Origin of the sequence: Streptococcus sp. 2022WUSS083 (assembly GCF_044427155.1) — a bacterium.
Classification (GTDB): Bacteria; Bacillota; Bacilli; order Lactobacillales; family Streptococcaceae; genus Streptococcus; species Streptococcus hashimotonensis.
Genome location: NZ_JAOTGK010000001.1, coordinates 1 through 115,343, shown reverse-complemented (window position 1 = coordinate 115,343; position 115,343 = coordinate 1). Strand labels below are relative to the sequence as shown.

98 protein-coding genes, 2 tRNA genes and 1 pseudogene (1 of these 101 running past the window's edge) are annotated in these 115,343 nt (G+C 43.7%); 18 read left to right on the top strand and 83 right to left on the bottom strand.

Annotated features, from left to right (window positions below):
• Window positions 1-308, bottom strand: the beginning of a protein-coding gene (locus tag ODU41_RS00505; RefSeq protein WP_044761615.1) for a glycoside hydrolase family 125 protein. Its footprint begins 979 nt before the window's first position; the window shows 308 of its 1,287 coding nt (coding positions 1-308); the start codon lies at window positions 306-308; its stop codon lies off the left edge, out of view.
• A gap of 569 nt (window positions 309-877) precedes the next feature.
• On the opposite strand from ODU41_RS00505, the gene ODU41_RS00500 reads away from it, so the two are divergent.
• A complete protein-coding gene (locus ODU41_RS00500; RefSeq protein ID WP_398578535.1) occupies window positions 878-3,019 on the top strand; it encodes a GH92 family glycosyl hydrolase in 2,142 nt (713 codons plus the stop codon).
• Between the two features lie 39 nt (window positions 3,020-3,058).
• On the opposite strand, the gene ODU41_RS00495 is transcribed toward ODU41_RS00500, so the two are convergent.
• The 15 genes from ODU41_RS00495 to ODU41_RS00425 all read right to left on the bottom strand — a co-directional run bounded on the left by ODU41_RS00495 (window position 3,059) and on the right by ODU41_RS00425 (window position 24,419).
• A complete protein-coding gene (locus ODU41_RS00495) occupies window positions 3,059-7,534 on the bottom strand; it encodes a bacterial Ig-like domain-containing protein (RefSeq protein WP_398578534.1) in 4,476 nt (1,491 codons plus the stop codon).
• 245 nt (window positions 7,535-7,779) lie between these two features.
• A complete protein-coding gene (locus ODU41_RS00490) occupies window positions 7,780-8,178 on the bottom strand; it encodes a Mini-ribonuclease 3 (protein WP_012027808.1) in 399 nt (132 codons plus the stop codon).
• A complete protein-coding gene (cysS, locus tag ODU41_RS00485; protein WP_105123737.1) occupies window positions 8,171-9,514 on the bottom strand; it encodes a cysteine--tRNA ligase in 1,344 nt (447 codons plus the stop codon). The genes ODU41_RS00490 and cysS overlap by 8 nt, the downstream gene beginning before the upstream one ends.
• Window positions 9,515-9,524: 10 nt before the next feature.
• The gene (locus tag ODU41_RS00480) at window positions 9,525-9,710 is read right to left on the bottom strand and encodes a hypothetical protein (RefSeq protein WP_009910840.1); all 186 of its coding nucleotides are present in this window, start codon (window positions 9,708-9,710) and stop codon (window positions 9,525-9,527) included.
• Between the two features lie 73 nt (window positions 9,711-9,783).
• Window positions 9,784-10,401: a serine O-acetyltransferase gene (gene cysE, locus ODU41_RS00475; RefSeq protein WP_015647409.1), complete on the bottom strand. Its 618-nt coding sequence runs from the start codon at window positions 10,399-10,401 to the stop codon at window positions 9,784-9,786.
• Window positions 10,402-10,454: 53 nt separating this feature from the next.
• Window positions 10,455-12,674: a polyribonucleotide nucleotidyltransferase gene (gene pnp / locus ODU41_RS00470; protein WP_074391636.1), complete on the bottom strand. Its 2,220-nt coding sequence runs from the start codon at window positions 12,672-12,674 to the stop codon at window positions 10,455-10,457.
• A gap of 302 nt (window positions 12,675-12,976) precedes the next feature.
• The gene (gene rpsO, locus ODU41_RS00465; RefSeq protein WP_002938849.1) at window positions 12,977-13,246 is read right to left on the bottom strand and encodes a 30S ribosomal protein S15; all 270 of its coding nucleotides are present in this window, start codon (window positions 13,244-13,246) and stop codon (window positions 12,977-12,979) included.
• Between the two features lie 202 nt (window positions 13,247-13,448).
• Entirely contained in the window at window positions 13,449-14,726 is a 1,278-nt protein-coding gene (locus tag ODU41_RS00460) for a uracil-xanthine permease family protein (RefSeq protein WP_024393459.1), read from the bottom strand.
• A gap of 253 nt (window positions 14,727-14,979) precedes the next feature.
• A complete protein-coding gene (locus ODU41_RS00455) occupies window positions 14,980-16,875 on the bottom strand; it encodes a DUF262 domain-containing protein (RefSeq protein ID WP_044673271.1) in 1,896 nt (631 codons plus the stop codon).
• Window positions 16,872-18,161, bottom strand: a complete 1,290-nt coding sequence (locus ODU41_RS00450) for a DUF262 domain-containing protein (RefSeq protein ID WP_105183606.1) — start codon at window positions 18,159-18,161, stop codon at window positions 16,872-16,874. Before ODU41_RS00450 ends, ODU41_RS00455 begins: the two co-directional genes overlap by 4 nt.
• 221 nt (window positions 18,162-18,382) lie before the next feature.
• A complete protein-coding gene (locus ODU41_RS00445) occupies window positions 18,383-19,333 on the bottom strand; it encodes a YafY family protein (protein WP_044673275.1) in 951 nt (316 codons plus the stop codon).
• A 33-nt stretch (window positions 19,334-19,366) separates the two neighbouring features.
• On the bottom strand, window positions 19,367-19,897 hold the full coding sequence (locus tag ODU41_RS00440; protein ID WP_024407948.1) for a hypothetical protein: 531 nt from the start codon (window positions 19,895-19,897) through the stop codon (window positions 19,367-19,369).
• 16 nt (window positions 19,898-19,913) lie between these two features.
• Complete coding sequence (locus tag ODU41_RS00435; protein WP_398578533.1) at window positions 19,914-21,776, bottom strand: AAA family ATPase; 1,863 nt, start codon at window positions 21,774-21,776, stop codon at window positions 19,914-19,916.
• 256 nt (window positions 21,777-22,032) lie between these two features.
• A complete protein-coding gene (locus ODU41_RS00430; RefSeq protein ID WP_029171081.1) occupies window positions 22,033-22,542 on the bottom strand; it encodes a hypothetical protein in 510 nt (169 codons plus the stop codon).
• A gap of 566 nt (window positions 22,543-23,108) precedes the next feature.
• Window positions 23,109-24,419: a nucleobase:cation symporter-2 family protein gene (locus ODU41_RS00425; protein WP_398578532.1), complete on the bottom strand. Its 1,311-nt coding sequence runs from the start codon at window positions 24,417-24,419 to the stop codon at window positions 23,109-23,111.
• A gap of 216 nt (window positions 24,420-24,635) precedes the next feature.
• Here ODU41_RS00425 and ODU41_RS00420 point away from each other — a divergent pair, with 216 nt between their 5' ends.
• Window positions 24,636-25,217: a xanthine phosphoribosyltransferase gene (locus tag ODU41_RS00420; protein ID WP_398578531.1), complete on the top strand. Its 582-nt coding sequence runs from the start codon at window positions 24,636-24,638 to the stop codon at window positions 25,215-25,217.
• 41 nt (window positions 25,218-25,258) lie between these two features.
• Here the strand turns inward: ODU41_RS00420 and ODU41_RS00415 are convergent, their stop codons facing one another.
• Genes ODU41_RS00415 through ODU41_RS00405 form a run of 3 tightly spaced genes read right to left on the bottom strand, consistent with a single transcriptional unit; the run spans window position 25,259 to window position 27,804 of the window.
• Complete coding sequence (locus ODU41_RS00415) at window positions 25,259-25,987, bottom strand: pseudouridine synthase (RefSeq protein WP_105115511.1); 729 nt, start codon at window positions 25,985-25,987, stop codon at window positions 25,259-25,261.
• Window positions 25,978-26,604, bottom strand: coding sequence for a GNAT family N-acetyltransferase (locus ODU41_RS00410; RefSeq protein WP_238139233.1), 627 nt, complete (start codon window positions 26,602-26,604; stop codon window positions 25,978-25,980). The genes ODU41_RS00415 and ODU41_RS00410 overlap by 10 nt, the downstream gene beginning before the upstream one ends.
• A gap of 36 nt (window positions 26,605-26,640) precedes the next feature.
• On the bottom strand, window positions 26,641-27,804 hold the full coding sequence (locus ODU41_RS00405) for an MFS transporter (RefSeq protein WP_015647422.1): 1,164 nt from the start codon (window positions 27,802-27,804) through the stop codon (window positions 26,641-26,643).
• Between the two features lie 129 nt (window positions 27,805-27,933).
• Here ODU41_RS00405 and def point away from each other — a divergent pair, with 129 nt between their 5' ends.
• Window positions 27,934-28,548 carry a peptide deformylase gene (gene def, locus ODU41_RS00400; protein ID WP_002938371.1) on the top strand — a complete coding sequence of 205 codons (615 nt, stop codon included), beginning with the start codon at window positions 27,934-27,936 and terminating at the stop codon, window positions 28,546-28,548.
• A gap of 44 nt (window positions 28,549-28,592) precedes the next feature.
• Here the strand turns inward: def and ODU41_RS00395 are convergent, their stop codons facing one another.
• From ODU41_RS00395 to ODU41_RS00385, 3 genes are all read right to left on the bottom strand, one after another.
• Entirely contained in the window at window positions 28,593-30,935 is a 2,343-nt protein-coding gene (locus tag ODU41_RS00395; RefSeq protein ID WP_398578530.1) for a hypothetical protein, read from the bottom strand.
• A gap of 2 nt (window positions 30,936-30,937) precedes the next feature.
• On the bottom strand, window positions 30,938-31,816 hold the full coding sequence (locus ODU41_RS00390; RefSeq protein WP_141587526.1) for an ABC transporter ATP-binding protein: 879 nt from the start codon (window positions 31,814-31,816) through the stop codon (window positions 30,938-30,940).
• Window positions 31,817-31,882: 66 nt separating this feature from the next.
• Window positions 31,883-32,095, bottom strand: a complete 213-nt coding sequence (locus tag ODU41_RS00385; protein WP_024379133.1) for a hypothetical protein — start codon at window positions 32,093-32,095, stop codon at window positions 31,883-31,885.
• Between the two features lie 130 nt (window positions 32,096-32,225).
• Between ODU41_RS00385 and ODU41_RS00380 the strand changes: the two genes are divergently transcribed.
• Window positions 32,226-33,086, top strand: coding sequence for a helix-turn-helix domain-containing protein (locus tag ODU41_RS00380; RefSeq protein ID WP_398578529.1), 861 nt, complete (start codon window positions 32,226-32,228; stop codon window positions 33,084-33,086).
• A 264-nt stretch (window positions 33,087-33,350) separates the two neighbouring features.
• Here ODU41_RS00380 and ODU41_RS00375 read toward each other — a convergent pair whose 3' ends face one another.
• The 14 genes from ODU41_RS00375 to dhaS form a co-directional block, all read right to left on the bottom strand.
• Window positions 33,351-34,136, bottom strand: coding sequence for an L-threonylcarbamoyladenylate synthase (locus tag ODU41_RS00375; RefSeq protein ID WP_014638675.1), 786 nt, complete (start codon window positions 34,134-34,136; stop codon window positions 33,351-33,353).
• A 62-nt stretch (window positions 34,137-34,198) separates the two neighbouring features.
• Window positions 34,199-34,792 (bottom strand): 3-isopropylmalate dehydratase small subunit, encoded by a 594-nt coding sequence (leuD, locus tag ODU41_RS00370; RefSeq protein ID WP_398578528.1) that lies wholly within the window; start codon window positions 34,790-34,792, stop codon window positions 34,199-34,201.
• A complete protein-coding gene (leuC, locus tag ODU41_RS00365; RefSeq protein ID WP_398578527.1) occupies window positions 34,792-36,183 on the bottom strand; it encodes a 3-isopropylmalate dehydratase large subunit in 1,392 nt (463 codons plus the stop codon). The genes leuD and leuC overlap by 1 nt, the downstream gene beginning before the upstream one ends.
• Window positions 36,184-36,185: 2 nt before the next feature.
• Window positions 36,186-37,232 (bottom strand): 3-isopropylmalate dehydrogenase, encoded by a 1,047-nt coding sequence (gene leuB / locus ODU41_RS00360; RefSeq protein WP_398578526.1) that lies wholly within the window; start codon window positions 37,230-37,232, stop codon window positions 36,186-36,188.
• An 8-nt stretch (window positions 37,233-37,240) separates the two neighbouring features.
• Window positions 37,241-38,803 (bottom strand): 2-isopropylmalate synthase, encoded by a 1,563-nt coding sequence (locus tag ODU41_RS00355; protein ID WP_398578525.1) that lies wholly within the window; start codon window positions 38,801-38,803, stop codon window positions 37,241-37,243.
• A gap of 546 nt (window positions 38,804-39,349) precedes the next feature.
• Complete coding sequence (locus ODU41_RS00350; protein WP_044670797.1) at window positions 39,350-39,583, bottom strand: GlsB/YeaQ/YmgE family stress response membrane protein; 234 nt, start codon at window positions 39,581-39,583, stop codon at window positions 39,350-39,352.
• Between the two features lie 59 nt (window positions 39,584-39,642).
• A complete protein-coding gene (locus ODU41_RS00345) occupies window positions 39,643-40,884 on the bottom strand; it encodes an aminopeptidase (protein ID WP_398578524.1) in 1,242 nt (413 codons plus the stop codon).
• 854 nt (window positions 40,885-41,738) lie between these two features.
• On the bottom strand, window positions 41,739-42,341 hold the full coding sequence (locus tag ODU41_RS00340) for a nitroreductase family protein (RefSeq protein ID WP_074391620.1): 603 nt from the start codon (window positions 42,339-42,341) through the stop codon (window positions 41,739-41,741).
• Between the two features lie 143 nt (window positions 42,342-42,484).
• Window positions 42,485-46,876: a PolC-type DNA polymerase III gene (locus ODU41_RS00335; protein ID WP_074391619.1), complete on the bottom strand. Its 4,392-nt coding sequence runs from the start codon at window positions 46,874-46,876 to the stop codon at window positions 42,485-42,487.
• A 515-nt stretch (window positions 46,877-47,391) separates the two neighbouring features.
• Entirely contained in the window at window positions 47,392-47,472 is an 81-nt protein-coding gene (locus ODU41_RS00330) for a putative holin-like toxin (RefSeq protein ID WP_074391932.1), read from the bottom strand.
• A 228-nt stretch (window positions 47,473-47,700) separates the two neighbouring features.
• Entirely contained in the window at window positions 47,701-47,844 is a 144-nt protein-coding gene (locus tag ODU41_RS00325) for a putative holin-like toxin (protein ID WP_290438324.1), read from the bottom strand.
• 180 nt (window positions 47,845-48,024) lie between these two features.
• Window positions 48,025-48,489, bottom strand: a complete 465-nt coding sequence (locus tag ODU41_RS00320) for a hypothetical protein (protein WP_074391617.1) — start codon at window positions 48,487-48,489, stop codon at window positions 48,025-48,027.
• A 388-nt stretch (window positions 48,490-48,877) separates the two neighbouring features.
• A complete protein-coding gene (gene dhaQ, locus ODU41_RS00315) occupies window positions 48,878-49,867 on the bottom strand; it encodes a DhaKLM operon coactivator DhaQ (protein WP_398578523.1) in 990 nt (329 codons plus the stop codon).
• A 10-nt stretch (window positions 49,868-49,877) separates the two neighbouring features.
• The gene (gene dhaS / locus ODU41_RS00310) at window positions 49,878-50,423 is read right to left on the bottom strand and encodes a dihydroxyacetone kinase transcriptional activator DhaS (protein WP_024414109.1); all 546 of its coding nucleotides are present in this window, start codon (window positions 50,421-50,423) and stop codon (window positions 49,878-49,880) included.
• 147 nt (window positions 50,424-50,570) lie between these two features.
• On the opposite strand from dhaS, the gene dhaK reads away from it, so the two are divergent.
• Genes dhaK through ODU41_RS00290 form a run of 4 tightly spaced genes read left to right on the top strand, consistent with a single transcriptional unit; the run spans window position 50,571 to window position 53,237 of the window.
• The gene (gene dhaK, locus ODU41_RS00305) at window positions 50,571-51,560 is read left to right on the top strand and encodes a dihydroxyacetone kinase subunit DhaK (protein WP_024414108.1); all 990 of its coding nucleotides are present in this window, start codon (window positions 50,571-50,573) and stop codon (window positions 51,558-51,560) included.
• 10 nt (window positions 51,561-51,570) lie between these two features.
• Entirely contained in the window at window positions 51,571-52,146 is a 576-nt protein-coding gene (dhaL, locus tag ODU41_RS00300) for a dihydroxyacetone kinase subunit DhaL (RefSeq protein ID WP_074391614.1), read from the top strand.
• Window positions 52,143-52,517, top strand: coding sequence for a dihydroxyacetone kinase phosphoryl donor subunit DhaM (dhaM, locus tag ODU41_RS00295; protein ID WP_002938758.1), 375 nt, complete (start codon window positions 52,143-52,145; stop codon window positions 52,515-52,517). Before dhaL ends, dhaM begins: the two co-directional genes overlap by 4 nt.
• A gap of 9 nt (window positions 52,518-52,526) precedes the next feature.
• On the top strand, window positions 52,527-53,237 hold the full coding sequence (locus ODU41_RS00290) for an MIP/aquaporin family protein (protein WP_136581583.1): 711 nt from the start codon (window positions 52,527-52,529) through the stop codon (window positions 53,235-53,237).
• A gap of 204 nt (window positions 53,238-53,441) precedes the next feature.
• Here ODU41_RS00290 and ODU41_RS00285 read toward each other — a convergent pair whose 3' ends face one another.
• The 6 genes from ODU41_RS00285 to ODU41_RS00260 all read right to left on the bottom strand — a co-directional run bounded on the left by ODU41_RS00285 (window position 53,442) and on the right by ODU41_RS00260 (window position 60,364).
• Window positions 53,442-55,304: a proline--tRNA ligase gene (locus tag ODU41_RS00285; protein WP_136581584.1), complete on the bottom strand. Its 1,863-nt coding sequence runs from the start codon at window positions 55,302-55,304 to the stop codon at window positions 53,442-53,444.
• Window positions 55,305-55,684: 380 nt separating this feature from the next.
• The gene (gene rseP, locus ODU41_RS00280) at window positions 55,685-56,944 is read right to left on the bottom strand and encodes an RIP metalloprotease RseP (RefSeq protein WP_044669609.1); all 1,260 of its coding nucleotides are present in this window, start codon (window positions 56,942-56,944) and stop codon (window positions 55,685-55,687) included.
• A gap of 9 nt (window positions 56,945-56,953) precedes the next feature.
• On the bottom strand, window positions 56,954-57,760 hold the full coding sequence (locus ODU41_RS00275; protein WP_136581585.1) for a phosphatidate cytidylyltransferase: 807 nt from the start codon (window positions 57,758-57,760) through the stop codon (window positions 56,954-56,956).
• A gap of 9 nt (window positions 57,761-57,769) precedes the next feature.
• A complete protein-coding gene (locus ODU41_RS00270; RefSeq protein WP_044685637.1) occupies window positions 57,770-58,525 on the bottom strand; it encodes an isoprenyl transferase in 756 nt (251 codons plus the stop codon).
• 113 nt (window positions 58,526-58,638) lie between these two features.
• Window positions 58,639-58,962 (bottom strand): preprotein translocase subunit YajC, encoded by a 324-nt coding sequence (gene yajC, locus ODU41_RS00265; protein ID WP_013730587.1) that lies wholly within the window; start codon window positions 58,960-58,962, stop codon window positions 58,639-58,641.
• Window positions 58,963-59,071: 109 nt separating this feature from the next.
• A complete protein-coding gene (locus ODU41_RS00260; protein WP_002940128.1) occupies window positions 59,072-60,364 on the bottom strand; it encodes an adenylosuccinate synthase in 1,293 nt (430 codons plus the stop codon).
• Window positions 60,365-60,727: 363 nt separating this feature from the next.
• On the opposite strand from ODU41_RS00260, the gene gshAB reads away from it, so the two are divergent.
• The 4 genes from gshAB to dusB all read left to right on the top strand — a co-directional run bounded on the left by gshAB (window position 60,728) and on the right by dusB (window position 68,578).
• Entirely contained in the window at window positions 60,728-62,959 is a 2,232-nt protein-coding gene (gene gshAB / locus ODU41_RS00255; protein ID WP_398578522.1) for a bifunctional glutamate--cysteine ligase GshA/glutathione synthetase GshB, read from the top strand.
• Window positions 62,960-63,515: 556 nt separating this feature from the next.
• On the top strand, window positions 63,516-66,635 hold the full coding sequence (locus ODU41_RS00250; RefSeq protein WP_398578521.1) for a DUF6359 domain-containing protein: 3,120 nt from the start codon (window positions 63,516-63,518) through the stop codon (window positions 66,633-66,635).
• A gap of 79 nt (window positions 66,636-66,714) precedes the next feature.
• Complete coding sequence (hslO, locus tag ODU41_RS00245; protein ID WP_014638696.1) at window positions 66,715-67,581, top strand: Hsp33 family molecular chaperone HslO; 867 nt, start codon at window positions 66,715-66,717, stop codon at window positions 67,579-67,581.
• Window positions 67,574-68,578: a tRNA dihydrouridine synthase DusB gene (gene dusB, locus ODU41_RS00240; RefSeq protein ID WP_024386122.1), complete on the top strand. Its 1,005-nt coding sequence runs from the start codon at window positions 67,574-67,576 to the stop codon at window positions 68,576-68,578. Before hslO ends, dusB begins: the two co-directional genes overlap by 8 nt.
• A 99-nt stretch (window positions 68,579-68,677) precedes the next feature.
• Here dusB and ODU41_RS00235 read toward each other — a convergent pair whose 3' ends face one another.
• The 3 genes from ODU41_RS00235 to ODU41_RS00225 all read right to left on the bottom strand — a co-directional run bounded on the left by ODU41_RS00235 (window position 68,678) and on the right by ODU41_RS00225 (window position 72,173).
• Window positions 68,678-69,166, bottom strand: coding sequence for an adenylyltransferase/cytidyltransferase family protein (locus tag ODU41_RS00235; protein WP_044693845.1), 489 nt, complete (start codon window positions 69,164-69,166; stop codon window positions 68,678-68,680).
• Between the two features lie 94 nt (window positions 69,167-69,260).
• The gene (locus ODU41_RS00230; protein ID WP_105141432.1) at window positions 69,261-71,711 is read right to left on the bottom strand and encodes an ATP-dependent Clp protease ATP-binding subunit; all 2,451 of its coding nucleotides are present in this window, start codon (window positions 71,709-71,711) and stop codon (window positions 69,261-69,263) included.
• 3 nt (window positions 71,712-71,714) lie between these two features.
• Complete coding sequence (locus ODU41_RS00225; protein ID WP_105121436.1) at window positions 71,715-72,173, bottom strand: CtsR family transcriptional regulator; 459 nt, start codon at window positions 72,171-72,173, stop codon at window positions 71,715-71,717.
• 271 nt (window positions 72,174-72,444) lie between these two features.
• Between ODU41_RS00225 and ODU41_RS00220 the strand changes: the two genes are divergently transcribed.
• Window positions 72,445-72,783, top strand: a complete 339-nt coding sequence (locus ODU41_RS00220) for a thioredoxin domain-containing protein (RefSeq protein ID WP_105141431.1) — start codon at window positions 72,445-72,447, stop codon at window positions 72,781-72,783.
• Between the two features lie 166 nt (window positions 72,784-72,949).
• Here ODU41_RS00220 and tsf read toward each other — a convergent pair whose 3' ends face one another.
• Together tsf and rpsB are read right to left on the bottom strand one after the other, a co-directional pair.
• Window positions 72,950-73,990 carry a translation elongation factor Ts gene (tsf, locus tag ODU41_RS00215; RefSeq protein ID WP_105141430.1) on the bottom strand — a complete coding sequence of 347 codons (1,041 nt, stop codon included), beginning with the start codon at window positions 73,988-73,990 and terminating at the stop codon, window positions 72,950-72,952.
• 156 nt (window positions 73,991-74,146) lie between these two features.
• The gene (gene rpsB, locus ODU41_RS00210; protein WP_012775356.1) at window positions 74,147-74,923 is read right to left on the bottom strand and encodes a 30S ribosomal protein S2; all 777 of its coding nucleotides are present in this window, start codon (window positions 74,921-74,923) and stop codon (window positions 74,147-74,149) included.
• 291 nt (window positions 74,924-75,214) lie between these two features.
• Here rpsB and ODU41_RS00205 point away from each other — a divergent pair.
• Window positions 75,215-75,285 (top strand) — tRNA-Cys (locus ODU41_RS00205).
• Between the two features lie 42 nt (window positions 75,286-75,327).
• Here the strand turns inward: ODU41_RS00205 and ODU41_RS00200 are convergent.
• The 5 genes from ODU41_RS00200 to pbp2a form a co-directional block, all read right to left on the bottom strand.
• On the bottom strand, window positions 75,328-80,403 hold the full coding sequence (locus ODU41_RS00200) for a S8 family serine peptidase (RefSeq protein WP_105141429.1): 5,076 nt from the start codon (window positions 80,401-80,403) through the stop codon (window positions 75,328-75,330).
• A 141-nt stretch (window positions 80,404-80,544) separates the two neighbouring features.
• The gene (gene nusG / locus ODU41_RS00195) at window positions 80,545-81,084 is read right to left on the bottom strand and encodes a transcription termination/antitermination protein NusG (protein ID WP_002940254.1); all 540 of its coding nucleotides are present in this window, start codon (window positions 81,082-81,084) and stop codon (window positions 80,545-80,547) included.
• A 109-nt stretch (window positions 81,085-81,193) separates the two neighbouring features.
• A complete protein-coding gene (gene secE, locus ODU41_RS00190) occupies window positions 81,194-81,370 on the bottom strand; it encodes a preprotein translocase subunit SecE (protein WP_002940255.1) in 177 nt (58 codons plus the stop codon).
• Window positions 81,371-81,379: 9 nt separating this feature from the next.
• A complete protein-coding gene (gene rpmG, locus ODU41_RS00185) occupies window positions 81,380-81,532 on the bottom strand; it encodes a 50S ribosomal protein L33 (protein WP_002940258.1) in 153 nt (50 codons plus the stop codon).
• Between the two features lie 33 nt (window positions 81,533-81,565).
• On the bottom strand, window positions 81,566-83,779 hold the full coding sequence (pbp2a, locus tag ODU41_RS00180) for a penicillin-binding protein PBP2A (RefSeq protein ID WP_105141428.1): 2,214 nt from the start codon (window positions 83,777-83,779) through the stop codon (window positions 81,566-81,568).
• 152 nt (window positions 83,780-83,931) lie between these two features.
• On the opposite strand from pbp2a, the gene ODU41_RS00175 reads away from it, so the two are divergent.
• On the top strand, window positions 83,932-84,900 hold the full coding sequence (locus tag ODU41_RS00175) for an NAD(P)/FAD-dependent oxidoreductase (RefSeq protein ID WP_074391600.1): 969 nt from the start codon (window positions 83,932-83,934) through the stop codon (window positions 84,898-84,900).
• A gap of 1 nt (window position 84,901) precedes the next feature.
• Entirely contained in the window at window positions 84,902-85,768 is an 867-nt protein-coding gene (locus ODU41_RS00170) for an RluA family pseudouridine synthase (protein ID WP_074391599.1), read from the top strand.
• A 25-nt stretch (window positions 85,769-85,793) separates the two neighbouring features.
• Here the strand turns inward: ODU41_RS00170 and purR are convergent, their stop codons facing one another.
• The 7 genes from purR to rsgA all read right to left on the bottom strand — a co-directional run bounded on the left by purR (window position 85,794) and on the right by rsgA (window position 91,918).
• Complete coding sequence (gene purR, locus ODU41_RS00165; protein WP_002938438.1) at window positions 85,794-86,606, bottom strand: pur operon repressor; 813 nt, start codon at window positions 86,604-86,606, stop codon at window positions 85,794-85,796.
• 101 nt (window positions 86,607-86,707) lie between these two features.
• A complete protein-coding gene (locus ODU41_RS00160; protein WP_074391598.1) occupies window positions 86,708-87,574 on the bottom strand; it encodes an aminoglycoside phosphotransferase family protein in 867 nt (288 codons plus the stop codon).
• Complete coding sequence (locus tag ODU41_RS00155) at window positions 87,574-88,515, bottom strand: 3'-5' exoribonuclease YhaM family protein (RefSeq protein ID WP_044684014.1); 942 nt, start codon at window positions 88,513-88,515, stop codon at window positions 87,574-87,576. Before ODU41_RS00155 ends, ODU41_RS00160 begins: the two co-directional genes overlap by 1 nt.
• The gene (locus tag ODU41_RS00150) at window positions 88,505-89,743 is read right to left on the bottom strand and encodes a DNA recombination protein RmuC (protein ID WP_044684013.1); all 1,239 of its coding nucleotides are present in this window, start codon (window positions 89,741-89,743) and stop codon (window positions 88,505-88,507) included. The genes ODU41_RS00155 and ODU41_RS00150 overlap by 11 nt, the downstream gene beginning before the upstream one ends.
• Window positions 89,744-90,376, bottom strand: a complete 633-nt coding sequence (locus tag ODU41_RS00145) for a thiamine diphosphokinase (protein ID WP_074391597.1) — start codon at window positions 90,374-90,376, stop codon at window positions 89,744-89,746.
• The gene (gene rpe / locus ODU41_RS00140; RefSeq protein ID WP_024407309.1) at window positions 90,369-91,028 is read right to left on the bottom strand and encodes a ribulose-phosphate 3-epimerase; all 660 of its coding nucleotides are present in this window, start codon (window positions 91,026-91,028) and stop codon (window positions 90,369-90,371) included. The genes ODU41_RS00145 and rpe overlap by 8 nt, the downstream gene beginning before the upstream one ends.
• Window positions 91,029-91,042: 14 nt before the next feature.
• Window positions 91,043-91,918, bottom strand: a complete 876-nt coding sequence (gene rsgA, locus ODU41_RS00135) for a ribosome small subunit-dependent GTPase A (RefSeq protein WP_074391596.1) — start codon at window positions 91,916-91,918, stop codon at window positions 91,043-91,045.
• Between the two features lie 448 nt (window positions 91,919-92,366).
• On the opposite strand from rsgA, the gene ODU41_RS00130 reads away from it, so the two are divergent.
• Window positions 92,367-92,448, top strand: a tRNA-Leu gene (locus ODU41_RS00130).
• Between the two features lie 50 nt (window positions 92,449-92,498).
• Here ODU41_RS00130 and ODU41_RS00125 read toward each other — a convergent pair.
• From ODU41_RS00125 to ODU41_RS00025, 21 genes are all read right to left on the bottom strand, one after another.
• Window positions 92,499-94,091 carry an ABC transporter ATP-binding protein gene (locus ODU41_RS00125; RefSeq protein WP_044684010.1) on the bottom strand — a complete coding sequence of 531 codons (1,593 nt, stop codon included), beginning with the start codon at window positions 94,089-94,091 and terminating at the stop codon, window positions 92,499-92,501.
• Between the two features lie 33 nt (window positions 94,092-94,124).
• On the bottom strand, window positions 94,125-95,702 hold the full coding sequence (locus ODU41_RS00120) for an ABC transporter ATP-binding protein (RefSeq protein WP_044684009.1): 1,578 nt from the start codon (window positions 95,700-95,702) through the stop codon (window positions 94,125-94,127).
• A 142-nt stretch (window positions 95,703-95,844) separates the two neighbouring features.
• Window positions 95,845-98,289 (bottom strand): LTA synthase family protein, encoded by a 2,445-nt coding sequence (locus ODU41_RS00115; RefSeq protein WP_398578520.1) that lies wholly within the window; start codon window positions 98,287-98,289, stop codon window positions 95,845-95,847.
• 12 nt (window positions 98,290-98,301) lie between these two features.
• Window positions 98,302-100,032 carry a hypothetical protein gene (locus tag ODU41_RS00110; protein WP_398578519.1) on the bottom strand — a complete coding sequence of 577 codons (1,731 nt, stop codon included), beginning with the start codon at window positions 100,030-100,032 and terminating at the stop codon, window positions 98,302-98,304.
• Window positions 100,033-100,234: 202 nt separating this feature from the next.
• Window positions 100,235-101,107, bottom strand: coding sequence for a 16S rRNA (adenine(1518)-N(6)/adenine(1519)-N(6))-dimethyltransferase RsmA (gene rsmA / locus ODU41_RS00105; protein ID WP_014736465.1), 873 nt, complete (start codon window positions 101,105-101,107; stop codon window positions 100,235-100,237).
• A 20-nt stretch (window positions 101,108-101,127) separates the two neighbouring features.
• Window positions 101,128-101,658, bottom strand: coding sequence for a DUF1697 domain-containing protein (locus tag ODU41_RS00100; protein ID WP_024389507.1), 531 nt, complete (start codon window positions 101,656-101,658; stop codon window positions 101,128-101,130).
• Window positions 101,659-101,671: 13 nt separating this feature from the next.
• Window positions 101,672-101,929 carry a Txe/YoeB family addiction module toxin gene (locus ODU41_RS00095; protein ID WP_024383250.1) on the bottom strand — a complete coding sequence of 86 codons (258 nt, stop codon included), beginning with the start codon at window positions 101,927-101,929 and terminating at the stop codon, window positions 101,672-101,674.
• A gap of 1 nt (window position 101,930) precedes the next feature.
• Window positions 101,931-102,191, bottom strand: coding sequence for a type II toxin-antitoxin system Phd/YefM family antitoxin (locus tag ODU41_RS00090; protein ID WP_029693536.1), 261 nt, complete (start codon window positions 102,189-102,191; stop codon window positions 101,931-101,933).
• A gap of 75 nt (window positions 102,192-102,266) precedes the next feature.
• Entirely contained in the window at window positions 102,267-102,722 is a 456-nt protein-coding gene (locus tag ODU41_RS00085; RefSeq protein WP_044676156.1) for an 8-oxo-dGTP diphosphatase, read from the bottom strand.
• Between the two features lie 3 nt (window positions 102,723-102,725).
• Entirely contained in the window at window positions 102,726-103,094 is a 369-nt protein-coding gene (locus ODU41_RS00080; RefSeq protein WP_044676157.1) for a hypothetical protein, read from the bottom strand.
• On the bottom strand, window positions 103,087-103,656 hold the full coding sequence (gene rnmV / locus ODU41_RS00075; RefSeq protein WP_044685609.1) for a ribonuclease M5: 570 nt from the start codon (window positions 103,654-103,656) through the stop codon (window positions 103,087-103,089). The genes ODU41_RS00080 and rnmV overlap by 8 nt, the downstream gene beginning before the upstream one ends.
• The gene (locus tag ODU41_RS00070) at window positions 103,640-104,422 is read right to left on the bottom strand and encodes a TatD family hydrolase (RefSeq protein ID WP_105141427.1); all 783 of its coding nucleotides are present in this window, start codon (window positions 104,420-104,422) and stop codon (window positions 103,640-103,642) included. The genes rnmV and ODU41_RS00070 overlap by 17 nt, the downstream gene beginning before the upstream one ends.
• A 106-nt stretch (window positions 104,423-104,528) precedes the next feature.
• The gene (gene rpmH / locus ODU41_RS00065; RefSeq protein WP_002939016.1) at window positions 104,529-104,666 is read right to left on the bottom strand and encodes a 50S ribosomal protein L34; all 138 of its coding nucleotides are present in this window, start codon (window positions 104,664-104,666) and stop codon (window positions 104,529-104,531) included.
• Between the two features lie 167 nt (window positions 104,667-104,833).
• Window positions 104,834-105,829: an RNA-binding cell elongation regulator Jag/EloR gene (gene jag / locus ODU41_RS00060; protein WP_013730624.1), complete on the bottom strand. Its 996-nt coding sequence runs from the start codon at window positions 105,827-105,829 to the stop codon at window positions 104,834-104,836.
• A 19-nt stretch (window positions 105,830-105,848) separates the two neighbouring features.
• Complete coding sequence (locus tag ODU41_RS00055) at window positions 105,849-106,661, bottom strand: YidC/Oxa1 family membrane protein insertase (protein ID WP_029170980.1); 813 nt, start codon at window positions 106,659-106,661, stop codon at window positions 105,849-105,851.
• Window positions 106,645-107,004 carry a ribonuclease P protein component gene (gene rnpA, locus ODU41_RS00050; RefSeq protein WP_202105505.1) on the bottom strand — a complete coding sequence of 120 codons (360 nt, stop codon included), beginning with the start codon at window positions 107,002-107,004 and terminating at the stop codon, window positions 106,645-106,647. The genes ODU41_RS00055 and rnpA overlap by 17 nt, the downstream gene beginning before the upstream one ends.
• A 70-nt stretch (window positions 107,005-107,074) precedes the next feature.
• On the bottom strand, window positions 107,075-108,469 hold the full coding sequence (argH, locus tag ODU41_RS00045; RefSeq protein WP_398578518.1) for an argininosuccinate lyase: 1,395 nt from the start codon (window positions 108,467-108,469) through the stop codon (window positions 107,075-107,077).
• A 13-nt stretch (window positions 108,470-108,482) separates the two neighbouring features.
• Window positions 108,483-109,676: an argininosuccinate synthase gene (locus ODU41_RS00040; RefSeq protein ID WP_044679781.1), complete on the bottom strand. Its 1,194-nt coding sequence runs from the start codon at window positions 109,674-109,676 to the stop codon at window positions 108,483-108,485.
• Between the two features lie 192 nt (window positions 109,677-109,868).
• The gene (locus ODU41_RS00035; protein WP_044669548.1) at window positions 109,869-110,417 is read right to left on the bottom strand and encodes a hypothetical protein; all 549 of its coding nucleotides are present in this window, start codon (window positions 110,415-110,417) and stop codon (window positions 109,869-109,871) included.
• Between the two features lie 76 nt (window positions 110,418-110,493).
• On the bottom strand, window positions 110,494-111,021 hold the full coding sequence (locus ODU41_RS00030) for a transcription repressor NadR (RefSeq protein ID WP_044772047.1): 528 nt from the start codon (window positions 111,019-111,021) through the stop codon (window positions 110,494-110,496).
• A 105-nt stretch (window positions 111,022-111,126) separates the two neighbouring features.
• Complete coding sequence (locus ODU41_RS00025; protein ID WP_398578517.1) at window positions 111,127-112,002, bottom strand: VOC family protein; 876 nt, start codon at window positions 112,000-112,002, stop codon at window positions 111,127-111,129.
• A 120-nt stretch (window positions 112,003-112,122) separates the two neighbouring features.
• Between ODU41_RS00025 and ODU41_RS00020 the strand changes: the two genes are divergently transcribed.
• Window positions 112,123-112,623 carry an NUDIX domain-containing protein gene (locus ODU41_RS00020; protein WP_398578516.1) on the top strand — a complete coding sequence of 167 codons (501 nt, stop codon included), beginning with the start codon at window positions 112,123-112,125 and terminating at the stop codon, window positions 112,621-112,623.
• A 49-nt stretch (window positions 112,624-112,672) separates the two neighbouring features.
• Here ODU41_RS00020 and mmuM read toward each other — a convergent pair whose 3' ends face one another.
• The 3 genes and pseudogenes from mmuM to ODU41_RS00005 form a co-directional block, all read right to left on the bottom strand.
• Entirely contained in the window at window positions 112,673-113,620 is a 948-nt protein-coding gene (gene mmuM / locus ODU41_RS00015; RefSeq protein WP_398578514.1) for a homocysteine S-methyltransferase, read from the bottom strand.
• A gap of 12 nt (window positions 113,621-113,632) precedes the next feature.
• Entirely contained in the window at window positions 113,633-115,009 is a 1,377-nt protein-coding gene (locus ODU41_RS00010) for an amino acid permease (protein ID WP_044772043.1), read from the bottom strand.
• A 235-nt stretch (window positions 115,010-115,244) separates the two neighbouring features.
• Window positions 115,245-115,322, bottom strand: a pseudogene (locus ODU41_RS00005) (IS200/IS605 family transposase); the annotation flags it as partial.
• Window positions 115,323-115,343: the final 21 nt, after the last annotated feature.

Here is a 115,343-nt window from a genome sequence, read left to right as displayed (position 1 = left end):
TTGGCATAAGGATCCATCAAAATAAAGGCCATTTGCCGCTCTACCAGACCTACAATCATCTGGCGCAATGTCTCATCCTTGCCTGCTAGGGCTAGATAGGGTTTGACCTGGGCTGTCGAGTCCCTCAACCACATGGCTGGAATGTCCCCTGTTAAGACAAAAGTAGTCCCATCCTCCAGCTGACTAATGGTCCTATCAAGCGTATCCGTGTAACACCTTTCAAATACACTCCCCCAACTTGGGTGATCTGCTGTTTTCTTCTGAATGTCCGTTAGCCACTTCTCTATGATTTCTTTTGTATAAAACATGATTTCTCCTTTTCATCCTTTGCTCAGACTTCTTCCAACCTCTATCTGGCAAGTCCATATCATTTTCATTGGACACAAGGTTCCTAGTATCAGTCTATACAATTCCAAATGCAAATCCTATACACAAATTAAACGCATTTTTACACAAATATTGCCAGTTTTAGAAACCGCTTTCTTTTTGCTCCCTTTCTCTATATAATTAGAATGACACTACTTGTTATCAATATCGTCTTTTAGTTTACTTTTAATACTCGCTTCAAAGGTTTGGGAAACCTTTGAAGGCTGGAGATAGTGCGAACCAAGTTCGCTTCAAAAGCCGCAGACATAACTCAATGCTTTTCTTGTTTCTAGGTGACCAGCTGATGTACTTCGCTTTTTTGTTTTCAGGCTCAGGTACGAATAGTCCACCGGACTATTCGTATCCCCCAGACTGTTTCAATCAGGCAAGGCGAGTTCAAACACTCCAGTGGAGTGTTTGAAGTTGGAAATAAGGAAACGGAGTTTCCTCTTATGTCTAAGTAATAAAAGTCAACTAAATGACGATAAAATAAAAAAGAAAAGGATAACCTATGCATACCTCCATCGTTTCAACCATTGACACCCGCTATGGTACTTATAACTCACATGCCTTTTCAAACGGAAATACCCTGCCATTGACAGGTGCCCCTTTCGGCATGAATTATTTTGCTCCCCAGACCAGCGACCAGACTGGAAACTGGTGGTTCAATCCCTATGAACCTGTCTATCAAGGCATTCGCTTGACCCATCAACCCAGTCCTTGGTTGGGAGATTTTTCCTCCCTCCTATTGACGCCTGTCACAGGCGAATTAACCCGAGATAGCCTCTTTCACCGTCAATCTAGCTACCAACTGGATCAGGCTGTTTTCCGACCTGACCTTCTTCAATTACAATCCAACCGCTATCGCTTGATAAGCCGTTTAGCTCCCAGCCGATACGGATCCAGTTTTGAGATAGCGTCTTTTGCTAACCAGCCTGTCGGAATAGTCTTCTATTCATCTGGAAAATCCATTTATCGACTGCTCAATCCTCATCAATTGCTCATTCAGATTTTTCAGGTCAGCGCCTGCCAATCCCCTGATTTCTGCATGTATGCTCTCCTAGAATTTGAAGAGGAAATAACAGAATGTTACCATCTGGTCAAGGATCGCAAGATAGCTAAAACGGAAGTGGTGGGAGAAGATTTGCACCTTCGCATCAACTTCTCAAGCACTTCTATCAAGGGGCGTTTGGCTACCTCTTTTATCAGCCCTGAGCAGGCCGCCTTTCTATTGAAAGATGTTCCTGACTTCCCCCAAGCCCAAAAACAGGCGGAAAGCAACTGGAACCAACTACTGGGCCGTGTTCAGATTCGTGACAAAAAAACAGAAGACATCAATTTCTTCTACCACTGCCTCTATCGTTGCCTACTTTACCCACAGACTTTCTACGAACCTAGTCCTGATGGACAAGCCATTCATTTTGACCCTATCAGCAACCAGGCCAAACTAGGCAAATTTTTCACCAACAACGGCTACTGGGACACCTTCCGTTCCTCCTATCCCCTGCTTTCACTTATCTACCCAGACTATTTGGAAGAGTTTCTCCACGGCATTCTCCAACACTATCGAGATACTGGATTTTTACCCAAATGGCTATCACCAGACGAACGCGGTATCATGCCAGGAACTCTTGTAGATGGAGTCATTGCTGATGCGGCCTGCAAGGGACTTGTTCCTGATTTGATGGAAGATTTTCTCCAGGCCATGATAGAAACCAGTCAAAAGACCGATGCGGATCAGCGCTACGGTCGCCATGGTAGTCAGATTTACCGCCAGTTAAACTATCTCCCTCTTGATTTCAACGAATCTGTGAGCCATTCTCTTGATTATGCCTACAGTGATTGGGCTATCAGCCAAGTAGCAGAAAAACTGGAGCAGGACCAACTGGCTAAGCAGTACGCTCAAATGAGCCTGGGCTACCGACAGTTATTCGATAGCCAAACAGGTCTCATGCGTGCCAAGGATAGACAGAAACAATTCCGAGCAGATTTTTCCCCTCTAAGCTGGGGAAGAGACTATGCCGAATGTTCTGCCCTACAAGCAACCCTGTCTGTCTTTCATGACATCGATGGACTGATCGAATTGATGGGCGGAAAAGAAGCCTTTACCACCTACCTCATCCAACTGTGCAATCAGGAAGCTTTTTTCTCACCTGAACAGTACGGCTACGAAATCCACGAAATGTCTGAAATGGCACAAGCCAATCTCGGTCAGCTTGCTATTTCAAATCAACCGAGCTTCCATATCCCTTATCTTTTCCAATGGTCCACCAAACCAGAATACACTAGTCTGCTCATTCACAAAATCAGACAAACAGCTTTCAAGACAGGTTTTCAAGCCTATCCAGGTGACGAGGATAATGGTAGCCTTTCAGCCTGGTACATTTTCTCCTGTCTAGGCTTCTATCCTGTCTGTCCAGGAAAAGCTGACTACCAAATCGGACTACCGCATTTTAAGGAAGTAGACTTGCTACTTGCAGATCAACACAAGCTGACCATTTCTACTCCAAAAAGCGAGGCAAATTCCCAGTTTGTCAAGAAAGTTTCATTAGACAAACAAGTCGTCCAAACCATCAAGCATGACCAACTGATAAAATCAAACTGCCTAGAATTTGACCTATCTATACTACCAAGTAACGAGGCACACTCTTAGAAAAATAAATAGTCAGGGAGCAACCCCTGACTATTTATTTTATTCACCTTGCTTTCTGAGCTTAACTAACTGTGATAGGCCAGCCAGAGCCACACCAACTAACCCAAGAAAGACATACTTCTCCTGATAGGTATCACCAGTTTGTGGAAGACCACTCTTCTGCAGAGAAGCATCTCTGATCTGCTTTTCAACCTGCGGGCTATTTTCTATCATTAAAGTCTTCTCTTGCTGGATAGGCAAACTGCTACCGACCTCCACTATTTTCGGCTGACTCTCATCAGCAACTGTTCGTGAATACAGCTCGCGACGACCATCACTATAGACTAGGTGAGCTACCATCATTTGACCATCAGCCCCCTCCTGAACAATTCGCTCTTGGCCCAGTGGCAAATCAGTGCTGGTCCGTGTGATGATTTGTCTCGGCACCAGCTCATAGGTCAAATCCATTCTCGGTTTTTCAGGAGCTAGTAAATTCTTAGACTCCATCGAATCTCTTGTACCGACATGCGTTACCAGACTAGACTGTTCAAACAAAGCAGTCCATTCACTGAGCAGCTCCTTCATCTCATCTGGACGAATACTATCCGAACCCAAAATTTTCTCAGTTTTTTCAAGTAAAGAACTCAGCTCAGAAGAATTTATAGGCCTATCTATTCCTTTCACCTCTTGGATTAGCTGATTGAGACGCCCAAGATCTGCTTGGTAAAGTTTCTCCCCATCCAGCTCTCCTAACTGTTTCTCTAAAAGAGTTTGAGCGGCTTCAACCTGCTCGACTGTCCGATTGGTATCTGCTACCACAGACTTAGCTTCTTCCAAGGCAGTTTGCAAGGCAAGTTGTGTCTGCTCACTAGAATAGAGATAGGCTGTTTGGGTTTGTAGAGCCTCAATTTCTGCTATTTTCTGCTTTAGATACTCATCATTGACGATTGGCTTCGGTGAAACAAGGACATCAAATGAAGTCTCCAAACCAGCATACCGCAAACCTAGGCTCTGACGCCCCTCTTTACGGGAATCGAAACCAACAATCTCTACTCCAGCTTCTGTCAAAGAGAAGGACTGAGTTGACTCATCGTCATAGATAATAGCAAATCGACCATTTGTGACATCCAAATCATCTCCTACAACATACTGCACTTTTGGTAACTGTTGGATTTCTAGACCGACTGCTTTTTTCTCACCTTGGGCTATATCTTCAACAACATATACCATCAGTGGCTGAGCAAGTGTTTCTCCTAGATAGGAAACGGTCAATGTTTGTTCACCTAATTTTTGCGGATCAAATCCCCTTACTGTAACTGCCGGATTGGTGGTATTCACCCGTTCAGCAGGCCAATCTCCTTCAAAAGCTACACGGAATTGTGCTCCTGCAAGCGATAAAGGACTACCTTGTCGGTAAACTTTTTTCGCTAGGGGAGCTATCCATTCCATCGCTTTCACGACTTTTTCACCTTGCGGAACGCGAATGGCCAATAGATTGCTCCAATCCTTTCCTTCCTCCAGAGTACGGTAGTAAATGAACTCAGGCAGGGACTCAAAGCGAATCGGGTCAAATATAAGATTTCCTGACTCTGTCGATTCCAATTCTGCCAGTGCTTTTACGGCATCTGGGCTAGAATAAAGCGCTATTTTCCGAGTGGCAGGGACATCCTTGAAACCTACTTGAATCTGGTGATTACCGAGATGGCGAGCAACAGCATGGGTCATCGGAATATTTGGTGTCTCCATGTCCAATTCTTCATACATACGCCAATTATAAATACGAATGGCCTTCCAAGGAGTACCATTATCAGAAGTCAAGACATCCAAACGCCATTCCTGCGCTCGAATTGGCTTGTCCAATACGATGTCTGTCACATGATCACGATTGCCACGAACTTCTTTGGCTAACACCCAATCACCATTCTCATTTTTATAATAGAGATCGAAATCCTTGGTGTTCATTAAGCCATCATTGACCGATTCACCACCTGCACCAGCATGATCCATAGCCCATCGAACGACTGTCCGAGGTTGGGTCAAACGAATATCTACATGGCCACTCAATTGATGGGAAGACCATTTATCTGACAGACTGGTAATGGTCCCATTCAACATGCCCTCAATGCCCTCAATGCCTTCTTTTTTAGCAAAACTTGAACCGATGACTTCTGCTCCGAGAACAATGTTTTCTGCCGATGGTTTAGGAAGGCTAGTATCTTTCACCGTCATCTCCCAATCAAAGATAAACTCCCCTGCTTCCGAACGCAAACCATTTTTCCCAACGGCATGAACTTTCAAAGCTTGGGTTCGACCTTCTGCCTGAGCAGAACGAACTAGCTGAGGGAGGTAAATCCTTGTATTAGAAGAACCTGTCAGCAATTTCCACTGTCCGTCGACCTGCGCATATACTTCATAATAGTCTGCATCATCTGTCCCTGTAAAGCTAATCACAGCTTCAGCATCTTGGGCATTCTTCAATCGCTTAGCAAGGACTTGGCCATCTTTCGGTGCAGTAGGTGAATTTTCTTGGTCATAAATAGCCAACTGCCCTAAACGAAAATCAAAATCTGACAGCGCTGCTTCATTTTCAACAACCACTTGGACACCGTACACTGTCTTTCCTGCCAGACTAGATAAATCAAAGGTCTGATCTTGCCAATCTCCTGATAGTTTAAGCAAGCGCCACGCTTCTTTATTCGCAAATTGATAATCTGGTTCAAGCGCTAGAGCTAGGGAGATATTTGCACCTTGCCCTCCTTTGTGCGCAACCCTCAAACGACTTGTTTCTGATAGAGGAATCTTGGTGGAATACAACTTAATTTCCTGCTTACCATCTTTTTCCAAATCGCCTGTAAAACGAAGAGAGTTGCCCCCATTATAAGCATCATCAAAATCATAAGCCGCAGCAAGCTTTTCACCACTTGCTTCAATCCACCACCGCCAGGTTGGTAAAATACCAGACACAGAGCGATAATTCCATTCCCCATCTTTGGCAACCTTGCCATCTACAAACCATTTTTTCCCGTGCCCTGTATTAAAGGAACTATTGAAATTACTGCTTGTAATAGCCGTCTTATCCGCAATGAGATTGGCCAAGCCATACCAATTTTTATCCGAAGGTTTCTGTTTGGTTGGATCACCTTGATAGCCTGTAAAGAAGATATTCTCATTCTCATGATAATCCTCACCCGTCGCACCCAAACTTGTAATGGTATCTGGCGCAAACAAACCGAGTGATAATTTCAATTTCCCATTTTCATCAAACAGAGCATCCCAGTTAATTTGCGTTTTGTAAGAGCCTCCCCGTTGCAATTCAAATCCAGCAAAAATATCAAATGGATCTCGACCGATTCGTTTCGCCACTTCGATTGAATAGTTATTTTTCGCCCGTGTCCAGTTAAAATTCGCAAAGAAACGATCCGCAGGGACCTTGTCTCCTTCCTTTTCCATAAACGGATAGTTGTACTCACCCAAACCATCTTCGTGATAGCGACCATATTCGTAGGTCATGGCATCATACCAAGAATACGTAATCGGATAACCAATCGATTCTGCATATTCCTTGGTATAGAGCATGAAGTTTCTCATTGTTTCCCCTAATGGTTGAACCATGCTTCCTGTAGTCTCTTGATTAATGAAATAACCATCGAAACCATAGTATTTTGCCATATCTACCAACTTACGAGCCACAGGAAAACTTCCATCAGGATCCTGTCTCATAGAAGCCACAAACTTCTCTTGGTCTTCAATACTACTGGACCAATTGTAGAAAATCGTTCCCAAAACAGGCACACCATTGCGGTGTCCAGCATCAATGACGTCTGGGCTAGGAATCAAGCCTTCCCAAAATACCATTGAATCAATATACTGCCAGTAATCAAAGGCATAGGCTTTAAACTCTTCTCCCCCAACAGAGGCATGGTCTTTCGCCTTAGAGTTGGTATTTGAAAGAGCTTCTACCTTTGCATTCTCATTGGCTCTCTCATTGACGACATGCCCTCTAAAGCGCTCAACCAACTCTACAGAAGCACGGTTCAAATCATCATCTGGACGAGCACCCGGCTCCCAGGCAAGCACCTGATCCCAGTTGTCAAACTTAATCTCTTTCGGACGAATTCCTTGATCCTCTACCTGAGGAAAATCAGAAAGCAACAGACCAAAATCCGAAGAATCTATCTCTTTATCTTCCGCTTCCTCTGTATCCTCTAGTTTATTTTCTGGATTATCAGACGGAGTTGAAGGTAGTTTTTCTTCTCTACTATCTGATACAGATACTTCTCCATTCAACTCTTCGGTCACCGCTTTCTCATCTGCTGAAATTAGTGATATTCCTTCCTCAGCTTCGGTCTTTTCCACATGTTCGTTCCCTACCGAAGAGAGCTCAACAGCTGGCTCTGACAAGCTGTCCACATTTTCTAGCTGGTCCGCAGAAACCTGTGTCCCAAATAAGGTCGCACCAATCAAAACAGAACAGGCACCTATTGTAAATTTTCGAATACCGAATCGCTCACGTTTGTCGAAATCACATTTTGTCATATTTTCCTCCTACACAATTCTAGTGCTACAGCTATTCTCAATTTACTCCTTTCCAGATCATAGTTGGCACATGCTACCTTTGATAGAACAGCTATCACACGAAGTTTATCAGGTTTTATTAATTCCATTGTACAGAGGAAAAATATGACCTTCAAGCCCTCATGGTCCCCTTCTTTAAATCAGATAAAAAGAACTTTAGTTTAGAGAAAACAAAAAAGAGGAAGTTTCCCTCCTCATTGTCTTAGTTAATTATTTTCTACAAACTTAATACACCAGCCCACCAGTTCATCCAGGCGTTCCATCTGCTCGGTCATGTGCAAATAGCCCAAAACCGCCTCAAAACCTGTGGACATCCGATAGGTGACCACGTCCGCATTCTTGGCCTTGGTGTGGCTATTGGTATTGCGCCCCCGCTTGTAGATTTCTTCCTCTTTTTCGGTCAATAGCTGAGCTTCTAAGAGGGCAGAAATCAGGCCTGCCTGAGCCTTGGCCGAGACGTATTTGTTAGCCTCTCCATGCAATTTGTTAGGCTTGGTCAGCCCCTTGAAAATCAAGTGCCGTCTGATATACATGGAATAAACAGCATCCCCTTCGAAAGCCAGAGCAATTCCATTGATGAGATTGACATCTACTGCCTTAGTCACGTGTCCACCTCACACCATCCTTGGTATCCAAGAGCTTGATGCCCTGGGCTGCCAATTCATCACGAATGCGGTCAGCCGTCGCAAAGTCCCGATTGGCACGCGCTGCTTGACGTTCTGCTATCAAGGCTTCAATCTCGCTGTCCAAGACTTCTTCTTCAAAGACAATACCAAAGACGGCGAGCATCTTGCCAAAGGCTTCTTTTACAGTTTCATCGTAATTGCCTGAGTTGATCCACTTGGCAAAGTCAAAGATAGCCGTAATCCCATTTGCCGCATTGAAATCATCATCCATTGCCGCTTCAAAGGCCGCCAAATGCAATTCAAGAGCTGACTTATCCACAGAGTTTTGCACAGGTTGTGTATAAGTATTTTTCAGATATTTTAGATTGATTTCCGCATCTGAAATAGCCTTCTCAGTGTAGTTGAGTGGACGGCGGTAGTGCTGGGTAGATAGGAAGAAGCGCAAGACCTGACCGTCAATTTGTTCCAACATGTCATGTGCTGTCAGGAAATTGCCCAAGGACTTGGACATCTTCTCATCGTTGATATTGAGCATGGCATTGTGCATCCAATAATTCGCAAAAGTCTGACCTGTCTTGCACTCAGACTGGGCGATCTCATTAGTATGGTGAGGGAATTCCAAGTCCGCACCACCACCGTGAATGTCAATGGTAGCTCCCAAAATCTCTGTCGCCATGACCGAACACTCGATATGCCAACCTGGACGACCTGCTCCCCAAGGACTTTCCCAAGACACTTCACCTGGCTTGGCAGTTTTCCACAGGGCAAAGTCGAAAGGATGTTCTTTCAGTTGACCTTCTCCCTCAACCCGCCCAGAAGCACCAGCCTCCAAGTCAGACAGGGTTTTGTTGGCCAAACGAGCATAATTCTCCGCCTTTTCCACACGGAAATAGACATCTCCAGAAGCTTCATAGGCGTAACCCTTGTCAATCAAGACCTGCACAAAATCAATGATTTCATCCATGTAGTCGATGACACGAGGATTTTTGGTAGCAGGCTTGACACCCAGTTTTGCCACATCTTCCTTGAAGGCTGCGATAAACTTATCAGACAGTTCCTTGGTTGTCATGCCAGCTTCATTAGCAGCTTTGATAATCTTGTCATCCACATCCGTAAAGTTTGAGATGTAGGTCACATCATAGCCACGGTATTCAAAATAACGGCGGATAGTATCAAAAGCCACAACGCTACGGGCATTACCGATATGGATATAATTGTAAACCGTCGGACCGCAGACATACATCTTGACCTTACCCTCTTCCAAGGGTACAAAGTCACGCAGACTGCGAGTCATGGTATCGTAAATTTTAATCATAGCTTCTCCATTACTTCTGAGTATTCTTTAGGACTTGATACTTTTGATACAATTTTACTAGCCAATAAGCTGTCGCGGCCAACCAAATCATCCCTACCTGCCAGCTTCCTTGGGAGAATTTAAGGATAAACATGATTGTCCCAGCAATGGCGGTCAACACATAAGGCCAGTTTTGTCTTACTAATTTTTTTAACATGATCTACTTTCTAATTTTCTTGCAATCGCCATAGCCACTTCAAAGAAGGTCATACTGTCAGCCATCCGCTTTCCTACAAATGTGACGAACGGTGGCTGGCTTCTCGTAATTCCGCAAGCTTAGTCGTGTAGTGTTCACGGCCATCTTCCATGTCATGAATGACCTTCTCATCTTTTTGACCGTGTACACGGACAATTTTAGCTGGCATACCGACCACTGTCACATCTGCTGGAACATCGGCTAGGACAACGGCAGCTGCACCCACTTTAGCATTTTCTCCGATTTCAACTGGTCCAATAACCTGTGCGTGTGCAGAAACAAGGGCACCCTTTCGGACAGTTGGATGGCGTTTACCCGTATCCTTTCCTGTTCCACCAAGCGTTACGCCGTGGTAGAGCATGACACCAGACTCAATAATAGCTGTCTCACCGATAACCAAACCAGCTCCATGGTCAATGAAGACTCCCGAAGCAATCTCGGCACCTGGATGAATCTCAATATTGGTCCAAAAGCGCCAAAATTGGCTGTGCATCCGAGCCAAGAGTTTAAAGCCTTTTTTCCACATCCAATGGGACAGACGGTGGGCAGCCAAGGCCTTGACACCTGGGTAGGTCAAAAGAACTTCCAAGGTCGTCCGTGCTGCCGGATCTTTTTCTTTTACAATCTCAATGGTGTCCTTCCACCAACCCATAGTCACTCCTTCTAGCGAGAAGACAAGCCCGCTACCGAACTTGTCTACTCAGCTTATTTCTTTTCAACCTTGTGGAATTTGAATTCACCAAAGTTGTTATCTTTTTTCTCTTTGTTGTCTTTATGACGGCGTGGTCTGTCAGAACGCTCGCGTTTTTCTGGCTCCACATAACCTTCTGGTTTTGGAAGAAGAGCCTTCATAGAAGCGTCAATACGTCCTTTATCATCAATCTTGATGACTTTAACATCGACAATATCGCCGATTTCAACTAGGTCTTCTGGTTTATTGACACGAGTCCAAGCCATTTCAGAAACGTGGACCAGGGCATCTGTCTTGTCAAAGAGGTTGACAAAGGCACCGAATTTCTCCAAACGGACAACTTTTGCCTGGAAGACTTCGTCCACTTTTGCCTCACGAACAAGGCCTGCGATGATTTCCTTGGTCCGCTCAATCGCATCGCGATCTGGTGAGAAGATCGCCACAAGACCGTCTTCGTCAATATCGATTTTCACGCCAGTTTCTGCAATAATCTTATCGATGGTTTCGCCACCCTTACCGATAACAATCTTGATCTTATCTATATCAATCTTGATAGTGTCAATCTTCGGTGCAGTTGGTGCCAAGTCAGGACGAACTTCTGGGATTGTCGCTTCGATGACATCAAGGATTTCAAAACGTGCCTTCTTAGCTTGTGCCAAGGCTTCTTCCAAGATTTGCGGTGTGATACCATCGATCTTGATGTCCATTTGAAGGGCTGTGATGCCGTCACGAGTACCCGCTACCTTGAAGTCCATGTCACCAAAGTGATCCTCAAGACCTTGAATATCGGTCAAGACAGTGTAGTTGGTACCGTCTGAAATCAGACCCATGGCAATCCCTGCAACTGGTGCCTTGATTGGCACACCACCTGCCATAAGGGCAAGGGTACCAGCTGTGATAGAAGCCTGCGATGAAGAACCGTTTGATTCCAAGACTTCTGCTACCAAGCGGATAGCGTAAGGGAAGTCTTCCAAGCTAGGTAGAACTTGCTCGAGAGCACGCTCACCAAGGGCACCGTGACCGATCTCACGACGGCCAGGTGCACCGTAGCGACCAGTTGAGCCCACTGAATATTGTGGGAAGTTGTAATGGTGCAAGAAGCGTTTCTTGTACTCGTCGTCCAATCCGTCGATGATTTGAGTTTCACCCATTGGGGCCAAGGTCAAGACAGAAAGAGCTTGCGTTTGACCACGGGTAAAGAGACCTGAGCCATGAACGTTTGGCAAGAAGTCCACTTCTGCGTCCAGCGGACGAATTTCATCCACACGACGACCGTCTGGGCGGACCTTGTCTTCTGTAATCAAACGACGAACTTCTGCGTGCTCCATGAGTTCCAAGATTTCATGGACATCCCGCATGATGCGGTCGAATTCTTCGTGTTCAGCATATTTTTCTTCGTAGGCTGCGATGACGGTCTCACGCACCGCATTGGTCGCATCTTCACGGGCCAATTTTTCTTCTACCTGCACCGCTTTTTTCAAATCGTCATTATAAGCTGCGACAATCTCAGCCTGCAATTCTGGGTCCACTTGAAGAAGTTCCACATCTGCTTTTTCCTTGCCGACTGCTGCTACGATTTGATTTTGGAAGTCAAGAAGTTCTTGAATAGCCTCATGACCTTTCAAGAGAGCTTCCAACATGATGTCTTCTGACAATTCTTTGGCACCAGACTCTACCATGTTGATAGCATCCTTGTTACCAGCTACTGTCAAGTCAAGGAGAGACTCTTCCATTTGAGCCTTATCAGGGTTGATGATGAGTTCACCATTGACATAGCCGACCTGGACACCTGCGATTGGGCCATTGAATGGGATGTCTGAGATTGCCAATGCCAATGAAGAACCAAACATGGCTGCCATTGGAGCAGAAGCATCTGGATCATAAGAAAGCACTGTGTTGATGACTTGAACTTCGTTACGGAAGCCTTCCGCAAACATTGGACGAATCGGACGGTCAATCAAACGAGCTGTCAAGGTCGCATCGGTTGACGGACGGCCTTCACGCTTCATCCAGCCACCTGGGAATTTACCAGCGGCATACATTTTCTCTTCATAGTTGACTTGGAGCGGGAAGAAATCGCCCGTTGCCATTTTCTTGGACATAACTGCCGCTGTAAGGACTGTGGAGTCGCCATAGCGAACGACAACCGCACCATTGGCTTGTTTGGCAACCTGGCCTGTTTCAACGACCAATTTCTTGCCAGCAAAAACCGTTTCAAATACTTGTTTTGACATGAATTGTCTCCTATTTTTTCTGAAATTTTTCTTGCGTGTTTTCTACAAAAGACAATCAAACAAGCTTGTTTCACTCTCTTTTGCACAAAACCACGCATACTTCTTATTTTATCATATTTGACGGAAAATGTGGGGAATTGAGGAAGGAATTTGATGGAAAATCTAACCTGCTATATAAACAACCGAACGAAACGAATACTCTTCAATCAAACGAAGAACACCCAGCTTTTTCCGAGCACTACACTCCCATAATGGAACATAAGAAAAACTGCCAATGTCCGAAGACATGGCAGTTTCCTATATTAACGACGGAGTCCGAGTGAGTGAATCAATTCACGGTAACGGTTTACGTCTGTGCGGCGTAGGTATGCCAACAAGTTACGACGGCGACCGATTTTTTTCATCAAACCACGGTAAGTTGCGTGGTCTTTTTTGTGTTGTTTGATGTGGTCGTTAAGGTGGTTGATTTCCCAAGTAAGTACTGCTACTTGTACTTCAACTGAACCTGTGTCGCCTTCATGACGAGCATATTGTGCCATGATTTCATTTTTTTTCTCTTTTGAGATTGCCATGATATGTTCTCCTTTGTTTTGAGCCTAATCCGAGTGACAGGTTGGCGACCTGTAACCAAGAAAAAGCTAGATTTGTCCTTTTGGACCTTAACCATTCTATCAAGGAATGGCTCTTTTGTCAACTGATTTGAGAAATAGCTGAGCTGCTCTGCTATTTTCAAAAAAAGCCAGCCGGAGCTGACTTTCTGCTTGTATATCACATTTACTCAGCCTTTTCTGCTTTTGGCAAGATAAGATTGAGGATAATACCTACAATGGCTGAGAGGGCTGTTCCTGAGAGGGTGATGGCACCGATGTTGAGAACTGCTCCACCAAGACCCAATACCAGCATTGAGCTTGCAATAATCAGGTTGCGGACTTGACCGAAATCAACACGGCTTTCAATCAAAACTTTCAAACCGTTTGAGGCGATAACACCGTAAAGTAAGATAGACATACCACCAAGAACGGCACTTGGAATAGTTGAGATAAGGGCTGTAAATTTACCCAAGAATGAGAAGGCAATGGCAATCAAGGCTGCGTTACGGATAACGGATACTGATGCGATGCGAGTCATACCGATAACCCCTGTATTTTCACCGTAGGTCGTATTGGCTGGTCCACCGATAAATGCAGATACAGCAGTCGCTACACCATCTCCAATCAAGGTACGGCTGAGGCCTGGGTCTTTCAAGAACTGGCGGCCGCAGATTTGGCTGAGAACGGTGTGGTCACCGATATGCTCAGCTACTGTTACAACAGCAATTGGTAAGATAGCAATCATTTCTGGACCGAAGTAGAAATTGTACGACTTGAAGGCACCTGTTTCAAATGGTAGGTAGAAACCTGGTAATTCAAACCAAGCCGCTTCCAAAACGGGTGTGAAGTCAACCAAACCAAGACAGAGGGCAATCACGTAACCACCGACAATGGCAATCAAGAAAGGAACAATCTTGGCGAAGCCTTTCCCTTTGGTATTGACAAAAGCAGCAATCAAGAAGGTTGCAATCGCCACGACGACGTTTTTCCAGTCGCCGTCTGCGACGAAGCCTGCTGAAGTCACGGCAGAGTTGGCAAGACCCAGACCGATGACGATAATCATTGGACCGATGACAATCGGTGGCAAGAGGCTGTCAATCCACTTAGTACCGATAACTTTGACAAGTGCAGCGATCAATACGTAAATCAAGCCGACGAAGAGAATACCAGTCTGAGCTGCCGACACATCACCACCCATTTCCTTGATAGCAAGGGCCATAGCTGAGATATAGGCAAAGGAAGAACCTAGGTAAACCGGCACCTTAAACTGTGTCGCTACTTGGTAAATCAAGGTCCCGACACCTGATGCGAAGAGGGCAACCGATACGGGCATACCGAGAATCAGCGGCACCAAAATCGTCGCACCAAACATAGCAAACACGTGCTGGAAACTCAACAAAATCCCTTGAAGCGGGGCTGGTTTCTCATGGACATCAAACAAAAGATTGGCTTTTGTACTCATAAATCTCCCATTCTGGGTACACAAAAAGACCCAGACTTTCTAAATATACATAGTCATAGGCCCTTAATAATTTTTCCTATTGTCTTTCTCACCTCACGGGATGAGTTTAAAAACCTACGCTTTTGGTATTGTAACATAAAGGTTCGGTTTATTGCAAGGGATTTTAAAAAAATTTATTTTTCTTTTACCTTCTTTTATACAAGACTAGCAAACATAGGGGGAAACTAACTGAAATTTAAAACTTCCGAAAATATCAAATGTTTTTCGTACAATCTATAAATTCCTTAACTAACATTAAGATCTTATCTTCATGCCCTCTGATTACCTCATTATTCCAATTGTCATCAGAATTTCCAGTAAGTTTAGCCATCCATTGCAGTTTTAGACTTTGGTTTCCGAATATCTTTTCCCATTGGCTATACTTGGCCTGCGGTCTAGAGTTCCCAAACTTCGAATTTTGACTGTCCGTGATAATACAAAGGTTTCCGAAAGAATGAAGCAGACTATCAGACATTCTTAACATCCCACTATCTTCAAAATTTGGATTCTGAGGATACCAATGTTCAACGGAACGACGATAAGTGAATCTAAAATTCCTTGAATCAAAAAAGTACTCCTGTAGATTATTTTGATTTTTCCATAAGACATAATCAACAAAATTGAAAGCATAGATAGGCATATTAGGGTAGCATCTAAATTTTTGACCATCTTCTGCAAATAACCGACCTTCAGCATATCGAACTGCCAACGCTTCTAGAAAATTTACAAACTGGTGTCCAAATGCTTCATCTTGCAAATGCTCAACATTCTCAAAGAGATAGGCCAAAGTCTCATATAGCCAACGACTATCTCGATTTGATGTAAAGGTCACTGCAAACATAGACTGAAGCATAATAATGGTATCATTCACTGCCTTATCTGAAAAAGTATTATTCTCAAAATGTTCTTCTACAAAGTAATCTGTATTTTTCCGATTGTCTCTTTGATATTCATAGTAAGTACCTTTGCTAAGAAACCAATCGTTTTTTGACCGCCTTGATGTATCTTCGCTTGCATTTCTAATGACATAGTTATCAAATAGGTGTCTAATACTTAATAAAGTTTCCGAGAAGTAAATGACCCAATCCCTTCCTTTTTCACTCACCGTAAAGACATCAAGTAGTTTCTTATCATCTAATTGAACATCTTGTGGGGAAATATTTTCAATAATAGAAACAGTATATAAGAGTAGCGTTTCAAAGTTAATAACGGTTGTATATTTTCCAGTTTCTTTGTCGTCTACGATGTCATCAAATACCAATGAACTTGAATCTTCTAGCGTATCTAATATACTTTTTTTTGAACTATTTCTGCTATCAACAAATTGATAGATATTGGCTAATTTATAATTTGAAAAATGCCAACCAAAAATGTTTTCTCTTTCTTTAAACGTTTCCTTTCTTTTCTTTCTCATTTGAAATGATTTAACTACCGGCTTCTCGAAGTCTGCACAGGCATCCCAGATTTTAGCAAACTTAACAGCTACATCATCGTCAAGCTTCGCCATCAATTGAGCCTTAATAATTTCATGAGCTTCCAATTGCTCTCCTCTTGAATTAAACCGCTCAAAATAAAGATTCAAATCTAAGTCCGTAGGTAGCATATTTCTAAAAATAATGACGTGTTGAAAGAGGTACTCAGCATATACCTTCACTTCCATTTTAAACTGTTCGGACAGAATTTTATTGAGTGCTAATTTGGTGTTTTGATAACCTCTAATAATCTCGTCCATATTCTCAAATTCTGCACTACTATTTTCAAATAACTGCTGCAAAGATACATTGGACTGCTTACGCGCTTCAAAATTTAAGAGTTTCAAGCCAGGAATCTGAATGTGATACTCATTTCTCAAAACCAATGCTAACAAAGTCAAAGCTGTTGTTCTCTGTTGCCCATCAATAATGTGGTACATATTTCCTTTTTGATGAACAACCAGTGTTCCGATATAATAATCAGGACGTTTTTCACGTTCCTTGTAGGCATCTGCGATGTCAATAAGCAATTGCTCAATCTCATCATATGTCCATGAAAAATTTCGCTGATAAAGAGGAACAATGTATTCATCTTCAGTCAGAAGTTTTGTAACTGTCAAAGTAGCTGTCTTAGTCATTTATTAAGTTCCTCTTCCTCAAGAATTTTCTCCAAGGTAAAATGTTCAAATTGATCACGATTGATTTTCTGCAAAAAATCGCTTGGTGTACTTGCATGATGTAATAGCTGAAATAATTTTTGAACTGTACGCCGTTGAAAAATTCCACCCGCAGCATAATTGGCTAAAGTGCTATCATAAATGGCACGCGCTTTTATACGTGGATAATAGGCCCATATAAAAATTGTTTCAACAATATCTTTATCTAAAGCTCCCTGACCAAACCTATCCACAAAAAGCAACACTAAATTATCGAATAAATTACGATTCCGGCTATAACGTTGTTTAGTAGAATGTAAAATCTTTAGCATTTTGGAGTCTAAACTGAGATTTTCAAACCAAGTCTCTCTATTTTGAATCATTTTATGCGACTGATTAATATAAGAGAAAAAGTACTCTCCATCAATAATTGGCATCATTAAAGAAATAGGATATTCAATATTTTGTTCTTTTAATAGTCTAAAGAGATTCAAATAAGGGTAATCGTTATGATGTAAACTGACACCTTTAAAATCATCGATAAAATCTTCTGTAAAGCGAAGGTATGAACCCTGACGGCGTTTGGTCAACCCAGTTTCACCAATTGACCACCGTCGCACTCTAAAAAGATATTGGTTAAATAAATCTTTTAAATTGACCTTTTCATCTGTAACGATTTTTTCCCAATTTTCGATCAAATCTTCACTGATTTCAGAGGCATTTCTCAAATGATAGGCTTTAAGCAGGTCGTGTGGCTCTAGAGCTTTTCCCCGATTATTTTGAGAATCAAAAAGTTGGAAAGCTTCAGATAATCGATTATGTGGCATTGTAATAACAGCAATTTCACAATTTTTAAGAAGAAAGTCACATACTTTTTGCGCCTTTTCGTCATCTAGATCAATCAGTATTTTCCACTCTTCAAAATTTTCCTTAGCATGTTGACACGAAACCACGTCAAATTTTTGATTTAGTAACTGCTGGGCACCGATATAGTCGTTCAACTTCCCTAAAGCCTGTAAAAATAATGCAACAGAAATAGTCCGCTGTTGTCCATCAACAATATCTAAAGTTTGTTTTTTATCGTGTAAAATAAGAGAACCAACTTGATAAACGTCCTTTTTAGAGTCTATAACTTCTTTGACATCATAGAATAAGTGGCGAATGTGTTTACGTTGCCATTTATAAGGGCGTTGATAATTTGGGATATGGAGCCTGTTATCCTTCAAAAGTTCCTCTAACGTCATATGCCTCAAAGTAATATCAGTCATTCTACTTATTCTCCTATTTTTTCTCTACACTTGCATTCGGAATCATTTTCGCATGCATTTCCGCAGCTGTTTTATCATAAAACGGTCCTGCAATGACATTCCCAAATTGATCTACTACAATCCATTCTTGCATTTACTTCTCCTCCTTTCAATTAAGAATTCAATATCTATTTGATACATTCATTCTAATACACAGGGTGGACGAATGTTGTCCTACCTTTCTAATTTTTATAGTTTTCTTGCATATTTTTGAGAAAATGTTTCATATCTTCTACAAGAGAACTTGGAAAAAGCACAGTTAGGGCATCAGCCTGACTCAACAACCAACGTTTTAAGCCTGGTGTGTCTTGACTGACAAATTCAATCACATTGCCTTCTGAGCTTGTTTCGATAATCTTTGCTGTCGGAAATTGATCCAAGACAATGGTTGGATCATAGCTAAATCTGACTCTTATGGTTAGTTCCCGTCCCATAAAAGAATCCACGCGCTTATTCCGTACTTCACCGTCTCGAAACTTTTTGCCATAAGAAATATCCGGTTTCTTCTCAGGCGAAACTTTCCACTCTAAAATCCGATCTAACTTTAAAGTCATATAGGAAGAATGTTTTAGATTATAAGCTACAAGGTAAAAGTAATGACTATCGTAATAGAGTGACACAGGAAAAACTGTGTGTTTCTTTTCTACATTGTAGGGAGATTGGTAGCGAATATCTAATACCAATTCCTTACGAATGGCCTCTGACCATTCCCAAATCTTATCAATCCTGTTTTGAGTATCTGAAAGCGGGGCATAGTTTAAGAGTTCACTGGCGATAATGGCAGAAATTTCTTTCTGCTCATCTTTCGATACTAGAGCAAATAAGCTATCTAAAACAGCCTTATTTTCTTCCTTATTCAAAGCCCGATTTTCTAGCAAAATTTTAGAAATGGTCAGAATTTCCTTTTTGTTAAAAAGAGACTTCCCTTTTAAGAAGCGAGTATGGTACTTGGGATCATAGGCTAACTCTGCTGCAATCATTGGCTGACTTTCGATAAATCCTCCTAGAAGAGCAAAATCTCTTTGAATAGTCTTCTCACTAACTCCAAATTCATCTGCCAATTGTGATTTTTTTAGATGCGCCCCTGATTGTAAGCGTAAAAATATTGTAAGTAATCTTTCCTGATCGTTCATAGAAACCTCAATTCTAAAAAGATTATAACACTCTTAACAAGTCAAATTCAATAAATTTCCTTGGTAAAGAATCTTGCTCAATGCGTCATTTGAATTATCAAACTCACAACCTGTTACCAGTAATTTTCCTCCTGTTTCTAGATAACTTTCCAAAATTCTTGCCAACTTCTTCTGAATCGCATCGGTACTATTATAAAATTCTTCAATATTTTCAATCATCACAACATCAAATTCTTCGAGAAAATGAACATTTTGTACTATTTCAATCGCTAGACTAACTCCAACTACTCTTTTCACTTTCCTATTCATCTCTCGATAGTAAAATTCTATATGGTCAACAAAGCTCCTTCTAATCTGATCAACATCTGAAATAATATATAAAAGTTGTCCGATATAGCTCTTTTGAGGGATCCCCAAAAAATCACTTACTTCACGATTGATACTGTCAAAAGAACTTCTCAACCTAGTATCTGAGTCCAAATTTCTGTATAGCAAATCGATAAATATTTCTAAAATTTCCATATCATTAAACACAGTGTTTTCTTTCAAGTCATTGTTATTCATATGCATTTCCTTTCTTCTATCCCTGTAATCCAAAACCTATTAATCGTTGAGTTGATTCCAACTCTGATAATTCTAGGATGGCGTTTTTAATATCAGCTTCTATTACGACATTCATCTCTGTTTCTTCTAAGGTTCTATTGCCTATCTTTTCCATCACTCGAGTCGCCTGTTGATACAAACAAGCTTCTATTAGTTTACGAACATAACGACCATTGCCAAAACGTTCGGTTGTTCCAACTTTTGAAAAATGCGAACACAATACCCTCTCACAACTAGATTCAAGAGAATAGTCTTTTTTACGCAACATCATTCTAAAAATTTCGTACAGTTCGTCCATAGAGTAATCTTCAAAATGAATGATGTTTGAGATTCGAGATTGTAATCCTAGATTCGTGTCTATAAAATTGTGCATCAAATCTTTATAACCAGCAAAAATAACAACTATCTCATTACGACGATTTTCCATTTCTTGAATAATGGTGGGTATAGCTTCATTAGCAAAATCTCTTTCACTCTGTGGAATCAGACTGTAAGCCTCATCGATAAACAGTACACCACCACTTGCACTATCAAACACCTTTTTTATTTTTGGTGCTGTTTGGCCAACATATTCTCCAATAAGATCTGCTCTTCCAACCTCTACTATCTTGTTTTCTGCGATCAATCCATGTTCATACAGGATTTCTGTATAAAGACGAGCTACCTCTGTCTTACCCGTCCCTGGATTTCCTGTGAATAACAAGTGCCCATTACTTTCTTCAACATGATAGCCTCTTTCTTTCCTCAGTTTCGATAGTTGTTCAAAAGCAACTTGTTGTCTGATTAATTTTTTTACAGATTGAAGACCAATCATTTGATTCAGCCTCTTCTCAGCTTGGCCACATTTACTTTTAGATTGTTCCTTTTGCAAACTAAAGTGACCCAGATCCAGCAATCCGTTTTCTTGACAATAATTGGTTGCCACCGCATATTCATGGATTCTCTGAACCATTCGTCGAATATCTTTTGCATTGATGAGATTTGAAGCCTTTTCTACATACTCCCTAACAATTTTCTTGTCTATACTAATTCGTCTTTTTGCTAATAGTTGAATAGCAATTTCAACCAGTTCGTCATTTGTATAAGGAGGAAACTCGATTCTATTTACATTATAGTATTCCTCCTGTAATTCCATTTCTATTTTTTTAGCTTCTTCAGTCGATTGAGCAATTAGAATACAAATATTATTCTCCTTCTTTGTATTGATATTAGCGAAAAGTTCTAATTTAGGACGAGCTCTTGCTTTTAAATAGTCATAAACAACTGGAAATTGTTTTTCTTCAGTCTTAGGAAGAAAGTATTCGCTACAATGAGTATCAACTGCTTTCAAGTCGAACAAGCGTTCTAAATATTGGAGGGCATATTTTCGTCCAGTCCCCTTTTGACCGTTGAAAATTAAGAAAAATGGCTCTTTCGTATGCGATCCTAAATAGTTTGATTGGTAGTCTAAATAGTTTATAAGATGCTGAATGCTATTTTTAAAGTCGCTGAGTCCAATCATATTTTCTGACAACACATCTGCATTCGGAGTAAGACCTTGCTTATCTTCCTTTGATTGCTTCAATAAGAAATAACCAAATTCTCCCAAATTTTCACGCCCAACTTTTTCAATAAAATCATTCTCGTTTAGTGAAGAATAGCCATCTAAATAGACATCCACTTTCCAAAGTGATTGAACCTTTTTTGCTATTTCTCGTTTTGTATTTGCAGCTCCCGTTACAATAAATAAATCTTCTTTTTCCTTCAAAAAATACATCCAATTATTTTCTTGTGTAAAAGATTCACTAGGTCGCTCTAGTTGCTGTACTTCTCCCATTAGTTTTATGTGATAATAGTTCATCTTTACCCCTCTATTCTGATATTCTCAATAAGAAGTATATAAAAATAGATGGACAAAATATGTCCATCTTTGCTTATTGTTAAACTTAAGTGTCATTCCGCCCTACTTTATTTTCAGTGCATCTTGGCTCAAGGGCAATACCACTGCTTAGAATTCCTTCAGTAAGACACAGACAGCACACTGTTCCGTTCATTCTCTCAGTAGAAGAAGACCTACATTAGATTTTCAAAAAATAAATATATCCAAACAACTCTCCCTACTCCACACTCTTAATCCGTTTCTTAATCTTCTGACCAAACTCCATCATTCTCCGCTTTTCCTCCGGCCAGATTTTGGTCACGCGGTCAACAGCAATTATGAAGATGATTACCGCAGCATAGTCCTTGGCTTTTTCAATCAGACCAACACTTTCAGCAACTACTAAAAGTAGATAGAATGTGAATAAAATAGTTCGTTTGGGTAATGCCATCAAAAACTCAATCCCTGCCTTATAGCCCAAATAAATCTGCCAATTAAGTCCTTTGGCCTTTTCCAAACGACGATTGAGAAAGGCACGAATCCGCTTGTAAAACCAATCCGAAGTCAGAAAAAGTGATTGGGCACCAATTACAATCAAAGAAACATTATTGGCATGTTCTTCCTTAAGCCCTAGCGCTCTAGTCACAACATAGGTCCAATCACCATTATCAATACAGATAAAAATAGTAAAGTAAACAACCGCTCCCGCTACTATAACAAGGGGAAGGGCACGGATATATTTCAACATATAATAACCTCTCTTGGACAAATCTTAGAACCTATATTCATAAACAAAGTGTTCTTATGCAAGACATCTTTTTTGCTCATCAAGGCAATTTTTTGAAGGAATACTTGACTCTATCACCATTTAGTTTCACTTTATTGCTTCGACGAGTAAAAAGCTCCTGTGGCTGTTTTCGCCTACCACCTAATTGGTCAGGAATCTCCTTTCCTTATCTCCACCTTCAAACACTCCAATGGAAGCGATGAACTGTGAACACAGGTTCTTATATATATTGTAATATGTTATACCAAGTACGGTCAAGCAGGGGCTAGAATTTCAGATATGACAACTGTACACCCTTAGCATTTTTTACTTACCCCAAAAAGGGGAGTGGGAAAGAACTCGACCAAGATAAAAAGAGTTCGTTTTCCCACCCCCGCACAGTTGATTAGACCAGATTTGGAGTGTAAAACACGAACAAATCTGCCAATCAACCACTGCGCTGAGATGTTGACACGAACTCTGAGTAGTGGTCCTGGGCTTTTTGCCCAGCCTTCTCTTTTCATCTAAGCAAACTAATAAAATAACTCTTATTTTTCCTCTTTTAACACCAGATTTAATACCAAGGCAGCCAAGGTCCCTGTTGAAATACCTGATGAGAAGACCATTTGAAGAGCTGATGGAAGATGACTCAATAATTCTGGACGAACGGTCACTCCAATCCCCAGCGCAAAGGCAATGGAAATAATCAAGAGCTCACGGTCACCAATTTTTACAGTTGCAAGAGTCTTAATCCCTTGGGCAGCAACCAAACCGAACATGATAATCCCAACACCACCAAGAACAGGCTGCGGCATGATGGAAATCAAAGCTGATAATTTTGGAAAGACGCCAAGTAGAGTCAAGATAATACCGGCTAAAATCATGACATGACGACTAGCAACTTTTGTCAAAGTAATGAGGCCAACGTTTTGTGAGAAGGCTGTATTTGGACCAGCACCAAAAATACCTGCAATCAAGGAACCAACTCCGTCTGCCAGAACACCATTTGCTGCCCGCTCAGAAGAAATCTTTTGATTTGAGGCTTCTCCAATGGCCATCATAATTCCCACCGTACCAATCAAAGATACGACATAGGCTGGAATGAAGGCTAGAATAGAAGATAGGTCAAATTTTACACCGTAATGGAAAATTTTAGGAAGAGCAAACCAGGCTGCTTCTCCTACAGCCGATAAATCAACTTTCCCAAGAAAAATACACAAGATATAACCAAAAACCATCCCAAAGAAGACAGAGGCTGTTTTCAGCATTCCTTTACCATAATGATTTAAAGCCAAAGTGAAGACCAAGACGATAAAGGCAATACTGATATTTTCAACTGAAGCATAGTCTGAAGCGCCAGCTCCACCAGCTGCCCAGTCCATACTAACTGGCATCAGGGTAATACCGATGAGGGATACAACAGTTCCTGTAATCAAAGGCGGAAAGAAGCGCATCAAGGGTTTGACAAAACGACTGAGAGCAATCTCTACAAATGAACCAGCAATGGTTGCTCCTACAATACCTGCAATCCCGAGCTGGCTACCAACACTGATAGCTGGATTGGCAAAGGTAAAGTCCGTCCCCATCATACCAGAGACACGTGAACCTACTGGCCCAACACCTTTAGATTGTAAAATGGTAGCAATACCAGCAACAAAGATAGAGGCTGATACCATAATAGAAGTATCTTCTACCGATAATCCCAAGGCACTTGCAACGATAAGAGGCACTGCGATGATTCCTGCAAAAGCTGCTAAAATATGCTGAAAAGCAAGCAAAACAGCCATCCCTTTTGGTGGTTGTTCATCAATTCCGTAAAGCATATCCGAAGAATGTTCGTTTGTTATTTTCTGAGACATGATTTCTCCTTCTTTATTCCTAAATATTGGTATTAGTCTAACAGAGAATATAATCATTTTCAATACATTTTGCTCCGATAAACACAGAACATTCGTATTTTGCAATGAATTTTGTCAATATATACAATATCTCAACACAAAAATTCGTTTATTGTTTTGATTTTAGCCAAAAAATGCTATAATACACAAAAGTATCATTTGGAGGAGAAGATAAGCATGAAAGCTTTGGAAGAACGCATTTTAAAAGATGGTCAGGTATTAGGAGAAAATATCTTAAAAGTTGACTCATTCTTGACCCATCAGGTTGATTTTCGCTTGATGAAAGAAATGGGGCAGGTCTTGGCAGAGGCCTATCGCTCTAAAGAAATTACCAAGGTTGTCACGATCGAAGCCTCGGGTATTGCACCAGCCGTCTATGTTGCAGAAAGCTTAGATGTGCCAATGATTTTTGCAAAAAAGCATAAAAATATTACTATGACCGAAGGCATTTTGACCGCTGAAGTCTATTCATTTACCAAGCAAGTTACTAGCACCGTTTCTATTGCTAGTAAGTTTTTGTCACCTGAGGACCGTGTTCTAATCGTTGATGACTTTTTGGCCAATGGACAAGCAGCAAAAGGCTTGATTGACATTATCCAACAGGCCGGGGCACAAGTAGCTGGGGTTGGTATCATCATCGAAAAGTCCTTCCAAGACGGTCGCCAGCTCTTACTGGATGCAGGTGTCCCGGTTACTTCTCTCGCTCGTATTGAAAAATTTCAAGATGGACAGGTTGTTTTTGCAGCTGCGGATATTTAAAAGGACTTGCTTCCAATCGGGAGCAAGTCTCTTCTATTTATCTATAATTCCACACCAAAGACTTCTAATTGCTTTAATTCGGCAGCAGTCAACCTGCGGTATTCTCCAAGCGCTAATTTTGGATCTAAGCTAAGAGGCCCCATGGTCAATCGTTGCAAGTCTGTCACGGTCTTGCCACAGGCCTGCACCATGCGTTTGACCTGGTGAAATTTCCCTTCTCGGATGGTGATGTCAACGAGCGAGGTCTGCTTAACTTCATCTGTAGAGAGGATGGTCAACTGGGCTGGCTGACAGGTAAAGTCTTTCAGTTCAATTCCTGCCGCAAATCGTTCGACATCCTCTTGGGTCATGATCCCGTCCACCTGTGCACGGTAGAGTTTATCAACATGTTTTTTCGGAGAAAGCATGACATGAGCCAGCTGACCGTTGTTGGTCAAGAGGAGCAAGCCATGGGTATCGATGTCCAAGCGTCCAACAGGAAAAACTTCCTTCAGGCGAGCTGTATCATCTAGCAGGTCCAAGACAGTCCGATGACGGTCATCCTCCGTGGCTGAAATCACACCCTTGGGCTTGTTTAACAGATAGTAAACAAAGGTTTCATGACTCAAGACCTGGCCCGCTACTGCAATCTGATCTGACTTTTCATTAATCTGCTGTTTTGGGGAGGTTTCTACTTGGCCGTTGACTGTGACTTGTTTGTTTTTCAGGAGTTTCTTGACTTCTGTCCGACTGCCAACACCGCAATCCACTAAAAATTTATCTAATCGCATACGACTTTCTTTTCCATTTTGATATATTCTGCTTGCTTTTCTATTTCTGTAAAACCAAGAGCATGAAAGAGTTTTTGGGCAACTTGATGAGAGCTAGCAACTGTCAGTTTGATACTAGCTGGCTGAACATGCTCTACTAAATAGTCTTCAATAGTCTGGTAGAAAGCTCTGCCATTTCCCTGACCTGTCAAAGAAGGTTTCATGCCCAAACGAATGTCAACTGTCTCGCAATCTTGGTCCATACAGAAATAGCCCATGAGTGCGGCATTGCGGATGACTGCAAAAAAGCGGTCCCCACGCGCCTCTGGTGAAATCATCTCAGCATAAGTCTCGGGGTTTGCACTAATTGTATAGGCATCCAAAGGTGGTTGATAGCGCCATTGGTTAGCAATTTCCAATGCCAGATCCTGGGGCAGGGGCATGATGTAAAAATAATCCATTCTTCGGAAATTTTTTGCTAAATTTTTAATCCGACGGTTTTGGGTGGCGTAACTATCTGTCTGATAGACATAATCCACATAGCCCAACTGATAGGAGGGAATCATGTCCTTAAAAATCAACTGAACATCCTCGGGAAAACGTAGTATTAATTCATTTAAGCGGTTATTTTCTAACATAAGAATATTATACCAAAAAGGAGCGGAAATCCGCTCCTACTTCTTCAGTTGTTTATAAATCAAGCCTGCGCTTATCAAGGCACAGCCGATGGCGTAAATACCAAAGGCACCTGTTGGGGTTGGGTTGAGTTTTTCCAGATAGGTCGGCAAGATAGCAGATGTCGCACCGCCGATATTGCAGCCCATAAGGACGATTGTCATGACCGCATTGAGCAAGGCCTTGGGTGCACGGTCTGTTACCTGACTAAAGACAATGGTTAGGATGATGCTGTAGAAAAATCCTGACACCATACCACCAAGTCCCAGCACCCAGAGATTATCCGCAAAGGCAATGCCGATAACCGCTAGTCCAAAGACCACGTAGGAAACAGCTAAAAGCCAACCCTTCAAACGACCAACCAGGCTACTAAAGACCGTCCCTGCCACAATCCCCATGACCTGCATAAGACTGAGAATGAGACTGGCTTGCTGAGCAGTACCGATGCCCTTGGCTAAAACAATCTGAGGAATACGAATGGTCAGGAAGGTATTGACGTTGATAACAAAGAAGGCTAAGAATGCCAGATAAATTCCCATCATCCACATGGTCTTGTCCAGTTTGACCTTGGGCGCATTCTCCTCAACCTTTACCTCCATGCGAGCCAGCAATTCCTCTTTGGGAACAAAGAGAAGGAAGAGAGCCAAGATGACCAAGGCAAAAAGGTAGACCAAGAAGGCAGGTTGCCAACCAAACTGGGTCAACCAACCGACAAGGAGGGTGAGCCCTGCACTTCCCAAAACCTCTGCTGAACCACGCAAGCCCATCATCTGCACCCGCTCCTGACCGGTGAAAAAATTACCGATGATATTAATAGCACGCGCATTGATTAAGCCAATCCCCAAACCAAGCAAGATGCGAGCCAATAAAATCAGAGGATAAGCAGTTAGAAACATGGGCAAAGCTCCGCCGATGGCCATAAGCAAAAGCCCTGCAATGATAATGTTTCGTTCAGACAAAAAACGGACAACTAGACCGTTTGCCAATAGAGTAACCATAATAGCAAAAGAGGTCACCGTAATTAAGTTTTCCACCTGGGCCGCTGCAATTCCCTGCTGAGCAAAATGCTCAATCATCTGTGGAATAGCTGGCGAGACAGCAAATGTCGAAACCAGCATGGTGGATAGGGCCAGCAAACTGGCTTTTTCTAAAATTCTTTTCATTTTTCTCCCTTTCAACGTTCGTCTTTTACTAGTATAACAGATTTGAAAGCGAATGGATAGAAAAGTCCGACTTTTATTCTCTCCCATTTCATGCTATACTTATCTTAACTATATTCAAAGGAGAGAATCATGTCTGTTATTGAACGATTGACAAAAGCTGCCCATTTGATTGACATGGATGACATCATCCGTGAAGGACATCCAACCCTACGCCAGGTCGCTGAAGAAGTTGCATTTCCACTATCTGATCAGGAAATTATTTTAGGCGAAAAAATGATGCAATTCCTCAAACATTCGCAGGATCCTGTCATGGCTGAAAAAATGAAACTCCGTGGCGGAGTTGGTCTAGCTGCACCTCAGATTGACGTTTCCAAACGCATCATTGCTGTCTTAGTCCCAAATCCAGAAGATGAGGAAGGCAATCCACCTGCCCAAGCCTACTCCCTCCAAGAGGTCATGTACAACCCTAAAATCGTGGCACATTCTGTCCAAGAAGCGGCTATGGAAGGGGGCGAGGGCTGCTTATCCGTTGACCGCGAAGTCCAAGGCTACGTAGTCCGCCACGCACGTGTGACTGTTGACTACATGGACAAAAATGGAGAAAAGCACCGTATCAAACTCAAGGGATTTAATGCCATCGTGGTCCAACACGAAATCGACCACCTCAACGGTGTCATGTTCTACGACCGCATTGACCCAGAACACCCATTTGCCGTTAAAGAAGGCATGTTGGTAATTGAATAAACATAAGAAACTGACTGAAAAATTTTCAGCCAGTTTTTCTTTTTTTATGAAAATAGCAAAGCTAACTGCCTAAAGACCTCCTGCCCATCCAAAATCAGGTCTTGAAAGAGGAGGTAGTCCAGCAGAGTCAGCAAACCAGCTAGTAGGATGAAAACCACTAAACGGTTTGAAAACCGAACTTGCAAAAGATGATTGAGACTGACTAGAACAATTTCCAAGACAAGCAAGCCAAGCACCATCCACAAGAGATAAGGAGCATTGGGCAGGAACCAAGCCCAGAGTTCTTGTCCTATCAGGAGTTCAAGAAAAATACCCCTCTCCGAATGGGAAAGCAAGATTAGGCCATCTTCCAGATAACCAAAACCACCAACCAGGCTGTTGATCAAGAATAAAGCAAGGAGAAAGAGTAGCGTAAAACCAAGTGCCTGGACCAGTCCCAGCAACCACTTGGTGAATAGAACCTGACGCAAATCCACAGGCTGGGTCTGATAGAGACGCCAGTTTTTTCCAGCAACTTCCACCGCCTTGCCCCGACTGCCAATCCCAACCGCCAGCAAGAGCACCACCAAATAGGTCGGACCATCAAAAAGAGAACGCAGGCTACCGATACCTGACAAATCTCTGGAACGGTCCCAAGAGGGATTATCTACTGGAACCAAGGCATCATTGGTATCAAAACGATTTTCCAAGCTGGTCAAAATGACATCCTTGCCCCGCTTAGTTGCTGGCACCCCAGCCTCCATCAGCTGCTGCCAGTAATACTGACTGACCTGATTGCGGGTCTGGTAACGGCGAAGATTGTCCACCGTCTGGCTGGCCCCAATATCCCCATTGGCAAAAGCCTTCTCCTCTCTGGCCCATAGATAGACCTGCTCTGCCTCCAGCATAGCAAGGTGACTGGCCGACAGAGCCTGAGGTTTTTCCTGATAAACCTGCCATTGCTTGACATAGAGGTCCTTATAGACACGATATTCTTGCAAGAGACCAAGCCTCAGCTCCAACTCTTCCTGATAGCTCGCGTCCTCTTTGACCAACTGCCTCAGACGGTTGATTTCCGACTGCAAAACCTCCACATATGCCCCATCCTGCTCATAGGACTGGGCAACCAACTCCATCGAAACCCTCTCCTCTTGGGCAACCTCTTGCTTTTCTAGTCCCGTCAGTAGGGAAAATAGCAGAGCTAAGAGCAAGTTTACTAAGACGAGCCCTTTCCAAGTCTTGAGCCGACTAAGGATGAGAACATCAAAAGACCAAACCTTGTCTAAAGAACCTGTGTCTAACTCCTTCTGATGCCCCACGGTCAGGACCAGCCTTTTCTTTTCTGTCAGCACATAATAAGCAAAGAAAATCCCAATGGTTAGCAGGAGGAAAACATCCACCTGTAAAAAGACCTGTGAAAATACGCCTGTGTCTAAAAAACTAGGAAAGGCCAGTAAGGGAAATACTTGCCCTGACCAACCAGCTACTGCACCAGCCTGATAGGAAAGCCCCAGAGCCAATAGTAGCCCCGTCACTCCAAAAATCAGCCGACTGGCTAACAAGTGGTCCAAAAATCCAAAAAGTAGGCGAATAGCTAGGAGTAAGATTAGCCAAAAACCAAGCAAGATAAGTCCGTAAAGCCAAGAGCCTATCAACTGACTCTGACCCAAAATCTCAACAGTGGCTTGAAAACTAGATACAGCCAACTGACCTGTCAGCCCATCATAGACCAGGATAAAAAGCAAACCTATCCCCACAGCCAGCAAAAGCGAAAGCAAGGAAGCAACCAAACGCCTCATCCCCTGCAAACTCAGACTATCCCATTGCCGCAATTGCCAAACTTGATGCGCAAGTGTCTTTTCTGACAGTTGATTGGCAAGTAGAAAACCAAGCACCAAAAATACAGGAAGAAAACCAAACAAACTTTCTAAGTAGGCTTGAACAATACGCCCTGTTGACCAAGCCTTGTTTTCAGGACCATCAGGCAATTGGTAGGCAAGCAACCAGTCATTCCATCTGGCCAAACGTTCGACCTCACTAAGCGTCAAGGATTGTCGCGTTTGAAAAAGCTGTCGATTGCGACTGATAAAATAGTCCAAATCCTGATACATGAGTTTGCGGTAGTTGGGTATCAGTTCAAACTTCCCCTCATCCAAGGCCTGACTGATACTTTCAATATCGGATTTCAATCCCACCATCCGCGGTGCTTCTTCTGACTCCTCCTCAATTTTTATATCTGCCAAGACACTAGCTAATTCACTCAATTCTTTTTTATAGGTTTCCACATAGGTCGCTTGGTGGACTTGGCGCTGAGAAATAGGAAGGTAGGCCAGACCTAGAAAACCCAGCAAGAGCAGGCAGTAAAGAGGCGACCAGAGGATTTTCTTGATTTCAAAGTTCAGCCTCATGTCTACTCACCACCTTCCTCCACGTAGAGATCACGATAGAGGGATTCCATATAGTCGCTGGCTTTTGTAAGACCAGCCACCTGCTGGATTGGAATACGATCCAAACAATCCAGTAAATCTCTCTCAGGCAAGAAGATTTCCACCAGACCCTGCTCTGCCTTTTTCCACAAGAGTTGAGGATAATCCCGTAAAAATTCCTGAACCTGCTTGGAGTTTTCCACAGCAAGATGGTAATCATAATCAGCCGTCAACTCCACTTCTGTGGCAATCAACTTGCTGGCCTTGAGGAAATAAACCTGATTAGTCAGCTTCTCAATCTCCGACAGATGGTGTGAAGAAAGCAAAATGGCAACCCCTTCTGCTTGTAGGTTTAGAAGAAATTCCCGCTGTTGAATGATATTGGTCGGATCCAAGCCGATATGGGGCTCATCCAGCAACAAGAGCTTGGGCTTGGGAAGGACAGCCATGGCAAAGAGCAACTTCTGCTTCATACCCATGGAATAGCCAGCCACCCGCTTTTTGACATAGTAGCCCATCCCCAATTCTTCCACCAGCCCATCCACTTCCTTTTTCCCCAGCTTGTGGGTGGCAGCCACATAGGTCAGATGGTCATAACCCGTCAACTGTGGATAAAGGGCTTGGGCATCCAACATGACAGACATATCTTGAAAAATCGCTCGGTCACTATTGGGACGACCATTGATGGTTACCGACCCACGGTCAGCGGTTTCTGTGTTGCTGATGATATTCAACAGAGTGGATTTTCCCACACCATTGGGACCCACAAGAGCCACCAAGTCCCCCGCTTGCAACTCAAAGGACACATAGGACAAGACCTGGTGGGCACCGTATCGCTTGCAGACATCACGAACATTTAGCATAGAAACTCCTTTCTTGGAGAAATGGCAGAGCGGTGTAGCAGACTTTCATCAGCTTAGTTAGCTAGACTACTTCTTGAGAGCCTTGTATAGCAGATAAAGCCCCATAAGAAAACCTAGACTAGCAGCAGGTTTTAAAAATAGCACATGAATAAATGAATGTAGCCAGAGCCAAATCTCTCTATCTACAATCTGAATCGGGTCCATATGAAATAATAGGACACTACACGAAAGAACAATAACTGCACTTAAAAATAAGGTGTTTTTATCAAGCTGTTTCATTAGGTTACTCCTTTTATCAGCCTATTTTCTATATATAAAAAACAATATTTCCACATTATTATGATATACTATTTTTATAAAGTTTATTTATTTTGTTGCAAATAATCACATTTTTTGAAGGAGTTTGAACATGAGATGGGATTACGGAAGTGTTTATAAGAGCATTCGGAAAAGCAAACGTTTGAGCCAAGAGCAAGTATGTGGGGATTATATCAATCGAACGACCTTGTCACGTTTCGAGAAAAATCAGAACATTCCTAGCTATGAGCTCATGCGGTTCTTGCTCAAGCAAGTTGATATGACCTTCGAGGAGTTTGAATACCTCTGTAACTACTACCAGCCCAGCCAACGCCAACAACTGCTCTATGATATAGATAATCTCAGAAATCCGACCACGAAGACCATGGAGGATTTGATAAAGCGTTGCCAGGACCATTTGAAAAAAGAACCCAATGATATTCCTATTCACAGAAAGTGCCTCCTCCTGGAGACCGTTGTAGCTGTCCGAAAAAGTTCTTCTATCACCCAGCTTTCCGACGAAGCTGAAACCCTGTCCAAACTCCTCTGGTCAGAATTGGAACGATATGATAACTGGTACCATAACGATATTATCTTAGTAGGTACTCTTCTGTCCAAGATTTCTTCACTTGATAGCCTTGAAGAAACTGCCAATCTTCTTCTAAAACGATTGGAAAAATACAAGGATTACAAGCGAATCCAGCCCACCATACTGTCATACTATCAGTCTCTTTCTTATTTTTTCTTGGAACAAAGACAGTACAACAAGTCTACTTTTTTTGCCACCAAACTCATGGACCTAGCCAAGCAAGAAAAACGCTATGACCAACTAGCCCGTGCCTATGTCTATCTAGGCATAGCCCAAAACAAGCAAGAACTGGTGGAAAAAGGATTACAAATCTTGGAACTGACAGACGAGAAAAGGCTAGTCGACAACCTCAAAAAACTTATCAAACAGCACCAAACTGACTGAATTTCGGTCAGTTTTTTATGTACGAAAAAACGACCCTTTCGGATCGTTCCTATTTATAGTTTATAGTCTTCAGTTTGCTTTTAGTACTAGCTCTAACTGTCTGGGAGACAGTTAGAGGTTGGAAATAGCACTTGCGGAGCAAGTCACCTCTGCAGAGTACAGCGAGGCGAGTTCTCTAATGATGAAATTATTTGAAGTTGGAAATAAGGAAACGGAGTTTCCTCGTTCGTCGACGTAATAAAAGATAAACTAAATGACGATATCTTAGTAATATTCCCCTTGTCTGTAGTCCCAAGAGTTGAAATGGTCAGACAAGTGCATCATGATTTTATCAATGTCCAGACCCTTACGGATGACAACTGGGCATGGGCTGATAGAACGGCTATCCGCGCCTTGTTCTGGAATGAGTTTACCATCTTTGTCTACCATAGACACCATAACGCCTTGCTCATAGCGGGTTTCAATGGTCTTGTCTGGCTGGATAGATGCCACATAGTCATCCGCCTCGATAATCAAATCCACCTTAGAAGCGATACGCTCACCGATACCTTCTACCTTGCCACGATTTCCCTTACCTGACGGGTTAGCAGATGAAGCGTAGACCATACGGCCTTCTTTTTCCCACATTTCCTTGGCAATCTGCTCGCCAGCCACACCAAACTTGATAACAAAGCATGAAGTACCACGCACGTCGGTCATCAACTCCTCACGACCATCGCCATAAGCCTGCAACTTAGCATAAGCCTCTGGTTTCCAAGGCAGGATACAACCCAACAAAATGTCCTCATCCCAATGTTTTTGGTAGAAGGCATCAATCTCAGGAGTCAACTGAGCCAACTCACGAAGCTCCTCCATGCTACCACAAAGGACCACGCCCGGCTTATTACGCTTACGCTCTTTGGCATCAAACTTACGCTCCAAGCCAGCCTTGTCGGCAGTCATGATAATATAACCAACCTTAGTCGGACAGACAATCACGCCTCCCTCACCTTTGATAATGTCAAAACCTTCTTGTGAAAGTGCGCCATCCCAGTGAATTTGTTTCGTCATAATAATTTCCTCTTTTCTTTTGTTCCATAGCAGAGCAATCTGCTTGTTTTCTAATATATATTTTATTCTTGCCAGTAGCTTGGGCGACTGCCCTCATACTCAGTAATCAAATCCTGATACTGTAAGGTAATACCGATATCGTCTAAGCCATTGAGCAACTTGTGTTTCCAGTCCTGTTCGATATCAAATGGGAATTCCCCAAAAGGCGTCCGTATCAACTGATCTGCCAAGTCAACCGTGATTTCTTGGTCAGGAGCCAGCTGAGCTAGTTGGTCCCTGACTTCTTTGGGCTGGATAATGGGCAGAATCCCATTGTTCAAGTCATTGTTGTAATGAATATCTCCAAAGGAGCCTGCAATGATGACCTTGAAGCCATAATCTGCCAGAGCCCAAGCAGCGTGTTCCCTAGAAGAACCTGCTCCGAAGTTATCCCCAGATATGAGGATACTAGCGCCTTGATACTCAGGCTGATTGAGAATGAAATCAGGATTGTCCGTGTAGTTATCATCCAAGTACCGCCAAGCATATAGCAGATATTTGCCAAATCCCTTTTTGTCAATCAGCTTGAGAAATTGCTTGGGCAGGAGTTGGTCGGTGTCAATATTATCATTCATGAGTGAAACAGTTGTCCCAGTCCATGTGGTAAATTGGTGCATTAGACGTCCTCCTTGAAAATGTCTAGCTTTCTGGTATCGACAAATCGTCCATAAAGCGCAGCTGCGGCAGCCATCGCAGGACTACACAAGTGGGTCTTGGCCCCAAAGCCCTGTCGGTCTTCAAAGTTTCGATTACTTGTGGAGGCGCAGTGGACACCCGCAGGGACCTTGTCTGGATTCATACCCAGACACATGGAGCAACCGGGATCCCGCCACTCAAAACCAGCCTCCATAAAAATCTTGTCTAGACCAAGCTTTTCTGCAGCTCGCTTGACAGGGCGACTGCCTGGTACGACAATAGCCGTAACCTGCTCTGCTATTTTCCGCCCCTTAACAATCCTAGCTGCCAGCTGCAAATCGCTGAGGCGAGCATTGGTACAAGAGCCCAGGAAGACATAGCCGATGGGAATGTCCGCAGCCTTTTGGCCTGGAGCCAAATCCATGTAGGCGTAGGCCCGCTCGTCGTTGTGGTCACGGATAGTTGGAAAGCTTTCATCGAAGCTCACCCCCATAGCAGGTGTGGTTCCCCAAGTCACCATGGGAGCCAAATCGGTCACATCAAGAATTAGGTGCTTGTCATAGACCGTGTCCGCATCCGAGTAGAGCTCCTTCCAGTCTGCCACCGCCGCATCGAAGTCCGCTGGTGCACACTCCCGACCCCGCAGGTAGTCAAAAGTGGTCTGGTCTGGAGCCATAATGCCCATCTTAGAGCCGAACTCAATGGACATATTGCAAATGGTCATCCGCTCTTCCATGCTGAGTCGGTCGATGACGAGTCCTGCGAACTCGACCACATGACCCAAACCACAATCTACGCCGTAGCGGGCAATCAGAGCCAGGATAAAATCCTTGGCATAGACACCTCTTTGCGCCTGACCGACAAACTCTACTAGGAGTCGCTTAGGTTTGACCTGCCAAATGGTCTGGGTAGCGAGAACGTGCTCCACTTCAGAAGTACCAATCCCAAAGGCAATAGCCCCAAAGGCTCCGTGAGTCGCTGTATGGCTATCTCCGCAGACAATGAACTTACCTGGCTGGGTCTTGCCTGTTTCTGGTCCAACCATGTGGACAATCCCCTGATGTTCCGAACCGTGGGCTGCGTGGGGAATGCCGAAATCTTCTATATTCTTAGCCAAGGCATCCATCTGAGCCTTGGAAATGACATCACGGATATTGTGAATATCAACGGTTGGCACGTTGTGGTCAAAAGTCGCAAAGGTCAAGTCTGGGCGCCGAACAGATCGCCCTGTATCCCTCAATCCTTGAAAGGCCTGGGGACTGGTCACCTCGTGGACATAATGTTGATCAACATAGAGGAGCTGAGGCTGACCTTCCTGCCCTGTAATCACATGGCGGTCCCAGAGCTTATCGAAAATGGATTTGCCACTCATATCTACCCACCTCCAATCTGGGCAATAATGGCCTCTGTCATTTCTTTGGTAGTGGCAGTGCCACCTAGATCTTTAGTGAAAATCCCCTGTGAAAAGACCGCTTCAACTGCCTGGCGAATGGTCTGACCTGCTTGGACCAAATCAAAACTTTCTTCCAGCATCATGGCAACAGATAGAATCATACTGACAGGATTGGCAATGCCCTGACCGGCAATATCCGGTGCCGAACCATGGATAGGTTCGTAGAGACTGGGACCTGCCACCGCATGACTAGCAGAAGGCAGAACCCCCAACGTTCCTGTCAGTACACTGGCCTCATCCGACAAGATATCCCCGAAGAGATTTTCCGTCACCAAGACGTCAAATCGACTAGGATTGGTAATCAAGAGCATGGCTGCGCTATCCACCAACTGGTGCTCCAAGACCACATCTGGGTAGTCCTTAGCCACCTCATCCGCTACCTTACGCCATAATTTTGACGTCGCCAGTACATTTTGTTTATCAATGCTGGTGACTTTTTTTCGTCTTTTTTGGGCTAGGTCAAAGGCAGAGCGGACAACCCGTTCAATCTCTTCTACCTGATAGGTATTGCTATCGCTGGCTTGGTCTGTTTCCAGAATATGCTCTCCAAAATAAATCCCACCTGTCAACTCCCTTACCATGACCAAATCCACACCATCCAGCCGGTCGGCCTTCAGAGGAGAATAGTCTTTCAGGCTATCAAAAATTTTCACCGGACGGATATTGGCAAAGAGACCCAATTCCTTCCGAAGTTGAAGAAGACCTTGTTCTGGACGGACCGCCGCATCATCATATTGAGGGCTACCGATTGCTGCTAACAAAATCGCATCCGCCTGCCGGCAGGCTTGCAAGGTAGCATCTGGTAGAGGATGGCCAGCCGCATCAATCCCAGCGCCACCAAAAGCTCTCTCCTCAATCTCATAATCAAATCCTACTTGCCCAGCCACAGCCTCGAGAACTGCTAGGCCAGCCTCCATGATTTCAGGACCGATTCCATCACCAGCCAAGGCTACAATTTTTTTCGTCATACTTCCTCCTAGATGTGTGGCATGTCCTTCTCAGATAGTTTCTTATCTATCTGTCCACTATTTTCTTTTTGCACCATGACATTAGCATGGATATAGGCAATGGCAGAAGCCTTCACCACGTCAAAGTCAATACCAGAGGCATTAAAGATTGTTTCCGTTGCCTTGTTTTCTACAGCAACCAGTACACGAGCTTGAGCATCGATACCATCGGTAATAGCGTCGATATGGTAGCGTTCCAAGCTGATTTCCTGCTGGAAGAATTGGTCAATAGCATTAAAGACAGCCTCAACCGAACCCTTGCCTGATTCCACAACGACCACTTCTTCCTCATCCTGATTGATAAAGATGACCTGAGCCTGAATACTTCCGTCAGACTGACTATCCAAACGCAAATCTTTAAATTGGAAACCATCACGATTGCTGATTTCTGTCCCTGCTACCAAGGCACGAATATCCGCATCCGTAATCTTTTCCTTCTTGTCTGCCAGGTTTTTGAAACGAGCAAACAAGCTAGCAACGTCTCCTTCTTCAAAATACAGGTCTAGTTCTTTCAGCTTTTCTACAAAGGCATGGCGACCAGATAGTTTACCCAGTGGCAGAGAATTTTTCTTGACCCCTACCAACTCAGGTGTAATGATTTCATAGGTCAATGGATTTTTCAAGACACCATCTTGGTGAATTCCTGACTCGTGAGAGAAGGCATTGCCACCGACAACCGCCTTATTGCGTGGAATGGCAATCCCAGAAAAGCGAGATACTAATTCCGAAGTATTGAGCGTTTCCTTAAGAACAATCGGACTAGTCACATCATAGAAATCTTTCCGAATTTCAAGGGCAACTGCTACTTCTTCAAGGGCCGCATTCCCTGCTCGCTCCCCGATACCGTTGATAGTTCCCTCGACACGACCGGCACCGTTTTTAATGGCCGATAGGGTATTGGCAACAGCCATACCTAGGTCATTATGGCAATGCGGACTGAAAATAATCTCACGGTCCGATTTGACATTTGTCGTCAAGTAACGGAAAATTTCTCCGTAGTGCTGAGGAGTCGTAAAGCCGACTGTATCTGGAATATTGATGTAGGTCGCACCAGCATCTACCGCTGTCTGCACCACTTCTAGCAAATAATCCAACTCCGTCCGCGTCGCATCCTCTGGCGAGAACTCGACCACCTCAAAACGCTCACGCGCATAGCTGACATGTTCAGTGATTTGCGCCAAAATTTCTTCTTTGGTCTTTTGAAGTTTAAATTCACGGTGAATCGGACTGGTAGCAATGAAAACATGAATCTGCGGATACTTGGCATCTTTCAGAGCCTCATAACAAGCATCAATGTCCGACTTAACAGACCGTGCCAAACCCGTCACAGCTGTCTTGGTCATCGCTGCCGCAATCTGACGAACCGCTTCAAACGAATCAGGACTGGCCGCTGGGAAACCCGCTTCAATAGCAGAAATCCCCCATTTTTCCAACTGCTTGGCGATGGTCACTTTTTCTTTAATCGAAAAATTCACACCCGGCGTCTGTTCACCATCTCGTAAAGTCGTATCTAAAAATTCAATCACACGCATAAGAATACCTTTCTAAACAATACAAACTTTAAATGACATTAGGTTCTCTTTCTTAGTTTTCAAAGTATACTAAGAAAAAGAAAACACCTCGAGGACTATTACCTGCGAGATGTTGTCAACAGCGCCCGCTTGGTAAGCCAAACAGGACTAATGCATTCTTTCAGCACTAGCCCGACCGTCGCAACAACAAAGCAAAGAATTTTGTAGTGACAGGTTTCATTTGACTTTTTCCTTTCAGTATTCTGGAACCGGTATTCACAGTTCAGCACTTCCATCTAAGGCTAGTATTTCAGCTACTCATCGTTAGTTTTTTTCAAAATACGTCAGTATTCCCTCAAAAAACTGCCTTGATTAGCGAAAAACTATCTCTTATATACAAGCACTTCACTTGTGAATACAGGTTCTTAATTGTTTACAATGATACCTTACTTTTTTTCACTTGTCAACAGAAAAATGGAAATTTTCTGAAAAATCCGAACAATACGGCAATTCGTACAAATCCAGATAATAGAAAACCATGCTCCAATTGAAGCACGGTTCAGGTGTTTAATTCCGTCTAGAACTGCTAAAAATCGCCACTAAGAGAATAGCCCCCAGAACAGACGGCACTACAGCCATACCAGCAAACTGTGGCCCCCAATCACCAAAGAGCAACTGTCCAATCCACGAACCAGCAAGCCCAAGGATAATATTCCCCAGACAACCACGACGGTCATCTGACGAAGTCAAGGCTCCGGCAATCAAGCCAATAATGGCACCTGCGATAATACTTGTTAACATCTTGTTTTCCTCCTATTCTTACAAAATAAGACTGGTTGCCCAGTCTTATACACATATCATTAGATAGCCCACTCACCGTCACGGAAGATTGGCACACGAGTACCGTCTTCACGGATACCGTCAATGTTCATCTTGTTAGAACCAATCATGAAGTCCACGTGAACATCTGAGCGGTTGAGACCAGCTTCTTTCAACTCTTCTTGGCTCATTTCCGTACCACCTTCGATAGAGAAGGCATAAGCTTGACCAATCGCCAAGTGGTTTGAGGCATTTTCATCAAAGAGAGTATTGAAGAAGGTCACACCTGATTGAGAAATTGGGCTCTTGTCTGGCACAAAGGCAACTTCACCAAGACCACGTGCACCAGCATTATCAAAGACCAATTTCTTCATAACTTCATCGCCCTTTTCAGCTGTCACGTCCACGATTTCACCGTCTTTGAAGGTTACTTTGATGCCTTCGATGATGTTACCGTTGTAGCTGAGTGGTTTTGTTGACGTTACATAGCCGTCTGCCACACGGTAGTCAGGTGCTGTGAAGACCTCTTCTGTTGGCATGTTGGCAATAAAGTGTTCACCTTGGGCATTGACCGAACCAGCCGCTTCCCACAAGTGATTCTTCGGCATACCGAGAACGAGGTCAGTCCCTGGTGCTGTGTAGTGCAATTTGACAAACTGCTCGTCGTTAAGCACCTTAGCCTTAGCCACCAAGCGTGCTTCGTGCTCTTCCCAAGCCTTGATTGGATCTTCCTCGTAGATACGGCAAGTCTTGAAGATTTGGTCCCAAAGGAGGTCCACTGCCTCTTCGTCAGACGCTGCATTTGGGAAGACTTTTTTAGCCCATTCCAAACCAGAGGCTGCACCGAGTGTCCAGCTGATTTTGTTAGCTTGGGATGCTTGCCGCATTGGGTTCAAAGCCTGGCTGAGTGCACGAGCGTTGCGAGACAATTTCTCTGGATCAACGCCATCGTAAGCACCTGGATCTTCTGACAAAACAACCAAACGGCTAGCCTTACGCTCCAAAAGGTAGTTCATTTCAGTGATGCGTTGTGGATGAACTTGTTCCAAGAGTTCCACATCGACATTGACCAAACGCTCACGCGCAATCACGTCGTCCAACCAGTTGACCAAGACTTCCTTAGCACCGTGAGCGTAAGCTTCTTTGACAATCAAGCGTGCCAACTCAGCCTGTTCCACACCAATTGTCAACTGCACCGTGTGACCAGGTTGGACATTGATACCTGTTGAAACCAAGAGTTTAGCATATTTTGCGAGATTTTCTTTAAAATTTGGTAATACCATCTTTTTCTCCTTTGTACTTTGAAATACCCTATTATTGTATCATATTTTAAGCTAGACAGATAAAAAAACTTCCTGCTGATACAGGAAGTTGAAAAGGTTAGCTCTGGGAGATAGTTGAAGCTTGGAGATGAAACGAATGGAGTTCGTGTCAACAAGCCGCAGGCATAACCCTGCTCCTCTCTTGTTTTAAGTGAACAGGCTGTAAAACTCCACTGGAGCTTTACACTCATCACATCAAGTCAACAACGTCTGACTTCAATTTTCGCAGAGTAAAGTTTTCAGTTTGCTTTTAGTACTAGCTCTAACTGTCTGGGAGACAGTTAGAGGTTGGAGATAAAGCGAACGAAGTTCGTGTCAACAGCTGAAGGCTGTACTGAAGTACGCCGAAGCGAGTTCAAACAATCCAGTGGATTATTTAAAGTTGGAAATAGGGAGTGAGAAAGAACTCGACTGGTCTAAAAAGAGTTCGTCAACAAGTCTTTATTTCTAGTTGTTGAGCTGAAACAGTCTATTCCCAGACTGTTTCACTCCCACCCCCGCATAGCTCCAAAGGTTCGAGGAACCTTTGGAGGTTGGAGATGAAGCGAACTTTGTTCGCAACAGTCGTAATGGTCAGATTTGAAGTGTAAGACACGAACAAATCTGCCAATCAACCACTGCGCTGAAATGTTGGCACGAACTCCGAGAAGTGGCGCCGGGCTTTTTGCCCAGCCCTCATCTGCCGACGTAATAAAACAAACTGTAAATATGTATACTCAATGAAAATTGAAGTCAGACTAGGCGACGCAGATGTAGATAGAACTTAAGTTCATCACATCAAGTCAACAACGTCTGACTTCAATTTTCGCAGAGTATTAGTTACCAAAAACCTTTACACGGTCCCCATCCGCCATATAGTCTTTGTCTGCTGCTGGAGCTGCGATGCTTCCGAATGGTGCTTGTGCACGGAGTTTCCAGTTAGCTGGGATACCGTATTTTTCAGCAACTTGTGCGTCAACCAATGGGTTGTAGTGTTGTACGTTCATGCCGATATTTTTCTCAGCGAAAGCCAACCATACTGCGTACAAGTTGATACCGTGAGCTTGTTCAGACCAGATTGGGAAGTTTTCAGCGTAAAGTGGGAAGCTTTCTTGCAGGCCTTTAACCACGTCTTGGTCTTCGAAGAACAAGATAGTACCAGCACCAGCCGCAAAACCAGCCAAACGACCTTTTGTGCCTTCAAAAGCTTCTGCTGGCGTTACTTTTTCTAATTCGCTGTAGGCAATTTCATTCCAAAAAGCGTCTGATTCAGCTCCGAAAAGTACAACTGCACGGCTTGATTGTGAGTTGAAAGCTGATGGAGATTCTTTCATGGCTTTCTCAACAAGTGCTACTACTTCTTCATTTGATACAGGTAGGTCTTTACCAAGTGCATAGATAGAACGACGAGTTTCTTGAAGTTTTGCAAAGTTTGACATAGGATTTCCTCTTTTCTTATTGTTACTACATAGTAGTTTTTATCACTATGTAGAGATTATATACCTATCAAAAACATTAGTCAAGAGTTTTGACTTCTTTTTATAAAAAAAACTCACTGCTTCCAAAGAAACAGTGAACAAGTTTAAAACAAATCATCAAAGAGACTGAGCTGGTTATCCTCTGGCATTTTACCGAGGATGCCCATTTCATCCATTTTTTCAACAAGAGTGCTAGATAGACCTCCCCGTTTACGGAGTTCGGTTTTTGAGAGGAATTCCCCCTCGGCACGCGCCGCCACAACCTGCTTGGCTACGTTCTCTCCCAGACCATCCATAGCGACAAATGGTGGTATGAGGGTGTCTTCTTCAATCAAGAAGTCAGTCGCATGGGACTTGTAAAGGTCCAATTTACCGAACTTGAAGCCACGTTCCAGCATCTCATTGACCAACTCTAAGGTGGTGTAAAGGTCCTGCTCAACGTTTGAGGCTTCATTGTTTTTCTTCTTGAGGGCGATTTCTTCCATCTTGGCCTTGACTTTATCTAGACCGCCTGACATGGTCGCCAAATCAAAGGCCTTGGCACGAATAGAGAAATAAGCACAATAGTAGTAGAGTGGGTGATGAACCTTGAAATAGGCAACCCGCAAGGCCATCATAACGTAGGCAGCCGCGTGGGCTTTAGGGAACATGTACTTGATTTTCCCACAGGATTCGATGTACCAGTCGGGCACCTTGTTATCCTTCATGGCTTGGATATAGCCATTTCGCTCTTCCTCGGAAATCTTGAGCCACAAGCCCTTCCGCACCCGCTCCATGATATTAAAGGCCATCTTAGGCGGTAAACCTGCGTGCATGAGATAAACCATGATGTCATCCCGACAACCGATAACCGTGGATAGGTCGGCAATTCCTGCCTTAATCAAGTCCTGAGCATTGCCCAACCATACGTCTGTACCGTGGGATAGACCAGACAGCTGCAAGAGTTCTGCAAAGGTGGTCGGTTTGGTCTCCTCCACCATCCCCCGTACAAAGTTGGTTCCGAATTCAGGAATACCCAACATACCTGTCGGCGTCCCAATCTGCTCTGGGGTAACTCCTAGAATTTCCGTACCTGAGAAGAGGGCCATCACTCCCTTGTCATCAGCAGGAATGGTCTGCGGATCAATGCCTGACAAATCCTGCAACTTGCGAACCATGGTCGGATCATCGTGACCCAGGACATCGAGTTTCAAGACGTTTTCATCAATATCGTGGAAGTTAAAGTGGGTAGTCTGCCAGTTGGCCGTCACATCATCGGCAGGATACTGAACAGGTGTAAAGTCATAGACATCCATGTAGTCAGGAAATACGATAATCCCCCCTGGGTGCTGACCGGTCGTCCGTTTGACACCGGCCGCTCCAGCAGCCAAGCGTTCTACTTCCACATCTCGATAGAATTTGCCATAATCCCGCTCATAGCCTCGGACAAAACCATAGGCAGTCTTAGCCGCAACCGTACCAACCGTTCCTGCACGGAAGGCATTTTCTTCACCAAAAATATCTCGAACATCCAAATGGGCAGAGGGTTGGTCATCCCCTGAGAAGTTCAAGTCAATATCGGGAACCTTGTCTCCATCGAAACCTAGGAAGGTCTCGAAAGGAATGTCCTGCCCATCTTTTTTATACTTGGTCCCACACTTTTCACAATCCTTGTCTGGCAGGTCAAAACCTGAACCATAGGAACCATCTGTGATAAATTCACTGTGTTGACAATTTGGACAGACATAGTGAGGAGGCATAGGGTTTACCTCGGTAATCCCAATCATGGTCGCAACGAAACTGGAGCCAACAGATCCCCGTGAACCCACCAGGTAGCCCCGCTCGTTGGAACGGTGCACCAACATCTGCGATGCCAGGTAAATCACGGCGAAGCCATTACCCAGAATGGACGTCAATTCCTTCTCAATCCGCAGATCAATAATATCAGGCAGAGGATTGCCATAAATTTCAAAGGCTTTTTGATAGGTCAATTCCGCAACTGTTTCCTCAGCCTTCTCAATATAAGGCGTGTAGAGGTCGGTCTTGACTACCTGAACATCTTCAAACCGATCGAGCATGGCATTGGGATTGGTAATGACAATCTCACGCGCCAGACTTTCTCCCAAGAAGGCAAATTCGTCCAACATCTCGCTGGTCGTTCTAAAGTGAGCTTTTGGCAGCGGTGCTGGCTGAGCATTCTCACCATTTCCGATGGTCCAGTTAATCGGTGCCCCTTGACCTAGAGCACGAACAATGATTTCCCGATAGATTTCCTCTTCGGGGTCAATATAGTGAACATTTCCTGTCGCCAAAACTGGCAGACCTGCCCTACGTCCTACCTCAATCAACTGCTTGATAGTCTCTTCAATCTCTGCCATGTCCTTAAACTGCTCCTTGGCAATCATGGGAGCATAGAGGGCAGGTGGCATGACTTCGATAAAATCATAATAGGCTGCCGTTTTAACCGCTTCATCTATCCCTTTGGAGAGCAAGTCATCGAAAACCTCGCCCTCTTGACAGGCTGTTCCCAATATTAAGCCTTCACGATGGGCATTGAGAACGGTCCGTGGAATACGTGGAACTCCCTCAAAATACTTGGTATTGGAAAGAGAGACCAGTTTGAACATATTTTTCAAACCAACTTGATTGATCACATATAACGTGGCATGCTTGACACGAGCCTTCTTATAGGAATCCTCCGCAATCAGCTCCGTATTTAGCTGGTTGAGATTGGTCAAATTGTGCTTCTCCAGAGCATCTTTTAGGAAGATGAAGAGCAGGCGCCCTGTCGCCTCCGCATCGTAGTTAGCCATGTGGTGGTGTTCAAGAGCAACACCAAACCGCTTGGTGAGAGGACCTAAACCATGACGCTTAAAGTCGGGGTAAAGGTTACGAGCAAATTCCAAGGTATCAATGACAGGCTGGCTAATAATAGGTAAGCCTGCTCGTTCATAGTTGACATTCATAAAGCCAACGTCAAAGGTCGCGTTGTGGGCAACCATGACGGAATCTTGACAGAAATCTTGAAACTCACGCAGGACTTGTTCCAGAGGTTTAGAACCGCGCACATGCTCATCAGTGATTCCTGTCAGATCTGTTGTAAATTGACTGAGCGGATGACCTGGATCGATAAACTCATCAAATTCTGCAATGATATTGCCCTTGTGCATCTTGGATGCCGCAATCTGAATTAGGGCATTGTTGACTGCAGAGAGACCGGTTGTTTCCACGTCAAAGACTACATAGGTCGCTTCGGACAGGACTACATCTGCTTCGTTGTAAGCAATGGGCACAGAGTCCTCGACAATATTGGCCTCCATCCCGAAGAGGGGTTTGATTCCAGCTTTACGGGCAGCATGATAGCCATGGGGGAAGGACTGGACATTGCCATGGTCAGTAATGGCCACCGCCTTGTGTCCCCAAGCCGCAGCACGTGCCACCAAGTCCTCAACAGCAGGCAGGGCATCCATGGTAGACATGTTGGTATGAGCATGAAACTCGACCCGCTTCTCACCCTCAGGCATGAGATCTTTGCGGATTTCCTTCTTAACCTCTTGGACTTCCTGTACGTTCATAGTCAAATCACGAGTGAAATTATTGGTTTCCACATTTCCACGTACCCGTAGCCAGTTGCCCTTTTTGACCATATCAAACTTCTGGGCCTCTTCCTCATTCTTAGCCCACTTCTGCAAGGTGAAGGACGAAGTATAGTCGGTCATCTTAAAGTTGATAATGACCCGTCCCGTCTTGGTCGTCTTCTGCTCAACCTCAAAGACCAGCCCCTCAAAGACAATCCGGTTCTCCTCACTATCCACCTCAATCATAGGAGTAATCTCAGCCTTTTCGATATTGACCTTGGCAGGACGATTTTTCTTATATTCTGGGACAAATGGCTGAGCTGCCTCTGGTGGTGGCGCCATTTGAGCCAGTTGTTCAAGGGCCGCCAAGTTTTCTTCATTAGCTTGCTGGTAAATTTCTTCATTTTGCGCATGGAAAATCTCCGCTTGTTGCTGCGTCATTTCCTGACAGACTTGGATGTCCACCGCAAGATTGCCAAAACCAAATCGCTTGTATTGTTCCACAAGATTTGGCAGATGATTCTTCCGAAAATGATCTGTGTCAATGGTTTCAGGACCTTTTATCCACAAAACACCATCTCTATAAGTCACCTCTAATGGCTGAAAAAGAGCCTTGAAGCCTGCACTCTGGCACAAATCTTCCGTAAAAGCTTCTGGATAATAAGCTTCTACCAAACCAGCTTCAAAGGCCTCCGCATCGCTGACAATAGAAAATTGAATCTTATTGCCCACCTTTTCAAACTCCGTCGCCAAACGAGCCTTGAAGAGTTGATAGTCCATGAGCGGCAAGGGGGTTTCAAAACGGAAGGTAAATTCCCAGAGTTTGCTGACCTTGTGCAAGACTACTTTCTCAATCGTTGCAGTCGAAAAAGCCCCTGATTGTCGTGCATCAAGAGGCATTCCGATTTGTTGTAGCAAGAGTTGAAACTTATCTGACATACTTATTTCCTTTGTAGTTCGTTAGAAACATTTTACCATAAATGAAAGAATTTTTCTTGGACTAAGCCAGGGACTTTTCTGGCAGGACACCACCATTTAAACTGGGAGTGGGACAGAACTCGACCAATCTAAAAAGTTCGTCAACAAGTCTTTATTTCTAGTTGTTGAGCTGAAACAGTCTATCCCCAGACTGTTTCACTCCCACCCCCGCATAGCTCCAAAGGTTCGGGGAACCTTTGGAGGTTGGAGATGAAGCGAACTTTGTTCGCAACAGTCGTGATGGTCAGATTTGGAGTGTGAAACACGAACAAATCTGCCAATCAACCACTGCGCTGAGATGTTGACACTAACTTTGAGAAGCGTGGCAGGACTTTTTGCCCAGCCCTTTCGTGTTATAATAGAGATAGAAGAAGGTAGTTGCGTCAACAACTACCCAACGTAGAACCGTTAAAAAGACGGTGGCTCGTATTTTATTTGCTAAAAGAAATAGCCGTTACTTGCCAAAGTATGGACGGCTATTTCTTTTGGTCATTTTCTTTGAAGATTTTATAGCACAAGCTGACTAAAGCAATGGTAAAGCTACCTAAAGCTAGAATCGTTTGTACAACTTCAAAAGCTGAAACTAGCCCCGACGTTTTATTTTATAGGTATGAAATCCCCAGTATGCCACTGCCTTTTAAACTTGCTTTTTCAAGCTTTCGTGTTATAATAGAAATAGAAAAAGGCAGTTGCGCTAACAACTACCCAACGTAGAACCGTTAAAAAGACGGTGGCTCATTAATTTTAGCTAAAGAAATAGCCGTTACTTGCCAAAGTATGGACGGCTATTTCTTTTGGTCATTTTCTTTGAAGATTTTATAACACAAGCTGACTAAAGCAATGGTAAAGCTACCTAAAGCTAGAATCGTTTGTACAACTTCAAAAGCTGTCAAAAGAATGCTCCCCCCTTCTGTTAGATTTTGATGAATTGCCCATAGGCATCACCTCACTTTCAGAAAATCGAAAGCCACCGTCTTCACTTTTCTACTAAATAATTATACCATAAACTTGATAAAAATATGAACACAGAACAAAATCCTCAGAGTGCTTTCCGAGGATTTTGTTTATTTATATTGTGAATTTTTCAATACCTAGTTATTCCAGCGTACTTACTGAACATAAATACGACAAGATTGACCTGATAAACTTTCTATAAGTGGCTTACCTGTATTTACATTTGTAAATTGTTCTAAAGCTAATGTAGCAAGCTTTTTAAGATTTTTTAGTTCAAACCAAGTATAATTTGACTGACTTTCTTGGATCGTATCAAACTGTGACGGATTTTGATATGCATTACTTGGTGTCTTACTATGGAACTCTCCAAAGTCATCAACTTCCGCAATAAAGTCGTCCGAGAAGTCTCCTAGTGTCATGATGAGTTGGTCTGGTTGTTTATTTTTACCTACCTTTGTCACATTTTCAGTCGGCACTGTAAACAAAACTCTGCCGCCGTTATTTATTGCGTGATTATAGTGTGCATCTAAAACATCTTTAGCAGACATACCGTTCAATCTGTCTCCCAATTTATAGGCTATAATATCTATAGTTGGATTAGTTACTACGTGATTATTCATCCCTACTCTCCTTTCCATCTCACTCCTACTGCCAATCCGAGCATACCCAATCCTGCTCCGTTGTCGCCACTCCCGTATCAATGGCTTGCGCTACTTGACTGGCTTCATCAACCACTGCCTGCGCATCTGCACATCCTGAGCAGTGACCGGTTGGCTACTGGTCGTCGAACTGACAGCTTCCGCCTCTGCTGGACGAGTCCGGTCAATTGTTTTTTCTTTGTCATCTTATCATCCTTCTGAATCGTTTTATGACAAACTTTTTGTTTATCAGTGCCATTCTCCTCCCTGAACATTTTTGTCAAGGTATTTTGTCTAAAAAATAGAAAGAGTGCACGAAAAACCTCTATGGGAAAAACCCTAGAGGTGGATGTTCTATGAAAAGAGGAACCTACCAAGCCGCAGCTTCTGTCGGTGCTTCTAAAAAATCCAGCCATTTTCGATCCTTGACACGACAGAGGGTGACAGAAATTCCTCCCATATCAAGACTGGTCATAAATTTACCTGTTTTTATATAGGAAAGCTGTAAACCTTCTAGCTCTAGAAATTGGCAAATGTCATTCAAAAAGATTCCTTGCTCAACCTCAGACATAGATCCAAGATTATTGACCAGAAGAATATAGTCTTCCCCCTCCTTCCAGCGGAATTTTAATTTTAATTTGTTCACAATTTCGTTGGCTAACTGCTCAGAGGATTCAAAACGAACGGTCCGATAGCCTTCTTCTCCATGGATACCGATGCCGTAAGATATTTGTCCCTCCTCCAAATCAAACAAAGGCAGGGCAGCATTGGGCAAATAGGCCGACTTGGTTGCAAAACCGATGGTCGCAATTTCTGTTGCCAAAGACAGTCCCAGCTGTTCCAATTCATCCAGGCTATAGCCAGTAAGGGCAGCAGCTCCTAATATCTTATGAAGTAGAATGGTCCCTGCAAGCCCCCTATGCCGCATACGGAAATTATTCTTAGTATCGACCGAAATATCGTCATGGGATACGATGTACTTGACTGCAATTCCCTCCTGCCGAGCCAATTCGATGGCTTTTCTAAAAGAGACAAGGTCTGCCTCAAAGTTTTTTACAATCAGAAAAACTCCCTTGCCCTTATCTACTGCACGAATGGCTGCCAGGACTTCTTCAGCAGTTGGTGGAGTAAAAATCTCTCCGTAGACTGCTGCAGTCAGCATTCCTTTACCGACGAAGCCAACATGGGCTGGTTCATGACCAGAACCACCGCCAGAAACAATCGGAATCTGTTCCCCATTTTGTCTTCTTTGCAGAACAATCGGAAGCCCCTTCACTTTCTTCACTTTAGGATTGGTTCGACAGAAACCATCCAAATAATCTTCAATAATTGTTGCCTGTCTATTTCTAATAAACACCATATATTAACTCCTACAAAATCAAAAACGACTCGCGAACAAGAGCCACCATTTGCTTCCAATAACTGTGAATCTGACAAGGCGACTGCGTCAGTCCTTCCTTTATCAGTCCAATCCAAGCATTAGCATGATAGAGAATCAAAAAATGCTTATCCTGTTGGGAAATCATTTTCCCCTCCTGAAGCTGGTATTCGTTGATAATTTTCTCCATCAAAACCATAAAGTAGCCTTCTAAATAGCTGACAAAATCATTTTGCCCCTTAATCTCAAAGAGTTGCCTATAGAAAGATTGGTTACTCTCGATGTAGTACAAGAGCTCATCCAGAAGCTTGATTCCACTAATATAGGTCAGATTGTCAGTTACCTGCTCCTGCAATTCTGTTTCAAATATCCAGTCCAGTAACTCATACTTGTCTAAAAAATGGTTGTAAAAGGTTTGACGACGAATCCCTGCTTCCTGCATGATGTCGACAACTGAGATTTTATCAAAGGATTTTAGGGATAGCTGTTTTTTAAAAGCCTTTGCAATCCTTTTCTTTGTAATCAACGAGGTTGGCATATGTCACTTCCTTTCGCTTCCTCTTTATTATACCCTATCATGCTTTTCTTTGGAACAAAAGGGACACTTTGGACAATCTGTCCCTTCCTTTTTTCTTTCGGACAACGTAAAATGAAAGCGCAAACAAAAAAACAAAGGAGTTTTCTCATGAAAAAAATTATCAATCAACCCGAACATGTCGTTGATGAAATGTTAAAAGGACTTGTCTTTATGCACCAAGATCTTGTCGATCAAATCGATGGATTTGATGTAATTATCCGCAAGGCCGAAAAATCTGGTAAAGTCGGCATCATCTCAGGAGGTGGCTCTGGTCATGAACCTTCTCATGCAGGCTTTGTCGGCAAGGGCATGTTGTCTGCCGCTGTATGTGGCGCAGTATTTACCTCACCAACCCCAGACCAAATCTTGGAAGCCATCAAGGCTGCTGACGAGGGAGCGGGCGTCTTTATGGTCATCAAAAACTACTCTGGCGACATCATGAACTTTGAGATGGCGCAAGAATTGGCGGAAATGGAGGGCATCGAAGTAGCCAGTGTCGTTGTGGACGATGACATCGCTGTGGAAAATAGCCTCTATACCCAAGGCCGTCGTGGGGTAGCAGGTACCATCCTTGTCCACAAGATTCTCGGTCACGCTGCAACAACTGGCAAATCCCTAGCAGAAATCAAGGAACTGGCTGACCGTCTCGTCCCACAAATCAAGACTATCGGCTTAGCCCTATCAGGCGCTACTGTACCAGAAGTGGGCAAACCAGGCTTCGTCCTTGAAGAAGATGAATTTGAATATGGTGTCGGTATCCATGGCGAACCTGGCTATAAGAAAGAAAAACTCCAACCATCTGCTAAATTGGCTGAAGAATTAGTTGACAAATTGGCTGAAGGCTTCGATATTCAAGATGGCGAGCACTATGGTGTCCTTATCAACGGTCTCGGCGCTACCCCTCTGATGGAGCAATATGTCTTTGCCAACGACGTTGCTCAATTGCTGGCTAAAAAAGGTGTTGTCGTTGACTACAAGAAAATCGGTAACTACATGACATCGATTGATATGGCTGGACTGTCATTGACCTTAATCAAACTAGAAGACCCAAGCTGGATTGACGCTTTGCAGGCACCTGTTGAAGTGGTAGCTTGGTAGGAGAAAGACTATGGATGCAAAACAAGCATTACTCTGGATGGAGACATTCAACAAGAAAATTCAAGAAAACAAAGATTATTTGAGTGAGCTTGACTCTCCAATCGGAGATGGAGATCACGGGGGCAACATGGCGCGAGGAATGGCTGCCGTCATGCAGGAGCTATCTGAAAAAGACTATGAGACTGCCGACCAAGTCTTTAAGGTGGTTGCCATGCAACTTCTCAGCAAGGTTGGCGGTGCTTCCGGTCCTCTCTACGGCTCTGCCTTTATGGGTATTACCAAAGCCAGTCAAGCCGGCACTGATTTGGCAGACATGCTACAAGCAGGTTTGGACATGATCCAAAAACGCGGCAAGGCTGAATTAGGCGAGAAAACCATGGTAGACGTCTGGATTCCTGTTATTTCTGCCCTAAGAGAAAGCCAGCTGACAACGGAAATTATCCATAAAGCCGTTCAAGGAACAAAGAATATTGCTGCAACCAAGGGACGCGCGTCCTATGTTGGAGAAAGGTCTATTGGACACATTGACCCAGGCTCTTTCTCATCTGGACTTCTCTTTGAAGCCATGTTGGAGGCAGGACTATGACAAAGGTTGGTATCTTACTCGTATCCCATTCAAAAAATTTGGCACAGGGAATCATTGACCTAGTATCTGAAGTCGCCAAAGATATTCCCATCACCTACTGTGGCGGACTAGAAGATGGTAGCATCGGTACTAGCTTTGAAATCGTACAAGAGCGAGTTGAAGCAAACCCTGCTGATACCCTCCTTGCCTTTTTCGACCTAGGTAGCGCCCGAATGAACATGGAACTTGCTGCCGATTTTACAGACAAACAAATTCTTATCCAAACCGTACCAGTCGTCGAAGGTTGCTATACTGCCGCAGCTCTCTTACAGGCTGGAGCTGACTTGGAGACTATTCTTGAACAATTAAAAGAACTGACAATCAATAAATAGGAGGTCATTATGAATCTGATTGGAGAATTACTTGGAACTTTCATACTAGTATTACTTGGAAACGGTGTGGTTGCATCCTGCATCCTCTCTAAAACCAAGGCTGAAAATAGCGGCTGGCTGACCATCGTACTAGGATGGGGCATCGCTGTAACAATTGCCGTCTACGTATCAGGAATTTTTGGACCTGCCCACCTGAATCCAGCTGTCACTATCGCAATGGCATCTATCGGCTCCCTACCATGGGCTCAAGTCCCAGGCTTCCTACTTGCCCAATTTGCTGGAGCAATGTTGGCATCCATCGTCCTCTATCTCCATTTCTACCCACATTGGCAGGAAACAAAAGATAGTGGAACGATTCTTGCAACATTTTCTACTGGTCCTGCATTGCGCCACACAGCCTCAAATCTTTTCGGTGAAGTTCTAGGCACCGCAGTGCTTGTCATGGGTATTCTCGCGATTGGCCCTAACAATGTCAGCGCTGGCCTCGGCCCAATCATCGTGGGACTCATCGTATTTGCCATCGGTTTCTCGCTTGGTTCAACAACCGGCTATGCCATCAACCCGGCCCGCGACCTCGGTCCTCGCATCATGCATGCCATCCTACCAATTCCAAACAAGGGAGATTCTGATTGGTCCTATAGCTGGATCCCAGTTGTCGGCCCAATTCTCGGTGGTGTCATCGGTGCCATCCTCTACAACCTCCTACTAAATATGTTATAAAAAAAAAATAGGCTTGGGTGACTAGAACCAAGCCTACTTTTTTATATCATCGTTTCGTATACTTTTAGTACCGGGCAACAAGCAAAACCCTGTCCTAAACCGGAAATCTACAAGTAACATTTTTTCACTCGTCATAGCAATCAACAATAAACTAAGTTATGACATCAACAAAGACTTGGCTACCATCAACCAAGTCTTTTTCTGTTATTCATTTTCAGTTGTAAGGATTTGAAGGGTTTCAAGGAGTTGGTCCACATGGACTTCCACAGTGTCACCTGTGCCCTTGATTTTCACTTCGACGATGCCATCAGCTGCTTTCTTACCAACAGTCACACGGATTGGCAAGCCAATCAAGTCGCTGTCAGAGAATTTAACCCCGACACGCTCATTACGGTCATCTGTCAAGACTTCATAACCTGCACCTACCAAGCTCGCTTCGATAGATTGGGTCAAGGCCATCGCTTCTTCATCTTTAACATTGACTGGAATCAAATGCACATCAAGCGGTGCCAATTCTTTAGGGAAGTTGATGCCCCAAGCGTAACGGTATTCACCTTTTGGTGTCTTGTTGACAAAGAGACGGGCGTGTTGCTCAAGAACGGCTGACAAGAGGCGGCTAACACCGATTCCGTAGCAACCCATGATAATCGGCATAGAACGACCATTCTCATCCAAGATGTTGGCATTCATGCTGTCTGAATAGCGTGTACCGAGTTTGAAGATGTGACCAATCTCGATACCACGGGCAAAGTTGAGAACCCCGTGTCCATCTGGAGAAGGCTCCCCCTCTTTGACTTCGCGAATATCCACATACTCAGTTACTTGGAAATCACGCCCTGCATTGGCACCTGTGTAGTGGAAACCATCTTCGTTGGCACCGACAACAGCATTTTTCACATCTTGAACCTTGCGGTCTGCAATAATTTTGATGTTTTCTGGTAAGCCGACTGGGCCAAGTGAGCCAAAGCCTGCACCGAAGACTTTTTCTGCATCGTCTGGGCTAGCTACATCAAAGAAATCTGCTCCAAGGTGGTTTTTCAACTTGACATCATTCACTTGATCATTGCCGACGAGGAGGGCAACAACTGGCTCACCGTCTGCCATAAAGAGCATGGTTTTGATAGTTTGCTCTTCAGCGACATTCAAGAAGGCCGCAACTTCGTCGATGGTTTTGGCATCTGGCGTCTCTACTTTAACCAAATCTTCTTCGACGACAACTGCTGTACTTGATTTGTACTCGCTAGTTGCCATTTCTAGGTTGGCAGCGTAACCAGATTCGCTAGAGTAGGCGATGGTGTCTTCACCAGACACAGACCATGCCAAGAGTTCTTCCTTGATCGCTTCAAGAACATCCTCTGGGATTTCTTCAAAAGAAGCAACCGACTTGTCCAAGACAACCCAGCGGTCCAGGTCAGTACGGTCTGGTGTAATGGCCATAAACTCCTGGCTATCCTTACCACCCATGGCACCACCGTCACCGATAATGGCCTTGAACTCCAATCCTGCACGAGTGAAGATTGCCTCGTAAGCCGCCTTGTAGTCATCGTAGGTCTGGTCCAAGCTCTCATAACTAGCATGGAAGCTGTAACCGTCTTTCATGATGAACTCGCGACCACGGAGAAGACCGTTACGAGGGCGTTTTTCATCACGATACTTAGATTGGATTTGGTAGATGTTAAGCGGCAACTGTTTGTAAGACTGGACCGCATCACGCGCCAAAAGTGTCACCGTTTCTTCGTGGGTCGGACCCAAGATAAAGTCAGAACCTTCGCGGTTTTTGAGTTTGTAAAGATCGTCGCCATATGTTTCGTAACGACCTGACTCACGCCAGATATCTGCTGACAAAAGTGCTGGCGCTAAAAATTCAATAGCATCAATTTTGTCAAACTCCTCACGCATGATATTTTTTGCTTTTTCAATCACACGGTTAGCCAATGGCAAGTAGCTGTAAATACCAGCAGAAATCTGACGGACATAACCCGCACGTAACATCAAAGCGTGGCTAATCACCGACGCATCCGAAGGCATCTCCCGCAAAGTAGGGATAATCATTTTAGACTGTTTCATATTAAGATATAAGTGCGTTAAGAAAACGAAACGAAAATAGGAAACCTAATGCCGTGCCTTTGGCACTAGGCAGGTTTACACCTAACGGTAACCGTAGCTGTAATCAACTAAAGTTGAAACACCTACGTTTCTTTTTCGTAAAGTTTTTAGCACGCATTCAATTCCTTTCATCTTTTGTTTATCAGGAATGCACAGGTCTCAGCCCGTGTTCAATTCCTTTCGTAGTTTACTTGACTGGAAGACAAAGAATTAACTTTTCAACCCCCTCGCTGACGCTCGAGTTCAAATATGAAAACTCTCTGTTCCTTTCTTTTTCGTATTTTTTCAGAACATCCTGCGTTTAGCACGCATTCAATTCCTTTCATAAATTTCAAATTATCTTAGAAGAAGACTCTTATAATATCATTCCAAGTGACTACTATCATAAGAACCACCATAACGGCTACACCTGCTAGAGTGATATAAGATTCCGTCTCTGGTTTGAGTGGTTTTCTGCGAATGGCTTCTAGGATATTCATCACAATCTTACCACCATCCAAGGCTGGAATTGGAATCAAATTGAAGATTCCAAGGTTAATGGAGAGCGCAGCCATCAGCCCCAACACAGAGACCAAACCAAACTCAGCCGCTTGAGAACTTACTTTATAAATAGCAACCGGTCCCCCCAACTGCTTAACATCAAAGTTTGCAATTAGGTTCTTCAAAGCTGTTACAACCCTAAGAGCTGTCGCACCCGCTTCTTGGAAACCACCGACAATTTTATCAACGAAACCAGTTTTCAAAATCGGTGAAATACCTATTCGATAGGCCCCATCTACTTGTTCAGCAATAACGGAGACATGACGGTTTTTCCCATCATGCTCAACGACCAAATCAAAGCTTGGGGCTGTTGTTGCATCTGTCGCTGCTTTGCTAATAATCGTTGCAACTTCTGTGTAGCTGTCTGTCGTGTTCCCATTGACCGAAAGAATCTTGTCCCCTGTGACAACACCTGCCGCCTGCAAAGCACCACCTTCAGTAATACTTACTGCATTGCTTGATGGGTTGGCAACCCCGCCTTGCATGAAGAACAAAATAATAAATACTAGAATCCCTAAAATAAAGTTATTCATGGGACCCGCAAAGTTGGTCATCAACCGTCCCCAGACTGTCGCATTTTGATACTGAACATCAAGTGGAGCAATCCGAACTTCTGTTCCATCTTCCTCTACAATCGTGGCATCGTGATCAACCTTATAGGTCTTGCTTTCTTCCAAGACCAAGCCTGTGATTTCCAATTTTTCTTCAAAGTCAAAACTGGTTACATTCATTGGCAAACTGAGACTATCCAGTTGCTTACCAGACAAATTAATCCGCGTCACAACACCAGCTTCATTCAGGCTGAGACTGGCAGGACTACCTGTCTTAATCTCTGTCTTATCTTCACCCCATCCAGCCATTCGAACATAGCCACCTAGGGGAAGGATACGGATGGTGTAAAGTGTCCCATCCTTACCTGTATGAGCGAAAATTTTGGGACCCATCCCAATCGCAAATTCCCTCACAAGGATACCAGCTTTCTTGGCAAAGTAGAAATGACCAAATTCATGGACAACCACAATCACACCAAATATAAATATAAATGCTAAAATTCCCTTCATAGTACCTCCTTAAAATAATCCAAAGAAGTGCATGATTGGAAAGACAAAAATCATACCGTCAAAACGATCCAGGATACCACCGTGTCCTGGAATAATTCTTCCAGAATCCTTCACACCAAAATGGCGTTTAATAGCACTTTCTACTAAATCTCCGAATTGTGAGAATATCGAGAAAATCACAACTAACAACAACATCATGCCAAATGAATAGCCAGCCAACAAGGACTTATCGACAATCAAGAAAATGATAGCAACTACCACCGCAGAAAGAATACCGCCTACAAAGCCTTCAACCGTTTTATTCGGTGAAACCTTCGGCAATAATTTTCTCCGACCAATCTGACGACCGATTAAGTAGGCACCAATGTCTGTTGCCCAGACTAAACAGAGGGCAAAGAAGACTTTATTGAGCCCATCCATACGAGCCAGTATCAAACTATGAAAGCCGATACCAACATAGAAACTTGATGCAATTGGAAAGACCACATCGGAATAGTTGTAATGACCGATATTAAAAACCGTCGAACCAAGCAGTAAAAATACTACAATGGCGTAGGCTGTGTAATTTCCATCCGTCGGTAAAAATGTCAGATAATTCTGGAGCGGAAGAGCCAAGACTAAACTGGCCAACATAGCTAAGACACCCTCGATAGAATTTGGTGCTAGGCGATGCATTTTAATCAATTCAGCCGTAGCAATGATGGCTAACAGGCCTACAAAAAATTGAAATGCCATCCCACCAGCCAACAAAAAGGGAATGAAAATAGCTAGAGCAATGCCGCCAAATATCACTCGTTTCTGTAAATCGTTTGTCATACCTTCTCCTTATACACCGCCAAAACGTCTGTGGCGACGGTTGTATTCTTTAATCGCTAATTTAAGTGCTTCTCCATCAAAATCAGGCCAAGCAATATCTGTAAAGTACAGCTCGCTGTAGGCTGTTTGCCACGGTAGGAAGTTGCTAAGACGAAGTTCACCACTTGTACGGATAACTAGATCGGGATCGCGTAACGTTGGTGATAAGGTTCCTGTATAGAGGTAATCCGCTATTAATTTCTCGTCAATATCTCCAGGATTGAACTTGGCATCCAAGATATCTTGCGCAATAGCCTTGACTGCGCGAGTCACCTCATCACGACCGCCATAGTTAAGAGCGAAGTTGAGAATCAAACCAGTGTTACTCTTTGTCTTTTGTTCGGCTTTATAAAGCGCATTGAGAGTCGGGACAGGAAGTTTTGAATGGTCACCAATCATCTGAATTTTGACATTATTGGCATGGAGTTCAGGAACATACTTATCATAAAACTCCACAGGTAGATTCATAATAAACTTCACTTCTTTTTCCGGTCGAGACCAGTTTTCTGTAGAAAAGGCATAGACAGTTAACACCTTTACTCCCAAATCAGAAGCCGTCTTGGTAACCTTTTGAAGTGCATCCATACCAGCCTTATGCCCCATAATACGTGGCTGCATCCGCTTTTTCGCCCAACGGCCATTGCCATCCATAATCACAGCGATATGTTTAGGGACTTCAATTGCAGTTTCAATGCTTTCTTTCTTTTTAAAATTAAATTTAAACATGGTATTTTCCTTATTGTATAATCGTTTCATTATACCATATTTTTACCTAGGATAGCAAAAATCAGGCAGGGCTAAAACAAGAGAAAACCAAGGTTTCCCTCGGTTTTTCATCCTTATTCTTCAATTGCAGCTTCTGGAGTTGCTTCTGTCGTTTCAACTGCCACTTCTTCAACAACTGCAGATGTAGTACCTGAACTTGCTACACGATTACGAATAGCACCACGTTCAAATGTCAAGTAAACACCATCAACATCGAGAACAACCTTTTTATCATCGATTTCATCGACAATACCAAATAGCCCACCAATGGTCACAATTTCATCACCTTTTTTGATTTGATTTAGTGCTTCTTGACGTTGTTTTTGTTGTTTACGTTGCGAATAGAACATAAAACCAATCATGGCAACCATGACAAGCGGCAAAAATAAACCTTCCATTTGTTTACCTCTTTTATTGTTTGATAAGCATGATTATATCAAATTCTGGACAAGAAAGCAAAGTTCGACCAAACAGAAAAAGACCGAACTTTCGTTCAGTCTTCGCACATTATTTTGCGCTCCATACACTCTCAAGGATGTTGGTCTGTTCACGACCAGGTCCTACTGAGAAGGTTGAGATACGAACGCCTACCAATTCGCTGATACGACGAACATAGTTGCGAGCCGCTTCTGGCAATTCATCCAGGCTACGTACACCTGTGATGTCTTCAGACCAACCTGGCATTTCTTCGTAGATTGGTTTGCAACGTTTGAGTTGCTCCAAACTTGCTGGGTAGTGGTCAATACGCTCACCATCCAAGTCATAAGCCACGCAGATTTTCAAGGTCTCAAGACCTGACAAGACGTCAATCGAGTTGAGGGACAAGTTGGTAATACCTGACACACGGCGGCTATGGCGCATCACCACTGAGTCAAACCAACCGACACGGCGTGGACGGCCAGTTGTCGTACCGTACTCTTTACCGATTTCGCGGATACGGTCTCCGATTTCATCGTGCAATTCAGTTGGGAATGGTCCGTCACCAACACGGCTAGTGTAGGCCTTACATACACCAACAACCTTGTCAATCTTGCTTGGACCGACACCGCTACCGATGGTCACACCACCAGCAACTGGGTTTGAAGAAGTAACGAATGGATAGGTACCTTGGTCAATATCCAACATAACCCCTTGCGCACCCTCAAACAAGACACGTTTGCCTTGGTCGAGGGCATCGTTCAAGATAACAGAGGTATCTGTTACATACTTTTTGATTTCTTGACCATAAGCGTAGTATTCTTCAAAGATTTCGTCAAACTCAATCGGAGTTGACTCATACATCTTCTCAAACAAACGGTTTTTCTCAGCCAGGTTTGTTTTCAAACGCTCCGCAAAAATCTCCTTGTCCAAGAGGTCTGCGATACGGATACCAACACGCGCAGCCTTGTCCATGTAGGCTGGACCGATACCCTTGTTGGTTGTACCAATCTTGTTCTCACCTTTAGACTCTTCTTGCAACTGGTCCAATTTGATGTGATAAGGCAAGATAACATGTGCGCGGTCTGAAATCCGCAAATTATCTGTCGTCACACCTGAATCATGGAGATAGTTGATTTCCTTCACCAAAGATTTTGGATTGACAACTACGCCATTTCCGATAACCGAAATCTTTTCTGGGAAGAAAATTCCAGACGGAATCAAGTGCAACTTATACTTGGTACCGTCGATAACGATAGTATGTCCTGCATTATCTCCACCTTGATAACGTGCGATTACTTCAGCATTAGCAGACAAGAAGTCTGTAATTTTACCCTTACCTTCGTCGCCCCACTGGGTTCCTACAACAACTACTGATGTCATATTCACTCTTTCTCTGAACTGGCTAACCAGCCCAGCCTTTCTTCTACTTCTGGCAGGAATCTCACCTGCAAGTTTCGTTTTACACACTATTCTATCAAAAAACGAACATTTTTTCAAGAAATTCCAATAATTTCATATATGGCGAATGTTTTTATTTTTTTAAAAGTATATTTCAAAAAAATCCGATTAAACACACGAGATAGACATGTGTAAATATGCTTTTGACAGAGAAATCCGAAGTCTTTGTTTGCTTTCAGTGATTTTCAGTACATTTTTCACCAGAAACGTAGCAGAAATTTGTATTTGCCCTCCAATCTAGATAAAATTGGAATAAGACTTTGACAGAAATATAAAGGACTTAGTATGTTACAAAAATTATCACCAAACAGCCCCATTCTTCAGGCTACTTTTGGAATTGAGCGCGAATCACTTCGCATCAATTCAAACCACAGAGTTGCACAAACTCCCCATCCTCATAAACTGGGTTCTCGTAGCTTCCACCCCTATATCCAGACAGACTACAGCGAGCCACAGTTAGAGTTGATTACACCAATCGCTCAGTCGACAAAGGAAGCTCGTCGCCTACTGGGAGCCATTACAGATGTTGCCGCACGTTCTATGGACAGGCAAGAATACCTCTGGCCCCTATCCATGCCACCTGTGATTTCAGAAGAAGAAATCCAAATTGCTCAACTAGATAGCGACTATGAGTACCAATATCGTGTCGGTTTGGGAGAACGCTATGGCAAGCTCGTCCAGTCTATGTCTGGCATCCATTATAATTTTGAATTAGGAAAAGACTTAACCCAACAACTTTTTGAATTAAGCAAGGAAACAGACTTTATCGCATTCAAAAATACCCTCTACCTCAAATTAGCACAAAACTTCCTCAACTATCGGTGGCTCTTAACCTACCTATATGGGGCAAGTAGCCTAGCCGAAAAAGGATTCCTAACCACGGAAGTCGGTTGCGTCCGTTCCATTCGTAATTCCAAGTACGGCTATGTCAACTCCGATGATGTTCATATTTCCTTTTCTTCTCTCGAACAGTACGTGGCCGACATCGAACAAGCTGTCCAATCTGGTCAACTATCCGCTGAGAAGGAATTTTACTCTTCCGTCCGACTACGTGGAGCAAAGACTAGCCGTGACTACCTCAGCAAGGGGATTTCTTATTTAGAATTCCGGTCCTTCGACCTGAACCCCTATGACCCGCTTGCTATTAGTCAAGAAACCCTTGATACAGTCCACCTCTTTATCTTATCTCTTCTTTGGCTAGACCAACTGACAGATGTTGATAACACCTTAGCAAAAGCAGATAAACTTAACAATCTCATCGCCCTCAGTCACCCACACACACCTCTACCTAACGATGCCGATGCCACGCCAATCTTGACGGCCATGAAAGCCATAGTTCTACACTTTGGACTGGATGACTACTATGGCCAACTCATTGCACATGCGGAGGCAGCACTTCAAGACCCTCGTTTGACCCTTTCCGGAAAAATAGCAGAGCAGGTTGAAGATGGGTCTCTAGAAAAGTTCGGTCAGCAGCAAGGCAAGACTTTCCATGAATACGCTTGGACAGCCCCTTACGCCCTCAAGGGCTATGAAAACATGGAACTCTCCACCCAGATGATTCTCTTTGACGCCATTCAGCTGGGCTTGAACGTGGAGATTTTGGATGAAGAAGACCAATTTCTCAAACTCTGGCATGGTAACCATGTCGAGTACATCAAAAATGGCAACATGACTTCGAAGGACAATTACGTCATTCCTCTAGCCATGGCCAACAAGGTCGTGACTAAGAAAATCTTGGACCAGGCTGGTTTTCCAGTACCTGCGGGAGCTGAATTTGCTAACAAGACAGATGCCCTGCGGTACTACGGGCAGGTAGCCAGCTCTGCTATTGTTGTCAAACCAAAATCTACCAACTTCGGCCTTGGCATCTCTATCTTCCAGGAGCCAGCCAGCCTTGCGGACTATGAAAAAGCCCTGGACATCGCCTTTTCGGAAGATAGCCATGTGCTTGTGGAGGAATTCGTGGCGGGAACCGAGTACCGTTTCTTCATCCTTGATGGCAAGTGCGAGGCTGTCCTGCTCCGCGTCGCGGCCAATGTCGTGGGGGACGGTAGCTCAACCATCCGTGAATTGGTGGACCAAAAAAACCAAGATCCACTGCGAGGGCGTGACCACCGTTCACCGCTGGAGATCATTAACTTGGGCGACATCGAACTGCTTATGTTGGAGCAACAAGGCTACACACCCGATACAGTTTTGCCAGAGGGCGTTCAAGCCTTTCTGCGTGGCAATTCCAATATCTCAACGGGTGGCGACTCCATCGATATGACTGACCAGATGGACGAGTCCTACAAGCAACTGGCCGCTGATATGGCGACTGCTATGGGAGCTTGGGCTTGCGGTGTGGACTTGATTATCCCCGACCGCACCAAGCCAGCCAGCAAAGACAAGCCCAACTGCACCTGTATTGAGCTCAACTTCAACCCTGCCATGTACCTGCACACCTATACTTACGCAGGACCTGGACAGAGCATTACACCGAAGATTTTGAAAAAATTATTTCCAGAGCTATAGTTTCCCATTTTCCTTACTTTGTTAGTACTTACTTCAAAGGTTCGTGGAACTTTTGAAGGCCGGAGATAGGGCAAAGCGAGTTCGCCTCAATAGCGGCAGGTTGCTAGAACATTCTAGGTTGGAAATCAGACTTACCTCTCTATAAAGTACGGCAAAGCGAGTTCAAACAAACCAGTGGATTGTTTGAAGCGGAAAAGGCAGAAACGAAGTCCCTCTTGCGCCGAAGTAAAAAAGTCAACTAAAGGACTATATATCTGCTTTGCCCCTTTCTTCCTTCACAAAACCTCCCAACTAATGTTAAACAAAATGAATATGGCACCAAGATAATCATTTATATCTCGGTGCTTTTTTATGAACCAATTCCTAGTATCCAATCTAATCGTTCGTTATTTGTTTTGTTTCCCAATGTATTTTTACTATTTCATTTGATTTTTTAAAAATATCCGTATTATATCCAGAAAAAGTATTCCAAACGACTCATTTTTTGTTAAACTATATGTATATAACAACCGCAGACGTTTTGATAACGTCCATATATAACAAAAAGGAGTTTTATATGAAGATTAGAAACCGTTCTCTCTTCTATACCGTAGGTTCTGTAGCGGTAACAGCCGGACTCTTGCTTAGTCTCGCCACTTCGCCCATACCATCTGTGCACGCTACTGAAGTGGCGATAGAGAATTATCCGTCACTTGCAATAACCAAGTCGGAAGTCACGATACAAGGCTATCTTATTGCACCACTTAATAGTAGCGGAACCGCTTTTGACGCTACCAACAAAACAAATTTAGCCCTTGGTGCAAGCATGGATACTGCGGCCGCCGACACTATCCCTATTCAACTAAAGGAACCACTTCGCAGCCAATTCAACCTCGTTGATCATCCCGAACTAGTCGGAAAATTGGTTCGCATCACAGGAACTAGCGATACATACATGAAGCGAGCTGGGATCAAACCAGCTACAGCGATTGAAATCGTAGATTCATCTTCTACTAATGTTCAGCCACCAACAAGTGAAAATACGACTACCGAGTCAAGTGACCTTGTTTCTACACCGATTGCTACTGTTCGTTCCGGTGCACAAGGAACAGAGTACACAGTCTCTGGTAAAATTATTAGCCTAGTAAACAGTTGGGGAGGAAATGGTTTTTACCTCCAGGGTTCTGACGGTGTTGGTATCTATATCTACCCTGGGGCTGCCTTGGGCTATCAGCCTGGTGATACAGTCCAATTAACAGGAACATTGGGTGAGTATAAAGGCGAACTCCAACTAACCACAGTTAGCAACCACAAGGCTATATCTGAGAATTTCAACGCTCCCATTACAGAAACAAACATCGCTCAGTTAGCAACGCAAGCACAGGCAACACTAGTTTCTCTAAAAAACTTGACTGTCGGAGATATTCAAAGCGATAGCTATCAAAATTCTACCTTTACCGTAACTGATTCCGAGGGACAAACTGTGGATGTGCGTTTAGATAGTCGAACAGGTATCAAAACGGCTGATCTTTTGAACCATATCAACAAGGGAGATAAGATTAATCTAACCGCTATTTTATCCACCTATAATGGAAAAATACAATTAAAACCATTTGACCTTTCTCATTTTGAAGTCGTTGAAAAGGCAACAACAGAAACAGCACCTGGCAAGACCGAAACTGTAACAGTCGGTCACATTCAAGGTGCAAGTCACCAATCACCTCTAACCAATCAATCTGTGATTCTTAAAAACGTCGTAGTAACCTACGTTACCTCTGCCAATAACTTCTACGTACAAGATGTCACACCAGATGGAGACGTCAAAACATCTGACGGTATTAATATTTTTACTGACAAATTAAAAACAAATGTCAAGGTAGGAGATCTTGTCACTATCGCAGGACGTGTAGAAGAATACCTCGGAAAAGGTTATACAGAACGTGGGGAAACAGACTTAACCATCACACAAATTCGAGCTACTGAAGTAACTGTGGATGGGACTGCACCTGTACCATCTCCTATAGTCCTTGGTCTTGATCGGACCATCCCAGCAGATATTATTGACAACGACGGTTTGGCTCAATTTGATCCAGAACAAGATGCGCTCGATTTCTGGGAATCCGTTGAAGGCATGGTGGTTGCCGTGGATGATGCAAAAATCCTTGGTCCACTAAAAAACAAGGAAATCTATGTCACTCCTGCCACTAGTCAACTTCCTTTAAATAATGTTGGAGGCGTCAACCTTCGCCCTGAAGGGAATAATACCAATATCATTCCACTCCTTTTGAAAAATGGAAAACAGATTGTCAAATCAGGAGACTATTTCACCGGTCGTATCGCTGGACCAGTTACCTACTCTTACACCAATTATAAAGTCTATGTAGATGATAGCACCCTTCCAACCTTGCACGAAGGAGCTACAAAACCAGAAACAACAACCATTATCCCAAATGATGACAAGCTGACTATCGCTTCTTATAACATTGAAAACTTTTCTGCTGACAGTAAGTCAACATCAGACGCTAAAGTCCAACGCATTGCCAAATCCTTTGTTTCAGACCTACATTCTCCAGATATTATCGGATTGATTGAAGTGCAGGACAACAACGGTGCTACAAATGACGGCACAACTGATGCTAGTAAGAGTGCTGAGCGCCTAATTGCAGCCATTCAAGCAGCCGGCGGACCAACCTATACCTATGTGGATATTGCTCCTGAAAACAACAAAGACGGCGGACAGGAAGGAGGCAATATTCGCGTCGGTTTCCTCTACAACTCAAAACGTGTCAGCCTATCTGACAAACCAATCGGTACCGCAACACAGGCAGTTGCATGGGAAAACGGCGAACTCAATCTCAGCCTGGGCCGAATCGACCCAACCAACCCTGCTTGGGCAGCTGTCCGCAAAACACTTGCAGCTGAATTCGTCTTCAAAGGTGAGAAAGTCGTTGTCCTTGCCAACCATCTCAACTCAAAACGCGGTGACAATGGTCTCTACGGAAAAATCCAACCTGTCAGCTTCAAGTCCGAAGAAAAACGCCACATACTAGCACAAACTATCGCTGACTTTACAAAAGCAGGCTTAGCTCAAAATCCAAATGCTAATATCGTTATGCTAGGCGACTTCAATGACTATGAATTTACTAAAACCATAGAAATTTTAGAAACAGGAGGAATGGCTAACCTCGTTAGTCGTCACGATGCATCAGATCGCTTCTCTTACTTCTATAACGGAAACAATCAGTCTCTTGACAATATGCTAGTATCAACTAACTTGTTGGAGCGCTATGCCTTTGATATGGTCCATGTCAATTCAGCCTTTATGGAAGAACATGGCAGAGCTTCTGACCACGATCCACTATTGGTACAACTGGATGTGACAAAGGCACAAGAACCAACTCAACCAGAACCAAGCGACAAGCAGACAGATGACTCAGGAACAGTCAATAATAGTGATGACAATGGTACGACCAACAATAACAAGCCAACAAATCTTTCAACTTCTAATCAAACAGCTGTAAATGCTGATGACCGTTCTGGCGCTACAGACAAGGGACAAACAACCGTGACCCCTACTGCCAAAAACAGTCAAAAGAAAATCCTTCCAAAGACAGGAGGAGAAACAAGCTTTGTACTTATCACAATCGGTCTCGTAATCTTGAGCGCCTGCCTTGTCAAAAAACAAAAAGAATCCTAATCATTTTTTGAGCTTGAAAGCATGACTTTCAGGCTCATTTTTCTACTGCTCCACCTCCACTTGTGCTATAATTAAAGTTATGGATAAAATTATTAAAACACTATCAAAGAGCGGGCATTTCCGTGCCTTTGTGCTAGATAGCACAGAAACCGTGAAAACAGCCCAAGAAAAACACGACACCATGGCTTCATCAACCGTTGCTCTGGGTCGCACCCTCATTGCCAATCAGATTTTGGCTGCCAATGAAAAAGGCGACACCAAGATCACCCTGAAAATCTTGGCCAGCGGTGCTGTTGGGGCTATCATCTCCGTTGCCAATACCAAAGGACAGGTCAAGGGCTACATTCAAAATCCAGACTTAGACTACAAACGGACGGCGACTGGCGAAGTCATCGTTGGGCCTCTCGTGGGCAATGGTCAATTCCTAGTTATCACAGACTACGGAACAGGTCATCCTTACAACTCCATGACACCCTTAATCTCTGGTGAAATCGGTGAAGACTTTGCCTATTTCTTGACAGACAGCCAGCAGACCCCATCTGCGGTGGGGCTCAATGTATTGCTGGACGAGGAAGACAAGGTCAAGGTAGCTGGTGGCTTCTTGCTACAAGTTTTACCAGGCGCGACCGAGGCTGAAATTGCCCGTTTCGAGAAACGCATCCAAGAAATGCCTGCCATTTCAAGCTTGCTGGCTTCTGAAAACCACATGGAAGCTCTGCTATCCGCCATTTATGGCGACGACGACTTCAAACGCCTGTCAGAAGAAGAAATCGGTTTTGTCTGCGACTGCTCTAAAGACCGCTTCCTCGATGCTCTAGCAAGCTTGCCAAAAGCGGACCTGCAAGAGATGAAAGAAGAAGACAAGGGCGTGGACATCACCTGTCAATTCTGCCAGACCCATTACCACTTTGACGAAAACGATTTGGAGGAACTCATCAATGGCTAATCTCAATACCCCTTTTATGATTGGTGATGTGGAAATCCCCAATCGCTGCGTGCTGGCCCCAATGGCCGGCGTGACCAACTCGGCCTTCCGTACCATTGCCAAAGAAATGGGCGCAGGTCTAGTCGTTATGGAAATGATTTCTGAAAAAGGCCTTCTCTACAACAACGAGAAGACCCTCCACATGCTCCATATCGACGACAACGAATACCCTATGTCCATCCAGCTTTTCGGTGGCGATGCCGAAGGACTAAAACGGGCTGCCGACTTCATCCAGACCAATACCAAGGCTAATATCGTAGATATTAACATGGGCTGCCCTGTCAACAAGGTCGTTAAAAACGAAGCTGGTGCCAAGTGGCTCAAGGACCCTGACAAAATTTACCACATCATCAAGGAAGTGACCTCGGTCCTCGATATTCCCTTGACTGTTAAAATGCGGACGGGTTGGAACAATACCGACCTAGCGGTCGAAAATGCCCTGGCCGCAGAAAGTGCCGGTGTGGCTGCCCTGGCCATGCACGGACGGACCCGCGAGCAGATGTACACAGGAACCGTTGACCTGGAAACCCTCACCAAGGTAGCTGGCAGCCTGACCAAGATTCCTTTCATCGCAAACGGAGACATCCGCAATGTAGAAGATGCCCGCCAGCGAATCGAAGAAGTCGGTGCCGATGCTGTCATGGTCGGACGGACTGCCATGGGAAATCCTTATATATTCAATCAAATCAACCACTATCTTGAAACAGGAGAAGTCCTGCCCGACCTCTCCTTTGACGACAAACTCAATGTCGCCTTCGACCACCTGACCCGATTGACCAATCTTAAGGGTGAGTCCATTGCCGTTCGTGAATTCCGTGGTCTTGCTCCTCACTACCTCCGTGGCTCAGCAGGTGCAGCCAAGATCCGTGGAGCTGTTGCCCGAGCAGAGACTATCGAGCAGGTCCAAGAACTCTTTGACCAAGCACGAGAAGCCTATCAAGAACGGATTGCTAAATAAGATAAACTGGCAGGTTAAAACTCGCTAACAATGAAACAGAAAAACGCATAAAACCAAGGTTATGACCTGATTTTATGCGTTTTTTTCTGTATGAGCACATTATTCCTGCTCAGCAAAAAAGTCAATAAAGGCAGGGGCAATGTAGTCTCGATACTTCTCTGGATTCTCGCGAATGAGAGTCGCTGAAATACCAAATTTTCTAGGACTGAAATACGCTTGATAGCCTCGACTATGCAGTTCCTGAGCGTATTCTTCCTCAGACACATAGAAGACTGGTACTTGATGTTCTGACAAGTCCAATAAACCAAGCAGGCGTTCTAACCAAAGGTCCCAGCCATCTGGATAGGGAGGCAAGTCCGTCTCATCCAGGGCACGAACTTCGACAAAATCATCTTCCTTAAACTGCTCTTGAGCAAATTGAAATCGTTTGGTCAGATCTAAACCTATCCTATCTCCTCGATCCTTGTCATATCCTGAAACCACCACATAAACCTGACCACAAGCCAACTTTGCTCGCTCGATCAAATCCAAATGTCCCTTGTGCATAGGGGCAAAGGTTCCGAAAACGACTGCTACGGTTTGATTCATACCTTACCTTTCACATCCGAAACTATATGATTGCGGCAGATAAAGTCCTCACAATCTGCTTCTAAAAGCAGTCTTAGTTCTAGCATTTTACCACCTATTTTACCACATCAAACTTGAGCTCTTCACCCTTGACCCCAACCTTCAAGGTCGAACCAGTAGTCAAGTCACCACGGAGTAACATTTCTGCCAACGAATCTTCCAACTTGGTCTGCAAGAGTCTACGAAGAGGACGAGCCCCCATTTCTGGGTCGTACCCTTGTTTAGCCAATAACTTAAGGGCTGACGGCTGAAGTTTGAGAGTAATATCTTTCTCAGCTGTTACAGCCAACAAAGGTTTAATCATGACCTTGACAACATCCTGCATATGAGTTTCCGTTAGGCTATGGAAGACAACTTTCTCGTCAATACGGTTGATAAATTCTGGACGATAGGCTTTTTTCAATTCCTCAAAAATGCGCTTCTCCACTTCCTTGTGGTCCTTAGATAAATCAAGGGCACCAAAACCTACTGTCTTATCATCGCGCAGGGCAGTCGCTCCAAGGTTTGAGGTCATGATAATGATGGTATTGGAGAAATCCACCTTGCGCCCTTTACTGTCTGTCAAGACACCATCATCCAAGACTTGCAAGAGAACATTGAAAATATCTGGATGAGCCTTTTCAACCTCATCAAAAAGAAGAACAGAATAAGGTTTGTTACGAACTTTTTCCGTCAATTCGCCACCTTCTTCATAGCCCACGTAACCTGGAGGCGCTCCATTGAGACGGCTGGCCGCAAATTTCTCCATATACTCAGACATATCAAAACGGATAAGAGCAGATTCATCATCAAAGAGAACCTCCGCCAAGGCTTTAGCAAGCTCTGTCTTACCGACACCAGTCGGTCCCAAGAACATAAAGGAACCAATCGGTCTGCGACCTGTACGAATCCCTGACTGATTACGACGAATAGCTCTGCTAACAGCAGAAATAGCTTCTTCCTGCCCAATCACACGCTTATGCAATTCTGCTTCCAGATTCAGATACTTCTTAGTATCTGATTGGCTAAGCTTGGCTACTGGGATACCTGACAAGCGGCTAAGTGTTTCTAAAACATCTTCTTCTGTTACTTCAAGGTCATAGTTTTGACTAGCCTCGGCATCTTCTTTCGTTTTAATCAAAAGCTTGCTGACAGTCTTATATTTTTTATCCATCAAGGCCTTGTCTATGCTCGTCAGTCCTGTTTCCTCAGCCTGCCCTTTCACTCGATTTTGTACCGTTGCACTGGCTTCATCCAGCAAGTCAATGGCAGAATCTGGCAGGTTTTTACTGGTCAAATACCGCTTAGCGTAGGTCACAGCAGTCTCTACAGCTGCTTGTCCAATACGGACCCTGTGGTATTTCTCAAAAGTACCTTTAAGCCCTGTCAAAATGGCAATACTGTCCTCAACTGTCGGCTCTTCAATGGTCACTTTGGCAAAACGACGAACCAGGGCTGCGTCTTTCTCAATATGCTTTTGGTACTCTGTCTGAGTCGTCGCTCCGACCGTACGGAGGGTGCCACGAGCAAGAGCTGGTTTGAGGATATTGGCTGCATCCAAGGTTGAATCAATCCCCGAGCCAGAACCCATAATGGTATGCAACTCATCGATGAAAAGGATGACCTGACCATCTTCCTCGATGTCATTGATGATATTATTCATCCGCTCTTCGAAATCACCACGGAAACGAGTTCCAGCGATAACATTCATCAAGTCAAGTTCCAAAACCCGCATCTTAGCCAAGCTGACAGGGACATCACCTGCAGCAACACGCTGAGCAAGACCCAAAGCAAGCGCAGTTTTTCCGACACCAGCATCACCAACTAGAACTGGGTTGTTCTTGGTTTTACGTGATAGAATTTGGATCATCCGTGCAATCTCAGCGTCTCGACCGATGACAGGTTCAATCTTCCCTTCACGCGCCAAAGCTGTCAAATCACGAGTGTAGTCTTCTAATCCACCACTTTGAGGTGCTGGGGGCATTCCCATCATCTGTCCCATATTGGTAGGTTTGGCTTTGCCACCCTTCATCACACTGCGGATAGCTTTAAGGTCCTCTTTGGTAAATCCCGCACGTGCCTCCAAGTTTTTACGCAAATCCAAGAAACGAAACTTATCATCTGAGTCTTCAAAACAAAAACCTACCTTGTCCAAAATCTGACTAGCTGTTGACCGCTTATCCAACAACATAGCCATAAACAAATGTTCTGTTCCCAGCTCCTTAGCCTTGACGACTTCTGCAATTTTCTTGGCAAAACTAGCTGTTTCATCCAAACGTTTAGAAGATGGTAAAATACGAAAACTATCCAACTCTTCACGATAGACCTTGTCGGTCACAACAAAAGTTGCATGTTCATAGTCAGAAATTGAAATAGGATATTCTGCCAAAACAGCGCCAGCGACTGTATCATGGTTGATAACGAAAGACAAGAGAACATGCCAGGTTTCCAAGTAATCACAGGCATAACGTTGGGCCACTAACTGGGCATCTTCAAAAACCCGCTGTAAACCAGTTGAAATTTTCATGAATTATTCCTCTTTCCTATCTAAACGTCGTAGTATTTGACGCATCATGCGTGCTCGAATAGTACTTGCATCTTTTCCTAATATTTCATCAGTTCCTGTGGACAAAAAGAGATTGCCTTCTCGTTCTGTCATCAATCCTTCATCAAAAAGGAGCTGTAAAATATCCGCATAAACCGTCGCAGACAACTGCTCACCCATATTGTTTAACAAATCATGGACCAGTTCGTGCTTATCCGAAAAGGTAATCCGCCCAATTCGGATATAACCACCACCACCACGCTTACTCTCAACAATATAGCCACGGCTGGCTGTAAAACGGGTTTTAATGACGTAGTTAATCTGACTTGGCACCACTTCAAACCGACTGGCCAATTCACTTCGACGCAACTCAGCTACACTGACTTGGTCCAAGATGGCTTTGATATGCTCTTCTATATAATCCGATGTATTCTTCATCGCCATAGTATCGCCTCTTTCTTTGACTATCTTTGACCATTATACCTTAAAATGACGAATTTTGAAAGCAAAAGCCTAGCAACTAGCGTAGCAGAATTTTGAAATCTGCTCTGCTTTATCCTATAATAAAAGAAAAAAAACAGAAAGGACTAGGGCTTCCGTATTTAGTTGAACTGAATACGGGCTACGGACTAGGCCAAAAAGATAAACGAGAACTAGTCGTCGTTCTGTTCCCTATTTTATCTGTGTCCGCTTAAGGCCCTTTATATCTTATACCATGAACTTTCAAGATTACATTCAAGACTTTACAAGTGTGACTGTGGAGCAGGCACAGAACCTTCTAGCCGCCAAAGAGGGGGCTGTTCTCTTCATCGGACGTAGCACCTGTCCATACTGCAACCGCTTTGCGCCAAAACTCCACAAGGTAGCCCAAGACAAGCAAGTAACCATCCACTTCCTCGACTCCAGCCAAATCAGTCCAGAACTCCAGACCCTTCGCGACCACTACCAAGTTCCTACCGTCCCAGGTCTCCTCGTCGCTAAACCTACTGGCGTCCAAGTCCGTTGCGACTCCAGCATGACGGAAGGTGAGATTGCGGCTTTTATTCAAGACTAATGCATAACAGACAAAAAGCACCGACCACAAGGCCGGTGCTTTTTAAGGAGATTATGAAAAATATTTAGGATTGATACTAGTATAACCGAATCAAGCATATCCGACATCCGCCCTAAGACCGATTTTGCCAAAAAAGAACCCCCTTTCGGAAGTTCTTGACTATTCATTATTTACCAAGAGCCGCTGCCATTGTAGCTGCAACTTCTGCTTCAAAGTCGTTTGAAGCTTTCTCGATACCTTCACCCACTTCGAAACGAGCAAATTCTACAACTGAAGCATTTACTGAGTTCAAGTAAGCTTCAACTGTTTTGCTGTCGTCCATGATGTAAACTTGTGCAAGAAGTGTGTAAGCTTGGTCAACTTGAGTGTTGTCAAGCAAGAAGCGATCCATTTTACCTAGGATGATTTTGTCCCAGATTTTTTCTGGTTTGCCTTCTGCTGCCAATTCTGCTTTGATAGCTTCTTCAGCTGCTGCAATCACTTCGTCAGTCAATTGAGCTTTTGAACCGTATTTCAACAATGGCAATGCTGGTTTGTCAACCATTGCACGGCTTTCGTTGTCTTGTTCAATTTTGTGGTTGATTTGTGCCAACTCATCTTTAACGAATTGCTCATCCAATTCAGTGTAAGAAAGAACAGTTGGTTTCATCGCAGCGATGTGCATTGAGATTTGTTTTGCAAGAGTTTCGTCGCCACCTTCAACAACTGAGATAACACCGATACGGCCGCCGTTATGTTGGTATGCACCAAATGCTTGAGCATCTGTTTTTTCAACCAAAGCAAAGCGACGGAATGAGATTTTCTCACCGATTGTTGCAGTTGCGTTTACGTATGCTTCTTCAAGGGTCTCACCTGAAGGCATAGCCAATTTAAGAGCTGCTTCGTTGTCAGCTGGTTTACCTTCTGCAATTACTTTAGCAGTAGTGTTTACCAATTCAACGAATTGAGCGTTTTTCGCAACAAAGTCAGTTTCAGCATTCACTTCAACAACTGCTGCTACGTTACCATCAACGTAAACACCTGTCAAACCTTCAGCTGCTACACGGTCAGCTTTTTTAGCTGCCTTAGCCATACCTTTTTCGCGAAGCAATTCAATCGCTTTTTCGATATCACCTTCAGTTTCAACCAATGCTTTTTTCGCGTCCATAACGCCAGCACCTGATTTTTCACGCAATTCTTTAACGAGAGCTGCTGTAATTTCTGCCATGTCTATTCTCCTTGTTTGTATTTATAAAATAGAGGAGCGGGCTCAGCCCTGCCCCTCTAGGATTGTTTTTTGTGTCTGATAAATGATGTAGAATGTACTCGGACTAAAAAGCTAAAATTTAGATATATCTAACGCTTTTCTTAACGCCTTCGTTACTTATTTTCCTTCTACAACTTCAACCAATTCTTCGATTGATTCTGTAGATGCTGGCTCAGCTGCCAATTCAGCTTCAACTGCTGCTACGCTGTCTTCACCTTGGTTGCCTTCGATGATAGCGTCAGCCATTTTAGCTGTGATCAATTTAACAGCGCGGATAGCGTCATCGTTAGCTGGGATGATAACATCAATATCATCTGGATCAGTGTTTGTGTCAACCATCGCTACAACTGGGATACCCAATTTTTTAGCTTCTTTAACAGCGATTTGCTCTTTATGTGGGTCAACTACGAACATTACGTCTGGAATGCGTGGCATGTCAGCGATACCGCCCAAGAATTTTTCAAGACGAGCACGTTGTTTGTTCAACAATGCTACTTCTTTCTTAGGAAGCACTTCGAAAGTTCCATCTTCTTCCATACGGTTGATTTCTTTCAAACGAGCGATACGTTTTTGGATTGTACCCCAGTTTGTAAGAGTTCCACCCAACCAACGGTGGTTGATGAAGTATTGACCTGCACGGATAGCTTCGTCTTTAACAGCTTCAGCAGCTTGTTTTTTAGTACCTACGAACAAGATAACTGCGTCGTTTGCTGCAGCGTCACGGATGAATTCGTAAGCTTGGTCAGCCAATTTTACAGTTTGTTGCAAGTCGATAACGTGGATACCGTTACGCTCTGTGAAGATGTATTTAGCCATCTTAGGATTCCAGCGACGAGTTTGGTGACCGAAGTGTACACCAGCCTCAAGAAGTTGTTTCATTGAAATTACTGCCATGAGTATTTCTCCTTTTTGTTTTTTCTCCTCTCCCGAACTTCGACTTGCAGCCCAACCTTTCGGCAACAAGACCACAATTGGTCCGAGATGAGTATTTGTTGCACAGCAACTCTATTAGTATATCAGAATACCTGTATGTTTTCAAGTAAAATAGCAGAGAAATTCATGAAAATCTGCCATCCAAAAATTCTCAAAGTAAGTTCTAGTCTACCGTAAAATCTGGAAATTGGGCTGATTCTAAAATTTCCACTTGACCATTTCCAGGATTTAAGATACAATATTCTTTGTTATGGCGGTATAGCCAAGTGGTAAGGCACGGCTCTGCAAAAGCTTGATCGTCGGTTCAAATCCGTCTACCGCCTTTTAATATTCTAAAAAACCTAGGATTCTTCCTAGGTTTTTTGCTATTCTTTTCGCTTCAGATTTCCGAGGGCCATAGCTCCACCAAATAGACCTAACAAAGCACTTATAAAGACACTTCCAAGGCTATCCCCAGTTTGAGGCAGTTTCCCACTAGTATCCGCCGCTAATGCACCTGTCTCTCCTCTTCCGCTTCTTTCAAAGAATTCTCTGTGAGGTACGGACACTTCTATTCTCTCATCAGAAATTCCTAGTGCCTCCTCATGTTTTGTAAGTCTCACCAAATGCTCCACACCATCTTCTCTTGTATCGCCAGTTAACAACGCGATTTCAGTGGATTCTGTTTGCGGAGCAAGCGAATTCTCTTCTTTTGGCATTGGTACATGCGCTTCCGATTTCGGAACAGGAATGCTAGGGGCTTGATCCTTATCTGATTGCTCCACATGAAGGTCTTTTTCAGGAACCTGCTCAGATACTTCCTTGTCATTTAACCGTACCTTATATTTCTTCACAAGAGCATTTCCAAAACTGTCACTCAAATCAAGTTTGACTGTATCTCCGTCTTTCAGACTATGTAGCTCATAGCGAAAGGCTTTTTCATTATTTCCATACTGCCTCCAGAAGCCTCCTCGAGCTACAAAATCTTCGTTGATCTTCAAGGACCAATAAATTCCATTATCCTTGGCGCTTCCGGTAAGTGTCAAGTGCCCATCAGCATCTGCCAGGAGAACTCCTGCATACTGATTTTCCTCGTCTTCTTCTTCACTATCCACTACCTGTCTTTCCAATGGTAGCACCTCATTTTCCAGCTGTAAAACAGGGTTTTCTGTATCAACCAACATCTGATATTTCTTCGTGTAAGTCAACTCATCCGCCTCATTGTACACACTTATATCCACAACATTTCCCTCTTCAATCAGGGTAACTGGATAGGTCAACTTGCCATCCTCAAAATAGCGTTTTTCGCCACCATTGATGCGCACAGAATGAGCTTGATCCGTTTCTGCTTCTATTTCAAATGTAAATAGATAAGTCCCATCTTCTTGCTTTTTGAAGTCGACCAACCCGCTATCTAGCTCACGACCAAGACTTTCTTTATTGAAACGAATCGGGTCAATCAACCAGTTATTAACAGTAATCGGAACTTCTGTTTCCTCCTCCTCATCCAGACTCTCTGGACTTGTATTGATACGAAGGTCCTTTAATTTATTTCCCTTCTCATCTACCGCAGTTAACATGATGGCTCTAGGAAAATCAGATTTAAAGAAGTCTTGCTCAAAACTGCCGTCTTCTTTTACATCTATAATTTTCAGCTCTCCCTTATCAATGTCTAGATTGGAATAATAAAGTTTGATGTCCTTAGGAAGACTAACATTATCACTCACTTTCCCCTTCAATGTAAAACGCCCATTTTTACCAATCTGGATAACCTCTTCATCCTCTTCATCTTTTTCAATATCAAGATCAATCGTCGGCTTTTCATTATCTACCAAATAATTTAAGGTTTTAGTGTAAATAAGCTTGCCATCCTTATCTTTCAAGATTAATTCAAAACTATGACGTCCATCTGATTGCTCTGGAATCTGGAGAGATAGTTGACCATTCTCCAGAGAGTAATTCACAGCCTGAGCATCCAAGTTAGCCTGCACATTGAAAACTTGCGCTGAGACGTTCGCTTTAATTTCTACAGTTTTCTTACTGCGAATTGCCATCAAATCTTCCAAATTTTTAAACTGGATTACAGGCGCCACCAAATCTTTTTCAACAGCAACTACATTACCCGCTATATCCATCACCTCAACACGGAGATGATTTTTAGCATCGAGTGGCAGTTCCACTTCTTTGAGATGGTAATGTAGTTGACCTGCATCATCTACAACCTTTTCAACAAGAAGATCTTCTCCATTTAGATTAGCTCGAACCTCCCAAACTTTATTATTATCCTTGGCTGTGACGACTAGTTCTCTATGGCTGGTCAGACGATTGGTATCAATCGCGACAATTTCTGGCTTTTGATTATCAATTTTGACTGGCAGATAGGTATACTGATAGGCCCCATTTTCTTTATTTTTTACCCGCAATCTAAAGAAATATTGTCCTTCTGGTGCTGGTATGTTTTCATCCTTGCTTGCATCGTACACTTTCCCATCCCAACGGTGCAATTCTATCGGAGTACGAAGCTTGGAATACTCCGAAAGACTTTCAAAATAATCTACATAGCGAACACGAGACAGCATGGTTCCGGTATCAATCCGCCTTAAAACAGGAGCATCTTCTGTTGCTTCTTTTACAATATCCAAATCATAGTTGGTAATATCCCTCAATAGCGCAAATCGAACAAAGGCATTCCCAATCTGACTGTCCGAATGCTGGTTTTGAATTGCGATATTGTCTGGATTGAGAGGCGATTGATTATCTTGAATCTTTTCACGCCCAAGTTCAATATAGCGCCCAGACTTATTGTGTTTATAGCTAGATAAAACTGAGGTCAGTTTCAATTTAGAACTGGTTTCCCAAGCCGGTGCATCAACAATCCTTTCTTTTGACCAGTCACCCACAAAGCCAAAATAAGGAATGCTGATGTCAGACTGCCCCTCCGTCAATGATTTGAAGTAAATATACCCTTCTGCAAACTGGTCTTTCGCTTCTCCTGCATCCAATTTCAGGCGAATGGTTCTCTTCTCTTTTGGACCTAGTTGAATGGATTGCTCAGAAAGATGAATACTCGACCCCTTGATTTCTGTCGCATGAATCTCTTTAACTACTTTTCCAGAACGTCCTATTCTATCAACAGGAACATCTTGACTAGTCAATACTTTCCCAGCTGAAATAGCAAAGCTTCTTTGTTGGTTTCCCAGATTTTCCAAGGTCACCTCAAATTCTGTCTCACGCCCTATTTCTTTTAATTCCACCCCTCCTTTTAGACGGTGGTGAAGAATCACATCTGTTTCAAAGGCTCTATCAATCTGCAACAGACCAGCACCTTGTTGTCTCGGAGAATTTTCCAAAGCATGCCCAGATGAATCTAGAACATCAATCAAAGGGGTAGCAGTATTCATCAAAATGATTCTCAGCAAATCCATCCTAGTCATGCCTTCTGGTGGTGTCATTTGGCGAATCCGTGGCAATAAAAGTGCACTGGCACCCGCCACAATTGGCGAAGCCATCGAAGTCCCTGACATGGAGCCATAACGATTGTCATTCAAGGTTGCATAAACATCCTCTCCCGGCGCCACAATCTCTGGCTTCAATTCTAAGTTGACCGTAGGTCCCCAACTAGAAAAGCCTGATACAGTCGGCACTTCAATCAACTTCTTCATTCCAATTGTAGGTTTAAGAACCAAACCAGTGTTACCTTGCGATTGGTTGGCAACTTCTAATAATCGCCTTCCATCTTCCCCGCTAAGACTAATTCCCCAGATAGAGGAGTAGGAAAGCAAAGTCTTATCATCTACCAATAACTGATGGGTCCTATAATAATCCTTGTTCCATCCCTGATCAGTATTTATCACAATAATTCCAGCAACATCCTTGAATTTCAAATTACGAACAGCATCTTTCAAGTCAAACTTATCTTTTTTGATAACCGCTACTTTACCAGCCAAATCAAGCCCCTGCACTTCTTCCCAATGACCATTTCCAGCATCTACAAATTCATATTTTCCCTCTGTAAGCGTTGTATAGCCAATAGGATAGTAACCAAAAGACTGTCCATTCAGCATAAATTCTCGTTGAACAAGATGGGTATTTCTCGCCGAACCAACCGCGATAACTGCGGGAGTCGCTGCCACACCAACTGTTGTTGCCGTATCCACAGCTCCTAAGGCATTATTTGTATGCAGGTCAAAGGAGGTGTCTGAAGAGGAGGCACCAGCATTACCAATAGCCGCTGTAATGATAATTCCCTTTTCTGCTGCCCTCTTAGCAATCGTGTAGTAAGCATTCCCTGGTAGCCCGCTATCATAATAACCAACACTCAAGCTGATGACATCTGCCCCGTGTTTGATAGCATCTTCAATAGCAGCATAAGCAGCATCCTCCGTCTCAGCTTTATAATTTTTAGGGTCATTTGAAAAAATCTTGTAGACTAGCAGTTGTGCGTTGGGAGCAATCCCATCAACTCCCTTTTTAGACGCAACTTCTTCGTCTGTTGCATTTCCAGCCAGAGTTCCTGCTATGTGCATACCATGTGGTTCGTGGGTATCATCGTAGAGATTATCGTTGCCAGATACATAATTATAGCCATGGGGAACTTTCAATGTGTATGTCCCTGTCGTAGATGGAGTAATGTCCTTAATTTTAGGAATGACACCATCATCCAACCTCATGTCTTTGTGCTTAATATCCAAACCGGAGTCAATGACTGCAATCACCATTCCGCGACCATCTGTCTGATATTTAGAACTTGCTTTTAAGGCACCAACCAGCTGTTTAGCAGTATGAAGAGTCGGTCGGATACGGCGACTCTCTTCTAAAGAGGTTAATTCGGTAATTGCCTTCACATCAGACAAACTTTCTTTCCCTACCTCTACTGATGCTCCCGTTAAAACCTCCTTATACTCATGAACAATTTTAACGCCATCAATTTTCTTTAATTTATCCAATACAAGATTTCGGTTCTCTTCGGAAAATTGTAAAATATAGCGCCCTGTTGTCACCTCTTCTGGCTCAAGCTGTGATTCCTGCGGGATTGTTTGAGGAGCACTAGCTTCTTTTCCGCTAATGTCTTCTTTTTCCTTTGACTCATCTGTTGTCTTACCAGCTGTAGTTTTTATCTCGGTCGCAGCTTGATCTGTGAGAAGACCTGATTCTTCACCCGCCTCTGTATCTACAACTTCTTCGACCACTCCCTCTTCAGCAACTGGTTCATCCACCTGCTCCGTTTTAACTGGATCATCTGATAATGGTCCATCTTCTTTTTTCTCTACCGCAGAATTTTGCCTACTATCCATATCTGTTGCGACCGCAACTGTAGACTCCAATCCTTCTCCACTAGTATCTGCTTGAACCATCGGAACACCCGTGATAAAAAATCCTATTGATACCGATGCCACACCGACACTTAACTTCTTGATACTAAAGCGTTGTTTATTCTCAATCTGAGACCACTTCTGTTTCATAAAACCTCCGTTTTTAAGATTAATTAATTTATAAGTTAGGTACACCTAATTCTATAAAATTTTTAAATCTTTGGCAAGGTTTTTTTGAGTTAGCCTCAAAAACAAGAAAAAGCACAGGTCTCCCTGCGCTTTAACAACTTATTACAACTCAGCAATCTGGCTCAAATTAACTTCAGCAATGGTATCATTACCAAACATAGAGATAACCATCTTAACCTTGTTGTTGTCAATTTCTGTAATTTTACCTGTGTAGTCTGTGAAGGCACCGTCGATGATACGAACAGTGTCGCCAACTTTGACATCAATATCAAATTCTTGAACGGTTTGTCCCATAGACACCAAGATTTGACGAATTTCTTCTTCCAAAAGTGGAGTTGGTTTTGAACGGTTACCGTGTGAACCCACGAAACCTGTAACGTTTGGCGTGTTACGAACCACAAACCAAGCTTCATCCGTCATAACCATTTCAACCAAAACATAACCAGGGAAACGGTTTTCTTCCACTTCCTTGACCTCACCGTTCTTTTCAACCTGAACAGTCTGAGTTGGAATTTCTACACGAAGGATGTTTTCCAACATGTTATAAGTGTGGGCACGTTGGAGCAAGTTTTCCTTCACTTTATTTTCATATCCTGAGTAGGTCTGCAAAACAAACCAGCCTTTATCAAAACTATCGTACATTGTTACTTCCTTTCTTTGGAAACACGGAATTTTTAGACGCTAAAAAAAGCCCGAAGGCTTTCGCTTTTCCTTATTATATCACTTCCATTTTACAAATGGCAAGTATTTTCTAGAAAAGATTGATCAAGCTCATGATTCCTCGTGACAAAATCAAGTCAAAGAGGTAAACCACCGCTACGAAAAAGGCAGTATATTCCACTACAGACACGAAATCCGTCCAGCTCTGCTTACGAGTTGGCCAAGACGTATCTTTTAAAATGCGGATAATGTCTTTGATAAATTTCATGCGCGACTCCTATCTGGTTTCCTTGTGAACAGTGTATTGTCCACAGTGTTTACAAAATTTATTTACTTCTAACCGTGTTGGCTTGGGATTGCTCGAAAGGCTGATTGAATAGTTTCGAGAACCACAAACAGTACAGGCTAGGCTTGCTTTTTTTAGTGCCATAAAGCCCTCCATCCTTTTCATTCTACCATGTTTTTATGGATTTGACAACTCTCCAAACCAAGACGTAATGTTATCCCACAAGGTTTTTGCTCGTTCTGGTAACTGGGCATCGATTAGATTTTGTTTGGTTTGCTCAATCAAGTTTTTCGCCTGATCTGAAATTTCTTGTACCTGTTCTTGACCAAGGCTTGATTCAGTTTGCGCAGCTTCATCTGGAGCTACTTCTACAATACCATTTTGTGCATAGGCATTTTCTACTTCGAACTGAGTTCCAGCAGTATATGGCAAGATTGAATTGGCTACAGTCTGGAAGACCGACGGAGCCATCCAGTAGCTACTGCTATCTATATAATGATTTTCATCTGTCTGCTCAAAACCAACCCACTGACTGATGACCAAATCAGGTGTGTAGGCAATATACCACTGGTCATTAACAAGATTTACATCAAAACTTGTTTCGGTTGTTCCCGTTTTTCCTGCAAGATAGTAATTCGTCGCATCTGCAGATACACCTAAACCATTCGTATAGGTCCCAAGCATCATAGAGGTCATTTTATCTGCAACCGAGCGGTCAATTACTTTTGTACTTGTCTCGCGATGCTGAGCCAATACCTTTCCACTCGCTGTTTCAATACGTGTAATTAGATGAGCATCCTTCATTACACCATCATTCGCAAAAGCACTATAGGCCTGAGCCATTTGCAAGGGGTTCGTTTCCACACCTGATCCGATTGACGCACCAAGTACCTTTTCAACATTTTCCATATCAAGACCAAACTTTTGACCAAATTCAAAAGCTTTGTCAATCCCAAAGGTATTTACAATATATGCAACTGGCAGATTGTAAGATAAAGCTAAAGCTTGGTACATTGGAATGGTATCCGAAGTTGAATAGTCATAGTTGTGTAAGGTATAATCCCCATAGGTTTCTGTATGGTTATCCAATGGTGTATCAATTGCCCAACCCGCTGCTACCGCTGGCGCATAGGCAACAAGAGGCTTGATTGTTGAACCAGGACTGCGCTTGGCTTGTGTCGCAAAGTTGAAAGTCCGAAAGACCGCATCCTCTGAACTGTTAACTCGACCAACCAAGGCGCGAACTCCACCAGTCGTCGGATCAAGAGCTACGCTGGCAGCCTGAGCATGGGTACCATCAAAACTTGATGTTGGGAACATAGTCTCATCATTAAAAATCACCTGCATGCTGGCTTGAGAATTTTGATCCATCTCTGTGTAAATCCTATAGCCGTTATTAATAATGTCTGATTCTTTCAGTCCGTATCGCTCAATCGCCTCAGCAATCACAGCATCAAAATAGGATGGATAGGAATAATTGCTTTGTTTCCCTGTATAGGTATCTGAAAGCTGACTGGCTAGGTCTACTTGAAAACCTGCATCGGCAGTTGCCTGATCAATATAGCCAGCGTTGACCATATTTTGCAAGACGGTATCTCGGCGATTGATTGCATTTTCTAAGGAATAATAGGGATTATAAATTTCTGGACCCTTAAGCATCCCTGCTAAAACAGCAGATTGCTCGATCGTCAAGTCACTAGCAGAAATACCAAAATATTTTTGACTAGCATCTTCAACTCCCCAAACCCCATTACCAAAATAGGCATTATTGAGATACATTGTAAGGATTTCTTGCTTACTGTATTTTTTATTGATTTCAAGGGCTAGGAAGAACTCTCTAGCCTTTCGACTAATGGTCTGCTCTTGTGTCAAAAATGCATTTTTAGCTAACTGCTGGGTAATCGTTGAACCACCACCTGAACGCCCCAAGGTCAAAACAGCTAAGATGGTTCGTTGATAGTTTATCCCTGAGTTTTTATAAAAACTCCTGTCCTCTGTAGCAATCACCGCATTCTCAAGATTATCAGAAATAGCATCTAATTCTACATAAGTCCCTTTTTGACCAGATAAGGTCCCTGCTTCAGCACCGTCCTTATCATAAATAATCGTTGTGGCTTTTAGCGCCTGCTGTAAATCACCAACATTAGCTGTCTTTGCAAGGAAAAATAGATAGCCACCTACTGTAAGAACTGTCAGGACCATTAAAATGATTAAAATTTTAGTCAGTTGGTAACGCCGCCAAAATTTACGAATCGGCTCCGGAATACGTGATTTTTTCTTTGGTTTATCAACAGAGCCACGATTTCCCCTGCGGCGACGGCTAGGTAGGTCTTCATGATCAATTTGGAAATCTTCTGGAACTTCAATCGGCTGATGTTGCAAATCGTCCATACTTTACCTCTTTCTAGTGAATTTTGTACCATTATACACCATTTCGTAAAAACTAGCAGAAAAAAGCCTGCGATAACTTGTGATAACAGACAGGGAATTTTTTCAAAAAATATGATAAAATAGGGTCATTCTGAACAAAGAAGAGGATTCCCATGACACAAGTATATGATATTACCATCATCGGTGGCGGACCTGTCGGTCTCTTCGCCGCCTTCTACGCCCACCTCCGTCAAGCCAAGGTCAAAATCATTGACTCCCTTCCCCAACTGGGTGGCCAGCCTGCCATTCTCTATCCCGAAAAGGCCATTTTAGACATTCCCGCCTTTCCCAGCCTGACAGGACAGGAGTTGACCGACAACCTCCTCGCCCAGCTGGCTCCATTTGACACCACCATCTGCCTCAATGAAACCCTGACTGCTATTGAACCTGGGGAAACCATTACCCTAAGGACCAACAAGGGCAGCCACCAGACCAAGACCCTGATTATCGCTATGGGTGGCGGGGCCTTCAAGCCACGTCCGCTGGAGATTGATGGTGCTGACAGATTTGACAACGTCCACTACCACGTGTCCAACATCCAGCAGTATGCCGACAAGGACATCGTCGTCTTGGGTGGCGGTGACTCTGCGGTCGATTGGTCCCTGGCCTTTGAAAAAATCGCCAAGACCACTCACATCGTCCACCGTCGTGACAACTTCCGAGCCCTCGAGCACAGCGTGGAAGAGCTCAAGCAGTCCAGCGTCAGCATCCACACACCTTTTGTCCCTAAAGAGCTTTCTGGGGGAAATGGCAGAGCTTCTAGCATTCATTTTGACAAGGTTAAGAGCGAGGACAAGCTCAGCCTGTCTTTCGACCACCTCTTTGTCAACTACGGTTTCAAATCATCTGTCGGTACGCTGAAAGAATGGGGACTGGAACTCAATCGCCACCGCATCGTGGTCAACAGCAAGCAAGAAACTTCTGTTCCTGGTATCTATGCCATCGGTGACTGTTGTTTCTATGAAGGAAAGGTTGATCTGATTGCGACTGGACTGGGCGAAGCCCCAACCGCCGTCAACAATGCCATGAACTACCTCAATCCAAATGAAAAAGTGCAACCCAAGCACTCAACCAGCCTATAAGATGAAAATTGACATTCGCATTCCCCAAGCCTTTCCACAACTGACTGTTAAGGAAGTCTTGGAAGATTATTTTCTCATTCCCAGAAAAATCCGCCACTTCCTCCGCACCAAGAAGCATGTCCGTGTCAACGGCGAACTGATTAACTGGCAGAGTCCGATTGCTGCAGGCGACCTGCTAGAATTGACCTTTGACCAGGAAGATTATCCTGAAAAAAGTATTCCTCTAGGACAGGCGGACTTGGTAGAGGAACTCTATCAAGATGAGCATTTGATTATCGTCAACAAGCCCGAAGGCATGAAAACCCACGGCAATGAGCCTACTGAAATCGCCCTGCTCAACCATGTATCTGCCTATGTCGGTCAGACCTGCTATGTGGTCCACAGGCTGGATATGGAAACCAGCGGAGCCATTCTCTTTGCCAAAAATCCTTTTATCCTGCCCATTCTCAATCGGATTTTGGAAGACAAGGTCATCTACCGTGACTATCTGGCCCTCTGCCAAGGGCAGCTAAGAAAGACAGACTGGACTATCACTGATAAAATCGGACGGGACCGACACGACCGCAGAAAGCGGGTGGTCGACAACCGCAAGGGACAGGCTGCTTTGACCCAAGTCCATCTCTTGAAGACCCTTGGCAAAAATAGTTTGGTTACCTGTCGCCTCCAGACAGGGCGGACACATCAGATTCGGGTGCATTTGTCCCATCATGGTCATGCCCTAATCGGAGACCCTCTTTACAGTCGAATCACAGCACCCCGCCTCATGCTCCATGCCCAAAAACTCAGCTTGACCCACCCGCTGACCCTCGAAGAAATCAGCGTGGAAGCACGGTCGGAGAGTTTTGAAAGAATAGTAAAAAAGAGCTGAAAACCAGCTCTTTTTTGCATGTATGTTATTCAAAAATATTTCCCAACTCTACATCAACTCGGTTTTCCTTGACATTGATGTCGGTCACAGCGAGCAAAGATTTGTAGTTAGCTACGCTACGGTCCCCTTTTTGGTTTTCCGCAAAGACAGCCACGCCTACCAAGGTTGAGTCAAACTCAGACAAAAGGCTAATCATACCATTGATGGTGCCACCATTTTTCAAGAAGTCATCGACGATTAAGACACGGCTTCCTGCCTTCAAACTACGCTTGGACAGAAACATCTTTTCGATACGGTCGCTAGATCCTGACACATAGTTGACAGAAACGGTTGAACCTTCTGTGATTTTCAAATCACGGCGCACAATAACAAACGGTACATTAAGGACATTGGCAACAGCATTGGCCAAAGGGACACCCTTAGTCGCAACTGTCATGACCGCATCAATCTTTTCATCTTTGAAAGCATCTGCAATGATACGACCGACATTTTTCAAAATATGTGGTGTAGACAGCAAGTCAGATGAATAGATATAACCGCCTGGCAAGATACGATTACTTTCGGCCATCTGATCACGAAGGGCCTGTGCAATTTCGACGGACTCTGCCTTAGAGATCGATGGAGTAAAAACAACTCCTCCACTGGCACCAGTAATGGTTTCAATATGCCCGATAGAGCTTTCCTCAAAAGCCTTTTTAATGATGGCAATATCCTCTGAGATAGATGACTTGGCAGATTCATACTTTTCCGCAAAGGTATTCAAACTAGTTAATTCATAAGGGTGGTTGATGAGGTAATTGGAAATGACAACCATACGCTCACTTCTTCTTAATTTCATAAAATCATCCTCTTTCACTTTTTTCTATTATATCACAATAAACTACAAAAAGCGAACTTTTTTGATTAAAAAGTCCGTCTTTTTCGTATTTTGTTTATCGCTTACATATACCACTTTGGAAGATGATGATTAAAATATTCATACCATTCAGAAATCTTCTGCGCTTGCAACTTCATCAATGAAATTTGTTCGGAATCTACTTGTTCTGCCCAAGAAAGAGCGCCTAGACTGTTTACTGTTAAGTATAGAGCTAAAAGTCTCCAAAATTCCTCTGGAATAACGCCGTCAAAATAGGCATCTACCTGACCACGCGCAAAGGCTGGAGACAAATCTGCCGTGAAAATCAAACGGTTGAATTCTTCCCAGGGATCTCCTATGTCGTAGCGATCAAAGTCTAAGATTTTTAGCTTTCCATCTCTTCCCAGTAGAAAATTCCCTGTATGAAAATCTCCATGATGGTAGGCAATCTGTCTCCCTTCAAGCAAGTGACGATTGGCCTGGACAAAGTCTATCATAGCTTGACCATTTGGATAGGAATGACTAGTTGCTTGGTAGGCCTTGATTTTACTGTCAATCTTAGCCTGATAAAAACTGTTCCAGTCCCGTTGACTTTGGTCAATCGGTAGGGCATGCAAGGTTCGCAAAAACTGTCCAGCCTGACAGCCCAAATCATACAAGACAGAATCAGACAGATCGGAAGCCACTTCATTCATGTCCTGACCTTCCACCCATTCATAGAGGGTGTAGACTGACAAGTCATCCGCCCAAAAACTTAGTGGCTCTGCCACAGGCAAACCTAGACCAAACAGGTTTTCAACTAACTGAAACTCTAATCGCTTAGCCTCATAGGCTGGTCGCTCTGCTATTCTCAACAGACCAAAGCGACCATCTTCTAGCTGGACCTTGTACTTTTGGTCCGTGGACCAGCCTTTGGTGAGGGGCTGTCGAGACACTATCCTAACTGCCATCAGTCGATATTGGGCTTATAAAAGGCTCGGTTATCCATGGCAAAGATGCGGTTGGTCATCTCACCTGGGCCGACCTTGTCCAAGGCCGATAGCATCATCATCATTTCCGCATCAATGTTGTCAATCATGTGGAGGATTTCCGCCTCCATAATCTGCGGACGGACTGGGCTACCATATTCCAAGAGACCGTGGTGGCTGAGGATAACGTGACGCAGAACAGTCACTTCCTCCAGACTGTCATCGATGCCCAATTCCATCAAGACCTTGGTAATCTCTTCATCAATCAAGGAAATGTGTCCAATCAAATTGCCACGGACAGTGTAGCCTGTGTTATCAGGACCTGTCAGTTCAATCACTTTGGCTAGATCATGAAGCATGATTCCTGCAAAGAGCAGGCTCTTGTTGAGCTGAGGATAGATGTCACCAATTTTATCTGCCAAGCGGACCATGGTCGCTGTATGGAAGGACAAACCTGAATAGAAGGCATGGTGATTGGTCTTGGCCGCTGGATAGGAATAAAATTCCTTGTCGTACTTGCTGTAAAGAGCACGGACAATCCTCTGCCAAGTGGCATTTTCAATACGGAAAATCATCTGGCTCAGATAGTCCTTGGTGTCATTGACATCCACCGGTGGCTTTTCCTTGAAATCAGCAGGGTCATTGGGTTCGCCAGCTTTTGGCAAACGGAGAACCAATTGATTGACTTGCGGGGTATTGTTATAAACTTCACGGCGTCCCTGCACGTGAACAACTGTCCCAGCAGTAAAATCCTTGATTTTCCCTGGCTGGGCGTCCCAGACCTTGCCTTCAATTTCACCAGTATCATCCTGGAAGGTCAGGGCGAGGTAATCTTTGCCAGCTCGTGTTTGACGGACATCAGCTGTTTTAATAAGATAAAATCCTTCGAAGAATTCATCTTTTTTCATTTGGTTAATTTTCATTATCTTCCTCATCTAATGGGGACAGGCCAAGCAGTCCCTTGGTTTGGTCATCTTCGTACAGGTCAATGGTACGAAGACTACGCTCGATAGCGTTGGTGCGAGTGGTTAGGAGTTTGTCAATATTGCTGCTGGCTTGATTGAGTTGTTTCTGAGCCTTAAGTAAGAGGTCAGAAAACTTGCCAAATTCCAGCTTGACATTGCCCAAGACCTTGGAAATATCATCGGCCGACCGTTGAATGTTGAGGGTCTTAAAGCCGACGGAGAGGGAATTGAGCAGGGCAGAAAGGGTAGTCGGTCCTGCTACCACGATATTTTCCTGACGGCGTAGGTCATCAAAGAAAATGGGATTGCGGACCACCTCTGAATACAGCCCTTCGGTTGGCAGAAAGAGCACACCAAAATTAGTCGTTTCAGGCGGATTGAGGTACTTGCTCTGAATATCCTTGGCAAAACGTTTAATAGCCGCCAAGAGATTTTTGCGATGGAGGTCAATCTGGTCCTTGTCCCCACTTTCGTAAGCATCCTCCAAGCGGTAGTAATCCGCCAGCGGAAACTTGGAATCGATTGGCAAGTAAATATAATCTCCTTCCGTCCGTCCTGGTAGCTTGACCGCATACTCCACGCGCTCACTAGAGCCTGAAACCGTGGCAAACTCTCGCTCATATTGGCTAGGTGTCAAAATATCCTCGATAATCTGTCCCAGCTGCAATTCACCCATGATGCCACGGGTTTTGGTGCCAGACAGCACCTTGTTAAGACTACCCACATCACGCGCCACCGTCTGCATTTCGCCCAGACCACGATTGACTGACTCCAACTGCTTGGACACCGTTTCAAAGGAGGCTTGTAGGCGGGTTTGCAGGGTTTTCTCCAGCTTTTCCTCGACCGTCTGCCGCATCTCTTCCAGGCGTTTTTCATTGGACTCCTGAATGGCCTGCAAACGGCGGTCGGTGGCATCTCGCGTTTCCAAGTGGCTCTTATTCAGCTCTTGACGGATGTCGGTTAGCTGTTGGTAAAGCTCCGTGCGGAGTCTTTCCACTTCCTGATGAATGGCTTGCTGCTGTTTGAGAGTTGCATTTTCTAGTTGATAGCTGAGCTGATCAGACAAGTTGTCTGCTGTGTCTTCTGCCTGATCTTGCAAAAGCAGGGCCAAGCTCTGCCATTTTCCATAAAGAAAAACCAAGGCAATCAAGACCAGTATCAGCAAAATAAGTAATACAATATCCATCTAATTCTTATCCTTACTGTAGATAAGGACCACGTAGCCCTTATCCAGTTGAATGTCTATATCTCTATCTATAAATTCGTTAGAGGAATAGCATTTTTTGAAAAAATAATTGCTGGCATCCAGCGGGTACTTGGCATGACGAATGGTCAGGCGGCTCTGGTCCGACGGCATAAAGGAAATGTACTTCATACCAGCAATCGGTGACAAACGGTGCTGACCTGCAGGTCGAAAACGGACGATGTTCTGACTGTCCACCAATTCAATCTGCTCCATATAGGTTGCCAAGTCAGGCTCTGCAGCCAGAAAGAGATTGGCCATCATATGATCCATGCGGCCACCCAAGGCACCGTATATGCGAACCTGGGCCTGCGGATATGCCTTGAAGATTTCCTTTAAAGCCAGCTCCAAATCTGTATCATCTTTTTCAGCAGGAGCTTGCAAAAAACACTCTGCTTGATCCTTTATCCACCCTAACTCTTCAGGCGTCACCGAGTCAAAATCACCCATGGCCCAGTCAAGAGGCAGGGAATGGTCCAGAAGACGAAGAGAGCCTGCATCTACCCCCACATAGAGGTCGGCAGGCTCAGGAAGGCAGTCAAAGGAACCGCCTGCAATAACAGCAATCTTAATCATGGAGGGCCGCTCTCAATTTGGCAACGTTGGCATCCAAGTCTCCTTTGAAGAGATAGGAACCAGCCACAAAGACATTGGCACCCGCATTTTTGGCTGAATGAATGGTCTTGTCGTCAATCCCGCCGTCCACTTCGATGTCAAAGTTCAAGCCTTTGGCTTCACGGAGTTTGACCAAGGCCTCAATCTTCTCAGCCACTTCTGGGATGTAGGCTTGTCCACCAAAACCTGGGTTGACCGTCATGAGCAGAACCTGATCCACCAAGTTAAGCACAGGCTCAATGGTCACAAGAGGTGTACCTGGATTGATGACCACACCCACCTTCATACCAGCGGCACGGATTTTCTGCAAGGTCCCATGCAGGTGAACCGTTGCTTCTGCATGAATGGTTAAAATATCTGCACCCGCACGTGCAAAGGTCTCAATATGATTTTCAGGATTGGACACCATGAGATGGCAATCAAAAACCAGCTTGCTGTGGGGACGCATAGCCGCAACCACATCCGCCCCAAAGCTAATATTTGGCACAAAATGACCGTCCATGACATCAATGTGCACATACTCCACACCTGTCTTTTCTAGACGTTTGAGCTCTTTTTCAAAATTTGCATAATCTGCCGCCAAAATAGACGGTGCAATCTTATAATGTGACATACAGAACCAACTTTCTATTTGAATTTCTTACTTACCTTGGTATAGGTTTCGCGCTGATTTTGGATTTCGCTGAGGAATTGGAGATAATTGTCAAAGCGACTTTGGGAAATGGCAGAGCTGGCAACAGCTTCCTTGACCGCACAATCCGGCTCATGGGTATGGGTACAGGTCCTAAATTTGCAGTCCTGGCTGCTTTCCGCAATCTCTGGGAAACAATCTGTCAGAGCCTCAGCCTCCTTGACTTCATAGTCTAAGGATGAAAAACCTGGCGTATCCGCAATTTTCCCACCGAAGACATTGTAGAAGCTGACCGCACGAGTGGTATGACGACCACGCCCCAGACTATCTGAAATCGCCCCTGTTTCCAAGGCTAATTCTGGTGCAATGCGGTTGAGTAGGGTTGATTTTCCAACCCCTGTCTGCCCCATAAAGACCGTCACCTTATCCTGCAATAATGGCGTCAATTCCTCCAAACTATAGACAAATGGATAGCCAATTTTCTCATAGATAGCCTTGAAGGCATCCATCTCCGCCCGATCTTCTACCAAGTCCATCTTAGAGATATAGATAATGGGATCCATGTCCTTCTGTTCCAAAAGCACTAGGAAACGATCTAGTAGATTGGCATTAAAATCAGGCTCCTTGGCCGACATGATAACCACCGCCTGATCAATATTGACGATAGGAGGTCGAACCAAGCTATTTTTTCGCTCATGAATCTTTAAAATGTAGCCTTCTGAATTTTCCTCCGCAGAAAAGTCCACAAAATCACCCACATAGGGCGTTTGGCCTTTCTTACGAAAATTTCCTCTGGCTCTGGTTTGATAAATCTGTCCATTCGCCTCGACATAGTAAAAACCAGCCAAGGCCTTGATTATTCTTCCTTGCAATGAAGACTCCTTTGTGTGTACTTGTTCCTATTATACCAAATTTCCTAGGAAAAAAGGAGCAGGAAAGAACTCGAACCTTAATAAAAGAGCGCGTCACCCATTTCACGTTTCAAGTTGTTGAGCTGAAACAGTCTATTCCCAGACTGTTTCAGTCCCACCCCCGCACAGCTCAAACTGTCTGGGAGACAGTTTGAGGTTGGAGATAAGGCGAACTTTGTTCGCAGCAGTCGTAATGGTTAGATTTGGAGTGTAAAACACGAACTGCTGAGATTTGCTTTGCAAATCTTATCTCCAACCTCTAACAATCAATCTGATTGTTGGAGCAATCAACCACTGCGCTGAGATGTTGACTCTAACCTTATGAAGTGGGATGGTCTTTTACCCAGACTCTGAGATTTTACACTTTACTCTAGTCATTTCAATTTAAAAATAGTATAATAAAAAGCAAGCGGAGGTGGTGGAACGGCAGACACGCATGCTTCAGGCGCATGTGCCCATCGGGTGTGAGGGTTCAAATCCCTTCCTCCGCATTATTTATAAAGGATAACCCCAAGTCAAAATTATTGGCTTGGGGTCATTTTTATATCTTCTCGCTCAATTTTCCATCACGCATTTCCAAAACCACATCAAACATGTCTAGGATGGCTGGGTCTGATTGGTGCAAGATGGTAACGATGAGTTTGTCCTCCAGCTGCAAGAGGTTGGTCAAGACCTGCTTGGTCAGGGCAGGGTCTAAATGGGCGGTCGGTTCATCCAAGAGCAAGATGTCCTTGCCACTCATCAGGGCACGGAGCAGACACAGGATATTTTTTTCGCCACCACTCAAGAGACTGGGGTCTGTTGTTGTACGCAAGGTGTCCTGTAAACTCTTTGGCAAGCTCCTTAACAAGCCAAGCATGACATCTCTTCCCTTCTCATAGGTTCCAAAAACAGACACATTGCTTTCAAAATCGGTATGGTAAAGATGCTCAAACTGGCTGAGATAGAAGGCGGTAGCTGCTTCCATTTCATGTGAAACATCGTTTTCCAGATAGGAAACACTTCCCTTGTCCAGAGCTAGTTCTCCTGCCAACACTCGTAGAAAAGTGGATTTTCCGCTGGCTGACGGACCAATGATGGCATACTTTTTCCCCTTGTCAAACCGATAGGAAAAATCGGTGACCGCTAATTCTCCCACATGATAAGCTACATCTTTCACTTCCAAGGCTGTCACATTGGGATAGCTTAGCACTTGCTCAGGCAAGACCTGACCAGCAAGATAGTCTTCTAAATTGGCAACTGTTTCCTTGGTCGAATGGATATAATTGACATCCAAGAGGATGTATTTCATAGGATAGATGAAATTTTCAACATAGCTAAAAGTCGCAATGGCTGCACCGATGGTCAGCTCTTTTTGTAGCAAGAGGTAGCCGACCAAGCCAAAAGCTGTTAATTGCACCAAAAACATGGAAAATCCATTGACGACATTAGCCAGGGTCTTGAATTGCCCAAAGCGAAAACGGGCCTGTTCACTTTCTACTACTGACCGATGGTGGACACGACTGATGGAGCCGAAGGTTTCGGTATTAACGCGATTCTTAGCAGAAAAGAGGTCTGTCACCACCTGAAAATAACTTTCCAAACTCTGTAAAAATGCCCGCTGCCGCTGAGAAAGAGGACCGGAAATCCACTTGGGAATGAAGACCGCCAAGGCAGACGACAGAATAATCCCAACCGCAACCAGGGGATGAACAAAGAGAAAGAGGGAAACCGCATAGATGAGCATGCTCAAACTAGAGCGGATAATGTCCATGAGAGGACTCAGATAACTCTCCTCAATGGTTTCCAAATCGTTGTCAAAAATGGACAGATAGGCAGAGACATTCTTCTCTGAAAATTTGGATAAAGGCTGAGATAACAAGCTGTTTGCTAGGCCTTTTTTAGCATTGACATAGAAGCCCTGAGACACCTTCCACTCATAAACTTGGGAAATGTACTGAAAGACTGAATTGGCAATGATGGTCAAAGCATAGGCCAACAAGAGCCAGACAAGCCCTGACCAGCCCATCTGAAAAATATGGTCAAAAAGATACTTATTTAACTCCGGCAAAACGACATTGGTCAAACTATATAAGATATGGAAAACCAACTGAATGGCAATAACAAATCGCAATTGATAGATGATTTTTTTCATAACTCCCCCTAGATAGGAACATTCTGACAAAAATTAATTACTCTCCCCAATCTGTACCACCCCATCATAACGAGAAAGGACCTCATCGGACACACGGTGGGAAATATGAATGAGCGTCTTATCTGCTAGTGAGGTAAGGTAGGCTTCAATTACTGTATAGGTTTCCTGATCCAAGGCAGACAGACTTTCATCCAGCAACAAGACCTCCTTATCTTGTAGCAAGGCACGAATCAAGAGCAGGCGTTGCTTTTGTCCGCCAGACAGTCCACTATCGTCACTGATTTCCTCGCTCAAAGAAGCATAACTTGGAAAACGACTGTCAAGATTCATGGTCTTAATGAGAAACATCAGCCTATCTTCTGAAACAACCTGTCCCATGGTCAAGTTGTAAAGTACAGTATCATGGAAAAGGGCTCCCTCTTGTGGCAGATAGGCAATCTTGTCTTGAATGGCTTGGTAGGACAAGTCTGCAAGAGAGGTTTTATCAAAGTAAATATCCCCTGCTTGCAGTTGGCTATTCTTGGTCAAAATAAGAGCCAAAGAAGATTTGCCAGAACCACTTTCCCCAAGAATCAGGTACTTCTTGCCACGCTCAAACGCTACTGTCAGGTCTTCAAAGACCTGCTTCTCACCGATGGCATAACTAGCCTTGACCAGTTGCATGCTCTGGAAAGCTGAAGCTAGTTCCTGTCCCTTCGCTTCTTGCCCCAAAGTAGATAGCTCAAACTCTTGCTTCAATTCCTTAACGGCATGCCTGTCCAAAAAGGCTGCCGCAATGCTATTAATAGGATCCACCAACTGCTCTGAAATGGTCAGAATAGCTGTCAAGCCACCGATGGTCAAGGCTCCAGAAAAGACTTGAAAACCACCGATAAAGATAATCGAAAGAGTGGTCAGATAAAAGACGAAACCGACTAAGAGCCGCATGGTTACTGTCGTTCGATTGGCCTGATTGACCTTATCATTGACTGCTTGATAGCGATCGTTCAGCCCATCTAAAACTTGCTGTCTTTGGCGGCTATTTTTCACTTGCAAATAACCTAGAAAGACATCTGAAACCCTTGTATTATAGACCTGCTGACTGTCCGAAATCGCCTCCTGATTGAGCCTTCTCCGCTTTTTAAACAAATAGGGAATCACAACTGGCAAGAATGAGATCAGAATCAAGAAAATAGCGGTCAGACCATCCAAGCTAAGCAAGGCTAAACTGGCAATGCCAAAGGTACAAGCACCTTGAAAAATCGTAAAGAAAGCGTCGTAATAATCTTCTTTCACCGTCTCCAAATCATTATTGAGCTGAGAAATATAGGCTCCCGCCCCCTGCTCAACAAACTGCCTAAAAGGTAAATTAAAAATTTTCCCAATAAAGGTCGCCTGCAATTGGAAACCTACTTGATTGAGATAGCTGACATTGGCAATCTGACGAATGTATTCAAAGACCAGCATGACAAGGACAGTTAGCCCCATCAGCACAAAACAAGACACAAAGGCTTGTCTATCTCCAGCCGCAATAGCATCAATAATATAGCGATATTGGTACAGAAAGCCAACATTGAGCAGGGCTACTGTAAAAATACAAGATAAGGTTAGCCAAAAATTTTTCGTTTTCATTTCTTCTCCACCGTTGAATAGACTTCTAAGTAAAACAATAAAAAATCTGTATTAAACAAAGTTATTATACCACAACTCACCATATTTGTGTCCTTTTTCACATAAAGAAGAAACCAAGCCAGCTATCTGACTTGGTCTATTTTTATTCTGTCGTTTCAGTCGCTACTTTGAAAAAATCTTTGTATTTCAAAAGGTAGCCTTTTCCTGTCGATAGGTCATATTGGACCAGTTTGAGTTCTTCTGCAACTTTCGCATCCCGCTCAGCCTGTCCTACTCGGTCCTTATGAAGCACTTCTGTCAAGAGGGCATAGTAAGGACTGACCTTGTTATTGGTCGTCTCCAGCATAAGTGCATTCATGTCGCTAGAATTGACCAAATCATAATGGTAGTCTTCTGTTTCAAAATTACTCCACACGAAATAATCTGTCTTGTACTGCACACTTGGATCCGTCACGAAAGCAGACTCTGGATACAAACCTGGTAGGTGGTCACCGTAAAAAACAACTGTCACTTTCTTATCCAAGGTCTTAAGCTGGTCTAGAAAATCCCTTGTTGCCTGATCCGTAAAGGATAGGAGGCGAACATAGCTGGTCAAGTTTTCATTTTCCTCAGCCGTGAAGCCCTCACCCGAAGCTGTTATACCTGCAGGCTCTAGAGAATTCCACTGAACATGGTTCTGCATGGTAATAGCCGACACAAAGCTGGTATCGGCAGAACGTACCTGATCCAAAATCAAGTCATAGGTCTTCTTGTCACTGACAAAATTCCCCTGATAATCCTCAGCCGTCACAGTAAGAGGATACTTGGCACTATTGAGAGTGTAAAATTGCTCAATTCCCAGCTGCTTGTAGATAGAATTTCGGTTATAACTGGTATCGTAGTAAGGATGGATGGCGATACGATTATCTGCTGGATAGAGGTCACTGATACTTGGCAACTTCTTCATATTAGGCGCCACATCCAGATAGACTGAAGAAATGGATGAGCTGTAATTGTAGAAGGGCAGACCACTGTAGACCTGAAACTCGATATTAGCCGTACCACCACCATAGTGGTCACTCTTCATCAAGCCACTGGTAGTCTGGCTCATGATGTACTCAATATTTGGAAGGACATTTTGACTAAGGGTCACGCCTGGAATTCGACGCGGGTCAGCCAAACTCTCACTAAGAATGTAGATTACCGTCTGGTCAGTCAATTGACCTGTCCGTTCTGCATTGATTTCCTCAGCCAAGGCGGTGTACTTCTTCACAATAGCCTTCATGGTCTTCTCAGAGTAATTCTCAGGCATTTCCATACTGGTCTTGCTGAGTTGCTGCAACCAGAGGAATGAAAGAGTGCGATAACGAGCTACAAAAGCATATCCCTTCCAGTCCACGTTACGCCAGTTATTAACCTGAGAAAGAATAGGAATCCAACCAACAATCTTGTGGTCTTTTTCATTGCGAATTGCCCAGCCCATTCCCAAAATTAGGGATACGATGACTGAAATTCCTGCCAGCCGTTTCCAGATAGAAGCGACGATCCTTCCTTGGAAGTACTTTTTGTGAATACGTCGGTAGATAAACACAAGGAGGACTATAAAGACGAGCGATACCAAGACAACACGTAGACTGATGAAGCTGAGAATCATCCCCATATTGCCAATCCATTTGAAGTCATTGGGTGTCATTGGCTCCGAACGGTAGCGGAATTTGAGAAAATTGGCCGTAATCAAAATGACGTTTAGACTAGCAATCACGGCAACAGATAAGATTTGACGGTTGATAACTAGGCTAATGATGACATTGAGGAAAAAGAGGCAGGCAATTTGGAAGACAATCGCACCTGGAAAGAGGTGGCGTGTGAAATAAGAACCCGTTCCCCCAGCCATAGAAGCCTGATAACCAATATGCGATAGCGTAGCCAGTGCCAAGCTGATAAAGAGCATACTGTGGACATTGGTCCGATTCGCCTTAAACTCTACAAATGCCTTATGAAGATAGCGAAGAAAAATATAGGTACCTATAAAATGAATGGGTGCAAACAAGGGTGTCTGACTAAAAAATTCCACATAGGAGCCATTTTCAACCAAACTCTCATAATGGCTATCTTTCCAATAAGATATAGCTAGTGGACTGAGAGAAAGTAAGCTGGTCAAGAGCAAATAGCTATCTGGCACCAGATGACTGGCCGACCACTTGCTTAATTTATCTCGAATGCGACTATTCTTCCGCCATAAAAATGCCAACAGGATTGGAAGAAGCAACATCAAAAGCAGTTCAAACTGAAAGAGATTATTACGGAAAATATTCCAGGATTGATACTTCTTGGCATTGAGCCGATAAACCAGGTTGACAAGATATAGAAAACCTAGAAAATAGCTGACATACTTGGCAAAGGTTTTGGTCTTTACAAACTTCTCGTATGTATCAAGCAATACCAATACATAAAACGTAAAAATAGAATAGGCAAGCAAGGGCAGAGGAATAAACCAGAGCGGAAAAGATACACCGCTTAACAAAAGGGCCCGCCCCATCGCCAGCAAAACGGTTATAATCATAACCAGAATAAATTGCTTGCTTGCCTTGGGATTGATTTGTTTCATAACATTTCTCTCTTAGGAAAGATTTGATTTTCGATAGGAAAAGATATAGTAAATCAACCAGAGTAGCCATCCAGTCAAACTGATAAAGATAACTGGCAATAACCACCACTGTTGCTTGTAGGATAGGACAAGGGTATTCTGCCCTTTTTTGCTGGTAACCGTTGGTACACCAATAGTGGAAAGCTCCATCTCTTCCCTATCCAAGACCAGGTCATTCAAAACAAGCTGACTATCTTGGTAGACAATAATTGGCAGGGCTGTTTCTTCTGCTTCCGACGCCGTCCAAGTCACCACCAGCTGATCACCGTCAACTTCTTTGATAAACTCTTGATTTGGTAAAATCACTTGGTCACGATAGGTAAAGTAGGTATTATCCGACTCTTCATTGGTGATGTGACCTGAGCTATCTGACAAGTCTGGTACGTAGTCTGGCGTGGATTTCTGAGCAATGTGGATAAATTCGCCCAAGTCTTTAGAATAGAAAGAAGCTCGTATCTCTTCCGTTGTACCGTACAGAGTCGTATGAATTCGTTTTTGCAGGAAGGTATCGCTATAGTAATGCCCATTGATTTCCTTATAACTCTGATTCCAGAGGAAACCAACCGAAACAAGCAAAGAAATAACAGTCAAACCAGAAAAGATTTTCTGCATCTTTTCTGATAAACCAGAAACCTGGACCCCTACGACTGCCAGTAAAAGAGCATTGGCGTAGAGGAAAAAGCGAAATGGAAATTGAATCAATTCGACAAGTGTAATTCCTTTACCTGCAAACAACTGCCAAGGGAAGAGGTTGGTCGACAAGATTAAAAATACTGCGTAGGTCAAAGCAAGACCACCCAAAACCAGCGATTGTTTCTTCCAATTTTTCACCAAGAAATAGAGATAGATTCCAAAGAAAATTGGCAATGGATATGGATAGTATAAAAAGGCCGTTTTGAGCCATGTTACGGTATTGAGGACAAATTTTTTGTTAACAAATGGTGGTACCAAGGTATTGGTCGCGTTGATATAAATAAGCGGCAACCAGATATTGATGGTCAGAAGCAAAAAAATTCCTACCGATAGAGCTACTTGCCCAATAATCTTCATTTTTTGGTCTGATTTCCACCAACCAATAAGGAAGAGTACACCATAGGCAATGACCAAGAACAAGGTCGATAGCATATGAACCTGCAACATGAGCCCTACCGCTCCTGCCATGAGGAATATCGGTACTTTTTTAGTCTGTAGGAAACGAACCGCAGGAATCAAACAAAGCGGAAAGAGAGCCACTCCCCAGCTAGTAAATCCTTGGGTCGCCCACCAATACTGGATTGAGTAGGTGGTTACAAAGAAGAGGGACAAGAGAACGGAGTGAACATACTTGACCTTGACCTCGCGCATGAGCAGGTAGAGGGAGGTGGCACTCAGAGTTCCCAAGAGAAGATTGGATAAAATCTGATAGCGGAACCAGGTCCCACTTAAGAGTACCAAGGCTCCCTGTAGATAGGCAAAATAAGGCCCATAGAGAGCATTGACAATCCGTCCTGACTGCTGATAGCCATACAAACTGATAATATAGGAGAAATTGCCCTCCTTCATCTGCATAGCCGCATCATAGAAACGATTGTAGTGGAAAATCAAGTCCGCACCTGTCACCATGCCCTTAGTTAGCAAGTGGGGAACCAATAATAATAAAGAAAAGCCCACAAATAGGCCCAGGGCTACTAAATGGGGATGCTTTTTCAGCATAGTTTTCAACATATAGATACCTTCATAAAAAAAGAGGGAAACCCTCTCTTGTTTTTGTAAATATTCTGCCAATTTGCAGACAATATTTTTCAAAAGTTAGTCACATTTCAGTATAGCAAGCTTTCTCCCCACTGTCAACGAACAAGGCAAACAGGAAAACAATTTTCCATTAAAATAAATATTGATTGCAGATTTCTCCGCAATCAATACTTGCTTATAAACCGACTTCTTGGAGGCTGTCAGACAAACGTGCGAAGTCAGCCATGGAAAGTGCTTCTCCACGAACACTGGCTTCCAGCTCTGCCATGCCAAGTGCCTGCGTCAGCTTGTCCTTGACCTCGTCGGACTTACCGAAATGGTTGGTCAGATTATTCCACAGGGTCTTGCGGCGATGAACAAAGCTGGCCTTGGACACCCGGAAGAAGAAATCTTCGTCTTTGACACTAACCAAGGGCTGCTCGCGGCGGACCATTTTAAGAATGGCGGAGTCCACGTTTGGTGCAGGCACAAAGACGGTGCGAGGTACGATGAAAGCCACCTTGGCAGTCATGTAGTACTGGACCGCGATGGACAGGCTTCCGTAAGCCTTGGTGTTTGGCTCGGCAGAAATGCGGTCGGCCACCTCTCGCTGCATCATGACCACGAACTCGCTGAAGGGAATCTTGCTCTCAATCAGGTGCATGAGGATAGGGGTGGTGATGTAGTAAGGCAGATTGGCCACGACCTTGATAGGCAGGTCAGGGTTCTTGAAGTTCTGGATCTGGGTCTGCAGGTCGGTCTTGAGGATGTCTTGGTTGACCACAGTCACATTGTCAAAGCGACCCAAGGTGTCCGCCAAAATCGGAATCAGGCGGTCGTCAATCTCAAAGGCCATGACCTCGGCGGCACTTTCTGCCAAAAACTCGGTCAAGGCCCCGATTCCAGGCCCAATCTCGATGACATTGACATTTTGATCAATCTCAGCCGTGTCCACAATCTTCTGTAAAATATTGGTATCGGTCAAAAAGTTCTGACCGAAAGATTTCTTAAAGGTAAACCCGTGGCGTTCAAGGACGGCACGAGTAACGTTTTTGTCTGCGATTCTCATGTGTGTTCTTTCTTGTTTTTTTATTTCGCCATTTCACTTAATCGTGAAATAACACTTAGTTTTCTCATCGTCGCTGTAATGTCCAGCTGTTTTTCTAAATAATTGGTATTTAGTTTTTTCTTTCGAGCATCTCTCGGAAGATACATGTATAGACATTGACTTCCCAGACGCAACTCCTCATCACCAAAGTCTTGGTGCAATAATTTGTTTAATTTTTCACCATTTATCTCATCATTGGTAAAGACCAAATGAACACGAGAAGGATCATAGCCCTCACCAAAAGAATTTTCAGCAACTGCTTGTGTTAACTCCATCTGATGTTTGACAATGATTGCTAACTCTGCACCTATTTTTTCTTTAATGGTTTGATGGATAAGCCGACTGAGTTCTTCATCTAATATATCTGTTTCACAAACAACATTTCCACTTTGAATATAGGTTTGAACAGAAGTTAAACCAACTTCCGTCAAAATTTCCGCCAGATAGGACATCTTAGGAATTTTATTCTTGCCAACAGGGGTAACACCTCGAAGGAGGACGACTTTTTTCATTTGTTAATCCCCCTCACCCATAATGATCCTTTAAAGACAAAATATACAGCTTATCTGCTTCTACCATATAAATCAAGCGATTCTCCGCATCAATTCGTCTCGACCAGGCGCCTTGATAATCATACTTCAAAGGTTCTGGTTTAGCAATACCTTCAAAAGGATGTCGTTGCATATCCTTGATAATCTTATTGATTCGCTTGAGTGTTTTCTTATCCTGACCCTGCCAATAAAGATAGTCTTCCCAGGCATCCTCTGTAAAATGGATTCCCATGTTAGTCCGCCTCTATCAGGTTTCGTTCTTGGGTTTGTCCCGCTTTGACTTGAGCCATACCACGCAAAACTTTTTGAGACAGATAAGTGTTCCGAGCAACAGCGAGGGTTTCTTGTAAACTATCCCACTCACTCTTTGAGAGTACAACAATATCTTCCTCTGGATTTTTATTGACCACAACTAAAGGCTCAAACTCGTCGTTGACCTTTTTCATATAGTCCTTTAAGTGATTTCGAAAATGGGAATATACAATAGCTTCCATAAGCAATACCTCTCATCATTTCTAGGCTTACTATAGCATAGAAAAAAAGAGTTGTCAAACTTATTGTACAACTCTTTAGCGATTCTCCACCTTCCACTCGCCGTCTTCAAACCAGTAAAAATTCTCCGTCAGCTGTGGCTGTTCAAAGATTTCCAGCATAGCTTCAAAACCGTCTGCCAGCTGAACATTCTTCAAATCCTCACGTTCAATCCAGAACACTTCTCCCTCATCTGAAGATTGGATAGAGCCTGTAAAATGGCTGGTTTTGTAGCAAAATACCAGATAGCGATAATGGTCAGTAGGATCCGTCCAGTTTTGAATGCCACAGAGTTCGAGATTGGATACCGTCAAGCCTGTTTCTTCTTTGACCTCGCGGACGACAGAGGAAACAATACTCTCCCCGTGCTCAACATGGCCCCCAGGGAAAGTCATACCAGGCCACTTTTCAGATTTCCTATCCTGGATCAAAACCTGCTGACCGTCTGTAATCATGCACATATTGGTTAAGACAACTTGTTCTCGTCTAGACATTCCCTATCTCCCCAAATCATCAACATAATAGAGATTCAAAAATTCTTCCTCAGTAACTGGACGTTCAAAATTGTAAAACCAGCGATAGACTTCCACGGCTGGTCCATCAAACTCTATCCTGTCGTCCATTTCTTGCACACCGGCAATATGAAACAAACGGCTCTGCTTCCAAATACCATCCGCATTGACATAGCCATCTTCAACTAAACCACGCAAATAGTCTGCTAGTTTGTTCTTATCAACCTGCTCATCCTCCCAAACAAGGACATCAGCCGGCAGCAAGTAGGTCACTTCTTCATAAGATGAATAATTTTCATAAGAAGGTTCAAACTCGTTTTTAACCAAGCACTTAACAGCGTAGACCCTATCCATGATAGCTCTCCATCGCCTCCTCAACCTCCGCCAAACTTATCCCAAACAATTCCAATCGTTTGAGGAGCTGCTTGCCGTTGCAGTAGCCGATGCGGAGCTTTTCTCCCAGATACTCCCTCCGCTTGCGACTATCTCCGCCCATAAGGAGCCCTAGGCGCATCAGGTCTGACTTGGTGATGTCAAAGTTATGTTCATCATCATAGTAGCCACGCACGCCTGCGAGGGCCTTTTCCAAGTCCTCAAAGCTGGCGTGTTCAATGCCCAAGGACCGCCCTTTTGTTTTGGACTTGGGGGCAGCCTCGTCCCGCTGTAAAAAAGCGTGTTTGACCGTGGGAATGGCCTGCATAATCATCTTCCGAATTCGCTCTCCATTGTAGTCTGGGTCAGTAAAGACAATGACGCCCCGCAGGTCATGGAGTTTCTCGATGCGTTCTAAGTCATCGTCTGATATGGCAGAGCCTCTGGTTTCGTAGGTGTCCACCTCGTAAAATCGTTTTAGGTTTGCTGTATCATCCTTGCCCTCGACAACGAGGACTTCTTGTATCTTAATTTTCTGTGTCAATTCTGAACAAACTCCTTGCATTCTCGTAGGTCGCAGCCGCCACTTCTTCGACCGACTGGTTGCGAAGCTGGGCCAGCATATCCACCACATATCTGGTGTAGCCGGTACGATTTTCCCGACCACGCTTGGGAACAGGCGCTAGGTAGGGCGCATCCGTCTCGACCAGGATTTTTTCTAGGGGCAATGCTTGCGCCGCTTCCTGAAGTTCGACAGCTTTCTTGAAGGTCACAACTCCCGAGAATGAGATGTGCATACCCAAGTCCATGAAGGCCTGAGCCTCCTCCAGCGTACCAGAGAAGGAATGCATGATGCCTCCACGCGGACCGACGCCGACTTCCTTGATGATCTGGTAAGTATCTTCCAAAGCATCGCGAGTATGAACCACAAAGGGCAAATCCAACTGCTTGGCCAACTCCATCTGTCGCTTGAAAACACGAGCCTGGGTTTCCTTGTCCGCTGTCATCCAGTAGTAGTCCAGCCCAATCTCCCCCAGGGCAATGACCTTGGGATGTTTGAGTGCCTCAAGCAAGTAGCTTTCTACTTCCTCATCATAGGTGCCAGCCTCTGTCGGATGCCAGCCCAGTGTCAGATAAATTTCAGGATGCTGGTCAGCCAGTTCCATAGCCTTGTCAATGGTTGCTCGGTCAAAACCGACCACATTGTGGAGGGTGACCCCCATTTCCTTGGCAAAGTCTAATTCTTCTTGGACCCGACCGTCAAACTGCTCTACGTTGAGGTGGGTGTGGGTGTCAAAAATTTGTATCATCGTTCCATCACTTTCTTTCCTACTATTGTAACATATTTCAGAAGATTCTTATGAGAAGAAAAAAACCAGCAGACTCGAGTTTCTGCTGGCTTCTCTTTTCATCTTCTTATGCTACTGTAAGAACTTTACGTCCCTTACGGCGACGAGCAGCTAACACGCGACGGCCGTTTTTAGTTGCCATACGGCTACGGAAACCGTGTTTACGCGCGCGACGGATTTTACTTGGTTGAAAAGTACGTTTCACGATGAATACCTCCTCTTAGATTCTTGTATTCGTTTAGCCGGCTAGTTTTGATCAGTTACTAAACATACTAAACTATTTTATATAAATTCTGTTCGTTTGTCAAGCTATTCTACCATACTTTTAGGAAAGAATCAGAAAATCATTGAAAAAAGAGGACTAGCCTCTTTTTAATCATGATTCCCTTCAATATCTACAACGACATATCGGTTCGGCTCGCTACCTTCTGAATAGCTTGTCAAACCGTCCATTTTAGAGATAATGCGGTGGATAATTTTACGTTCGCTACTTGACATCGGATCTGTATGGTAGGCTTCCTGCTCTGCCAAAACACGTTCTGCCAATTTTTGTGCGTAGCCTTGAAGAACCTCTGCGCGGTGTTCTACATAATCATTCACATTGATTGTAATATAGAAATTACGCTCATAACGGTTGTATAAGAAGTTCTGAGCCAAAAGTTGCAAAGCCTTTAAGACTTTTCCGTGATAACCGATAACACGACCTGGTTCATTGGTATCCACTTGAATATTGATTGTACGGCGATTATGACTTGTATCAATACGCGCCTCAACATCCATATCATCCAGAATTTCTTGTACATAAGCTGTCACTTCTGAAACAACTTGTTCAATATCATACTGAGGCTCAATCTTAATATCTAAATCAGCAAAATTATCTGCTTGATTTTCTGAGACGACTTCTTGATTTACGTCTTCCTTAGCAGATGTTGTTGCATCTGTAGTAGTTAGTAAATCTTCTGAAAGAATTTCAATCCGACCTGTTTCTTCCAAAATCGTTGTCGCTTCTTTTTCATTTTTCAAGATCTGCGCTTTAATATCATCATCAAGCGTTTGACCAGACTTTTCAAATTCTTTCACCGCTGCAACAACTTTTCCTAGGTCAATCGTAGCCTCTGAAACGCTTTTTACTGGTTCATTGAGGTCATTAATTTCACTTGGAACGCCACGAACTGCTTTCTGATTAGCCTTAACAACCGTTGTTTCATTGATGACATCAATATCCACAATCGCTGGCTTTTTACCGAAACCAAGGAAACCTTTCTTCTCACGCGCAACCACAGTAATATGTGCTTTTTTTCGAGGAATATTCAGCTCTACCAAGCCATTCTGGATGGCCTCTTCAACACTTGCTCCTGTAAATTTCATCTTCTCTCTCCTAGTTTTCCTATTTCTTTTTCTGTGCTTTTTTCTGTGCCCGTCGGATTTTTGCCTGACGTTCTTTTTCCGCAGCAATTTTCGCTTGACGCTCTGCTATTATTTTAAACGGATTATTGAACACCAAGGTTTGAGCAACCTGATAGGCATTTGACACCGTCCAATACAAAGCCACCCCACTAGCAGCTGCCACAGCAAAGAAAAAGATTATCACGGGCATGACATAGGTCATAATTGTCATAGCCATATTCTTCTCAATTGCTGATTTATTGGTCAACCATGAGCTAAGGAATGTAAACACTGCAGCCAGAATCGGCAAAATAAAGAACGGATCCGGCTCCCCAAGATTTAACCAAAGGAAGTGACCTACTTTCAAGGCTTCAACACGTGTCAGAGCTTGAAAGAGGGCCAAAAGGATTGGCATTTGAATAAAGAGCGGAATCATGGACGCCCTCATGCTGACACCATTCTCTTTGTAGAGAGCTTGCGTTGCTTCATAGAGCTGCTGGCGACTTTCCATATCCGTTCCTGGATACTCCGCTTGCAACTTTTTCAGCTGAGGTTGAAGCTCCTGCATCTTCCGTGAGGAATTCATCTGTATTTGGAACAAAGGCAACAGAAGGGTTCGAATTAAAATGGTAAAAAGTATAATACCGATTCCAATTTGACCGTTGATAGATAGGAACTGAATAATGCTGGCAAACCAGTAAATTAATCTATCCCACGCATCTGTAGATTGACTGGTCACTGGCCCTGTTCCGCAGGCTGTTAAAACAATTAGAGATACTACCAGTAGACCCGCCCATTTAACTTTCTTTTTCAATCACAACACCTTCCTGGTATAGTTTAGCTAGTTTCAAAACATGGATGAGGTTTTGCTTCATTTCTTGATAGGACAATTCCTCTACACCTTTTCGAGCAATGATAACAAAGTCATCTGCTACCAGTTGATGTTGGCATTCAATTAAGATGTGACGAATCCTGCGCTTAATCTTATTTCGCATGACAGCGTTTCCCAATTTTTTGCTGACAGATAAACCTACTCGGAAATGCTTCTGCTCTTTAGATAATCGGTAGACAACAAACCTCCGATTGGCGACATTGTTTCCTTTTGTAAAAATGTCATTAAAATCTCGTTCACGCTTGACACGATAGCTTTTTTTCAAACTGCCACTCCATCTTTCAAAATTACTTCTATTATACCACAAAATTCAAAAAAGCCAATAAACATACCGTTTATAGGCTTTTTGCGTTCTGAATTTCCTCTTTGGCACTTTTCAACTGGTCTGCAATCGATTCAAAACCTGTCCCACCAAGGGAATTTCTACGACTGACAGCAACTTTGGAGGACAAGGCATCATAAATATCTGCTTGAATAAGAGGCGAAATAGCCTGATAGGTCTCAAACGATACATCCTGGAGATAGTGTCCTGCCTTGCTACATTCCAAGACCAGTTTTCCAACAATCTCATGCGCTTGGCGGAAGGGCATACCCTTGTTTGCTAGATAGTCTGCCAATTCAGTCGCATTGGAAAAGTCCTTCTCTGTCGATTGAGCCATCCTTTCCTTATGGACCGTCATCGATTGCAACATCCCTGCCAAAATATCGATAGATACTAAAATCGTTTCTGCCGTGTCAAACATGCCTTCCTTGTCTTCCTGCAAGTCCTTGTTATAGGTTAAAGGCAGGGATTTCATGACCGTCAGTAGACCAACTAAGTTCCCATAAACTCTACCTGTTTTCCCCCGAATCAGCTCAGCCATATCTGGATTTTTCTTCTGAGGCATGATGGAAGAACCTGTTGAAAAGGTATCGGATAGGGTGACAAATTGGTATTCATGTGAACACCAGTTAATGATTTCTTCACACAAACGCGACATGTGCATCATGAGGATACTGGCATTTGACAGAAATTCCAGGATAAAATCACGGTCAGACACAGCATCAAGAGAATTACTATAAGGCTTGGCAAATCCCATCAAATCAGAGGTCATCTGACGGTCAATCGGAAAGGTCGTCCCTGCCAAGGCCGCCGCACCAAGTGGGGATAGATCTGTATGCTGCATGTTGAATGTAAAACGGTCACTGTCTCGGCTGAACATGTTGTAATAGGCCAACAAGTGCTGAGCAAAACTGATAGGCTGGGCATGTTGCAAGTGGGTATAGCCGGGCATGATAGTTTCCACATGTTCCTGTGCAAGATCTACTAAAATCTGACGTAGGTTGGTCAATTTGTCTACCACTTGAAAGAGGGTATCCTTCAGATAAAGGTGCATATCGGTCGCTACTTGATCGTTACGAGAACGAGCTGTGTGGAGTTTACCTGCAACTGGACCAATTTTCTCCGTCAATAGACTTTCAATATTCATGTGAATGTCTTCGTTTCGAATATCAAACACCAACTTGCCAGCCTCATAGTCTGCTAACAATTCTTCCAGACCAGTTTGAATAGCCTGGGCTTCTTCAAGCTTGATAATCCCTGTGGCTCCAAGCATCTTGACATGGGCTAAAGACCCCTGAATATCATACTTGGCCAATTTTTGGTCAAAGCGAATGGAGGCTCCGAATTCTTCAACCCATTCCTCAAGACTGGCTTCAAAGCGACCTCCCCATAATTTCTTTGCTTCCATAAGCTCCTACTTTCTAGCTCTTTTTATGAATTTCCGCATTGACCTTGGTTGGTAATCCCCAAAGCTTGATGAAACCAACTGCTGCATCTTGGTCAAAAGTATCTGCACTGGTATAGGTTGCCAAATATTCATTATAAAGGGAATTTGGAGATTTCCGAGCAACTACTTTGGCTGATCCCTTATACAATTTCACTTTTGCGGTGCCATTAACAACTGCCTGGGTCTGAGCAAGATAGGCCTTCAAGGCATCTGTTGCAGGATTGAACCACAAACCATTGTAAATCAAGTTAGAGAGTTCATTTGAAACAATCGGTTTGAAATGCGATACTTCCCGTACCAAGGTCAAATCTTCAATTTCCTTGTGGGCTGTCAGAAGGGTAATAGCACCTGGACACTCATAAATTTCACGTGACTTGATTCCGACTAAACGATTTTCCACGTGGTCAATCCGTCCCACACCATGCTTACCAGCAATGACATTGAGTTTTTGAATGAGATTAGCCAGACTTAACTCTTCACCATTCACAGCAACGGGAATCCCTGCTTTAAACTCAATATCGACATACTCAGGAGTATCTGGTGCATTTTCTGGAGAAGTAGTGATGCCAAAAGCATCTTCTGGCGCTTCATTCCATGGATTTTCTAAAACTCCGCACTCATTGGCACGACCCCAAAGGTTTTGGTCAACTGAGTAAGGACTGTCCAGGTCAGCAGGGACTGGTACACCATTTTCCTTGGCGAAGATAATTTCCTCTTCACGCGCCCACTTCCATTCACGGACAGGAGCCACGACTTTCAAGCTTGGATCCAGGGCTGCAATGGCTACCTCAAACCGCACCTGGTCATTGCCCTTACCAGTACAGCCGTGAGCGATAGTGGTTGCTCCTGTCTTATGAGCCATTTCCACCAACTTTTTAGAAATCAAAGGACGGCTGAGAGCCGATACCAGCGGATATTTTTGCTCATAGTAGGCATGGGCTTGTAGGGCTGGTAGGACATATTCTTGGGCGAATTCTTCTTTTACATCCAATACATGGGACTCAATAGCACCGATTGATAAGGCCTTATCATGAATAAAGTCGAGGTCCTTACCCTCTCCAACATCCATACAAACCGCAATGACATCATAGTCTTTCTTCAACCAAGCAATTGCAACTGAAGTATCCAGGCCACCTGAATAAGCTAAGATTAATTTTTCTTTTGTCATAAACTTTCTCATTTCTATATATATTAGCAAATAAAACTTAGTGACTATTATAGTGTATATTTATACTTTTTGCAACATATTTATGCAAATTTTCTTAAAAAATGAATAAATATCGTACATTTCCAGAAAAATTTCCAAAAAAAGCTAGAGAATATTCTCCAGCTTCTAAAATATATTCCTCATCATAACTGATTATGGTTGATAAATTTTCCGTTCTTTTAACATTTTCCAGAAATAATAAGCTAAACTAAAATCAAGCAATCCATGAATAGCCGAACCAACACCCACCAAGCCAAGCATCGTTATCCAGTAGGTAGCAGAAGTTTGTTCCCCCGACGTAAGTACCATCACCACAATATATTCTCCTAGACCATGCAGGAGATTAAGCCCGATTCCTAATAGTAAAAAGCGCTTAGAATCCATAAGAATCGGAAATCGCTTGACCAAGACCGCACCTAAGGTAAGGAAGAACAGATGCGTAAGCGCCCGAAATACAATAACGATTGGAAAACCAGCGAGGAAAAATCCCAAACTAGAACCTAAAGCAACAAAAATAGCAGTAGCTGGTGAAATAAACATGGCTATAAACAAAGGAATGTGACTAGCAAGTGTATAGGATGCTGGGCCAATAATGATTTTAATCGGCATCATTAAAGGTATTAAAATGGCAAATGCGGTTAAAATTGCACTAATTGATAGCTGCTTAACTGAATTTTTAGATGATAGTGTTAATTGGGACATTAGGCACCTCTCTTTCTATTGGTTTGATTATAAAACAAAACCTTACAGGTGTCAAGACACCTGTAAGGTTTAAGGTTTATTGATTTTCTAGTAAAATACCTGCATGTTTTAAAGCTACTGAAAGTTCATTATAGGCTTGCACAGATGGGAAAGAGACTGTATGTGTATGAACTCCTTCTGTTAAATTACTCAGTAACACACCTTGGTATTGACCCAAGGCATCCAAAAAATGATCCCTATCTTCTAAACTTGCAATATTCAGCTTGCCGGATAATAAGCCGTAAATGGGATGCTCAATTTCAACATCTAATATTTGAGCTCCACCCTCTAGCAAGATTGTCAACTCTCTTTCTACCTCTTCTGGACCATGTTGACAAGCTATCTTTCGAATGTAGGCTCCTTCAGTAGATGGCAAAGAAGATTGGAGCAAGTACCCTCTCGGAGTTGCCAAGACAGCTTCTCCCTCCGCACGAAGCAAGGCTACATCTCCAACAATTACTTGCCGACTCACTCCAAATTCTTTCGCCAGATAATTAGCTGCAAGGGGATCGAGGCTTTCTCGTAAAAGGGATAGGATTTTCTTACGTCGTTCTGTTGCTTTCATACACATTCCTTTCGTACACTTTTTTCCATTATATCAAAATTCCTGTAAATCAACCTTTCCTCAACCAAAAAACGGAAACTGCAGAACAGTCTCCGTTATCATCTGCTAGTTTAGCAATGCTTGAATAGCCGCAATGTCCAAACGCTTCATGGTCATCACAGCCGCGTTGACTGCCTTGACCTTTTCTGGACTTGCCATATCGTATGCCTCCATCAAAATCCGCGGCACAATTTGCCAGGAAATCCCAAACTGATCCTTGGCCCAACCGCAAATCTCCGCTTCTAGAACTGCCGATACCTTCTCATACCAGCTCTCCGCTTCTTCCTGACTATCTACATAAACCATGAAGGAGAAGGCTTCGTTGAAAGAGGCCTCACCGCCATAGCCGTGGTCCATAGCGATGATTTTTTGATCTCCGATTAAAAGCTCCGCATAATTCAACTTGGCAGCAGCCACCGCAGCCTCACCTTCGCCATAGTAAGACAAGCGACCAAGACGAGCTTGAGGCAGCTTATCCTTGTAATAATCTAGCATAGGTTGGGCTAAACCAACCTGGTCCTGGGAGAAGAGCAGGCAGATGTCAAAGCTATAGGGCTTGTCCAAGTCCGGTGCATAGGACAGTTGCCAAGACAGACCAAAGCGGTCTTCCAGCCAGACATAGTAAGGACTGAAGGGATATTCTGCCAATGGCATAAGCACACGACCACCGTCTGACAGGGCTTCGTAGAGGCGAGTCACATCCGTCTTGTCAGCCACCGACACCATGAGGGACATGGACTCATTGAGCTTGAAATAAGGCCCCGCGCTAATCGCCGCCAGGGTCATGTCCCCCAGTTGGAATTGGACCAAGTCAGAGTCGCCAGAAGGCGTATCTGTAATGGTATAGGTCCAGTCAATCTTGCCGCCGAAAAGGTCCACATAGAACTCTACAGCTTCTTTTGCCTCTGTATTGTACCAGAGATGTGGGATTATGGTTTGCATTGATTTCTCCTTTGAGTTAGTAGCCCCAGTATAACATTTGTCCGTACAAAAACAAAACACGTTGCTTTACACTTATAGATATGCTATACTGAATAACTACAAAATTGACAGGAGAATGAAATGGAAACTTGGAACGCCTACACAGCCGACGGTCACTTGACCGACCACACCCTCATACGCGGAGAAGCCATTCCCGATGGTCTCTACCACCTAGTCGTCGAGTGCATCGTCCGCCACCGTGACGGCAGCACCCTCTTCATGAAACGCGACAGCACCAAGCCCTCCTACCCTGACTATTATGAAGCGACAGCAGGAGGCTCGGCTTTATTTGGGGAAATAGCAGAGCAGGCCATTTTACGCGAAGTCCGCGAAGAGACAGGCATTGAACTGACAGCGACCCAACTCCGCCACCTTACACACTTTGTTGCCCATGACGACCAGTGTATCTTCCACTGCTACTGGGCTGAAACCGACTGGGACAAATCTGCCATCCAACTCCAAGCCGACGAAACCAGCCACTACATCTGGGTCCCACAGGAAAAACTGAAAGATTTCTTGGAAAATGAACAGGTTATCCCAAGACAGAAAGACTATGTGGAGAGGTTGTTTTTAGAAAACTAAGTCCGAATAAGAAACAAATCCCCACCGTCACAGGACAGAGGGGATTCATTTATTTCAATCCTGCGACAAGACTTTCAATATCAGCTGGTCGGGTTCGGCAACAACCTCCAACCACTTTAGCACCCAACTTACGCCAAGCCAGAGTATTGTCCAATAGGCTATGGCTATGGTCAGCTTCTTCTTTCCATGTTTGAGTAGCTCCATCATAGACTTCCCCAGAATTCGGATAAGTCACAAATGGTTTATCCGTTTTCTCTCTCAACTGACTGAGAAAGGCTGGGTAGAGAGAAGGAGCTGTACAGTTAAGACCAATCGCCAAAATCTGCTCACTGCTGTTGACCAGCTCTGCTATTTTTTCAATAGCCGTACCGTCAGAGATTGACTGACCGTCCTGCGAGGTGAAACTGATATAGGCTTCAACATTTGGGAAATCATCTGCCAGCAACTCTACCAAAGCCTGTGCTTCAAGAACATTGGGAATAGTCTCCAAGGCTAAGAGTTCTGCTCCCTGTTCTAAGAGGAGCTCAATTCTGCGACGGTGGAAATCTTTTAATTCTGACAGACTAATGTTGCCATAATCGCCTGTATATTCAGCACCGTTCGCCAAATAGGCTGCGTAGGGACCCACGTCACCTGAGATGAGAGGATAGGTTCGTTGTACTTTTTCAGCTTCAGACAATTCTGCCCAAACCTCATCACGCGCTTCCTTGGCCAAATCAACGGTCAAGCGAATGAGATCCTCTGCCTCTGCTTGTGACAAGCCAACTTCTGCTAATCCTTCAAAGGTCGCCTGATAGGTGGAGGTTGTCACCAAATCTGCTCCAGCACAAATATAATCCTTGTGAATATCCTTGATATACTGAGGATTTTCCAAAAGATATTTGGCAGACCAAAGCTTACCTGATACATCATGACCGCGAAATTCCAATTCCGTTCCCAGAGCACCATGTAAAATGACAAACTCTTGATTTTCTAATAGTTCCTTAAAACGACCCATACGAGTTTCTCCTTACCACTTTTTAAAGCGAATGTAATGATACGCATAGCAACCAATCATAAAGGGTACACCAAAGTAGAGGCCGGCACGCTGAGAAGGATCCCAGCCAATTCCGATGATGGAAATAACCAGCAAAACAACTGTAATCCATGGCAAAGTCGGTGAAAATGGTGTCTTGTATTCCAATTCATCTACACTATTGTTTTTCAAAAATTCACGTCGGAAGCCGATTTGTGCCAATGGAATAGCCAACCAAGCAATGACGACTGCAAAACCAGCGATAGAAACCAAGGCCAGGAAGATGGTGTCTTCTGCATAAATTGAGGCAATCAAGGCAACGACAACACCAATCATGGACAAAATCATCCCACGCATGGGAACGCCGTGCTTATTGATTTTAACCAATTCCTTGCTAATCATGCCTTCATTGGCCAAGGACCAAAGCATACGACTTGAAGCGTAAAGTCCTGAAGTTGAGGCTGATAAGATAGCTGTCAAAATGATGAAGTTCATAATGTCTGCAGCGTACGGAAAACCGATTTTATCCAATACAAGCACGAATGGTGCTTCTGTCACGCCTGCTTCCGACATGGGAAGCAAAGCTGCTAAGACCACGATAGTCAAAACAAAGAAGATAACCAAGAGACCGATGGTCGATTTAATAGCTTGCGGCACGGCTTTCTTAGGATTATCTGTCTCCCCTGCAGCAATTCCAATCATTTCCACACCTGAGAAGGCATAGTTAACGGATAGCATGACCGAAATAAAACCAACCAAACCGTTAGGAAGCAAACCTTGGGCTGTAATGTTATTAAAGAGAGGTGTAGCATTGGTTCCCTCAAAAGGCAAGACGCCAAAAATCGCCAAGGTTCCTAAAATGATGAATGCCATAATGGCATAGACTTTGACAGAAGAAAGGGCGTCCTCTGCTCGAGCAAACCAGCCGACAGACAGCGTGTTCAAACCAAAGACAACGACCGCGAAAATCGTTGCAAAAATCCAAATTGGCACACTAGGAAACCAACGTTGCATGAGTTGAGCTGCTCCTACAAACTGAGAAGCCAAAGCGACTACCCAGCACAACCAATACATCCAGGCCACCATAAAACCAGTACCAGGACTGATAAACTTGGTCGCGTAGGTATGGAAAGATCCAGTCACCGGCATTGCCACCGACAATTCACCCAAAGAAAACATAACCAAATAGACCATAACAGCTCCGAAAAGATAGGCTGCAACAGCTCCAAATGGACCAGCCTGTGCAATAGTATAGCCTGAACTCAAAAACAATCCTGTCCCGATAACCCCACCGATGGACAACATCTGCAAATGACGGCTGTTCATTTCACGGTTAAAGGTGCCTTGATTTTCAAAATTATGATTTTCCATAAACTCTCCTAAATAGTAATGATTTATTTATGATAACACAGTTTTTCAGAAAATCGTTATACCGTTTTCAACGCGAGTGTTATAGTTATCAGTTATAGTCATAACCACCCGTGAAAACGGGTGGCTTGTACACCGGCTATAAGCCGTTTCTCTCCAGCGACGTCTAAAGACGTTCGCTGAACTTCGTTCAGGTTAGTGCTATAATTGCTTGACTAATGCCCGTAACAACGGGCTTTTATCTTGTTCTAAAACTGCCATCTGAAAATGGATCTTCATACTCTTTGACGCTCAATTTATCAAGTGCAATGTCATTGAACAACTAATCTCCCAGATT

Bases quoted from the DNA above. Each gene is read 5' to 3' on its own strand.
- dhaM (WP_002938758.1), top strand. From the start codon at position 52,143: ATGACAAAGGTTGGTATCTTACTCGTATCCCATTCAAAAAATTTGGCA.
- ODU41_RS00380 (WP_398578529.1), top strand. From the start codon at position 32,226: ATGAGATGGGATTACGGAAGTGTTTATAAGAGCATTCGGAAAAGCAAA.
- ODU41_RS00025 (WP_398578517.1), bottom strand. From the start codon at position 112,002: ATGCAAACCATAATCCCACATCTCTGGTACAATACAGAGGCAAAAGAA.
- ODU41_RS00275 (WP_136581585.1), bottom strand. From the start codon at position 57,760: ATGACAAACGATTTACAGAAACGAGTGATATTTGGCGGCATTGCTCTA.
- secE (WP_002940255.1), bottom strand. From the start codon at position 81,370: ATGAAATTTATCAAAGACATTATCCGCATTTTAAAAGATACGTCTTGG.
- ODU41_RS00125 (WP_044684010.1), bottom strand. From the start codon at position 94,091: ATGAAAAAAATCATCTATCAATTGCGATTTGTTATTGCCATTCAGTTG.
- ODU41_RS00355 (WP_398578525.1), bottom strand. From the start codon at position 38,803: ATGCGTGTGATTGAATTTTTAGATACGACTTTACGAGATGGTGAACAG.
- ODU41_RS00110 (WP_398578519.1), bottom strand. From the start codon at position 100,032: ATGTTGAAAACTATGCTGAAAAAGCATCCCCATTTAGTAGCCCTGGGC.
- def (WP_002938371.1), top strand. From the start codon at position 27,934: ATGTCTGTTATTGAACGATTGACAAAAGCTGCCCATTTGATTGACATG.
- cysS (WP_105123737.1), bottom strand. From the start codon at position 9,514: ATGATTAAAATTTACGATACCATGACTCGCAGTCTGCGTGACTTTGTA.
- ODU41_RS00390 (WP_141587526.1), bottom strand. From the start codon at position 31,816: ATGCTAAATGTTCGTGATGTCTGCAAGCGATACGGTGCCCACCAGGTC.
- ODU41_RS00160 (WP_074391598.1), bottom strand. From the start codon at position 87,574: ATGGCAGTTAGGATAGTGTCTCGACAGCCCCTCACCAAAGGCTGGTCC.
- ODU41_RS00200 (WP_105141429.1), bottom strand. From the start codon at position 80,403: ATGAAACAGAAGTGGTCTCAGATTGAGAATAAACAACGCTTTAGTATC.
- ODU41_RS00420 (WP_398578531.1), top strand. From the start codon at position 24,636: ATGAAAGCTTTGGAAGAACGCATTTTAAAAGATGGTCAGGTATTAGGA.
- ODU41_RS00085 (WP_044676156.1), bottom strand. From the start codon at position 102,722: ATGTCTAGACGAGAACAAGTTGTCTTAACCAATATGTGCATGATTACA.
- ODU41_RS00450 (WP_105183606.1), bottom strand. From the start codon at position 18,161: ATGACTGATATTACTTTGAGGCATATGACGTTAGAGGAACTTTTGAAG.
- ODU41_RS00345 (WP_398578524.1), bottom strand. From the start codon at position 40,884: ATGGTATTACCAAATTTTAAAGAAAATCTCGCAAAATATGCTAAACTC.
- ODU41_RS00150 (WP_044684013.1), bottom strand. From the start codon at position 89,743: ATGGATATTGTATTACTTATTTTGCTGATACTGGTCTTGATTGCCTTG.
- purR (WP_002938438.1), bottom strand. From the start codon at position 86,606: ATGAAATTAAGAAGAAGTGAGCGTATGGTTGTCATTTCCAATTACCTC.
- gshAB (WP_398578522.1), top strand. From the start codon at position 60,728: ATGTTACAAAAATTATCACCAAACAGCCCCATTCTTCAGGCTACTTTT.
- tsf (WP_105141430.1), bottom strand. From the start codon at position 73,990: ATGGCAGAAATTACAGCAGCTCTCGTTAAAGAATTGCGTGAAAAATCA.
- ODU41_RS00095 (WP_024383250.1), bottom strand. From the start codon at position 101,929: ATGGGAATCCATTTTACAGAGGATGCCTGGGAAGACTATCTTTATTGG.
- ODU41_RS00175 (WP_074391600.1), top strand. From the start codon at position 83,932: ATGACACAAGTATATGATATTACCATCATCGGTGGCGGACCTGTCGGT.
- ODU41_RS00405 (WP_015647422.1), bottom strand. From the start codon at position 27,804: ATGAAAAGAATTTTAGAAAAAGCCAGTTTGCTGGCCCTATCCACCATG.
- dhaK (WP_024414108.1), top strand. From the start codon at position 50,571: ATGAAAAAAATTATCAATCAACCCGAACATGTCGTTGATGAAATGTTA.
- hslO (WP_014638696.1), top strand. From the start codon at position 66,715: ATGGATAAAATTATTAAAACACTATCAAAGAGCGGGCATTTCCGTGCC.
- ODU41_RS00455 (WP_044673271.1), bottom strand. From the start codon at position 16,875: ATGACTAAGACAGCTACTTTGACAGTTACAAAACTTCTGACTGAAGAT.
- ODU41_RS00250 (WP_398578521.1), top strand. From the start codon at position 63,516: ATGAAGATTAGAAACCGTTCTCTCTTCTATACCGTAGGTTCTGTAGCG.
- ODU41_RS00270 (WP_044685637.1), bottom strand. From the start codon at position 58,525: ATGTTTAAATTTAATTTTAAAAAGAAAGAAAGCATTGAAACTGCAATT.
- ODU41_RS00460 (WP_024393459.1), bottom strand. From the start codon at position 14,726: ATGAGTACAAAAGCCAATCTTTTGTTTGATGTCCATGAGAAACCAGCC.
- cysE (WP_015647409.1), bottom strand. From the start codon at position 10,401: ATGGGTTGGTGGAAGGACACCATTGAGATTGTAAAAGAAAAAGATCCG.
- ODU41_RS00385 (WP_024379133.1), bottom strand. From the start codon at position 32,095: ATGAAACAGCTTGATAAAAACACCTTATTTTTAAGTGCAGTTATTGTT.
- ODU41_RS00260 (WP_002940128.1), bottom strand. From the start codon at position 60,364: ATGACATCAGTAGTTGTTGTAGGAACCCAGTGGGGCGACGAAGGTAAG.
- mmuM (WP_398578514.1), bottom strand. From the start codon at position 113,620: ATGGGTCGTTTTAAGGAACTATTAGAAAATCAAGAGTTTGTCATTTTA.
- ODU41_RS00350 (WP_044670797.1), bottom strand. From the start codon at position 39,583: ATGTTAACAAGTATTATCGCAGGTGCCATTATTGGCTTGATTGCCGGA.
- leuC (WP_398578527.1), bottom strand. From the start codon at position 36,183: ATGAGTGGCAAATCCATTTTCGATAAGCTCTGGGACCGCCATGTGATT.
- ODU41_RS00100 (WP_024389507.1), bottom strand. From the start codon at position 101,658: ATGAAAAAAGTCGTCCTCCTTCGAGGTGTTACCCCTGTTGGCAAGAAT.
- ODU41_RS00335 (WP_074391619.1), bottom strand. From the start codon at position 46,876: ATGTCAGATAAGTTTCAACTCTTGCTACAACAAATCGGAATGCCTCTT.
- ODU41_RS00230 (WP_105141432.1), bottom strand. From the start codon at position 71,711: ATGAAAATTTCAACTGGTTTACAGCGGGTTTTTGAAGATGCCCAGTTA.
- ODU41_RS00145 (WP_074391597.1), bottom strand. From the start codon at position 90,376: ATGATTAAGATTGCTGTTATTGCAGGCGGTTCCTTTGACTGCCTTCCT.
- rsmA (WP_014736465.1), bottom strand. From the start codon at position 101,107: ATGAGAATCGCAGACAAAAACGTTACTCGTGCCGTCCTTGAACGCCAC.
- leuB (WP_398578526.1), bottom strand. From the start codon at position 37,232: ATGACGAAAAAAATTGTAGCCTTGGCTGGTGATGGAATCGGTCCTGAA.
- ODU41_RS00285 (WP_136581584.1), bottom strand. From the start codon at position 55,304: ATGAAACAGTCTAAAATGATTATCCCTACTTTGCGGGAGATGCCTTCG.
- ODU41_RS00115 (WP_398578520.1), bottom strand. From the start codon at position 98,289: ATGAAACAAATCAATCCCAAGGCAAGCAAGCAATTTATTCTGGTTATG.
- dusB (WP_024386122.1), top strand. From the start codon at position 67,574: ATGGCTAATCTCAATACCCCTTTTATGATTGGTGATGTGGAAATCCCC.
- ODU41_RS00030 (WP_044772047.1), bottom strand. From the start codon at position 111,021: ATGAAAGCAACAGAACGACGTAAGAAAATCCTATCCCTTTTACGAGAA.
- yajC (WP_013730587.1), bottom strand. From the start codon at position 58,962: ATGGAAGGTTTATTTTTGCCGCTTGTCATGGTTGCCATGATTGGTTTT.
- dhaQ (WP_398578523.1), bottom strand. From the start codon at position 49,867: ATGGTGTTTATTAGAAATAGACAGGCAACAATTATTGAAGATTATTTG.
- rpe (WP_024407309.1), bottom strand. From the start codon at position 91,028: ATGTCACATTATAAGATTGCACCGTCTATTTTGGCGGCAGATTATGCA.
- ODU41_RS00340 (WP_074391620.1), bottom strand. From the start codon at position 42,341: ATGTCAAACTTTGCAAAACTTCAAGAAACTCGTCGTTCTATCTATGCA.
- pnp (WP_074391636.1), bottom strand. From the start codon at position 12,674: ATGTCAAAACAAGTATTTGAAACGGTTTTTGCTGGCAAGAAATTGGTC.
- argH (WP_398578518.1), bottom strand. From the start codon at position 108,469: ATGGAAGCAAAGAAATTATGGGGAGGTCGCTTTGAAGCCAGTCTTGAG.
- ODU41_RS00225 (WP_105121436.1), bottom strand. From the start codon at position 72,173: ATGGCGATGAAGAATACATCGGATTATATAGAAGAGCATATCAAAGCC.
- ODU41_RS00220 (WP_105141431.1), top strand. From the start codon at position 72,445: ATGAACTTTCAAGATTACATTCAAGACTTTACAAGTGTGACTGTGGAG.
- ODU41_RS00010 (WP_044772043.1), bottom strand. From the start codon at position 115,009: ATGGAAAATCATAATTTTGAAAATCAAGGCACCTTTAACCGTGAAATG.
- ODU41_RS00170 (WP_074391599.1), top strand. From the start codon at position 84,902: ATGAAAATTGACATTCGCATTCCCCAAGCCTTTCCACAACTGACTGTT.
- rpmG (WP_002940258.1), bottom strand. From the start codon at position 81,532: ATGGCACTAAAAAAAGCAAGCCTAGCCTGTACTGTTTGTGGTTCTCGA.
- ODU41_RS00445 (WP_044673275.1), bottom strand. From the start codon at position 19,333: ATGAACGATCAGGAAAGATTACTTACAATATTTTTACGCTTACAATCA.
- rpsO (WP_002938849.1), bottom strand. From the start codon at position 13,246: ATGGCAATCTCAAAAGAGAAAAAAAATGAAATCATGGCACAATATGCT.
- ODU41_RS00035 (WP_044669548.1), bottom strand. From the start codon at position 110,417: ATGTCCCAATTAACACTATCATCTAAAAATTCAGTTAAGCAGCTATCA.
- ODU41_RS00425 (WP_398578532.1), bottom strand. From the start codon at position 24,419: ATGTCTCAGAAAATAACAAACGAACATTCTTCGGATATGCTTTACGGA.
- rseP (WP_044669609.1), bottom strand. From the start codon at position 56,944: ATGAAGGGAATTTTAGCATTTATATTTATATTTGGTGTGATTGTGGTT.
- ODU41_RS00375 (WP_014638675.1), bottom strand. From the start codon at position 34,136: ATGACGAAACAAATTCACTGGGATGGCGCACTTTCACAAGAAGGTTTT.
- ODU41_RS00235 (WP_044693845.1), bottom strand. From the start codon at position 69,166: ATGAATCAAACCGTAGCAGTCGTTTTCGGAACCTTTGCCCCTATGCAC.
- ODU41_RS00480 (WP_009910840.1), bottom strand. From the start codon at position 9,710: ATGTTAAAAAAATTAGTAAGACAAAACTGGCCTTATGTGTTGACCGCC.
- ODU41_RS00120 (WP_044684009.1), bottom strand. From the start codon at position 95,702: ATGAAAACGAAAAATTTTTGGCTAACCTTATCTTGTATTTTTACAGTA.
- leuD (WP_398578528.1), bottom strand. From the start codon at position 34,792: ATGCACCAATTTACCACATGGACTGGGACAACTGTTTCACTCATGAAT.
- ODU41_RS00495 (WP_398578534.1), bottom strand. From the start codon at position 7,534: ATGACAAAATGTGATTTCGACAAACGTGAGCGATTCGGTATTCGAAAA.
- ODU41_RS00500 (WP_398578535.1), top strand. From the start codon at position 878: ATGCATACCTCCATCGTTTCAACCATTGACACCCGCTATGGTACTTAT.
- ODU41_RS00040 (WP_044679781.1), bottom strand. From the start codon at position 109,676: ATGACAAAAGAAAAATTAATCTTAGCTTATTCAGGTGGCCTGGATACT.
- ODU41_RS00080 (WP_044676157.1), bottom strand. From the start codon at position 103,094: ATGGATAGGGTCTACGCTGTTAAGTGCTTGGTTAAAAACGAGTTTGAA.
- dhaS (WP_024414109.1), bottom strand. From the start codon at position 50,423: ATGCCAACCTCGTTGATTACAAAGAAAAGGATTGCAAAGGCTTTTAAA.
- ODU41_RS00070 (WP_105141427.1), bottom strand. From the start codon at position 104,422: ATGATACAAATTTTTGACACCCACACCCACCTCAACGTAGAGCAGTTT.
- ODU41_RS00090 (WP_029693536.1), bottom strand. From the start codon at position 102,191: ATGGAAGCTATTGTATATTCCCATTTTCGAAATCACTTAAAGGACTAT.
- ODU41_RS00020 (WP_398578516.1), top strand. From the start codon at position 112,123: ATGGAAACTTGGAACGCCTACACAGCCGACGGTCACTTGACCGACCAC.
- ODU41_RS00415 (WP_105115511.1), bottom strand. From the start codon at position 25,987: ATGCGATTAGATAAATTTTTAGTGGATTGCGGTGTTGGCAGTCGGACA.
- rpsB (WP_012775356.1), bottom strand. From the start codon at position 74,923: ATGGCAGTAATTTCAATGAAACAACTTCTTGAGGCTGGTGTACACTTC.
- ODU41_RS00290 (WP_136581583.1), top strand. From the start codon at position 52,527: ATGAATCTGATTGGAGAATTACTTGGAACTTTCATACTAGTATTACTT.
- ODU41_RS00320 (WP_074391617.1), bottom strand. From the start codon at position 48,489: ATGAATAATCACGTAGTAACTAATCCAACTATAGATATTATAGCCTAT.
- nusG (WP_002940254.1), bottom strand. From the start codon at position 81,084: ATGTACGATAGTTTTGATAAAGGCTGGTTTGTTTTGCAGACCTACTCA.
- ODU41_RS00430 (WP_029171081.1), bottom strand. From the start codon at position 22,542: ATGTTGAAATATATCCGTGCCCTTCCCCTTGTTATAGTAGCGGGAGCG.
- ODU41_RS00395 (WP_398578530.1), bottom strand. From the start codon at position 30,935: ATGAGGCTGAACTTTGAAATCAAGAAAATCCTCTGGTCGCCTCTTTAC.
- jag (WP_013730624.1), bottom strand. From the start codon at position 105,829: ATGAAATTTACAGGAGCAAGTGTTGAAGAGGCCATCCAGAATGGCTTG.
- ODU41_RS00155 (WP_044684014.1), bottom strand. From the start codon at position 88,515: ATGAAAATTAACCAAATGAAAAAAGATGAATTCTTCGAAGGATTTTAT.
- ODU41_RS00410 (WP_238139233.1), bottom strand. From the start codon at position 26,604: ATGTTAGAAAATAACCGCTTAAATGAATTAATACTACGTTTTCCCGAG.
- ODU41_RS00435 (WP_398578533.1), bottom strand. From the start codon at position 21,776: ATGAACTATTATCACATAAAACTAATGGGAGAAGTACAGCAACTAGAG.
- dhaL (WP_074391614.1), top strand. From the start codon at position 51,571: ATGGATGCAAAACAAGCATTACTCTGGATGGAGACATTCAACAAGAAA.
- ODU41_RS00440 (WP_024407948.1), bottom strand. From the start codon at position 19,897: ATGAATAACAATGACTTGAAAGAAAACACTGTGTTTAATGATATGGAA.
- pbp2a (WP_105141428.1), bottom strand. From the start codon at position 83,779: ATGGACGATTTGCAACATCAGCCGATTGAAGTTCCAGAAGATTTCCAA.